At 53.5% G+C, this 115,343-nt stretch carries 98 protein-coding genes, 1 tRNA gene and 4 pseudogenes (2 of these 103 cut by a window edge); 77 read left to right on the top strand and 26 right to left on the bottom strand.

Annotated features, from left to right (window positions below):
* On the top strand, nucleotides 1–273 hold the 3' portion of the coding sequence (locus ACRDCA_RS13500; RefSeq protein WP_438689968.1) for a CoA-binding protein. Its footprint begins 141 nt before the window's first position; the window shows 273 of its 414 coding nt (coding positions 142–414); the start codon falls outside the window, past its left edge; the stop codon is at nucleotides 271–273.
* Nucleotides 274–324: 51 nt separating this feature from the next.
* Here ACRDCA_RS13500 and hspQ read toward each other — a convergent pair whose 3' ends face one another.
* The gene (hspQ, locus tag ACRDCA_RS13495) at nucleotides 325–642 is read right to left on the bottom strand and encodes a heat shock protein HspQ (RefSeq protein ID WP_025119437.1); all 318 of its coding nucleotides are present in this window, start codon (nucleotides 640–642) and stop codon (nucleotides 325–327) included.
* A 61-nt stretch (nucleotides 643–703) separates the two neighbouring features.
* Nucleotides 704–1,894 (bottom strand): 23S rRNA (cytosine(1962)-C(5))-methyltransferase RlmI, encoded by a 1,191-nt coding sequence (rlmI, locus tag ACRDCA_RS13490; protein ID WP_438689967.1) that lies wholly within the window; start codon nucleotides 1,892–1,894, stop codon nucleotides 704–706.
* 93 nt (nucleotides 1,895–1,987) lie between these two features.
* On the opposite strand from rlmI, the gene yccX reads away from it, so the two are divergent.
* Entirely contained in the window at nucleotides 1,988–2,266 is a 279-nt protein-coding gene (gene yccX / locus ACRDCA_RS13485) for an acylphosphatase (protein WP_438689966.1), read from the top strand.
* A 7-nt stretch (nucleotides 2,267–2,273) separates the two neighbouring features.
* Here the strand turns inward: yccX and tusE are convergent, their stop codons facing one another.
* Together tusE and yccA are read right to left on the bottom strand one after the other, a co-directional pair.
* Nucleotides 2,274–2,603: a sulfurtransferase TusE gene (gene tusE / locus ACRDCA_RS13480; protein ID WP_024485653.1), complete on the bottom strand. Its 330-nt coding sequence runs from the start codon at nucleotides 2,601–2,603 to the stop codon at nucleotides 2,274–2,276.
* 110 nt (nucleotides 2,604–2,713) lie between these two features.
* Nucleotides 2,714–3,373 (bottom strand): FtsH protease modulator YccA, encoded by a 660-nt coding sequence (yccA, locus tag ACRDCA_RS13475; protein ID WP_021181987.1) that lies wholly within the window; start codon nucleotides 3,371–3,373, stop codon nucleotides 2,714–2,716.
* A 227-nt stretch (nucleotides 3,374–3,600) separates the two neighbouring features.
* On the opposite strand from yccA, the gene ACRDCA_RS13470 reads away from it, so the two are divergent.
* From ACRDCA_RS13470 to ACRDCA_RS13330, 29 genes and pseudogenes are all read left to right on the top strand, one after another.
* Nucleotides 3,601–3,688, top strand: a tRNA-Ser gene (locus ACRDCA_RS13470).
* A gap of 543 nt (nucleotides 3,689–4,231) precedes the next feature.
* Nucleotides 4,232–4,495, top strand: a complete 264-nt coding sequence (locus ACRDCA_RS13465; RefSeq protein ID WP_438689965.1) for a PAAR domain-containing protein — start codon at nucleotides 4,232–4,234, stop codon at nucleotides 4,493–4,495.
* Between the two features lie 88 nt (nucleotides 4,496–4,583).
* Nucleotides 4,584–6,044: a type VI secretion system contractile sheath large subunit gene (gene tssC, locus ACRDCA_RS13460; protein WP_438689964.1), complete on the top strand. Its 1,461-nt coding sequence runs from the start codon at nucleotides 4,584–4,586 to the stop codon at nucleotides 6,042–6,044.
* Nucleotides 6,045–6,068: 24 nt separating this feature from the next.
* Nucleotides 6,069–7,811, top strand: a complete 1,743-nt coding sequence (tssF, locus tag ACRDCA_RS13455) for a type VI secretion system baseplate subunit TssF (protein ID WP_438689963.1) — start codon at nucleotides 6,069–6,071, stop codon at nucleotides 7,809–7,811.
* Nucleotides 7,808–8,836 (top strand): type VI secretion system baseplate subunit TssG, encoded by a 1,029-nt coding sequence (gene tssG, locus ACRDCA_RS13450; protein WP_438689962.1) that lies wholly within the window; start codon nucleotides 7,808–7,810, stop codon nucleotides 8,834–8,836. The genes tssF (ACRDCA_RS13455) and tssG (ACRDCA_RS13450) overlap by 4 nt, the downstream gene beginning before the upstream one ends.
* A gap of 20 nt (nucleotides 8,837–8,856) precedes the next feature.
* Complete coding sequence (locus ACRDCA_RS13445; protein WP_438689961.1) at nucleotides 8,857–10,602, top strand: type VI secretion system baseplate subunit TssF; 1,746 nt, start codon at nucleotides 8,857–8,859, stop codon at nucleotides 10,600–10,602.
* Nucleotides 10,603–10,622: 20 nt separating this feature from the next.
* Nucleotides 10,623–12,923: a type VI secretion system tip protein TssI/VgrG gene (gene tssI / locus ACRDCA_RS13440; protein ID WP_438689960.1), complete on the top strand. Its 2,301-nt coding sequence runs from the start codon at nucleotides 10,623–10,625 to the stop codon at nucleotides 12,921–12,923.
* Nucleotides 12,920–13,708: a DUF4123 domain-containing protein gene (locus ACRDCA_RS13435; protein ID WP_438689959.1), complete on the top strand. Its 789-nt coding sequence runs from the start codon at nucleotides 12,920–12,922 to the stop codon at nucleotides 13,706–13,708. Before tssI ends, ACRDCA_RS13435 begins: the two co-directional genes overlap by 4 nt.
* Nucleotides 13,709–13,718: 10 nt before the next feature.
* On the top strand, nucleotides 13,719–18,734 hold the full coding sequence (locus ACRDCA_RS13430; protein WP_438689958.1) for an RHS repeat-associated core domain-containing protein: 5,016 nt from the start codon (nucleotides 13,719–13,721) through the stop codon (nucleotides 18,732–18,734).
* A complete protein-coding gene (locus tag ACRDCA_RS13425) occupies nucleotides 18,731–18,997 on the top strand; it encodes a hypothetical protein (RefSeq protein WP_438689957.1) in 267 nt (88 codons plus the stop codon). Before ACRDCA_RS13430 ends, ACRDCA_RS13425 begins: the two co-directional genes overlap by 4 nt.
* Before the next feature lie 251 nt (nucleotides 18,998–19,248).
* Nucleotides 19,249–19,596 (top strand): hypothetical protein, encoded by a 348-nt coding sequence (locus ACRDCA_RS13420; RefSeq protein WP_438689956.1) that lies wholly within the window; start codon nucleotides 19,249–19,251, stop codon nucleotides 19,594–19,596.
* Entirely contained in the window at nucleotides 19,596–20,000 is a 405-nt protein-coding gene (locus ACRDCA_RS13415; protein WP_438689955.1) for a hypothetical protein, read from the top strand. The genes ACRDCA_RS13420 and ACRDCA_RS13415 overlap by 1 nt, the downstream gene beginning before the upstream one ends.
* A 203-nt stretch (nucleotides 20,001–20,203) precedes the next feature.
* Nucleotides 20,204–20,392: pseudogene (locus ACRDCA_RS13410) on the top strand (RHS repeat-associated core domain-containing protein); the annotation flags it as partial.
* Between the two features lie 45 nt (nucleotides 20,393–20,437).
* Nucleotides 20,438–20,860, top strand: a complete 423-nt coding sequence (locus tag ACRDCA_RS13405; RefSeq protein WP_438690161.1) for a hypothetical protein — start codon at nucleotides 20,438–20,440, stop codon at nucleotides 20,858–20,860.
* Nucleotides 20,857–21,192 (top strand): hypothetical protein, encoded by a 336-nt coding sequence (locus tag ACRDCA_RS13400; RefSeq protein WP_438689954.1) that lies wholly within the window; start codon nucleotides 20,857–20,859, stop codon nucleotides 21,190–21,192. The genes ACRDCA_RS13405 and ACRDCA_RS13400 overlap by 4 nt, the downstream gene beginning before the upstream one ends.
* 3 nt (nucleotides 21,193–21,195) lie before the next feature.
* On the top strand, nucleotides 21,196–21,648 hold the full coding sequence (locus tag ACRDCA_RS13395) for an NADAR family protein (RefSeq protein ID WP_438689953.1): 453 nt from the start codon (nucleotides 21,196–21,198) through the stop codon (nucleotides 21,646–21,648).
* A 482-nt stretch (nucleotides 21,649–22,130) separates the two neighbouring features.
* Entirely contained in the window at nucleotides 22,131–22,940 is an 810-nt protein-coding gene (locus ACRDCA_RS13390; RefSeq protein WP_438689952.1) for an RHS repeat-associated core domain-containing protein, read from the top strand.
* Between the two features lie 17 nt (nucleotides 22,941–22,957).
* Nucleotides 22,958–23,338 (top strand): hypothetical protein, encoded by a 381-nt coding sequence (locus ACRDCA_RS13385; RefSeq protein WP_438689951.1) that lies wholly within the window; start codon nucleotides 22,958–22,960, stop codon nucleotides 23,336–23,338.
* A 273-nt stretch (nucleotides 23,339–23,611) separates the two neighbouring features.
* On the top strand, nucleotides 23,612–23,962 hold the full coding sequence (locus ACRDCA_RS13380; protein WP_438689950.1) for a hypothetical protein: 351 nt from the start codon (nucleotides 23,612–23,614) through the stop codon (nucleotides 23,960–23,962).
* Nucleotides 23,963–24,210: 248 nt separating this feature from the next.
* The gene (locus ACRDCA_RS13375; RefSeq protein ID WP_438689949.1) at nucleotides 24,211–24,525 is read left to right on the top strand and encodes a hypothetical protein; all 315 of its coding nucleotides are present in this window, start codon (nucleotides 24,211–24,213) and stop codon (nucleotides 24,523–24,525) included.
* 704 nt (nucleotides 24,526–25,229) lie between these two features.
* Entirely contained in the window at nucleotides 25,230–25,553 is a 324-nt protein-coding gene (locus tag ACRDCA_RS13370) for a hypothetical protein (RefSeq protein ID WP_438689948.1), read from the top strand.
* Between the two features lie 189 nt (nucleotides 25,554–25,742).
* Nucleotides 25,743–26,987, top strand: coding sequence for an RHS repeat domain-containing protein (locus tag ACRDCA_RS13365; RefSeq protein WP_438689947.1), 1,245 nt, complete (start codon nucleotides 25,743–25,745; stop codon nucleotides 26,985–26,987).
* On the top strand, nucleotides 26,984–27,355 hold the full coding sequence (locus ACRDCA_RS13360; RefSeq protein ID WP_438689946.1) for a hypothetical protein: 372 nt from the start codon (nucleotides 26,984–26,986) through the stop codon (nucleotides 27,353–27,355). Before ACRDCA_RS13365 ends, ACRDCA_RS13360 begins: the two co-directional genes overlap by 4 nt.
* Before the next feature lie 233 nt (nucleotides 27,356–27,588).
* A pseudogene (locus ACRDCA_RS13355) lies at nucleotides 27,589–27,822 on the top strand (RHS repeat-associated core domain-containing protein); the annotation flags it as partial.
* A gap of 27 nt (nucleotides 27,823–27,849) precedes the next feature.
* Entirely contained in the window at nucleotides 27,850–28,287 is a 438-nt protein-coding gene (locus ACRDCA_RS13350) for a hypothetical protein (protein WP_438689945.1), read from the top strand.
* A gap of 4 nt (nucleotides 28,288–28,291) precedes the next feature.
* Nucleotides 28,292–28,618, top strand: coding sequence for a hypothetical protein (locus ACRDCA_RS13345; RefSeq protein ID WP_438689944.1), 327 nt, complete (start codon nucleotides 28,292–28,294; stop codon nucleotides 28,616–28,618).
* A 306-nt stretch (nucleotides 28,619–28,924) separates the two neighbouring features.
* A complete protein-coding gene (locus tag ACRDCA_RS13340; protein ID WP_438689943.1) occupies nucleotides 28,925–29,074 on the top strand; it encodes a hypothetical protein in 150 nt (49 codons plus the stop codon).
* A gap of 3 nt (nucleotides 29,075–29,077) precedes the next feature.
* Nucleotides 29,078–29,431, top strand: a complete 354-nt coding sequence (locus ACRDCA_RS13335) for a hypothetical protein (RefSeq protein WP_438689942.1) — start codon at nucleotides 29,078–29,080, stop codon at nucleotides 29,429–29,431.
* Nucleotides 29,432–29,582: 151 nt separating this feature from the next.
* Complete coding sequence (locus ACRDCA_RS13330) at nucleotides 29,583–29,939, top strand: hypothetical protein (RefSeq protein ID WP_438689941.1); 357 nt, start codon at nucleotides 29,583–29,585, stop codon at nucleotides 29,937–29,939.
* A gap of 120 nt (nucleotides 29,940–30,059) precedes the next feature.
* Here the strand turns inward: ACRDCA_RS13330 and ACRDCA_RS13325 are convergent.
* Nucleotides 30,060–30,615: pseudogene (locus ACRDCA_RS13325) on the bottom strand (RNA 2'-phosphotransferase).
* Nucleotides 30,616–30,774: 159 nt separating this feature from the next.
* Between ACRDCA_RS13325 and tnpA the strand changes: the two are divergent.
* The 6 genes and pseudogenes from tnpA to ACRDCA_RS13295 all read left to right on the top strand — a co-directional run.
* A pseudogene (gene tnpA, locus ACRDCA_RS13320) lies at nucleotides 30,775–30,920 on the top strand (IS66 family insertion sequence element accessory protein TnpA); the annotation flags it as partial.
* A 551-nt stretch (nucleotides 30,921–31,471) separates the two neighbouring features.
* A complete protein-coding gene (locus tag ACRDCA_RS13315) occupies nucleotides 31,472–32,050 on the top strand; it encodes an ATP-dependent Clp protease proteolytic subunit (protein ID WP_438689940.1) in 579 nt (192 codons plus the stop codon).
* Nucleotides 32,051–32,360: 310 nt separating this feature from the next.
* Entirely contained in the window at nucleotides 32,361–33,323 is a 963-nt protein-coding gene (locus ACRDCA_RS13310; RefSeq protein WP_438689939.1) for an ABC transporter substrate-binding protein, read from the top strand.
* Nucleotides 33,324–33,403: 80 nt separating this feature from the next.
* The gene (locus ACRDCA_RS13305) at nucleotides 33,404–34,306 is read left to right on the top strand and encodes an ABC transporter permease (protein ID WP_438689938.1); all 903 of its coding nucleotides are present in this window, start codon (nucleotides 33,404–33,406) and stop codon (nucleotides 34,304–34,306) included.
* A complete protein-coding gene (locus ACRDCA_RS13300; RefSeq protein ID WP_438689937.1) occupies nucleotides 34,303–35,097 on the top strand; it encodes an ABC transporter ATP-binding protein in 795 nt (264 codons plus the stop codon). The genes ACRDCA_RS13305 and ACRDCA_RS13300 overlap by 4 nt, the downstream gene beginning before the upstream one ends.
* Before the next feature lie 146 nt (nucleotides 35,098–35,243).
* Nucleotides 35,244–36,842, top strand: coding sequence for an ABC transporter substrate-binding protein (locus ACRDCA_RS13295; RefSeq protein WP_438689936.1), 1,599 nt, complete (start codon nucleotides 35,244–35,246; stop codon nucleotides 36,840–36,842).
* A gap of 70 nt (nucleotides 36,843–36,912) precedes the next feature.
* Here the strand turns inward: ACRDCA_RS13295 and ACRDCA_RS13290 are convergent, their stop codons facing one another.
* From ACRDCA_RS13290 to hydN, 15 genes are all read right to left on the bottom strand, one after another.
* Complete coding sequence (locus tag ACRDCA_RS13290) at nucleotides 36,913–38,112, bottom strand: O-antigen ligase family protein (RefSeq protein ID WP_438689935.1); 1,200 nt, start codon at nucleotides 38,110–38,112, stop codon at nucleotides 36,913–36,915.
* 19 nt (nucleotides 38,113–38,131) lie between these two features.
* On the bottom strand, nucleotides 38,132–39,289 hold the full coding sequence (gene rfaQ, locus ACRDCA_RS13285) for a putative lipopolysaccharide heptosyltransferase III (protein WP_438689934.1): 1,158 nt from the start codon (nucleotides 39,287–39,289) through the stop codon (nucleotides 38,132–38,134).
* Nucleotides 39,290–39,577: 288 nt separating this feature from the next.
* A complete protein-coding gene (gene fdhF, locus ACRDCA_RS13280; protein WP_438689933.1) occupies nucleotides 39,578–41,722 on the bottom strand; it encodes a formate dehydrogenase subunit alpha in 2,145 nt (714 codons plus the stop codon).
* Between the two features lie 279 nt (nucleotides 41,723–42,001).
* Nucleotides 42,002–42,454 (bottom strand): hydrogenase maturation peptidase HycI, encoded by a 453-nt coding sequence (gene hycI / locus ACRDCA_RS13275; protein ID WP_438689932.1) that lies wholly within the window; start codon nucleotides 42,452–42,454, stop codon nucleotides 42,002–42,004.
* Nucleotides 42,451–42,867 (bottom strand): formate hydrogenlyase maturation HycH family protein, encoded by a 417-nt coding sequence (locus ACRDCA_RS13270; RefSeq protein WP_438689931.1) that lies wholly within the window; start codon nucleotides 42,865–42,867, stop codon nucleotides 42,451–42,453. Before ACRDCA_RS13270 ends, hycI begins: the two co-directional genes overlap by 4 nt.
* Nucleotides 42,857–43,642, bottom strand: a complete 786-nt coding sequence (locus ACRDCA_RS13265; RefSeq protein ID WP_438689930.1) for an NADH-quinone oxidoreductase subunit B family protein — start codon at nucleotides 43,640–43,642, stop codon at nucleotides 42,857–42,859. The genes ACRDCA_RS13270 and ACRDCA_RS13265 overlap by 11 nt, the downstream gene beginning before the upstream one ends.
* A gap of 1 nt (nucleotide 43,643) precedes the next feature.
* Complete coding sequence (hyfH, locus tag ACRDCA_RS13260) at nucleotides 43,644–44,189, bottom strand: hydrogenase 4 subunit H (protein ID WP_438689929.1); 546 nt, start codon at nucleotides 44,187–44,189, stop codon at nucleotides 43,644–43,646.
* A 10-nt stretch (nucleotides 44,190–44,199) separates the two neighbouring features.
* Nucleotides 44,200–45,915 (bottom strand): hydrogenase large subunit, encoded by a 1,716-nt coding sequence (locus tag ACRDCA_RS13255; RefSeq protein WP_438690154.1) that lies wholly within the window; start codon nucleotides 45,913–45,915, stop codon nucleotides 44,200–44,202.
* A gap of 17 nt (nucleotides 45,916–45,932) precedes the next feature.
* Nucleotides 45,933–47,519 carry a hydrogenase 4 subunit F gene (locus tag ACRDCA_RS13250; RefSeq protein WP_438689928.1) on the bottom strand — a complete coding sequence of 529 codons (1,587 nt, stop codon included), beginning with the start codon at nucleotides 47,517–47,519 and terminating at the stop codon, nucleotides 45,933–45,935.
* Between the two features lie 4 nt (nucleotides 47,520–47,523).
* Nucleotides 47,524–48,174: a hydrogenase 4 membrane subunit gene (hyfE, locus tag ACRDCA_RS13245; protein WP_179247933.1), complete on the bottom strand. Its 651-nt coding sequence runs from the start codon at nucleotides 48,172–48,174 to the stop codon at nucleotides 47,524–47,526.
* 11 nt (nucleotides 48,175–48,185) lie between these two features.
* Complete coding sequence (locus tag ACRDCA_RS13240) at nucleotides 48,186–49,643, bottom strand: hydrogenase 4 subunit D (RefSeq protein ID WP_438689927.1); 1,458 nt, start codon at nucleotides 49,641–49,643, stop codon at nucleotides 48,186–48,188.
* Between the two features lie 18 nt (nucleotides 49,644–49,661).
* Nucleotides 49,662–50,612 carry a respiratory chain complex I subunit 1 family protein gene (locus ACRDCA_RS13235; RefSeq protein WP_438689926.1) on the bottom strand — a complete coding sequence of 317 codons (951 nt, stop codon included), beginning with the start codon at nucleotides 50,610–50,612 and terminating at the stop codon, nucleotides 49,662–49,664.
* Between the two features lie 11 nt (nucleotides 50,613–50,623).
* Nucleotides 50,624–52,639, bottom strand: coding sequence for a hydrogenase 4 subunit B (gene hyfB, locus ACRDCA_RS13230; protein ID WP_438689925.1), 2,016 nt, complete (start codon nucleotides 52,637–52,639; stop codon nucleotides 50,624–50,626).
* A 2-nt stretch (nucleotides 52,640–52,641) separates the two neighbouring features.
* On the bottom strand, nucleotides 52,642–53,262 hold the full coding sequence (locus tag ACRDCA_RS13225) for a 4Fe-4S dicluster domain-containing protein (RefSeq protein ID WP_438689924.1): 621 nt from the start codon (nucleotides 53,260–53,262) through the stop codon (nucleotides 52,642–52,644).
* Nucleotides 53,263–53,293: 31 nt separating this feature from the next.
* A complete protein-coding gene (hydN, locus tag ACRDCA_RS13220; RefSeq protein ID WP_438689923.1) occupies nucleotides 53,294–53,836 on the bottom strand; it encodes an electron transport protein HydN in 543 nt (180 codons plus the stop codon).
* A 465-nt stretch (nucleotides 53,837–54,301) separates the two neighbouring features.
* Between hydN and hypA the strand changes: the two genes are divergently transcribed.
* From hypA to ACRDCA_RS13175, 9 genes are all read left to right on the top strand, one after another.
* Nucleotides 54,302–54,646, top strand: coding sequence for a hydrogenase maturation nickel metallochaperone HypA (gene hypA, locus ACRDCA_RS13215; RefSeq protein WP_438689922.1), 345 nt, complete (start codon nucleotides 54,302–54,304; stop codon nucleotides 54,644–54,646).
* 15 nt (nucleotides 54,647–54,661) lie between these two features.
* Nucleotides 54,662–54,958 (top strand): HypC/HybG/HupF family hydrogenase formation chaperone, encoded by a 297-nt coding sequence (locus tag ACRDCA_RS13210; RefSeq protein WP_438689921.1) that lies wholly within the window; start codon nucleotides 54,662–54,664, stop codon nucleotides 54,956–54,958.
* 139 nt (nucleotides 54,959–55,097) lie between these two features.
* Complete coding sequence (flhA, locus tag ACRDCA_RS13205) at nucleotides 55,098–57,164, top strand: formate hydrogenlyase transcriptional activator FlhA (RefSeq protein ID WP_438689920.1); 2,067 nt, start codon at nucleotides 55,098–55,100, stop codon at nucleotides 57,162–57,164.
* A gap of 963 nt (nucleotides 57,165–58,127) precedes the next feature.
* Nucleotides 58,128–58,679, top strand: coding sequence for a LuxR C-terminal-related transcriptional regulator (locus ACRDCA_RS13200; protein ID WP_438689919.1), 552 nt, complete (start codon nucleotides 58,128–58,130; stop codon nucleotides 58,677–58,679).
* Between the two features lie 80 nt (nucleotides 58,680–58,759).
* Nucleotides 58,760–59,260, top strand: a complete 501-nt coding sequence (locus ACRDCA_RS13195; RefSeq protein ID WP_438689918.1) for a winged helix-turn-helix domain-containing protein — start codon at nucleotides 58,760–58,762, stop codon at nucleotides 59,258–59,260.
* A gap of 90 nt (nucleotides 59,261–59,350) precedes the next feature.
* Complete coding sequence (locus tag ACRDCA_RS13190; RefSeq protein ID WP_438689917.1) at nucleotides 59,351–62,611, top strand: ATP-binding protein; 3,261 nt, start codon at nucleotides 59,351–59,353, stop codon at nucleotides 62,609–62,611.
* Between the two features lie 17 nt (nucleotides 62,612–62,628).
* On the top strand, nucleotides 62,629–63,279 hold the full coding sequence (locus ACRDCA_RS13185) for a response regulator (RefSeq protein ID WP_438689916.1): 651 nt from the start codon (nucleotides 62,629–62,631) through the stop codon (nucleotides 63,277–63,279).
* Between the two features lie 367 nt (nucleotides 63,280–63,646).
* Nucleotides 63,647–64,396, top strand: a complete 750-nt coding sequence (locus tag ACRDCA_RS13180) for a winged helix-turn-helix domain-containing protein (protein ID WP_438689915.1) — start codon at nucleotides 63,647–63,649, stop codon at nucleotides 64,394–64,396.
* A gap of 5 nt (nucleotides 64,397–64,401) precedes the next feature.
* On the top strand, nucleotides 64,402–64,884 hold the full coding sequence (locus tag ACRDCA_RS13175; RefSeq protein ID WP_438689914.1) for a hypothetical protein: 483 nt from the start codon (nucleotides 64,402–64,404) through the stop codon (nucleotides 64,882–64,884).
* 46 nt (nucleotides 64,885–64,930) lie between these two features.
* Here the strand turns inward: ACRDCA_RS13175 and ACRDCA_RS13170 are convergent, their stop codons facing one another.
* Nucleotides 64,931–65,449, bottom strand: coding sequence for an Hcp family type VI secretion system effector (locus tag ACRDCA_RS13170; RefSeq protein ID WP_025123007.1), 519 nt, complete (start codon nucleotides 65,447–65,449; stop codon nucleotides 64,931–64,933).
* A 735-nt stretch (nucleotides 65,450–66,184) separates the two neighbouring features.
* Between ACRDCA_RS13170 and tssB the strand changes: the two genes are divergently transcribed.
* From tssB to ACRDCA_RS13060, 22 genes are all read left to right on the top strand, one after another.
* On the top strand, nucleotides 66,185–66,682 hold the full coding sequence (gene tssB / locus ACRDCA_RS13165; protein WP_438689913.1) for a type VI secretion system contractile sheath small subunit: 498 nt from the start codon (nucleotides 66,185–66,187) through the stop codon (nucleotides 66,680–66,682).
* A 27-nt stretch (nucleotides 66,683–66,709) separates the two neighbouring features.
* Nucleotides 66,710–68,191, top strand: a complete 1,482-nt coding sequence (gene tssC / locus ACRDCA_RS13160; protein WP_438689912.1) for a type VI secretion system contractile sheath large subunit — start codon at nucleotides 66,710–66,712, stop codon at nucleotides 68,189–68,191.
* A 6-nt stretch (nucleotides 68,192–68,197) separates the two neighbouring features.
* Nucleotides 68,198–68,638: a type VI secretion system baseplate subunit TssE gene (tssE, locus tag ACRDCA_RS13155; RefSeq protein ID WP_438689911.1), complete on the top strand. Its 441-nt coding sequence runs from the start codon at nucleotides 68,198–68,200 to the stop codon at nucleotides 68,636–68,638.
* Nucleotides 68,638–70,458 (top strand): type VI secretion system baseplate subunit TssF, encoded by a 1,821-nt coding sequence (gene tssF, locus ACRDCA_RS13150; RefSeq protein WP_438689910.1) that lies wholly within the window; start codon nucleotides 68,638–68,640, stop codon nucleotides 70,456–70,458. Before tssE ends, tssF (ACRDCA_RS13150) begins: the two co-directional genes overlap by 1 nt.
* A complete protein-coding gene (tssG, locus tag ACRDCA_RS13145; protein WP_438689909.1) occupies nucleotides 70,422–71,474 on the top strand; it encodes a type VI secretion system baseplate subunit TssG in 1,053 nt (350 codons plus the stop codon). Before tssF (ACRDCA_RS13150) ends, tssG (ACRDCA_RS13145) begins: the two co-directional genes overlap by 37 nt.
* A gap of 25 nt (nucleotides 71,475–71,499) precedes the next feature.
* On the top strand, nucleotides 71,500–72,807 hold the full coding sequence (gene tagH, locus ACRDCA_RS13140; RefSeq protein WP_438689908.1) for a type VI secretion system-associated FHA domain protein TagH: 1,308 nt from the start codon (nucleotides 71,500–71,502) through the stop codon (nucleotides 72,805–72,807).
* Nucleotides 72,804–73,310, top strand: coding sequence for a type VI secretion system lipoprotein TssJ (tssJ, locus tag ACRDCA_RS13135; RefSeq protein ID WP_438689907.1), 507 nt, complete (start codon nucleotides 72,804–72,806; stop codon nucleotides 73,308–73,310). The genes tagH and tssJ overlap by 4 nt, the downstream gene beginning before the upstream one ends.
* Before the next feature lie 2 nt (nucleotides 73,311–73,312).
* Nucleotides 73,313–74,659: a type VI secretion system baseplate subunit TssK gene (gene tssK / locus ACRDCA_RS13130; RefSeq protein ID WP_438689906.1), complete on the top strand. Its 1,347-nt coding sequence runs from the start codon at nucleotides 73,313–73,315 to the stop codon at nucleotides 74,657–74,659.
* Nucleotides 74,659–75,426 carry a type IVB secretion system protein IcmH/DotU gene (gene icmH, locus ACRDCA_RS13125; protein ID WP_438689905.1) on the top strand — a complete coding sequence of 256 codons (768 nt, stop codon included), beginning with the start codon at nucleotides 74,659–74,661 and terminating at the stop codon, nucleotides 75,424–75,426. The genes tssK and icmH overlap by 1 nt, the downstream gene beginning before the upstream one ends.
* 9 nt (nucleotides 75,427–75,435) lie before the next feature.
* Complete coding sequence (tssH, locus tag ACRDCA_RS13120; protein ID WP_438689904.1) at nucleotides 75,436–78,039, top strand: type VI secretion system ATPase TssH; 2,604 nt, start codon at nucleotides 75,436–75,438, stop codon at nucleotides 78,037–78,039.
* On the top strand, nucleotides 78,036–78,818 hold the full coding sequence (locus ACRDCA_RS13115) for a helix-turn-helix domain-containing protein (RefSeq protein ID WP_438689903.1): 783 nt from the start codon (nucleotides 78,036–78,038) through the stop codon (nucleotides 78,816–78,818). Before tssH ends, ACRDCA_RS13115 begins: the two co-directional genes overlap by 4 nt.
* Nucleotides 78,819–78,820: 2 nt before the next feature.
* Nucleotides 78,821–79,489, top strand: coding sequence for a type VI secretion system-associated protein VasI (gene vasI, locus ACRDCA_RS13110; RefSeq protein WP_438689902.1), 669 nt, complete (start codon nucleotides 78,821–78,823; stop codon nucleotides 79,487–79,489).
* Nucleotides 79,490–79,494: 5 nt separating this feature from the next.
* The gene (tssA, locus tag ACRDCA_RS13105) at nucleotides 79,495–80,883 is read left to right on the top strand and encodes a type VI secretion system protein TssA (protein WP_438689901.1); all 1,389 of its coding nucleotides are present in this window, start codon (nucleotides 79,495–79,497) and stop codon (nucleotides 80,881–80,883) included.
* A 31-nt stretch (nucleotides 80,884–80,914) separates the two neighbouring features.
* Nucleotides 80,915–84,448, top strand: a complete 3,534-nt coding sequence (tssM, locus tag ACRDCA_RS13100; RefSeq protein WP_438689900.1) for a type VI secretion system membrane subunit TssM — start codon at nucleotides 80,915–80,917, stop codon at nucleotides 84,446–84,448.
* A 60-nt stretch (nucleotides 84,449–84,508) separates the two neighbouring features.
* On the top strand, nucleotides 84,509–85,912 hold the full coding sequence (locus ACRDCA_RS13095; RefSeq protein ID WP_438689899.1) for a VasL domain-containing protein: 1,404 nt from the start codon (nucleotides 84,509–84,511) through the stop codon (nucleotides 85,910–85,912).
* 385 nt (nucleotides 85,913–86,297) lie between these two features.
* Nucleotides 86,298–88,214, top strand: coding sequence for a type VI secretion system Vgr family protein (locus tag ACRDCA_RS13090; protein ID WP_438690153.1), 1,917 nt, complete (start codon nucleotides 86,298–86,300; stop codon nucleotides 88,212–88,214).
* A gap of 9 nt (nucleotides 88,215–88,223) precedes the next feature.
* The gene (locus ACRDCA_RS13085) at nucleotides 88,224–88,661 is read left to right on the top strand and encodes a DcrB-related protein (protein WP_438689898.1); all 438 of its coding nucleotides are present in this window, start codon (nucleotides 88,224–88,226) and stop codon (nucleotides 88,659–88,661) included.
* Between the two features lie 9 nt (nucleotides 88,662–88,670).
* Entirely contained in the window at nucleotides 88,671–93,320 is a 4,650-nt protein-coding gene (locus tag ACRDCA_RS13080; protein WP_438689897.1) for an RHS repeat-associated core domain-containing protein, read from the top strand.
* A gap of 11 nt (nucleotides 93,321–93,331) precedes the next feature.
* Nucleotides 93,332–93,868 (top strand): hypothetical protein, encoded by a 537-nt coding sequence (locus tag ACRDCA_RS13075; protein ID WP_438689896.1) that lies wholly within the window; start codon nucleotides 93,332–93,334, stop codon nucleotides 93,866–93,868.
* 168 nt (nucleotides 93,869–94,036) lie between these two features.
* Nucleotides 94,037–94,471, top strand: coding sequence for an AHH domain-containing protein (locus tag ACRDCA_RS13070; protein ID WP_438689895.1), 435 nt, complete (start codon nucleotides 94,037–94,039; stop codon nucleotides 94,469–94,471).
* Complete coding sequence (locus ACRDCA_RS13065; protein ID WP_438689894.1) at nucleotides 94,437–95,129, top strand: Imm43 family immunity protein; 693 nt, start codon at nucleotides 94,437–94,439, stop codon at nucleotides 95,127–95,129. Before ACRDCA_RS13070 ends, ACRDCA_RS13065 begins: the two co-directional genes overlap by 35 nt.
* A 296-nt stretch (nucleotides 95,130–95,425) precedes the next feature.
* Nucleotides 95,426–95,788 (top strand): SMI1/KNR4 family protein, encoded by a 363-nt coding sequence (locus ACRDCA_RS13060; protein ID WP_438689893.1) that lies wholly within the window; start codon nucleotides 95,426–95,428, stop codon nucleotides 95,786–95,788.
* A 73-nt stretch (nucleotides 95,789–95,861) separates the two neighbouring features.
* On the opposite strand, the gene ACRDCA_RS13055 is transcribed toward ACRDCA_RS13060, so the two are convergent.
* From ACRDCA_RS13055 to ACRDCA_RS13045, 3 genes are all read right to left on the bottom strand, one after another.
* Entirely contained in the window at nucleotides 95,862–96,005 is a 144-nt protein-coding gene (locus ACRDCA_RS13055) for a SymE family type I addiction module toxin (RefSeq protein ID WP_438689892.1), read from the bottom strand.
* Nucleotides 96,006–96,211: 206 nt separating this feature from the next.
* On the bottom strand, nucleotides 96,212–96,436 hold the full coding sequence (locus tag ACRDCA_RS13050) for a SymE family type I addiction module toxin (protein ID WP_438689891.1): 225 nt from the start codon (nucleotides 96,434–96,436) through the stop codon (nucleotides 96,212–96,214).
* 266 nt (nucleotides 96,437–96,702) lie between these two features.
* Nucleotides 96,703–98,451 (bottom strand): sigma-54 interaction domain-containing protein, encoded by a 1,749-nt coding sequence (locus tag ACRDCA_RS13045; RefSeq protein ID WP_438690152.1) that lies wholly within the window; start codon nucleotides 98,449–98,451, stop codon nucleotides 96,703–96,705.
* A gap of 481 nt (nucleotides 98,452–98,932) precedes the next feature.
* On the opposite strand from ACRDCA_RS13045, the gene ygeW reads away from it, so the two are divergent.
* The 5 genes from ygeW to arcC all read left to right on the top strand — a co-directional run bounded on the left by ygeW (nucleotide 98,933) and on the right by arcC (nucleotide 105,488).
* A complete protein-coding gene (gene ygeW, locus ACRDCA_RS13040) occupies nucleotides 98,933–100,120 on the top strand; it encodes a knotted carbamoyltransferase YgeW (RefSeq protein ID WP_024529727.1) in 1,188 nt (395 codons plus the stop codon).
* A gap of 74 nt (nucleotides 100,121–100,194) precedes the next feature.
* Entirely contained in the window at nucleotides 100,195–101,388 is a 1,194-nt protein-coding gene (gene dpaL / locus ACRDCA_RS13035) for a diaminopropionate ammonia-lyase (protein ID WP_438689890.1), read from the top strand.
* Nucleotides 101,389–101,573: 185 nt separating this feature from the next.
* On the top strand, nucleotides 101,574–102,791 hold the full coding sequence (locus ACRDCA_RS13030) for a YgeY family selenium metabolism-linked hydrolase (protein ID WP_438689889.1): 1,218 nt from the start codon (nucleotides 101,574–101,576) through the stop codon (nucleotides 102,789–102,791).
* A gap of 229 nt (nucleotides 102,792–103,020) precedes the next feature.
* Complete coding sequence (gene hydA / locus ACRDCA_RS13025) at nucleotides 103,021–104,421, top strand: dihydropyrimidinase (RefSeq protein WP_438689888.1); 1,401 nt, start codon at nucleotides 103,021–103,023, stop codon at nucleotides 104,419–104,421.
* A gap of 134 nt (nucleotides 104,422–104,555) precedes the next feature.
* On the top strand, nucleotides 104,556–105,488 hold the full coding sequence (gene arcC / locus ACRDCA_RS13020; protein ID WP_438689887.1) for a carbamate kinase: 933 nt from the start codon (nucleotides 104,556–104,558) through the stop codon (nucleotides 105,486–105,488).
* A 295-nt stretch (nucleotides 105,489–105,783) separates the two neighbouring features.
* On the opposite strand, the gene yqeB is transcribed toward arcC, so the two are convergent.
* Both yqeB and yqeC read right to left on the bottom strand, forming a co-directional pair.
* Entirely contained in the window at nucleotides 105,784–107,373 is a 1,590-nt protein-coding gene (yqeB, locus tag ACRDCA_RS13015) for a selenium-dependent molybdenum cofactor biosynthesis protein YqeB (protein ID WP_438689886.1), read from the bottom strand.
* A 28-nt stretch (nucleotides 107,374–107,401) separates the two neighbouring features.
* Entirely contained in the window at nucleotides 107,402–108,169 is a 768-nt protein-coding gene (gene yqeC, locus ACRDCA_RS13010) for a selenium cofactor biosynthesis protein YqeC (protein WP_438689885.1), read from the bottom strand.
* 555 nt (nucleotides 108,170–108,724) lie between these two features.
* Here yqeC and ygfK point away from each other — a divergent pair.
* The 4 genes in view from ygfK to ACRDCA_RS12990 are tightly spaced (at most 54 nt apart) and all read left to right on the top strand, a layout consistent with a single transcriptional unit that may run on beyond the window.
* The gene (ygfK, locus tag ACRDCA_RS13005) at nucleotides 108,725–111,832 is read left to right on the top strand and encodes a putative selenate reductase subunit YgfK (RefSeq protein ID WP_438689884.1); all 3,108 of its coding nucleotides are present in this window, start codon (nucleotides 108,725–108,727) and stop codon (nucleotides 111,830–111,832) included.
* A gap of 2 nt (nucleotides 111,833–111,834) precedes the next feature.
* Entirely contained in the window at nucleotides 111,835–113,163 is a 1,329-nt protein-coding gene (ssnA, locus tag ACRDCA_RS13000; protein WP_438689883.1) for a putative aminohydrolase SsnA, read from the top strand.
* A gap of 54 nt (nucleotides 113,164–113,217) precedes the next feature.
* A complete protein-coding gene (gene ygfM / locus ACRDCA_RS12995; protein ID WP_438689882.1) occupies nucleotides 113,218–113,991 on the top strand; it encodes a molybdopterin-dependent oxidoreductase FAD-binding subunit in 774 nt (257 codons plus the stop codon).
* Nucleotides 113,991–115,343, top strand: partial view of a molybdopterin-dependent oxidoreductase Mo/Fe-S-binding subunit gene (locus ACRDCA_RS12990; protein ID WP_438690151.1) — the start only. Its footprint extends 1,527 nt past the window's final position; the window shows 1,353 of its 2,880 coding nt (coding positions 1–1,353); its start codon is at nucleotides 113,991–113,993; its stop codon lies beyond the right edge, outside the window. The genes ygfM and ACRDCA_RS12990 overlap by 1 nt, the downstream gene beginning before the upstream one ends.

The raw sequence follows: 115,343 nt of genomic DNA, 5'->3' as shown, positions 1-115,343 counted from the left end.
CCGAAGCTGGCAGGGCAGACACTGCTTGGGCAGGTGGTTTATGCCAAACTGGCGGATATTCCTCATGCTGTCGATATGGTGGACGTATTCCGTAACGCCGAGGCGGCTTACGAGGTGGCGCAGGAGGCCATTGCGATAGGTGCTAAAGTGCTATGGCTACAAATCGGGGTGATCAACGAACCGGCGGAGGCATTAGCCAAACAGGCAGGGTTAACGGTAGTGATGGATCGCTGTCCGAAAATTGAGATCCCGCGCCTGGGCTTGGAACGTTGAAAAGAAAACGCCGGGAATTATCCCCGGCGTTGGTTTCTCAGACTTTGGCGTTTAGTTACGCAAGCGGGGAGCCTGTAACTGGCGGCGAATAGACTCCGCCAGCTCATCCAGCGAAGGTTGCTCAGGATGTGCGTCCTGTGCTTCACCTGCTAATTGGGCCTCGGCCAGATAGGTGTGTACCGGCTGGCCCTCGTCGTCTTCCATCACTACGTGATACCAAGGGGCAAGACGCAGCTCGTCGTTGGCTGCAATCTCGTCGGCTTTTGGATGTTCGAGAGAGTATTCAGGATCGATATCAATCACCACTCCCAAATACCCCAGCAGCCGGTGACGAACCTGCTGACCGATACCGAATTTGCTGGCTATCATATGACCTCCTGAGAAACAGTGCATTGAACTCTATATGAGGACAAAAACAGCGCATTTCAAGTTACATCACCCGACACGCAAACCCTTTCAGATACAAGCCTTCAGGATAAGTCGCAATCACCGGGTGATCCGCAGCCTGGCGGAACTGCTCTACAAATTGTACATCACGCCCGGCATCTACAGCGGCATCGGCCAAAATTTTCTGGAACAAATCGGTCGGCATCAGGCCAGAGCAGGAGAAGCTGAGCAGAATGCCGCCTGGATTCAGCAACTGGAAAGCTAACATGTTGATGTCTTTATAGCCGCGGCAGGCGCTGGCCAGCTGATTTTTGTTTTCGACAAACTTCGGTGGATCCATGATGATCAGGTCGAATTTCTCACCCTGCGTGCGGTAACTGCGCAGCAGTTGGAACACATCGTCACGCACAAACTCGGCCTTGCTCAGATCCAACTGGTTGAGTTCGACGTTTTGCTTGGCGATGTCCAGCGCGGCCTGCGACGTATCCACGCTAATCACCTGCTCACAGCCGCCCATCAACGCAGACACCGCGAAAGCGCCAGTGTACGAGAAGCAGTTCAGCACACGACGGCCTGCGGAATAGTTACGCGCCGCCAGGCGGCTGTCACGCTGGTCGAGATAAAAACCGGTCTTGTGGCCTTGTTGAATGTCCACCAGCAGTTTCATCCCATGCTCGGTGATCGGCAGTAGAGCTGGCGGCAGATCGCCCAGCACCGGGCCTTGAGTGAGCGGCAAGCCTTCTTTCTTACGTACGGCAACGTCTGAACGATCGTAGATCGCGCAGTCTGGATAGCAGTGCTGGAGAGCAGACAGCAGTGGGGCGCGCTGATATTCGGCACCGGCGGACAGTAACTGTAAAACCAGGAAGTTCTGGAAACGATCGATGGTGATGCCCGGCATACCGTCGGATTCGCCGGCGATCAGGCGATACCCGTCCAATCCGTCACGCTTGGCAACCCAATCGCGCCAGGTTTGTGCCTGCTGCAAACGGCTGACAAAGAACGCGATGTCGATCTCTTCGTCCTGCTTGAAGGTCCAGACGCGTGCGCGGATCTGCGATTCTGGTGAGTAGGCACCGCGTGCCAGCCATTTCCCCTGGCTGTCATGGATATCGATGGTTTCGCCGGACTGGGCTTTACCTTCAACACGGAGAACTGCGCCAGAGAAAATCCACGGATGGCGACGAAGTAAGGACTTTTCACGTCCCTTTGCTAGGATCAAGCGTGCGGTCATAATTAAGTATGCTGCCAGATAGAGAAAAAAGAGTGACACACTCTGGGCATCAGCGCAGAGAATGCCTGTAATGAAATCGATTAGGAGCCGATTATGACACAAGTTTGTATTACCGCGTATGTCTATGGTGTGGTGCAGGGCGTGGGATTCCGCTATAGCACCCAACATCAGGCCAGCGCCTTGGGGCTAACCGGTTTTGCACGTAATCTGGATGACGGCAGCGTGGAAGTGCTGGCCTGCGGGGAGCAACAGGCGGTTGATCAACTGATGGCGTGGTTGAAAAACGGCGGCCCACGCAGTGCCCGCGTTGATCGCGTGCTGGTGGAGCCGCGTGGCGTTGCCGAATATAAAGGTTTCAGTATCCGCTACTGAACCGGGGTTAAATGCATTTCACCGGCTTTGGCAACCCGGCGATCTTGGTCGCCTGTTTGGCCGGGCCTTTGGGGAACAGGCGATACAGGTAACGGCTGCTGCCTTTCTCTTCGCCATACTTTTGCGCCATTGCCTTTACCAGCATGCGAATGGCCGGCGAGGTATTAAATTCCTGATAGAAGCTACGTACAAAGCGAACGACTTCCCAGTGCGCTTCGCTCAGTTCAATCTCTTCCTGTGCCGCTAACAGGGGGGCAAGCCCTTCGTGCCAGTCGGCGCTGTTTTTCAGGTAGCCCTGGGCGTCAGTTTCAATCGTCTGACCTTCAAACTCCAACATACAGCCTCGGTGATCGGTGATTCATTGCGGGCCACAGTCTAGCAAACTTTTGCGTTGGCAAAAATAAAGCCCCGCATTGCGGGGCTCAGGTCAACACCAAACGCGATGTATCAGTTGCTGCGGGCAAAGCCCAGGATGCTCAGCAGGCTGATAAACATGTTGTACAGCGAGACATACAGGCTGACTGTAGCACGGATGTAGTTGGTCTCACCGCCATGAATGATGTTGCTGGTTTCCCACAGCATGGCACCGGCAGAGAACAGAATAAACAGTGCGCTAATGGCCAGGTGCAGCGCAGGGATCTGCAGGAACAGGTTGGCGATCACCGCCACCAGCAGCACCACGAAGCCCGCCATCATCATTCCAGACAGGAACGACATGTCTTTACGGGTGGTCAGTACATAGGCCGAGCAGCAGAAGAACACCACTGCGGTACCGCCCAACGCCAGCATGATCAGGTCACCTGCGCCTGCATTCAGGAATGAACTCAGGATCGGGCCAAGGGCATAACCCATAAAACCGGTGAAGGCGAAGGCCGCCAGAATACCGGCAGGGCTATTTGCCAGCTTATGAGTCAGGAACATCAAGCCATAAAAGCCGACCAGCATTAACAGCAGCCCAGGCGCCGGTAAGCCCAGCATGGTGCTGGCGGTTGCGGTCAGCGCTGAAAAGGCCAGCGTTAACGACAGCAGGAAATAGGTGTTACGCAAGACTTTATGCGTGCTTAGCAACGAGTCGCGCGAGGAGGATGAGACGACAATGCGGTCCATATGATCTCTCTTATCAGGTCATCACAAAATTGATCACGATCATAATCCAATGCAAGCCATTGATTAAAGATTGTTTACCATTCTTTACCCTACGTGACTATTGGGGTATTGGTCCCCCAGATTGCCGATTTCTTCAGCTGTCAGCTTGCAGATGCCGTTTTTTCGTTCGGTTGAACGGTTTCAGGCTTTACAACCGAATCGGCTGTGTTTATAGTTCGCTGCATTACGGAGGGGTGGCCGAGTGGCTGAAGGCAACGGTCTTGAAAACCGTCGACGGGAAACCGTTCCAGAGTTCGAATCTCTGCTCCTCCGCCATATTAAGAATGACCCCAAGCCCAAAAGGCTTGGGGTTTTTCGTTTTTGTGGGTTTTCAGTATAACATCCGCTATGCCATTAGATATTGGCTCTAGTTGTGCTTTTGCCTTAAGTTGGAGGCGAGCGGCTAATCTGTCTCCTCCATTATAATCTTGATGCCAACAACGCTGAATAGTGTTTTGCTACGGTGTCATCCATCTTCTTCACTAAATCCTTTTCCTGGGATCTCAGATATACCGACCCTCCCATCAAGTATTCACTGGCGATTCCTACTCGCCTGTTGTTAACCCTAAACAGTTCAAAGAGCAGGTATCGATCATACGTCAGAGTATGCAGCCATATTGTTTACGCTGCTGCGTTGACGATACACATCGCAACGTTTAAGGGTGAGAAACTTGAGTGGCAGCCATTATTCTGGATTGATGCTAAAAACTCACCGTATACCATACTGCTCACAAATCCATTAATGACTATTATATTTCTGCTTCTTTCAATTCAAAACATCCTGTAATCTTATAAGAAAATGCCAAGTATGGAGGGCGTATGGCAGGGAAGGCCGTAATTTTACAAGGCGACAAAACCTCTCATGGTGGGGTGGTGCTTCAGGGTTCACCCGTCATGCAGTTTCGCGGTACCAACGTAGCACTGGTGGGGCATTTGGTCTCTTGCCCACAATGCAAAGGCGTCTTCCCCATTGTGATGGGGGCCCCAACTGTACAGGTTGGCGGGTTGCCTCTGGCGCTGGAAGGGATGAAGACCGCCTGTGGAGCCTCTCTTATTGCTTCACAACATGAATGTAACGCCTGACGGAAATGTTGTTTGGCACTAATCACTCTTGCCAAGGTCGCAGGGGAACTGGATAACCTTTACCTAAGGAACAGGGAGCAAGGATGCCGTGGCTACGTTAGATACGCTACAGACCGATTCAGACATTTTCCAGCCGCGCACACCACTTGCCACCGGGCTGCTCGCTACACTGAACGGCAGTGAATATACGGCCAGTTCCACGGACATTGCGCTGCTACTGGGCATCTTGCCGCAGCAAGGTCGTGGCGTCGCCCTCAATATTCTGCTGATTGACCGTCTGCTACGGGAGTTGGACAAGCGCCTGAGTGCTCAGATGGATGCGATCCTGCATGCCCCAGAGTTTCAGCGCCTGGAATCGACCTGGCGTGGGCTGGCCCTGCTGGTGGACAACATCCCGTTCCATGAAAACATCCAACTGACGCTGCTCCATGCCACCCAGGAAGAACTGCGGGCGGATTTCGAGTTCTCCATCGATATCACCTCGTCTGGGTATTATCGCCATGTCTATTCGGCAGGCTATGGCCAGTTTGGTGGGGTGCCGGTGGCAGCGGTGATTGGCTGCTACGATTTCACCCCCGGTACCGCCGATATCAAACTCCTGCACTACCTGAGCGTGGTCAGTTCGATGGCGCATGCGCCGTTTCTGTCGGCGGCGGATGCCAGTTTCTTTGGCGTTGATACCCTGGCCGATTTGCCCACCATTCTTGACCTGGATGCGGTCATGGCCTCACCGACGCACCTGCGCTGGCGGGCTCTAAGGGCCACCGCCGATGCCCGTTACCTGGGGCTGACCGTGTGCCGATTCTTGCAGCGCGAGCCTTATACCCCGGCGTCACAGCAGGTCCGGCAATTTGCCTATCAGGAACAGGTGACGTCTCATCAACATCTGCTGTGGGGCAACAGTGCCTTCTTACTGGCAATTTGCCTGGCGGGCAGCTTTGCCCGCTATCGCTGGTGCCCGAACATTATCGGTGCCGACAGCGGCGGGGCGTTCCACAACCTGCCTGCTCACTACTACCCGGCACTGGGGCGTTGGCAGGAAAAAATCCCGACCGAGACACTGCTCTCAGACCAGTGGCAGTACACCTTGTCGATGGCGGGCTTCATTCCGCTTGGGGTGCGCAAGCAAGGACAGGACGTGGTGTTCTATTCCGCCAACTCGGTCCAGTCACCGCTCGAGACCGACAACACGCCAGAAGGGATGAACGCCCGGGTCAACGCACAGTTGGGGGCACAACTGCCTTACCTGTTTATCATCACCCGTCTGGCACACACCATCAAGGTGCTGCAGCGTGAGCGCCTGGGCGGCTGGAGAAATCGCGGCGACCTGCAGCATCAGCTCAATAACTGGTTAAAACGCTTTGTCTCCGATCAGGAAAATCCGCCTGCCAGCGTGCGTAGCCGCCGCCCACTGCGCGCTGCCCGCATTGAGGTACAGGAAGTGGAGCACGATCCTGGCTGGTATCTGACGCAATTGCATGTGCAGCCACATTTCAAGCACATGGGATCCAACTTCGTCCTCGCCCTGACCGGGCGTCTGGATAAATAACCTTTAAGACAGGACGTCTTCACCATGTACCGGCATAAAAATCGGCAATCCTCTCAGGCGCGTCGACGCAACGCGTTACACCAGGCGGCCAAAGCACTGCAGCAGACGCATGCACCGCTGGTCTCCTTTCTGACCGCCTCCGGCCACGACCCCGATGTAGAGCGGCAACTGGAGGGGATGGCCTGGATGAGCGGGCAGTTGGAGGGACAGTTAGCCGACCAGTTACCGGTCCTGACCCACCATATGCTGACCCTGCTGTGGCCCTATTTTCTGCGCCCGACGCCCAGCATGACCGTGCTGGAATGGCAGCAGGATTTTCAAACCGACCCCGCGCAGGCCTGCACCCACATTGCCAAGGGGGCCTCGGTGGTCAGTGTCCCGCTGCCGGTCACCACCGGTGAGGAGACGCTGCGTTGCCATTTTCGCACCTGCCGCGATACCCGGCTGTGGTCGCTCCAGGTTCAGGCGGTCAGCCGCGAGCAGCGCCACGGCCACGACAGCCTGTGTCTGCACCTGGTCACCACGGCGGATCAGCCGTTGGATCTCAGTACGTTGAATGGGTTGCGGCTGTATCTGGGGGAAGACGGCCATACCGGCAAACAGTTGCATTTATGGCTGAGCGAATACCTGAGCCAGGCCACGCTGGAGGTGGGCGGCAAGACATGGCCGCTGCCGGAGTTGGCGTTCACCCCGGTGGGTTTCAACGACGACGAGGCGCTGCTGCCCTGGCCACAGAATGCCGACCCCGGCTATCGCCTGCTGCAGGAACACGCCTGTTTCCCCAGCGCGTTTTTATTTATGGACGTGACGGGCTTCCCCAGCCTGCCTCCGCTGTTGGCCTCGCACGGTTTTACCCTGCGGTTTACGTTCTCTCGCCCTTTGCCGTCCGCGCTGGTCATCAACCGCCAGACGGTGCGCCTGCATTGCACTCCGGCCATCAACCTGTTTAGCCATTACAGTGACGGCGTCAGCCTGGACGGCACGCAGTCCGAACTGCCGCTCACCCCCAGCGTGCGCCACCCAGAGGATTACGACGTGTTCTCGGTGGACGAGGTGGCCGGCGTGTCAGAACACAGTGATGCCGCCCGTCACTACGTGCCGTTTGAGCGCTTCACGCATCAGCAGGGCGTGGGGTATTACCACGCGCGGGTTACGCCGTCTCCGGCAGGCGGCTTGAACCATCATCTGGTGTTGGTGCGCCACGGTGAAAACCTGGACAACCTGCCGCCGGAATCGGTATCGGTGCGGCTCACCTGCAGCCACCGCCGCTTGCCGCTGCAACTGAAAGTGGGCGACCTGCGCCAACCTGCCACCGGCTGCCCGCCGGGAGTACGGGTACACAATATCACCCGCCCGTCAGTGCCGTTGAGCCCCCGGTTGGATGCGACCTTGCAGGCTGCGCTGCTGCGCAACCTCTCGCTGAACAGCCGTTCACAACTGACGCTGCCGGCATTGCGGCAAGTGTTGAGCGCCTGCGATCTGCCCGCCTGGCACAGTGAACTGGCGGCCGGGGTCTCCCGGCGGCGCAGAGCCGGATTACTCAACCTGACCGTGCGCCCGGCTGAACGTTATGTCGACGGTGTGCCCATTGACGGTCTGGCCTCGGAGTTACGTGTGCAGCTACAGGGGGCATTTGATTCCGAAGGTGAACTGTATCTGTATGGTCGGGTGCTGGCCCGCTTCCTGGCCCAGCGCGTTAGCGTCAACCATTTCCATACCCTCACCGTGATCAATCACGATAATCAGGAGTCTTACCGCTTCCTATGATCCCCAGTGCAGAGCAGGAGCAGCAGCTCCAGGTTATCGCCGAGAACGCCAGTCAGTATGACTTCTACCGTTTGGTGGAGGGGCTGAACCGTTTGGCGGGTCTCGATCCCGCCCGCACGCTCGCCTTGCCGCCGAACCGGGAGGCGTTGCGTTTTACCGCTGCAGCCGGGTTGGGCTTTGCCGCCAGCGATGTGGTTGAGTTGCACCATGAGCCGGGTGGACCGCTGCGGGTGGTGGTGAGTTTTCTGGGCCTGCAGGGTAGCCAGTCTCCCTTGCCTTATTACTATCTGGATGACATTGCCGGGAGTACGGCGCAGGGAGAGACGCGGCTCAATGAGTTTCTGGCGGTGTTCAACCACCGGCCGCTGTCCCTGGCGCACCAGATTTGGCGTAAATATCGCTATGAAATCACCTTTAAACCGGGTGGGCGTGATGCGACCTCCGGACGTATTTTTGCCCTGATAGGCCTGGGCCATCCACAGACGCGCGAGCAGTTGGGGATTAACGCCGAAGCCATGCTGGCCTACGCCGGTCTGTTGGCCTCACCGGGCCGTTCGCCAGAGGTGATCGCCAGGCTGGTGGGCCACTTCTTCTCGCTCTCGGATGTGACGGTACAGTCTTGCATGCCCCACGTCATGACGTTGAGCGACGAACAGCAAAACCGCCTGGGGCAGGTCACCGCCGTGCGTGGTCAACGCCATCAACCCCGTTCGCTGCTGGGGGGCAATTTTGTCATTGGCAGCCGGATGCGCGATCGCAGCGTCAAATTCCAGTTGTCGATCAACGAACTGACGCAGGAACAGTACCTGACGTTCTTGCCTGGGGGGACGCAGCATCGCCTGCTGGTCAATTTTGTCGAATACATCCTGCGCGAACCCTTGGTCTGGGATCTGCGCCTGACGCTAGCCCGGCACCAGGCTGGGGGCCTGAAGCTCGGCGATAGCCAGCGTACCCAGTTGGGCTGGACCACCTTTGTGGGGCAACCTGAAGCGAAGCCTTACACCCTGTTGCCTGTCCGCAGGTAACCAACGTCAAGGATTGACCGATGAACTTTACCGATCACCTTCGAGAAGAACATGCCTACCTGCGGGCGCTGGCAGACAAAGTGGCACAGGAGAGGCCTGCACTGGCCGCACAATTGGGCCGTCATGCGGGCGATCCGGATGTGGAATGCCTGATCCAGGGAGCGGCGCTGCTCAATGCCGGGTTGCGCCAACGGCTGGAAGATGGCTTCCCGGAAGTGACACAGGGGCATCTTTCCCGTACCTGGCCGTTTCCGCTGCGGCCCATTCCGGCCTGTGGGGTGGTGAACGTCAGCGCCAAGGCGGGCACGCTGGATGCACCGTTGACCTTGCCTGCGGGCGAGTCGCTCTCCCTGTCAGCCGACGGACGCACGCAGGTGTTCCAGACCTGTCATGCCCTGACGCTGCAACCCTTAGCCCTGACTGACCGGCAGTTGATCGTCACCAATGCCCACAGCGAGATCCACCTGACGTTTCACTATCAGGGACCGGGGGCCGTGTGGCCAACCCAGCCGCTGTCACTGTTTCTGGGCAACGATCCGCAGGTGGCGGCGACGCTGACGTTGTGGTGCGAACAGCATCAGGACCGACCGGTCTTGCAGGTGGAAGGGAGGCAGACGATGCTGGAAACGGTGCTGTCTTCCCCGCAGCCTGATGCGAATAATCGCATTCTGCCCCACGAGGGGGAAACCACTTGGGCGCTGCAAAGCCTGGCCGAGTATTTGTATCTGCCCCACGTGAACGATTTCCTGACGCTGGATTTTGGCCCGGTTCGCTCCGGGCTGATGCTGGGGAACCGCCGAACCTTTACCGTCATCCTCTCATTCGACGGGGAGATCCCGCTCACGCAGGCGCAGTTGGCGTCGGCCTTTATGTTGCATTGCGTCCCGGTGATCAGCCTGGCGGCACAGAAAAGTGCGCCCCTGCGGTTGCTGCCCGGGCAGAGTGTCTACCCGTTGCCGTATGCCGACGATCGCTGGGTGTATGCCATTACCGGCGTCAGCATGCTGGAGGAACCGGACACGCTGAGGCGAGGCCGCCGGGTGCATTTTCTGCCCGACAGCGAACTGACGCCGGAATCGCGTTATGCACCCGACGCTGCGTTGGCGCTGTTTTACCGCGTGCAGGTCAGCGGGGATGTGCTGGGCCGGATGCAGCATGAGCTGGTGCTGTGTAACAGTGCCGGGGAGCCGTTGACCGAACCGCCGTGTCGGGCGGTGGTCTGCGATCTGCTCACCACGGCGGCCAGTACGCCCACGTTACCTGTTGGCACGCCTTTCCTGCTCGGCATGGCGGTGACCGATACCCTGGATGTCACCACCGTCAGCCGATTTTCAACGCCCTACCCGGCGGTGGTGGACAGCCATCATCATTGGCGGTTGATGGCCTGCCTGTCGTTCAGCCCCGCCTTGCTCAACCACCGGGAAACGGTGCAGCGGGCCATCGACGACTTTTGCCTACATGCCCGGCACAATCTGCCCCAGGTTCGGCATATTCGGCGGGCAGTGGAGGGGATTTTGGCCGTCAAGACTGAACCGGTGAATACCCTGATGGGGGAGCGCCTGCGGCGTGGCCTGCAGATGACCCTGACGCTTGATGATACGGCGTTTGACAGCCCGGGCGAAGGTTACACCTTTGCGGCGGCGTTGAGCGTCTTCTTTACCCATTGTCTGACCACCAACAGCTTCCTGTTGCTGGATGTGATAACCGAACCGTCACAGAGTCGCTGGGCCTTGCCCCTGGCGCGCGGCCAGCGGGCCATGATGTGAGACAACACAAGGAGTGAACGATGGACAACGGATTATTTTTCAGCAGCCAACTGGGTGAACTGCCAGAGGACACCTTTGACGTGGCCGGTTTTACCCTGGAAGAAGGGCTGTCGACCCTGTTTACCCTGACGGTGAGCCTGGTCAGCACCCGATCGGATATCGACCTGGCGGCACAATTGCTGCAACCGGGGTCGCTGACCGTCACCGTCAGTGGCGAGGAACAGCGCACCATACCGGGGTTGATTGCCAGCCTGACCCAGGGGGAAAGCGGTTTTCGCCGCACCTATTATCAGGCGGTGATCCGCCCGGATGTCTGGGTACTGAGCCTGAAGCAGGACAGCCGGATTTTCCATTTCCTGTCGGTGCCGGACATTATCAACCAGGTGTTGGACGAACACCGCATTCCCTACCAGAGCCAACTCCAGCAGACCTATCCGCCACGTGAATACGTGACCCAGAAGCGCGAAAGCGATCTGGACTTCATCTTGCGGCTGATGGCCGAGGTGGGGATCACCTTCTGGTTTGAAGATAACGAACTGGTGTACGGCGATTCGCACCTGGGAATGACCGAGGGTGTCCCGGTGACCTTCAACCCGCATATCCAGTCACCCACCCAGGGCGACATCGCCCACCGGCTGACCCTGGGGGCGTTCATGCAGTCACGGGAAAGCGTACTCAAGGATCGCGAACACCGGCGGCCTGACCATCCTCTGCAATTCAAGCAGAGCGACCCCGCATTGGGCGGTGAATCCACCCAGTACTCGGTGTTTGAGAGCTATGGCCGTTATCAGGATGACCAGACCGGGCCACAGTTCAGCACCCTGCGGCTGGAAGCGATGCAGGCCGGCACCCAACAGGGCGAGGCAGAGACCAACAGTATCCGGCTGATGCCGGGCACGATTTTTACCTTGCAGGGCCACCCGGTGCAGGCACGTAACGATCGCTGGCAGGTGATCACCGTCAGCCACCGTGGGGAACAGCCTGCCGCGCTAGAAGAAGAGAGTAGCGGTGGCGGTACGACATTCACCAACTCACTGACCTTTGCGCCGGGAAATATCGACTGGCGGCCCCGCTACCGTTACAAACCGCTGGCCGACGGGGATGAGGTGGCGACCATCGTCGGGCCGAAAGGCGAAGAGCTGTATGTTAACGAACTGGGCTGGGTGCGGGTGCATTTCCACTGGAACCGTTACGACCCGGCGGATGAAAAAGCGTCCTGCTGGGTGCCGGTCTCCAACCAGTGGGCGGGGGACGGCTTTGGTTCGGTGACGTTGCCGCGCATCGGCCAGGAAGTGTTGATCAGCTACCTGAACGGCGATATCGATCGTCCGGTGGTCAGTGGGCGTTACTACAACGGCCTGAATAAACCGCCGTACCCACTGCCGGACAACAAGACCCGCTCGGTTTGGCGCACCAAATCGCACAAGGCCGAGGGCTTTAACGAGCTGTCGTTTGAAGATGAGGCAGGTAGCGAAGAGATTTTTCTGCATGCGCAGAAAGACCTTAAAGCGCTGGTCAACAACGACGCGCACTGGGATATCCGCGCCAACCAGCAGAGCAAGATTGGCGGCAACAGCCTGAGTGAAATCGAGGGTAACCAGGAAACTCGCATCAAGGGTGAACTCACCCTGCACACCAGCGGCAAAAAGTCTGAACTGGCCGATGGCGAGTCCCATTTGCAGGTTGGTAGCGCCTACGTGGTGAAAGCGGGGCAGGAGGTGTCGGTCGAGGCCGGAGCCAAAATCACCCTGTCGGCGGGCAGCGAACTGACCCTCAAGGCGGGGGGCAGCTTTATCAGACTGGCTCCAGGGGCCATTTTCACTTCGTCATCATTGCAGGTGGGCAGTGGCTCTGCGGGCAGCGGACAGGGCGTCAACCTGAAGATGCCGGGTGTGGTGCCGTTGCTGGCCGCTCCAACGCTGGTTCAGCAGGGCGTGCTCAGCAGTGACGCTCCCTACTGTGAAGAGTGTGAGAAATGCAAAGAGGGCGGCTGCGCGATAGAGGAATCGCCTGCACCTGCTGCGTCGCCTGGCAAAAATATCTCCAGCGGTTTTGTTCAGCAATCCGGTGGGGTGATACCGGCAACGGCCAGTGGCGCTCAAGGGATGCCCGGCAGTGGCTGGGCTTCGACAGGCGGTGTTTCTCAAGCATTGCCTAACGTTGGCTCATTGCCTATCAGTGGGCTGACCGGGATGGTTGATGTCAGCCAACTGTCCGGAGCAACCGCTAAAGATTATTTGAATATGGCCAGCGAGAAGCTCAAAGGCTCGCAACCTGCGGATATGGAAGCGTTATTCAACAAGATGGGCAAAAAGTTATGAGCAAAAGCCGCGTACAGGACTGGGTAAGAGACACGGCCGGAACACAGCTGTATGCCATCCTGGCCAATACCAACGGAGCGGAAGGTATCAAAGCCTATTACCGGGAAGATGGCAGCCGCACGCCTTATGGGCTTTATGCCAACACGCCCTATGCCAACTGGTTCGAAGTGATGCCGGTGCTAGTACCACTCACTGACGGCAGCCCGTTCCTGCGCTGGGTGGCTGAAACGCCTCTGCGAAACTGGGGCTGGCTGGCGCGTTCGCCGCTGCCGCAGGCCGCTTTGGCCGCTCACCTTGCCGGTCTGACTCAAGTGATTATGCCTGGCGGTAAAGCGGTGTTTTTTCGCTATTGGGATGGCCGCTTCTTACCGGCATACCTGCGTTATTTTGGCGATGGCTGGCGCAATATCCTGCCAGTGTTCTCCGATTACTGGATAAACGGTGAGGCATTTACCTGCCCGGTGGATCCTACTGCGCAGGCCCCGGTTAGCCCGTGGTGGCAGGTGCCTCAAGGCATGGTGGACTCCTTACTGGATGAAGATCCGTCACCGCTGATCGTCAACCTGCTGAACTGGTTGCGCGAGAATGAGTTTGAGCTTTATCAAGCCGTGCCGGAACCGGTGCTGCGCCAGATTGCGTTGCGGCTTTACCCACAGGTCTGGCAACAGACGCCCGATCCGCAGAAGCGAACCGCACGGCTATCTCAGGCTCTGGTAGATACGTTGAATCGCCGTACTAATCCGTTCGAGGTGAGCACCTTTAACGTTTCCTCTTTTCGACCGTGAGTAATGGACTATGACGACCGAATATATTGCGAGTATTGATAATGCGTTGCTGAGCTTCAAAAACAAGACTTTGCTGACCAAAGAGTATCGGCAGATCGTCAAGGATTGGGCAACGGCCAGCAGCATTTCCGGAAGCTTGGGTGGGCCGACGCTGGAGATGGAGAAAACCCTACGGCTCAACGACAGTAAAAAAGTCGTCTCTGAAAACGATCGCAGTTTTGAGAGCAGTGTGGTGACCTGCCCGAAGAGCGGTGTGATCACGGTCGCGCTTGCCTATGAGTCCACGCTGGACCTGCCTATTCCCGATGTGACCATCGAGATCTATGAAGATGTCCGTTTTGGTATTGATTCGAAAGTCGCGACGAAACAAACCGATGAGCAAGGTGTGGCGCTCTTTCCCGGTCTGACCGCGGGCAAGAAGTATTACGTTAAAGCCACCGACACCCAGTTGGAACAGCACAATAACCAGATGCTGCAAGCCTACGACGGCCTGATGCTGGAGATGTACGATGCCTTGTCAACGCAATGGCAGGCCTATAAGCCGCAGTGGCAGCTCAGCCCTATTAATGCAGGCCTGTTGACCGCGTTGGGAGATGGGTTGTACGAGGGCATGTTCGGGCTGTGGGACGACGTAAAACTGGCTTACAACGTGATCACCGATCCCGCAAAATATGGGCAGGAAATCTATGCGGAAGCCGGCAAGTATAAGGATCTGATCACCCAACTGGATGAACAGAAACTGAAGGCGCTGCTGGAGGGCAGCAAGCAGATGACCCGTGAGCTGCTGGCGTTGTTCAATGACGAAGCCGGGTTGTATCTGTTTATGCGCTCGGTGGTGATGCAATTGCGCATGTACCCGTGGGGAGCCCTGCTGGAGCCGATGGTGAAGGTCGGGGGTTCCATTATCGGTGATGCGCTGGTCGGTATTGTCTTTGGGGCGCTGCTGACCCTGGTGACCGCCGGGTTAGGGGTGGCGTTCCTGGTCTATAAGGTGGGTCGTCTGCTCAAGAAGCTGGGCAGCGCCATGCAGCATGTCTGGCAGGGGCTGAAGACGGTCCTGTTTGCCACCCTGGAGCTGGTCAAACGCTTCTTTGAAAAGACGCGTTTACCGAACCTCAAACGCCAGCCTAATAGCCGGTTGAAACCGGATAGAGAGAACCTGGTGGGGCCCAATCACCAGACTGGCCTAGTCGATAATTCGGGCACGGTGAAAAATACCCCCGCGACAGACGCGACGGGGAAATCCACGGTGAACTCGCAGTGCACCGGAACAACCGGTTGCCCGGTCTCGCTGATCAACGGCGAGGAACTGCTCACCCTGGACGATGGGCAACTGATTGGCCTGACGCCCTTTATCTTCCAGCGTCAGTACCGTACCACCGCCGTTGAGTGCCCGTCGGTGCTGGGTTTTGGCTGGAGCCACAGCCTGCAGCATACCGTGGAGTTTATCGGTGATGAACTCCACTGGACCGATCATCAGACCCTCACCACCATCCTGCCGTTACCTACCGAAGTTTCCCCACGTGGGCTTAACTATGTGGCTGGGGCTGCCGCCTATCTGGACGAAGAACCCGATAGCTACTGCCTGATGGCCGGTAGCCTGGAAGGCTGGGTGCTGCATGTGCAGCGGGTACCGGGCAAGACGAGCGGGCGCATCACCGGCCTTTCACATCGCCAGCAGCGCTTGACCCTGCATTATCATCAGGGTTTGCCGGTTCGGCTGGAACACCCGGCCGGTGCTGCCTTGCAGTTCAGCTATCAGGAGTTACCGCAGGGTTGGCGTCTGATACAGCTCAGTCTGATCCCTGAGTCTGGACGAGAAGATGCGGCCTACTCGCTGATGACCTATGAGTACGATGAGCGAGGGCAACTGAGTGCCGCTATCAATGCGGCGGGAGAAGCCGAGCGTTACCAATATCGCGACGACTATGTGTTCAGCCTGCGGCAGTTGGCGGGTGGAGCCGAGTTTTACTGGGAATGGCAGGGAGAAGGCAAGCAGGTCCGTACCGTGCGTCACTGGAGCAACCTGCCAAACTTTGACCAGCGTTTTCTGTGGGATGAGCAACCCGGTGCCGTCACAGTAGTCAATCAGGACGGCTCACAGGAGACCTGGCAACACGATACCCGCTTCCGCCGCCTGGTGAAAAAGGTTGACCCGGACGGCGCGACACACCACAACGAATACGGTGAACGCGGTGAGCTACTGAGCGAAACCGACCCATTGGGCAACCGTACCGAGTATGGTTATAACAGTGAGTTGCAGTGCACCTGGGTGCGCACTCCTGACGGACAGGAGACCCAATACCGCTATTCACGGGGGCGTGTGGTGGAGAAAACCACCTGGAGCCTCGATCAGGAGGACAAGATCCGTGAACGGTATCGCTACGATACGCAGGGCAACCTAACGGAAGAAACCGACGCGTTGGGTAATACCTGCCACTATCGGTGGTCTGCGCAAGGGGCACTCAACGAGGTGCAATACCCAGATGGCAGCCGCGAGCGCTTCGTTCGCGATGCCTTTGGTCAAGTACTGGAGCATCATCAACGCAACGGGCTAATTCACTATTATCGCTACAACCTGCTGGGACAGGTGATCCGGCACAGCGACAGCCCGCTGGACGACTCCGGGGTCAACGGTACCCGCTATACCTGGAACGCAGCCAACCGTCTGGAAGCCATCCACTCACCGGACGGCACGGTGCGGCAGTACCGCTATAACGCCTACGGCAAGGTGACCAGCGAACGTGACGAAAAGGGGCTCACCACCCAATACGAATACCATCCAAACTCCCATCTGGTGAGCCGGGTCATTTACCCTGACCTCAGTCAGGTGGAATACCGCTATGACAACCCGAAGAACTTCGTCAGCGATATCATCAACCAGAATGGTGAACACCATCGACTGGCCTATCACCCTAACGGGTTGGTGAGTGAAGAACACACCGTTGACGGACGCCACTTTTTCTACGACTACGACCTGAACGGGCAACTGAGCCAGCGCACCGAGTACGGCACCAGCCAGAGTGAACAGACTGCGCTGATCACCCGCTATGAGCGGGACACGGCCGGGCGATTGGTGCGCAAGGTGTTGCCAGACGGCAAGGAAGTCAACTACGGCTACGACAGCTTTAACCGCCTGCGGCTGGTGGACGATGGGCAGTGGCCGTTGGCCTACGGTTACGATGAGGCCGGGCGGTTAACGGAAGAGTATCAGGGTTTTGCCAGCCTGTTTTATGCGTATGACAGCGCGGGCAACCTGACGCGCCAATGCCTGCCCGACGGCAACATTCTGGCCTACCAGTACCAGCAAGGGCAGGTATCGCGTATTGCGCTCAATGGCCAGGTGCTGAGTGAGCACCAGTATCGCGGCGAGCAGGAAATCCGACGCATCACCGGCGAGGTGGTGAGCGAGTTTGATTATGACGGGCGACAACGCCTGCGCCATCAACGGGCCACCGCCGTCGTGCAGGCAGAAATGGAAGGTGATGCTCCGGGCGTGTCACCGGTAATGCAGCGCCGCTACGAGTACGACCCGGCAGGCAACCTGACGCAGATCCTCGACCCGCATAAAGGCAACCGGGAATACCGCTACGATAAGCAACATCGCCTGACCGAAGCGCTGCACCACCCGATAGCCTACCCCGAAGCCTTGCCGCAGGAATTGCGCTGGCGGGGTATCAGTGAACAGTTTACGCACGATGCGGCGGGTAACGTGTTGGGGAACGACGCCGCCTCCCGTGGGGCGCAAGTCCGTGGCAACCTGCTCAAGCAGAAAGGCGATACGCGGTTCGAGTATGACGAGTTTGGCAACCTGACACGTGAAGTGCGCAGCACCAAACCCTTGTGGGTGCGGGAGTTCCGTTATGACTGCCAGCACCGGCTGGTGGAGTTTATTGAACAGCGGCAGGGGCAGAAAACCCACTTCGCCTATGCTTACGATGCCTTTGGGCGGCGTATCCACAAGCAGGACCTGTTGGCCCAACGGCCCGATGCCTTCACCCGCTTCTTCTGGCAGGGTGAGCGGATGGTGGCAGAATGCGCCGACGATGATAATATCTTTACGGCGGACGACCCCAAACCGGCGCATCTGGCAACCTATAAAAGCTACCTGTACACCCCCGGCAGCTTTGTGCCGCTGGCACAGTTGTTGGGTAAAGGACGCAAGTCGGAGATTTACTATTACCTGACTGACCACCTGGGTACCCCGCAGGAACTGGTCAATGGCAAAGGACAGATTGCCTGGAGTGCGGCGTACCGCGCCTACGGCAATCTGGCGGTAGCGTTCGTTGGCGCAGTGGCACAACCGTTGCGATTCCAGGGGCAGTACTTCGACGCGGAAAGCGGGCTGCACTATAACCGTTATCGATATTACTCGCCGGACACAGCCCGGTTTATCACGCCGGACCCGATTGGGCTGGCGGGTGGTCTGAACCAGACGCAGTATGTGCCTAACCCGACTGGGTGGGTGGATCCGCTGGGGTTGGCTAGCGTTCCTGGGGATTGCCCGGAGCCGCCGGGCACAGGAGCAAGAGCGCATGCGGGTGAAGAATTGGTTGAGGTTTATCGAGTTCAACCTATTAATAATTCATCAGATATTCTTCTAGGTGGCGCATTTTTGGATCAAAGATTAAAAGGTCGCAGTTTATTGCAAGCTAATAGAGAGCGTCATCGTTTAATGAGACGTATAACTTCTGATGATCCTAATGTCGCAGTAAATGCTATGCAGCAAGCTCAGGGAGGAAGGGCTAGCAGCCCAGTAATATCAACAACTCTTGATAAAGCTGGTGCAGAGGCTAATTTAGCTAGACTTCAATCGGTTGGTGTTCCTGCTGAGTTGATTACTATCAGAGGGCCTCGCTCAGGGGGAATTGATTTTAATTTAGAGCTGACTCAACGTGGGGGTAGGACAAAACGATTCGGTGATGAAGATATGAAAGAGTTTGGAATAAAAGATTTATATGTTCCTGCGGAAGGTAAGAGTAAGTCAGGATTCGAAATAATCGATAGAGTGAGGGCAAAAGAATGAGTGAACTAATGGTTTTTTGGAAAAAAGAACCCGTCGGTAAGATACTTGACCCGCAACCAGATAATTTCCATTTATGCGGAAAATGGCACCCCATAGTAAGTAATCATTTAGATGAATTTATTAAAGACATACATGAAACCGAAGACTCTTTAGTCTATGTAGGAAGTGAAGAAAAAGGATTAACTGGAGTGGTTTGTTCGGTGCCAGATGAATATATAGATGTTTTAATTAGAGATTCCTATAGGAATCTCCATGATTTGTAACAATAGCTGAGGAGCGCTCTCCTCTTGAATGCTCTTTATTGTGCTCCCCCTATTAGGTTAGGGGGAAATGTGGGGTTTATTACGATTAGAGGTCCAAAAAGTGCTGTCATAGATTTTAATCTGGTACTTGAAGCTAGAGGCGAAAGAACAAGAATTTCATAGGCTTAGATGTGAGGAAATGAGTTTAAAGATCTGTATGCTCAACCTAAGGGTAATGCGACTAGTTAATGCATTTAAGAAAGTATTGTTAGATGGCTTACCCCCCTAATACTGATATTTATTTCCAAGGTAGCTCAGTAACAGGGTATAAGCACTCGACAGGCGAAAAATTTGATGTTAACCGTAGACGCGATTTTGATATTGCGATAGTTAATGATGATTTATACTTAGGGGCTTTAAATGCACCAAAAGATAAAAAATTCAAACAAAAAACAGGCCCTCTACGTATAGGGCCACTTACTGATAATCAGGCAGAATATTTGAAGTTAAATGATCTTAGGCTTAAGCTTAGTCAAATGTCTGGCAGAGATGTAGAGCTCATGCTTTTTGATAATTCAACTGAGGCATTGAGACGACCTTCATTAAAGGTAAATAAATAATGACAACTGAAGATAAAGTTAAAAAATATGACACTCTAGCGATTAAGAGTGATGACATGGCTCTCTATAGTGAGTTATTTTCATCCATGCTAGATATGGAATATACAGAAAGAGAAGGGAGTTACCTGGGAGAACACAATACTTTCGATTTCGATAACAATGGGAAGATAGATATCATTCAAAATATAGAGGGTGAGGAACAGTATGATGAGGATCTGAAAGATTATGGTCTATATGTTCATGTTAGTAATATAGTTGAACAAGATAAATTCATTAAGAAGGCACTGGAAAATAAAGATGTTACACATGTTAGTAGACATGTGTATTCAAGTGATAAAATTTATACTTATAGATTTGATGAGGAAAGTGATGAGTTTAATTTACTCAGTGAGGAGTTAAGGTGATTAAATAATTAACTACCAGAAAAAATCGCCTTGACTGATGCATTAAGTAAACATTTTGACTTAATGCAACTGGTAACATGTAGTGGAATTGAAGGATTGGTAAGGTCCCGCAGGGGCTGACAAATGCTAAAAGTCAGATTGCCAGGAGTGCGGCGTACCGCGCCTACGGCAATCTGGCGGTAGCGTTCGTTGAGTCCGTGCCACAGCCGCTGCGATTCCAGGGACAGTACCATGATGTAGAGAGCGGGCTACACTATAACCGCTATCGTTATTACTCGCCGGAGACGGCCCGGTTTATTATCACGCCTGACCCGATTGGGCTTGCTGGTGGGCTGAACCAGACGCAGTATGTGCCTAACCCGACCGGGTGGGTGGATCCGCTGGGGTTGGCTGGCGTGCCGGGAGGATGCCCCCCGGACTCGAAAATTCAGGCTGGGGTGAAAACAGGTGAACCTTCAGTACCCGAACCAAATATTGTTTATAGGGCATTGACAGAGCAAGATGCGCAAAGGCTAGCATCTGGAGGTTCTATACAAGGAAAAGCTCCTGATGGGACTTGGACGGCTGCGGAGCATGTTGCTAATAGATCACTCGATCCAAGTTTATCTGGAGGGGCATTTGAAAATAGTCCTTGGATATCTACCACAAAAGATTTAAACATTGCAAGAGCTTATGAAGGAGGACATGGTATTATTGCAATTGATCTTAATAAAGTACCATCCACTCAGGTTGAAGTTTGGAAGCATGCTCCAAGAGTCAATGGTATAGATGGTTTACCTTATCACAGATCAATTTGGGCACAAGAAGTAACCATATTCCTGGAAATTCCACCGTCTGCAACTATGGGGATGATAAAATGAATACACACTTAGAGTTACTAGAAGAATTAAGAAAAAGAACCACGGATTTTATATATCCTCTGACCTTGGAGGGAGTGGTTGTCGAGGTTGCATTTAGCAATTTATTATCCTTTACTGAAAATATGACAAAGATTTTTAAAAGTGAGGATTTTTTACCGAAAAGTATTCTGCGAGAACTTTTATTGACTATTTGCGCCATGAAAACTCATAGCCAAAAAATAAACAGCGATGAGTTTTATAAAATGACTTTTAAAATAGAAAAAAACTTCAACCTAATTATTGCCGGGGAGTCAATAGATGATAGGAAACCTCGTGTTCCAAGGATTATATAAACGATGAGTGAAATTATATTTTTCTATAGACTTAATGAATCTTACGGTGAGTTTTCAAACTTTTCCAAACATGGTTTTTGGATTGACAATGTATATTGGAGAACAGTAGAGCACTACTTTCAAGTACATAAATTTCATGATGATGAGTTACGAAATACAATGATGAACATTCTGTCTCCAATGGAGGTTGCCAAAATTGGTCGGGATAGAAGGTATCCTTTAAGAAAGGATTGGGAAAGCGTCAAGGATGATATCATGCGCTTAGCAGTATTTGAGAAATTCAAGCAGAACGATAGCGCTAGAGATGTGTTGTTATCAACGGGGAGCAGTCAATTAGTTGAACATACAAAAAATGACAACTACTGGGCAGATGGTGGCGATGGAACAGGAAGAAACATGCTTGGCATTATATTGATGGAAACGAGAGGGCTACTTAAGAAGGAGTCTGTATCATAATTAGCTTTTCTTTTAGATTTAACCAGTGATCCTTGTGTTTTTAAATAACTGGTTGGTAAAAGCCAGGTTGTCAGAGTGTAGTATATTACTCAACCGGGAACCTGGCATAGCATTCGATGATGATTATTTGCCTGTTTTTTAGTCTAAATTCTCCGTGTAATATGGTTAAGTTAACAAGTTTAATATTATTATTTATGATGGAATCACCACCTAGGTACCTCGCACGATCTGACTGATTGGAATGGCAATTCTGGGTGGAAGGGCCACTAGTCGCAGCAAAGGGGGCTGAAGTGAGGCATACCGCACTTACGGTGATGCCACAGTAGCGGTAGTATCAGATTTGCCAGCCTGTTTACAGCTACGACAGCGCAGGTAACCTGACGCGCCAATGCCTATGATGTCTTTGGGCGGTGTATCCACAAGCAGGACCTGCTCTCCCAACGACCCGATGCCCTACCTGCTTCTTCTGGCAGGGCGAACGAATGGTGGCAGAATGCGCTGACGATGATAATATTTTCACGGCGGACGCCCCAAAACCGGCGCACCTGGCAACCTATAAAAGCTACCTGTACACCCCCGGCAGCTTTGTGCAGCTGGCACAGTTGTTGGGTAAAGGGCGCAAGTCGGAGATTTACTACTACCTGACTGATCACCTGAGCACCCCACAGGAACTGGTCAACGGCAATCTAGCGGTAGCGTTCGTTAATTCTGTGCCACAGCCGCTGCGATTCCAGGGACAGTACCATGATGTAGAGAGCGGGCTACACTATAACCGCTATCGTTATTACTCGCCGGAGACGGCACGGTTTATCACGCCGGACCCTATTGGACTAGCCGGAGGTCTGAACCAGACGCAGTATGTGCCTAACCCGACCGGGTGGGTGGATCCGCTGGGATTGGCTAGCGTGCCGGGAGGATGCCCTCCAAACTCAGATATACAAGCTGGCGTGAAGACGGGTGAGCCTGAAATTCCTGCAACTGGGAAATTCAAATGGGGAAATCCGAAGAGCACACCAACATATGGTCATACGTTTGCTGACCATGGGCAAAAATTAAAACCAAATCAACTAATAGATCGAGCAAGAGGTAAAGGACATCAAGTAGGACAATATGTTGATGATAATGCAGCAGCTAATTTTATTGCTGATGTTGCAGGGAAAGGCCCAGGAGTTCACAATGTTCCACTACCAAAAAATGTAACAGGCAGAGGGTACTTACCAAATGGAGTAGAATTAAAGCCCGATGGTTCAGTTAGAACATCTTTCCCATATGACACTGCACATCCCAACTAATTATAAAGGAGCTTTAAATGAATCCCATAAAACGAATATGTAGAGATCTTGGTATACCTGAAGGCGATAAATTCACCCAGGATTGGGCATATGAGCTACCTGAAGAGTTTCGTACTGAAAAATGGTTAAGTAAATATACGTTAGCTTACTCTAATGATGATTATTCTGAATCAGAGCAGGATTTGTTAATGCAGTTAATACTCGATGTCACTAATGATTGTTTAAATATGGGCGTAAGTGCTAATGATGAGGTGATTATTAATGCTTTGAATTTGCTTTCAAGTAATCACCAGAGGTATTCTGAGTTAATTGAATACTGGGCGCTAGACGGTGAGCCGTTGGAGGATTGTTTTGCGTTGACTCAAAAAATAAGAGAAATAAGAAATAGCATTAGATGAGCGTTGTCTGTTACTTTATTATTAGTGATTATAAATCACTCACCACAGGATAGATAAAAAAGATCGGAGCTTCTGATTGTTCCGATCTTTTGCCATTCAGCCATTTCATTACTCGGAATTACCCTATCAACAGGCCATCGCAGTAGTAAAAGTGTAACTGGAAAAAATAGATTGGGTTAGGTTCGAGTTGCTCAGTACAGTCGCTCCAGTTATTCATCGTTTCCTTGCAACTTTATACCAAGTTAGTAAATATATCCTAGGAGCCAAGTAGTGATGAAAGAGAACATTGACCTTCAGCCGATCAGGGTTCCTACAGGATGGGCCATTAGCATTAATAATTTTTTCAACATAGACCCTATAGATGAGTATACTGATTACTTTTATTCCTCTGTATTAATTAGTGGTTATAGTAAGTTGATGGGGCTAAGTTTTGACTCCAGGTATGAGCCAGAAGGAGCTCCTAACGGAGACTTTTTTTTAGTAATGCAAAAGAACGAACATGATAAAAAAGGAAAAATTATCAATACCGAGGTTATTGGGATTATAAAAACAAAAGAAAGGCATATGTTTGTAAAGTGCTTGGAATATTTTATGAAAGAAGGGGTGGTTCCACCTTTTAATTAAGGTTGATTTTTAAAAATAAAAAGCCGAGAGGGAGTATAAAATTCCTTTCGGTTTTATTTTTAGGTTGTCATTTAAAAAACGCTCAATCTGATGTCGTAAAATATCGACCTTAGCAATCTTAATGATAAGTTGGGAATTCAATCGAAGCTAGTTGAGGGAAAGTGTTTAATATTAAGTGCTTGTATGTTCCCCGTAAGATAACAGTACGAAAAAATCGGGTTTTGAAATCATAGATAGGAAACGACAAAGTGAAAGATATTGTTTTTTGGAATCACATCCCAATAGGTGTTTTAACCGATGTGAAATGTGATAACTTCTATTACTATGGTAAATGGAAACCACTGGATGAAGAGGGGGTTGGAAGATTTTTGCAAAAATTAGATGAAAATGAGGAAGCTTATGTATGTGTTGGCAGCGCAGCGAGCGGTATGGTGGGAGTCGTACGTGAAGCCCCTGAAACTAGTTTAGATTATACCGTTTTTGGTTCGTATAAAGATATTAGTACTGTTGTGCATAATTTTAAATACTATGAGTCACTTTTTTATGGCAACCAAGAAAATTAATCAACTGGATTATAAGAGACAGATCATTATAGATTTATCGTTCAAGTGGTTAGTGTTTGGGATGGAATGAAAGACGGAAGTTCTAAAACAGGAACTTTCCGGTAGCCTAAATGACTGTGAGTTTGCCTCGTGATAGCTAATAAATAGAAGGGGTAAGCTCAGTTTTTAAAAAATGTTTTATAAAAAACAACTTTAAATATAGATGAAGATACCTGGGGTGAGCAACTTAACTGTTTTTTGGAAAAGAGAGGAAATAGGGAGTTTAGTTAACGTCAAGGCGGATAACTTTTATTTTTATGAGGTTGGCGTCCGAAAGAAAATGAATCACTGAACCTATTTTTTGATGAGATAAACAAGGGCGAAGAAGCATTTGTATGCATTGGAGATGCTGATGGTGGAATGGTTGGTATTGTATATGCAATACCAGAAGAGGATCTTGAGGTTACAGTTTTCGGTTCTTACAAAGAAATTAATACTGTAGTTCATGATCCATCTTATTATGAGTCGCTATTTTTTTAAAATCAAAAAGAATAGTAAGATTTAATAGGTGAAGAAACTATTGTAGTAGAGGAAAGGATGGCAATTGGCAAGTCATCCTATTCCTTTAACGCTTTAATAGGCACTGATACTATAGAGATAACAGGTCGGTGGAAAGGGAAAACCCCAGAGGGCCTACGGTGATAAGGTTTTTGAAGGATATAGGAATGAATAATAACATGATATATTGGAGAGGGGTTTGCATTGGGGAAGTGATCAATCCGATAGTCGATAACTTTGATGTTTTTGGCAAATGGAAGCCAAATGAAAATACTAATGAACAAACGTCACTCATAAAGGAAATAGAAGATAATGAGGAGGCGTACATATGCTTTGGGAATGTTAAAAGTGGTTTTATAGCTACGGTGGTTGAAGTTCCTGATGATTACATAGATATTAGGTGTCGAGGCCATTATGAAGACATGCAAACTTTGATTCATACGCCTGAGCATTATGATGAGATTATTCGGAAAAGACGGCATAATGGTTAGTTATTATATTTTTCAAATTTAAATTAACCACGTCAGGCATCAAAAACATGGTGTTAATTTGGTGTGTAACGACCGGGTTGCTAGGTTGCGGTATACCGCAACCTGCTGGCATTTTATGCCGCTCACCATATAGGCTATAACCGCTTTGGCAACCTAGTGATTGAGTGGTGGGGTAAAGATCATCGGTAGATGACGCACTATAGTGCCGGTGCAGGTAAGCATCATCGCCTGACTGAAGCCTTGCACCACCCGATAGCCTACCCCGAAGCCTTGCCGCAGGCGCTGCGCTGGCGGGGTGTCAGTGAGCAGTTTACGCACGATGCGGCGGGTAACGTGTTGGGGAACGACGCCGCCTCCCGTGGAGCGCAATTCCGTGGCAACCTGCTCAAGCAGAAAGGCGATACGCGGTTCGAGTATGACGAGTTTGGCAACCTGACACGTGAAGTGCGCAGCACCAAACCCTTGTGGGTGTGGGAGTTCCGTTATGACTGCCAGCACCGGCTGGTGGAGTTTATTGAACAGCGGCAGGGGCAGAAAATCCACTTCGCCTATGCCTATGATGCGTTTGGTCGCCGCATCAAGAAGCAGGACCTGCTCTCGCAACGGCCCGATGCCCTTACCCGGTTCTTCTGGCAGGGTGAGCGGATGGTGGCAGAATGCGCCGACGATGATAATATCTTTACGGCGGACGACCCCAAACCGGCGCATCTGGCAACCTATAAAAACTACCTGTACACCCCCGGCAGCTTTGTGCCGCTGGCACAGTTGTTGGGTAAGGGACGCAAGTCGGAGATTTACTACTACCTGACAGACCACCTCGGCACCCCGCAGGAACTGGTCAACGGCAAAGGACAGGTTGCCTGGAGTGCGGCTTACCGCGCCTACGGCAATCTGGCGGTAGCGTTCGTTGAGTCCGTGGCGCAGCCGCTGCGATTCCAGGGACAGTACCATGATGTAGAGAGCGGGCTACACTATAACCGCTATCGTTATTACTCGCCGGAGACGGCCCGGTTTATCACGCCTGACCCGATTGGGCTTGCTGGTGGGCTGAACCAGACGCAGTATGTGCCTAACCCGACCGGGTGGGTGGATCCGCTGGGGTTAGTTAGTGTGCCGGGTACTTGCCCGGAAAAATATGGAGTATATAGACCAGACCGTCCACTACCTCGGGATAGTTATGGTAACCCCGTGCCTGATGTAGAACTTCCTCATACCCAATTAGGAACGAAAAAAGGTCGAAAAGGAGAGTATACTCAAGCTAGAGAATGGGGATATGACGATAACGGGAAATTAATTCCGATACGAGATATTGATTTCACAGATCATGGTCGCCCAAAAGAGCACCCAAATTCTCATCAACATAATTATCTTCCCAACCCCACGGGAGGTACTCCTCAACATGGGCCAGCAGTCGAATTGGTGATACCAAAATGAATATAATTAAAGGGAAAATGCTTTCAGATAGCGGCGTGAAAATTAAACTATCTGATTTGCTAGAAAAAATACCAGATAATGAATGGATATGGTGTGTTTATGAGTTTAATGGTGTTGGAATTGCCCCATTAGGGCTCTCAATGCCTGAGTTTGAAGAGTTGGTTTTATCTAAAGATACTGGCCTTGAATTGACATGGAAAGATATAAAATCATTGGCTGAATCATTAACGGATATAATGTTATGTACGTTAGGTGCGATCACGCATCCAGTTCCATATAGCTGTATAGAAAATAACGAACTAGATAATTTCATAGTATTGGTAAGAATTTTTGATAGTACATCGTGGGAGATAAATATGCATTATTAACCTGTTGGCAGGTTACGTCGATACCGATTACTGGCTTTCAATTTTGATGAGTCTAGGTGGTTATTGGAGGAATCCTTGAGTCCTGTTACCCGTTTTATGGCGACGACAGCATGGGTAATTTGATAAACCAGTACTTACCTTCAAGATAGTGATGTTCTGATTTGCCTCGATCTGAATGGCCAATTGGGGTTGATCCGCGATAAATAAAAGACCATGTTGCCTAGAGTGCGGCGTACCGCGCCTACGGCAATCTGGCGGTAGCGTTCGTTGGCGCAGTGGCACAACCGTTGCGATTCCAAGGGCAGTACTTCGATGCAGAAAGCGGGCTACACTATAACCGCTATCGGTATTACTCGCCGGACACAGCCCGGTTTATCACGCCGGACCCTATTGGGCTGGCCGGTGGGCTGAACCAGACGCAGTATGTGCCTAACCCTACTGGTTGGGTGGATCCGCTGGGCTTGACGAGCGTGCCGGGAGGATGCCCTCCAGGAGTGCGAAATAATGCAGCAACTCAAAATCAGTCGGGACAATGGGTTGATGCCCATGGCAACTTATCTTTAGTACCTAATGAATCTGGATTGCCTCCGCTAAAAGGAAAGTCTGTAGGACATATACAAAATATCCTGATAGATGGTGGCTATACAAGGACTAACCCTGCAAACCCTAAGAACCAAAGATGGGTACATCCTGATGGATCAGAAGTTCAGATCCATGCCTATGGGAATACAAACACAACCCCTTACAAAGCAGGCAACAATGCTCATGTACATAAATCTTTAGGTAGACATGGTAATCCAGGTACAGTTGAATTAGCCGATAATGGTTCGACTAGTGTTAGCACCCATTCATCTGAAGCGCACATTGGAATTAAGAATCCATCAGATTTCCCCGCGGTATCGGGAAGAGCTCATGGTCGACAAGAGGATTAAAATAATGTCAGCTGAGTTTAGAATACATTTCGAAAACAAAAATTGGCTCATTACCAATATTGATGAAGTAAAAATGATGATTACTTCGCTAAGGACATTTGTTGATGCAAAGTCAGACGGTGAGTATTGGTTGCTAGGTTTGGAAAGTAAGGATCAGGCGAAGCATTGGGGTTATGATGTTAGACTTTTTATTGAGCCGGAATCAATATTCTTAGAGATTAGCTCCCATCCAAAAAGCATTGAGGATGACCTAATGGGGTTATTTTCATCTATAAGGGAGAGGGTGAGCATTCTTATACTAGACGAGGATGGTGAGCTATCAAATTGGTAACTAAATCTCATTAAATTGATGGCCCTACATGTAAGTAGATGTCTTTTTAGCTGATGGTTAACGTGGGGCCATTATCAATGAAACTTTGGTCGAGATTATCTTTCGAGAGGACTGGAAAAGTCGGGATATCCAGGTGCGGTGTCTTGTACGCAAGGAAGTTCTGTGTCAAGCGTCAGCTTTTCAACCGGAAAACCGTTTTATCTTTGACGTATTAGTGATTTTGATGTTGCCATTTCACAACCTGATTTGTATAAAAAGGCAGAGTCATTAGGAATTGGTAAAGGAGGTAGAGGTGGACCTATTGATATGGCTAAGGAATTAGGTATTGATGATACACTCCAGAAACTTTCTAGAATGTCAGGTAATAGGCCAGTAAATGTTATGATATTTTCATCCCCTGAAAACATCAAGCTCAAAGGGAAAGGAATTAGAATGCCTGGCAAACATGGTGGATAACGAATGAAAAAGTCATATTATTTGAAATACGGAAGTGATAAAACAAAAGAAGAACTAAAGGAACTACTTGAAAAGAAATGGGATATCACATGTGCAGAGCATGATAGTTCCTATTTTGGAGTTTACTTTAATTACTCTGGTCTCTATGCAGATAAATTAACCATTACCGACAATTACATTGCGAGTTCTCAAGAATGGTTATATGAAGACAATAAGGAATTTATGTCATTGATAAATATATCAATTTTCAATGGGGAAAACACTGAAAAACTGAGTCGATATAAATTCATTAAGAATTTTTTTGTTCAATTAAATGTAAGCTCTGTTATTAGTGATAAATGTGTAGAGGAAGGTTGATAATTAAAATTCCGGAAAGAGTATTTATATAACCTTCCGGGTTTTATTGTTATATCCCAAGAGTGACAGAACTAGGTTTGTGTTTTATAAAAAACCAATGAGGCTGTCAGATATAATACTGGAAAACTAATGCACAGGTTGAATAGAGTAAATGGATAAATTTCTTACAAAAGACGAACTTCCAGAATGGTTTGAATACCCTTTTGAATTCAATAGGATAGTGGAGCAAGGGTTGCTAGATTTTGACCCATGGATAATACTTCAGGGAGAAAGACTGAGATCACGTTATGATGGAATAAAATCTAGATATCCATCAAGGCAACTAGTTCCATTCGCGAGGCGTGAGGATAATGATGACATCGCATACTGGGATAAAGATAAACCAGGACGAGTAATAATCATTCATGATTTCGCTAACGAAGGGTATGAGAATGTTATTGAATTTAGTGGGTTTTGGGATTGGCTTCGCATTGCATTAGAGGCTACCATTGAATATGATGGAGAGTGAATGACCAGTCGCGAAATTTGGATGACGAATTCTGTCGTTATAATATAAAAAAGTTATGATGGTATCCATATGTGTTCAGTTTTTAGCTGGGGGAAAACCGTCCCCGGGCGTATGTTAAAGTTACTCTAGGTTAGGCGAATCCGTCATGCATTCACAGATAAGCTTCGCCGGCACTGTAGCCGTTAACCACACACCATTATCAGCTTGGTAGAATTTAAAGCCATTTTGTTGCATGGCCAATGCATTAATTGTTAATACAACAGGTTTACCATGCCGCTGGCTAACCGCTATTGCTGTAGTTATATCAGAGGATAGATGTACATACTGACGAGAGCCTGCGATCAAGCTATCTTGATGAATTTAGTTGATAAAACGTGTTGCTGTGCTATGGTAAAGATACTGTGGTGCCTGATACTTAATATCCACTTTCGGTGAGGAGTGTCCCTGTACAGCACGGATATTACAGCCATCGCCAGAAATAGAGAAACGCTTCTTTTCGCTGTTCTCTGCAACTAATTTTATTAACTGTAAGTTAAGTATTCTACCTTTTTAGGTCGCACAGGTAATAAGCGAGTCTTACCCACCCCTCACTGTCCAGAATTAAACCGATAGACTCTGGTTGATGACGTAATACATAACTTAAAAACTTACTTACATCTTGACTTTGACTACTCATTTCACATTCCTGATTGTTAATATCAGTTTATACTCACGATACTTCAAGTTGCATGTGATACGTAACACGATGCGCTCACTGAGACAGGCTGACCAGCTCCCAGATGATTAGTACACCCGATGTTAGTAATGTCTTTATAAGCCACATGAGGACATCCCCATGAGCAAGCGTTTTTCCGACCAACAGATCATCAGTATTCTCCGCGCAGCGGAAAGCGGGGTTTCTGCCCGTGAACTCTGCCGTAAGCACGCCATCTCCGACGCACGTTTTACACCTGGCGTAAGAAGTATGGCGGGATGGATGTGCGTGGACTACTTCACGAAAGAGTGGCGACGGTGGCCGTTGTCTTTGAGGTTTCAGGCACTCAGGTCACGCGGATTCTGGACAGCATTGCACTGTTTCTCGGCTATCCGGCTACGATAAGAACTGACCAGGGCTGGAGGCTTGGGGTTTTTCGTTTTGGGCGCCTAAATATTAACATTCGTTATACCCGCCATGAGTTACGATAAAAGTATCAATGCCTACGTCTTTTATCTCATCCTGTTGATACCAAATCCAATCCCCCGACCCGGTAAGAAATCCTTTTTGGCAATACCGCAATGCTTTGTATCAGGCAGGCTGGCACTTTGTCGTTTATCTAGGCGATATCAGAACAAAACAGCCCCCGGACCAGGACTCAAGCATAAATAGCCCAGCCAACGCTTTCCTGGCTCGAGTCTATAATTGTCAGGTTGTCGCTTGAGCGAACGCTGACAATCTGCGTTGCTCTATTAGGGAACGGAATATTTCGCAACCTGAGTTAACCACGGCCCGAGCCTTCTGGCGGGGAAGATAGACATAATAGTCGAGGTTTAAGATGGAAGAAAAAACGGAAAAAACGACTCTTCAGCGTGATGCCTTTTTGGATGAGAGAACCTTCAAGTCGCGCACTATCCTGCTGTTTGGGCAAATCAACGACACGGTGGCCTACAATGTCGTCAAGCAACTGGTAGCGCTGTCCGATGAGTCTTCCGCGCCGATTAATTTCCTGATTTGTTCACCTGGCGGCCATGTAGAGTCGGGTGACGTGATCCACGATGTCATCCGCTTTATTAGTGCTCCGGTCAATATGATTGGCAGCGGTTGGGTAGGGAGCGCTGCGGTTAATGTGTTTTTATCGGTGCCCAAAGAACGTCGCTTCTGCCTGACCAATACGCGCTTTCTGATCCATCAGCCGAGTGGCGGCATCGGCGGCCAGGCTACCGATGTAGCGCTGCAGGCAAAAGAAATTATTCGTATCCGGGAGAGGATTGCTAATTTGATCGCCAAGGAAACCGGACAGAAACTGGAAAAAGTCTTGAACGATATCGATCGCGACTTTTGGATGCCGGTGGCTGAAGCGATCGACTATGGTCTGGTATCAAAAGTCATTGTCAGCGAGAAAGAAATCACTTAATCACCAGGTATTAATCCGCCGCAGCGTCAAATCCCCATACCACCCGCAGGCCATTTTCGGACATAACCCACCAACCCCGTTGCTTGGCAGCGGGGTATGTCACAAGGCTGTGCATCGAACAACGAGAGGCAAAAAGTGACGGTTTGTGACCCGAATCACTGGCAAGTGTAAGCGTAGCGAGCGATTTCTTTCGATTCTGCATGTTAAGCATATGATAACAGAACGTTAATGCATAGATGGCGGTAAAACACTGTGCTAGGATGGCTAAGCAGCACATCGGTCACCGCCTCTAACCTGAAAGGACATAGCTATGCATTTGAATAATAAAAATATTGTTGTAGCCCTTGCCGCCGCCTTGTTTGCCGTAAGCAGTTACGCCGCTGCGCCTAAATCGGTAGCGATCCTCTCTATCGTTGACCACCCGGCACTGGATGCTACCCGTGATGGGGTGATTGATGAACTCAAGGCTGCGGGTTACGACAAGGATAAGATCAAGATCCAGTTTCAAAGCGCGCAGGGAAATACGGCCACGGCTGGGCAGATCGCACGTAAATTTATCGGTGATAAACCCGATGCGATAGTGGCGATTTCAACGCCTGCGGCCCAGTCGGTGGTGGCGGCGACCAAGACCATCCCGGTGGTGTTTACTACGGTAACCGATCCGGTGGCGGCCAAACTGGTTGGCAGTTGGCAGCCGAGCGGGACTAACGTGACCGGCGTTTCGGACAGCGTTGCCATCGGCCCGCAGGTCGATCTGATCTTGAAGGTTAAGCCGGATGCCAAACGCGTGGGCATGGTCTTCAGCCCAGGTGAGATCAACTCGACGGTGGTGGTCAAGGAACTGAAAGACGAATTAACCAAACGCGGCATGACGCTGGTTGAGGTTCCTGCCGCACGCACCATCGACGTTGCTCCGGCGGCGAAGAGCCTGGTGGGTAAAGTCGATGTGATCTACACCAATACCGATAACAACGTGATCTCCACCTACGAATCACTGGTTGGCATTGCCAATCAGGCTAAAATCCCGTTAATCGCCGGTGACAACAGCGTGGCCAAACGCGGTGCGGCAGCGGCGTTGGGGATGAGCTATTACGACTTGGGCCGCCAGACCGGTAAAATTGTCGTTCGCCTGTTGGACGGGGAAAAGCCTGGCACTATCGCACCTGAAGTCGGCAGCAAGCTCAGCCTGAGCGTGAACCCTGCCGCTGCTCAGAAGCAGGGCGTGACTCTGCCAGCAGATCTGGTGCAGTCGGCACAGGAAGTCATTAAGTAACGATCTGCGTTGGATCATGGTTTGTCCCGGGTGTAAATGGCCCACCGAACGCGGTGGGCCAGAATGTTTATGAGGTCCGCATGTCGTTAATTTCCCTGATGGGAGCTTTGGAGATTGGCCTGATCTTTGCGCTGGTCGCGTTGGGCGTGTTGATCTCCTTTCGCTTACTCAATTTTCCCGATCTGACGGCCGACGGCAGCTTCCCTTTAGGGGGCGCGGTTGCCGCGGTGATGATTGTCAGCGGTTATAATCCCTGGCTAGCCTGTTTGCTGGCGGCTATCGCCGGTGCCGGTGCGGGGTGTTTAACGGCCTGGCTGCATGTGCGGCTCGGCATTTTGCAACTGTTAGCCAGCATTCTGGTGATGATTGCCCTGTATTCCATCAATCTACGCATTATGGGCGCACCCAACCTGGCCCTGATCGGCTTACCCAGTGTTTTCACTCCTTTCATCAGTCAGATTGAGGACAACGCCTGGCTGATCCAGCCGCTATTACTGCTGGTGGTGGTGGTCGTCGTCAAACTGGCGCTCGACGCATTTCTGACATCCGAGGTGGGGCTGGCGTTGCGGGCAACCGGCGCGAATCCGCGCATGGCCAGAGCACAGGGAATTGCGACCAGTCGGTTGACGGTGATCGGCATGGCAGTGTCCAACGCGCTGATTGCGCTGGCGGGGGCGCTGTATGTACAGACGCAAGGGGGCGCGGATATCTCAATGGGGATCGGTACTATCGTCGTCGGACTGGCGGCGGTGATTATCGGTGAAACGCTGTTGCCTGCCCGTAGTCTGTATCTGATCACCCTGGCGACCCTGTTAGGGGCATTGCTGTATCGCCTGATGATTGCTTTGGCCCTGAACGCAGACTTCATTGGCCTGCAAGCGCAGGATTTGAATCTGATCACCGCGCTGCTGGTCACGCTGGCGCTGATCCTGCCGAAGTTAAAACAAAAACTGAAAAACAGGCGGAGGAGGCAGCCATCATGATGCGCGCCGAGCAGTTGTTTAAAACCTTCAATCCCGGCACTCCGCTGGAGAATCCGGTATTACGTGGCTTATCGCTCGATATTGAAGCCGGGCAGTTTGTTACGGTTATCGGCAGCAATGGGGCAGGGAAGTCTACGCTGCTCAATGCGGTCAGCGGTGATATTACCCCCGATCGCGGCCGGCTGTTTATTGGTGAGCAGGACGTGACCCTGATGCCCGCCTGGCGGCGTGCCGGTATGGTCGCCCGGGTTTTTCAGGATCCGCTGGCAGGCACCTGTGAGGGGCTAAGCATTGAAGAGAATCTGGCCCTGGCGCTCCAACGCGGTCAAACCCGGGGATTTCAGCGCGCCGTCAAGAGCAAACAGCGGCAGCTGTTCCGCGACAAGTTGGCCACGTTGGAACTGGGGCTGGAAAATCGTTTAGGGGATCATATGGGCCTGCTTTCTGGCGGGCAGCGTCAGGCGGTCAGCCTGCTGATGGCATCGTTACAGCCTTCTCGTCTGTTGTTACTGGATGAACATACCGCCGCGCTCGATCCTAAAACAGCGGCCTTTGTCTTGGCGCTGACCGACCGTATTGTCGCCGAGCAGCAATTGACCGTGCTGATGGTCACGCACTCCATGCGTCAGGCTCTGGATCACGGTCATCGTACCGTGATGCTGCATCAGGGCCGGGTGGTGCTGGATGTGGTTGGTGAACAACGGGCGAATATGCAGGTCACCGACCTGCTGGCGATGTTTGAAAAAACACGCGGCGAAAAGCTGGATGATGATGGACTACTGTTGAGCTGAGACTCACAACGGGGGCCAGCCGAATTGCTGAATAAAACAGCAAAAACAACGGTTTTGGCATAACCTGAGAGCAATTGGTTATTTGCCTGGGTTGTTCGTCCGTGCTGAGATCGATGCCTGATAAAAAATCAAACAAGGCTATGACCATGTCAACAGGGAAAACGCTGCTCGCGCTGGTGCTGAGCACACTCTTACCGGCAGGCGCTGCTATGGCGGCGGCCAACGATACACTGATTTACTGCTCCGAGGCGTCACCAGAGTCGTTCAACCCACAGATTGCCAGCTCTGGCCCAACGTTTGTGGCCAGCTCGCAGGTGCTATACAACCGTTTAATCAACTTCGATCCGGTAAAGAACACGCCAACGCCTTCATTGGCCACCGAATGGAAAATCTCCCCGGATGGTAAAACCTACACCTTTACCCTGCGTCAGGGCGTGAAATTCAACAGCAATAAAAACTTCAAGCCGACCCGTGATTTCAATGCCGATGATGTGGTGTTCTCGGTGTTACGCCAGAAAGATGCCAACCACCCCTATCACAAGGTTTCGCAGGGTAATTACGAATATTTTCACGATGTAGGTCTGGATACGCTGATCAAGGAAGTGAAAAAGCTGGATGATTACCATGTGCAGTTTGTGCTGAACGAACCGAACGCCGCGTTTCTGGCCGACTGGGGGATGGACTTTGCTTCGATTCTTTCTGCCGAATATGCCGATGAGATGCTGAAAAAAGGCACCCCAGAATACGTAGACACCTGGCCAATCGGCACGGGCCCTTACGTATTACAGCAATATAAGGTTGATTCGCTGATCCGCTATGTGGCCAACCCCCATTACTGGGATGGTGAGGTGCCCACCAAGCATCTGATCTTCTCCATTACGCCGAACGTGCAGACGCGTCTGGCGAAGCTCCAGACCAACGAGTGCCAGATTATCCCGGCTCCGGCACCGGTACAGTTTGATGAAATCAACAAAAACAAAGATCTGACCCTGCATAAGGTGGACGCATTAAACGTCGGCTATCTGGCGTTTAACACCGAGAAAAAACCGCTGGATAACGTGCTGGTACGCCAGGCGCTAAACTATGCCACCGACAAAAAGGCCATTGTGAACGCGGTATTTTTAGGTTCTGCCACGATAGCCAAATCGCCGTTGCCACCAAATATGCTGGGTTTTGATAAAGATCTGCAGGATTACGGCTACGATCCACAAAAAGCCAAGGCGCTGCTGAAACAGGCCGGGCTGGAAAAAGGCTTTGAGATCACCCTGTGGTCGATGCCGGTTCAGCGCCCGTATAATCCGAACTCCAAGCGTATTGCGGAAATGCTGCAAAGCGACTGGGAAAAGGTCGGCGTGAAGGCGAAGATCGTCTCTTACGAGTGGGGGGAGTATCTCGCCGGGATGCGTAAGGGCGAGCATGACACCGCGCTGTTTGGCTGGATGTCCGATAATGGCGATCCGGATAACTTTGCCGAAGTGCTGCTGGGGTGTAACAGCATCAAAACCGGCTCCAATGCCGCACGTTGGTGCGATAAAACCTATGATGGGCTGGTGCAACAAGCCAGGCTGACCAGCGTCCCAGCCGAACGTGCAAAACTGTACGGCCAGGCGCAGGAGATCTTCTATCAGCAGGCACCGTGGATTGCGCTGGCGAATGGCAAAACCTTTTATGCCACGCGCAGCAACGTCAGTGGTTATAGCGTCAGTTTGATGGGTAGCGATTTCTCCAAAGCCAAACTGAATTGACCTTAGGCCAACACGCTTGGGCGCAGTTCATTCAAGGCTGCGCCCTTGCAACGCCACGAGACGGTTGAGGTTATTTAGGCCGCCGGGCAACGCGGTAGCCCGCCAGCACTGCGGCCAGCACCAAAAACAGATGCCCCTCGGCGGAGTCCAGCAGGAACGAGTTGAACAGGTGGCAAGCCATGTAGCTGCCGATCACGGCAACCAGCAGGCTTCGGCAGGCTACCGGCTGACGCCATGCCGTTTGGAAACAACACCACATCCATCCCAGAAATAGCGCCAATCCCAGCAGACCGTTCTGTACCGTTGTTAGCAGATACTCATTATGCGGGTTATGCACGCCGTAACCGGTCTGCGCATTACCATACCAGAAGCTTCCGGCCCCGTTCCCCAGCAACGGAGCCTGTTGTATCAGGCGCAACGACTCGCGGGCAAAGGCGGTGCGTTGCCCCATCGAGTTATCGCAAGCCTGATAGGCCAAGTCTGCCGGGGCTAACACGCAGTGGCGCACTTCGGCAAGGCCAAGCGCCAGGCGTTCCGTCGCTCTATTCGGTATAAACATCAGCATAATGGCCAGCAGCAAGCCACCGGCAAGTACGCTAACCCGCTGCCAGCGCGGCAACGTCAACAGCAACCAAAGCCCCACGCCGACCAATAGCGCCACATAACCGGTACGCCCCTGTACCATCAACAGTATGTTCGCCGTTGCCAGCAGAGCCAACGCTACATAGCTCCAACGCCGCACGCCTGATTGCGCATAAGCACGGGCTAGCCATAGCAGTGCGGCAAACGCCATAAACACGTTCTGGGTTATTTGCAGTTTGAAGACCGTTGGATTCAGCGGATTGAGACCACTCAGCGTCACATTCCCGATGCCTGACGTCACGCTGATTGCCAGTATCAGCGCGTTGGCAAGCAGAAAACCGCTGATAAAGCGGGCAATAAGTCGAGAATCAGCGAGAAAGAACAGAGCCAGGGGCAATACATACAGCAGTTTTTGATATTTGCCGACCATCTTCGGGCCGTACTCGTGGTGCTCAGTCAGCAACGAGATAGCTAGCAGTGCAAACATCAACGCAGGCAACCACACCAGCGGCTGCCTGAGCAAAGGCATCACCTGACGAAAATCACGTTGCGACAGTAGGCATATCGCTGCCAACACCAGCGAGGCATTCATCAGCGCATTGGAAGTTGGAAGGGACACGCCTAGCAAAAACGCCGTGAAGCCAAACAGTCGCAAGCGGGTAGGGGTAGACAGGTTGGTTGATGACATGGGATGGCTCATAGCAGGGTTAATTACATACGGTGTCAGCCACCGCGTGAGAGGCCGAGATTTGCAGGCGATTAAGCTGACGGTTGATGGCCCGGATAACATCACCGCTGGGAATGGCGTCCAGATAACGTTCCGGGGTGGCGGTATCCACCGCGTCGGTCTTCGGTAATGGGCGATAGTCGCCCGCCCATAACAGGGTGTGCGGAGCCTGCCAGGGCGACCACTGTTGCAGATTACTGGGTCCGAACAGTACGACGGAAGGCGTTTGCAAGGCGGCAGCCATATGCATCGGCACCGAATCCACGCCGATAAACAACTTTGCCCGATCGATCAGTACGGCCAGTTCCGGCAGATCCAACCGCCCGGCCAAATTGACCACCCGTTGCGGCAGGGAGCAGCGGGCCATTATGTCGGCTATCATGGCGGCTTCGTCGGCAGAGCGCCCGCCGGTTAACACCACGGTTTCTCCGGTGGCGGTAAGGTAGTCGATAACCTGAGTGAACCCCGCCGTCGACCAGGTCTTGAAGGCCCAGCGCGCGGTCGGTTGGATCAGCACGAAGTCTGTCAGGTGATGGCACTGGGTGAGGCGGTCAATCTCATCAATATCGCACTGGCGGTAAGCCTGAGTCACCTTGGTAATCAAGGTCGGTAAGGCCAACGGGGCCAGAATGGCGAGATTATTGAGCACGGTGTGTTGCTGGTCATGCCCATCTACCGGCACCAGCAATGAATGGCAAGCCCGCCACAGCCGATTGTTACGTTTGGGGTAAGCAAACCCCAGGCTGAAGGTCGGCTTGAGAAAGCGGCAATACAGCGCCGCTCGCCACTGGTCGGACAGATTAATCACCAGATCGTAGTGCCCGGTGCGCAGGCTGTTCCATAGGGCTTGTTCACCGCGATACTGTGCCTTGCAGCCTTGTCGTTTCAGGCTGCGATCGACGGTATAGGCCAGATAGACATCCCGATTACCCGCCAGCATCGCCTCTGTGCCTTGATACACCAGCACGTCAATCAGGGCGTTGGGGTAATTGGCGTGCAGTGTACTGAGCAAGGGGGTAGTCAGTAAAACGTCACCAAAGTGACGCAGCTTGATAACCAGGATGCGCTGCACCCTTTCGCGGTGCAGTAGTCCGTTGGGCAAGCGGCGGTCAGGTAACATGGCCTTGCTAGCACTCATCGCGAAAGTCATATTTTGCTGATATATCCCAGAGAACGATAAAAGGCGATCTTATAGGTGCTGGAAAGACAAAGATAATTGGTTGTACAGATCAATAAGATCAGACCGATCGTTGAAAACGATCAATCCTTTACAAAGGAAAGGGGTATCAGGCGGACTTGTTCACCACGGAAAATATGGTTGTTAGGAATTTTAGTATAGCTGTCGTTGCCGGAAGTGGGGATAAAAAGCGGATGGTGAGAGAGGCGTGGAAAGCCGAACCTCATCCTTGAGGTTCGACCTTACTGATTAACCCGCAGCGGCCTCGCGCAGGCGCTGTTTGATCTTGCTGTACTCCTGCTGGACATAGTGCTCTGCCTGCTGTTGATCCTTAATCGGCTCAAGTTGCACGGCACAGTATTTATATTCCGGCGTTTTGGTGATTGGGCTGAGGTTCTCTGCCACCAGCTCGTTACAGGCACCGATCCACCATTGGTAGGTCATGTAGATCGCACCCCGGTTAGGGCGTTCGCTGACGTTGGCACGGGTAATCACCTTGCCCTGACGGGAGCGTACCCAAACCAATGCCTGATCCTCGATCCCCAACCGTGCCGCATCTACCGAGTTAACCTGCACATAGCCCGGCTCATCGGCCAGCGCGACCAGCGCCTTACAGTTGCCGGTCATTGAACGGCAGGAATAATGGCCCACCTCACGCACCGTCGATAGCACGAACGGGTATTCATCGCTGAGCTGATCGATCGGTGGCGCCCATTCACAGGTAAAGAACTCCGCTTTGCCTCCGGGCCGAGAGAACTCACCGCCCTCATACAGATAAGCGGTCCCCGGGTGATCCAACGTTGGGCATGGCCACTGAATGTAGGCCAGATCCGCCATCTTCTCGTAGGTCGCACCGTAGTAGATTGGGCACAGCTCGCGCAGTTCGTCCCAGATTTCCTGCGTATTGTTGTAGTGCATCGGGTAGCCCATGGCCGTCGACATCAGGCTGATAATCTGCCAGTCCGTCTTCACATCGCCCACCGGCTCCACCGCTTTATAGAAACGTTGGAAGCCACGGTCTGCTGCGGTATACACCCCTTCGTGCTCGCCCCATGAGGTTGCCGGGAAAATCACGTCGGCAATCGCGGCGGTTTTGGTCATGAAGATGTCCTGCACGATCAGCAGATCCAGTTTCTCAAAGGTTCTGCGGATGGTCGCCAGGTCTGGCTCTGTCTGTAACGGATCCTCCCCCATGATGTAGTGCGCTTTGAGTTTGCCATGGTCGATATTGTGCGGCACTTCGCTCAAGGCATAGCCGATCTCCGCCGGCATGGCGTCGATCCCCCAGGCGCTGGCAAACCTCTCCCGCGCCCCGGCATCCGTTACCTGGAAATAGCCGGGCAGGGTGTTAGGCAATGCGCCCATGTCACAGGCACCCTGAACGTTATTCTGCCCGCGCACCGGGTTCACCCCGACGTTCGGTTTGCCCAGGTTACCGGTCAACATCGCCAGGCTGGTCAGCGCACGCACGGTTTCCACGCCCTGGTAGAACTGGGTGACACCCATGCCCCACAGGATGGTGGCCGTTGGCGCAGTGGCATACATCCGTGCCGTTTCACGGATTTGCTGGGCGGTGAGGCCCGTGGTTTTCTCAACCGATTCCGGTGGGTAGCCCGCCACTATGGCGCGATACTCCTCGAACTGTTCGGTATGATGTTCAACAAACGGCTGATCGTACAGGTTCTCCTCAATGATCACATGGGCGAGCGCATTGATCAGCGCGATGTTGGAACCGTTTTTCAACGGCAAATGGATATCTGCAATACGCGCCGTTTCGATATAGCGTGGATCGCAAACAATAACCTTGGCTCCTTTCTCCTTCGCCTTGAGAATGCGGCGGGCGACAATAGGATGCGAGTCCGCGGCGTTATAGCCGAAGACAAAAATACACTGGGTATCCTCAATCTCGCAGATTGAGTTGCTCATGGCGCCGTTACCGACCGATCGCTGCAGACCTGCAACCGAGGGGCCGTGTCAGACGCGTGCGCAACAGTCGATATTGTTGGTACCGACGGTGGCGCGAGCAAATTTTTGCATCACATAGTTGGCTTCGTTACCTGGCCCGCGTGAGGAGCCGGTGGTCATAATCGCATTCGGGCCGTATTGCTCTTTAACGGCCAGCAGGCGAGAACTGGCGAATTCGATTGCCTCTTCCCAGGACACCGACTCCAGCTTGCCGCCACGCACCCGGCGGATCATCGGCGTTTTCAGCCGTGGGGTCAGGATCTTGGTATCATGAACGAAATCCCAGCCGTAATACCCCTTCAGGCACAGCTCGCCCTGATTGGTCACGCCATTAGCGCCTTCGGCCTTAACGATCCTGCCGTTGTCGACTATCAGGTTGATTTTGCAACCTGAAGCGCAATAAGGGCAGACCGTGATGACAGTTTTCATCTCCAGCACTCCTTGTTAAACCTGTTCGACATTGCTCACCTCGCCACCGGATCCCAGTGACGAAAAATTGTTCTCACTCATTTGAAGCATAAAATGTGCCACGCTGACTTGATGTGGATTAATGGCACGTGCGTATTTCGATATTTTCCCCCTCACTCCAACCCTCTCCCCAAAAAGGAGAGGGAGCTGCTTTCGTGCCGTGGTCGGGCACGGTTTCCGAGACTAATCACGAACTCGATCGGTCCCCTCTCCCTTTGGGAGAGGGCTAGGGTAAGGGGCTTAAAGCGGCTCAAAACCCTCCCCCGAGTCCCATTTTGATAATCGTTGATAAATGACGTGCACGGCCTGCGTCACTTTCTCCGTCATCGGGAAATAAAACATCACCACGTCCGGCTGAACGCCGAGAAAAATCACTTCATCAATATCCTCACGTAACTGGTCGATCAGGAAATTGAGCGGCATATTGTGGGTACTCATAAAGAACATCTCGGCAATATCGTCAGGATTGACGATGCGGATCTCGCCGGGTGCCAGTTCCATATCGGTAGCATCGACAATCACCAGCCGCTGCGGCGCAAGCGCACGGATCTGATGCGTTACGTTTTCCGGGGCCGAGCCGCCGTTGACCACGCTCCAACCCTCGATCGGCGCCTCGGTCATCAGCTCGGCCAACAGTGGCCCGGCACCGTCGTCCCCCATCATGCTATTGCCTACGGTGAGGACGACATTCATGGGGTGGTCACCTTTTTCACGATCAGATAGATGGCAGGCTCCCGTTCAATTTCGGCGAGCAGGCTGAGCAACTTGGCACTCCACTCGCTAAAGGGAGCCGGTTGGCTGTCGATCAACGGAGCCAGGGCAGTAGCCAGCAGGCTGGTGTGGGTGGAGTCGATGGTGATTTCGCCAAAGGTCAGCAGACCCCGCATTTTGCGCTGGGCCTCTCCCTCTGGGAACTGCTCAATCCAGGTTTGATATTGCGCTAATGGGCAGCTCAACTCGGTGTTCAGGCAATCAATCACCCCCACGTGATGGCCAATCGCCAGCGAGTAATACATCACCTGCTGCGCCTGGGCGGGCATGTCGTCATCGCTATCAAGAAACTTCTGGCGTAGCGACCAGAAGACCGCCTTGGCTTCATTTTGCATGGGTATGCTCCCGCTGTAAGCAGTCCGCCAGACAACCGACAATCTCGCGCAGGCGCGGATCGTTGTCCTGTTTCAGCCATTCTTCCATGCGCAGCAAGACCGAATCCGCGCTGGCTCCGGCTAGCAGAGATAAAAAGCGATCGCTGATGGCTCGCCCTTGGTGATAACCCGCTAAGCGGCGCGCTTCTCGTTCAATCAATACGCGGGTAGACGAAGGAATGGTGGGTAACGTTAAGGCGGCGTGTTCACCGGCCTGCTCAATATGGTTCTCACCCTTGAGCTTTTGTTCCAGCAGGCCCAGCGCCACGGCAAAACCATAAATGGTGGCGGCAGGCGTCGGCGGGCAACCGGGTATCCACACGTCAATCGGCACGATAGATTCACTGCCGCCCCAGACGCAGTACAGATCGTGGAAAATCCCGCCGCCACAGCCACAGGCACCGTAGGAGATACAGATTTTCGGATCGGGAGCCGATTCGTAGGCTCTGAGCGCGGGGACGCGCATGGCACGGGTGACCGCACCGGTAAACAACAAAATATCGGCATGGCGTGGGGAGGGCACCACCTTGATACCAAAACGCTCGGCATCAAAGACCGGCGTGATGGCGGAGAAGATCTCGATCTCACAGCCGTTGCAGCCGCCGCAGTCCACGCGATACACGTAGGCCGAGCGTTTGATATCCTTCAGCAGTTTGCTCTTGAGCTTGGCGGTTTGTTCATCAATGGCGATCGGCGTCGTGCGGTGATGATTGATGTTGCTATCAGGCATCGTCATATTATTTCGCTCCCGCCGGTTGGCTCAGTTTCATTGGCCGATGCTGGCTCAGGGTCTGTTTACGCTTGCAGGCGGGGCAGGTTTCGAACTGCGGCCGCATCGCGGCGATGCTGTCAGCCCCCATACCTGCGTGGGCCAGCAGCGCCATGGCGTAGTCCACCGACTTGGTTGGCGTAAAGGGCTGTTGGCAACAGCGGCAGTTGAGCAGGGTAAAGGTGGCGCGGATATACAGATCGGCCTTTTGCATTACCGCCATTTCAAACTGTTCAGAAAGCCGGATCGCCCGCGTCGGGCAGACTTCTTCGCAGCGTGCGCAAAAGATGCAACGGCCAATAAACAGCTGCCAGACGCGCTCGCCGCTGGCCTCATGGGTTTCCATGGTTAACGCATTGGCCGGGCAGGCCACGGTGCAGGCTCCGCAGGCGATACACTGCTCGGGATCGTACTCTGGCTTGCCACGAAAGCCCGGGCAAACGTCCAGCGGCTTGAACGGGTATTTGACCGTCACCTCACCGGCTTTCAGGATGGTTTTAAACAGTTTCAGCATGCTGCCTCCCTCACTTGCACGGTGAATTGGTGCGTTCGATCCCGTAGCGCTCAATCTCTTTGTACGGCACGGTCTTGGCTTTTCGCTTGTTGATGTCGATCAGCGTGACGCGGTCGGTACAGGAGTAGCAAGGATCGAGGCTGCCGATAATCAGTGGGGCATCGGAAACCGTATTGCCGCGCAGCATATAGCGCAGCACCGGCCAGTTGGCGTAGGTGGCCGCCCGGCAGCGCCAGCGGAACAGCTTCTGGTTATCCCCCAGCATGCTCCAGTGAATGTCTTCGCCGCGCGGGGCTTCGGCATAGCCCAGCGCAAACTTGTGCGGCTGGTAGCGGAAGCCTTCGGTAAGCAGTGGGCCGCCCGGCAGGTTATCCAGGCCGTATTCGATCATTGCCAGCGAATCCAGCACTTCCTGCACGCGGACCATCACACGCGAGTACACGTCACAGCCGTCAAAAGTGAACAGCGTTTTGGGCAGGGAGCCGTAGTTGGCATAAGGATGGTCAAAGCGCATATCGCGTTTGAAGCCGCTGGCGCGGATCATCGGCCCCACAGGGCTATAGTCGCGGGCGATTTGCCGATCCAGCAAGCCAATGCCTTTGGTACGTTGCTCGATATTCGGGGTGCCGAGCAGCATCTCCACCAGTTGCGTCACGTCGGCGCGCATTTCATGGATCAGCTTGATGGTTTTAACCCGTTGATCCTTCAGAATGTCCCGGCGCACGCCGCCAATCAGATTCAAGCCATAGGTTTTACGTGACCCGGTCAACAGTTCTGCCATGGTCATCGATTTTTCACGTACGCGGAAGAACTGCATAAAGCCGGTATCAAAGCCGACAAAGTGGCTGGATAGCCCGATGTTCAGCAGGTGGCTGTGCAGCCGTTCAACCTCCAGCAGGATGCTGCGGATGGCATGGGCGCGGGGTGGCACATAGATCCCCAGCGCATTTTCCACCGAGGTGGTGTAGGCCACGCTGTGGGTAAAGCCGCAGATCCCGCAAACCCGATCGGACAGGAAAGTAACTTCCTGATAGCCCATGCGTGTTTCGGCCAGCTTCTCCATACCGCGATGCACGTAGAACAACCGGTAGTCGGCATCGACAATGCGCTCGCCGTCAACGAACAGACGAAAATGCCCCGGTTCGTCAGAGGTAATGTGCATCGGCCCTATGGGGACTACGCGTGATTCGCCAGTGGCGGCATTTTCAAACGGATAGGTTTCCACGTTGGTGGTCGGTTCCGGGCGCTGGCGGTAATCCATGGTGTCTTTGCGCAGCGGGTAAAGATCGTCTGGCCAGTCGTCCGGCAGCACCAGGCGGCGCTCGTCCGGCAGCCCTACCGGGATCAATCCGTACATATCGCGGATTTCACGTTCGCCCCAAACGGCGGCAGGAACGCGCGGGGTGACCGACGGAAACTCCAGCGTGATGGCGCTAACGTGGGCCTTCACGGTGATAAAACACTTTTCCCCTTCCTCCATCGACAGCACGTAGTAAACGGCGAAATCCCCGGTCAAGGTACGTTCATCGTTGCCAAACAGCACCGGTAACCAGCCGCCCAACTGGTAATAAAGGTATTCAACGATCTCGGGTAACGAGTTCAGTTTTACCGTGATGGTGACCTGATTGGCGGTTTGCCATTCGGCCTCTAACAACGCATTGGGGAACTTCTCTCGCACCTTGGCCAGGTAGCCTTTGCCGAGCTTTTCGTCGTTGTTGAGGGTCAACACATGGGTTTCGTAGCTCACTTTACTTCTCCTGCCTGAGGTTCGGCCGCAGAGGAATGATTCTGAACGGCCCACGGCCAGCTAAAGGGCTGAGCGTGAGTGCCAGGCTTGTGGTTCATCACGATGGTGACCGCGTTTTCCAGCAGTCGGCTGACCGGTTGTGGGATATGGGTGCCCATCACCAGCATCAGCACCAACAGGATCAGCATCGGGAGAGTGGTCAGGATCCCCAGTTCACCTTTGCTAACTTCGTCTGGTTTGGGGCCGAATGAGATGTGGGCCACCATGCGTACCAAACCGGCCAATACCACCGTCAACAGCAATAGCAGGACGATGGTTAAGGTGATATGGCCTGCTGCCAGTCCCGCAGTTACCGTCATAAACTCGCTGAGGAAAATATTGAACGGCGGCATACCGCCCAGCGCCAACGCGCCCCCGGCCAGCATCACGGCGGTGAGCGGCATCGATTTGAGCATCCCTTTCACCACGGTGATATCGCGGGTGCCGTACTTCAGCAGCACGTTACCGGAGCCGCAAAACAGCAGGGTTTTTGCCAGGCTGTGGTTCAGGGTATGCAGCAGCGCCGCTAGGATGCCCAACGGGCCGCCGATGCCGATCGCCACGGCGATCAGCCCCATATTCTCCACGCTGGAGTAGGCCAGCAGCCGTTTGATATCGCGCTGTACCAGAATAAAGAAGGCCGCGACCGCCACCGAGAGCAGGCCAAATACCATCAACAGCCTGCCGGTAAACTCACTGCCCAGCGTGGTGCTGATAATGATGTAGTAACGGATGATGATCAGCAGCGCGCAGTTAAGCAGCACGGCAGAGAGCAGGGCGCTGGTGGGGCTTGGCGCTTCACTGTGGGCGTCCGGCAGCCAGGCGTGCATGGGGAACAGCCCGGTTTTAGTGCCAAAACCAATCAGTATGAACACAAAGGCCAGATGCATCAGCATCGGATCCAGTTGCGTGGCGTGCTTGAGCACTTCCGTCCAGAAGATGGCGTCATTGGGATCGGGCATAAAGCTGGCCGCGTTGGCGTAAACCAGAATGGTGCCGAACAGGCCGAAGGCCACGCCGACGGTGCAGATAATGATGTATTTCCAGGCCGCTTCCAGCGAGGAACTCTGCCCATACAATCCGACCAGAAACGCCGAGCTTAACGTCGTGGCCTCGATGGCGGCCCACATCAGGATCAGGTTATTGCTGGTGATCACCAACAGCATGGTGAACAGGAACAGGTGGAAGAAACCGTAGTAATGGCACAGCGTCGCTACCGAAATCTCGCCCTCATCGACTTCATGGCGCATATAGCCAATGGAGTACAGCCCGGTCAGGCAGCCGATGATGCCGAGGATCGCCAGAAACAGCGCGCTCAGGCTGTCCAGATGCAGCCAGCGTTCAGCGACCAGAATATCGCCCCCTTGCTGGTAGACCTGCATCACCGTCCACAGTGAAATCACCAACAGCAGCATAATGCCGATAAAGTGCAGCAGCGTGACGCAGACCCGTGCCGCATTGCCCAGCAACCGGCAGGCAAAGGTCAGCAGCGAGAAGGCCAGCGGCGTCAACAGTAATAGAAACAGCATGGTGGTATTACTCATCGTCTCACCCCTTCAGCGCCGTCAGTTGTTCAACATTCAGCGTGTTGAGCGTGCGATAGATTTTGCGCGCCAGCACGGCCATCACGATCACCGCAAAAATCGCATCGGTGGCGATACCAATTTCCACCAGCTCCGGCGCACGATTGGCCAGCAGCGCCAGCGTCAGGTGTGAGCCGTTTTCCATCAGGCAGTAACCAAATACCTGTTTGAGGATGTTGCGTTGGGTGACGATACACAGCAGGCCGAGCATGAAATGCCCCAGTGACACCGCCAGCGCCGGTTTTAGCGAGGCCAGCAGCGGCACCTGCACCGGCTCCACCACAAACCAGCACAGCAGCACAATGACTGCCGCAGCCAGTATCAGCATCACCGGGCCGATCAGGCTGCCGTTGGCCGAAGGATCGTCCATTTTGCGAAAGGCATAGGCCATAATCACCGGTACCAGCACCACCTTGGTGATAAAGGCGCTGATCGCCCACAGCGTGAGCTGGTGAGCCCCCAGAGTTTGCCCCAGCGTAAAGAAGATCAGCACCAATAGCAGCGACTGCAAGGCATAGAGCCAGCACGATGCCACGGGCCGTTTGGCGCCAATTACCAGCAGCGAGGTGACCATCATCAGCCCCGCGAGGTTATTGACGATAAGTGAACCGGTCATATTCAACCCCTTTATCCAAGCCAGGCGACGGCAATCACGCTGGAACCCACCGACATTGCGATCAGAATCACTAACACCGCGCTCATCACCCACGGCAGCGGGGAAGCTTGTGCCACCTCGGCGCTAGGTTTGCCGGGAATAACGCGCCCAAACCAATAGATAAACCAGGCAAAGCTGGCCACCGACTCGATCAGCACCAGCACCATCAGCGGCGTCATCAACCAGAACTCACGCGACAGGGCAAAACCGGCGGCAAAAATCGGGAACTTGCTGAAGAAGCCGTTAAACGGCGGCACCCCGGTGATTGCCAACGCGGCCACGCAGAAACCGACGCCCAGCAGCGGCATTTTGCTCATCACGCCCTGCAAGCGCGGCAGCATGCGGGTGCCGCAGCTGTAACTCAGCGCCCCGGCTACCAGGAAGAACAGGCTCTTGGCAAACGCGTGGTTAAAGATGTAGGCCACACCGCCGAGAAAAGCGGTTTTGGAACCGAAGATGGAAATGGACAGCGCCAGGAAGATATAGGAGAGCTGGGTAATGGTGGACCACGCCAGCAAGCGCTTCATATCCTTTTGCGGCAGGTACATCAGGAAGCCGTAAATCAGGGTGATCGTCGCCATCACGATGCCGACCCAGCCGATAATATGGGGCACCTGATCCGCAGAAAGAATGGCGCGGGCATAGATATAGACGCCCACCTTCACCATCGAGGCGGCGTGCAAATAAGCACTCACCGGGGTAGGGGCTTCCATGGCATCGGGTAGCCAGGCCTGCAACGGGAGCTGAGCCGATTTCCCCCAGGCGGCAAACAGAATGCCGCCAAACACCACCAGGCTGGCCGTACCGTTGAGCTGTGCAATGGCGCTCAGGGCGAAGGTGCCGGTATTGAGGAACAGCGTCGCTGCCGCCAGATACAGACCAATCGAGGCCACATGAGTGATCAGCAGTGCCTTCATGGCCGAGCGCTGTGCTTTGGGTGTCTGGTAGTAACTAATCAGGCCCCAGGAACAGCCGCCGGTGATCTCGAAAAACAGCAACTGCCCCAGAATGGTGGAGGACATCACCAACCCTGCCATCGCACCGATGAAGATCAGCAGGAACGCATAATAGCGGTTACTGCCCTCGTGGGGATGTTCACGGTTGGCCGTGGTGAGATAACCGGTGGAATACAGGCTGACCAACAGGCCAAGAAACACCACTGCGAACACAATCAGCGTGCTGATACGGTCGATAATGAAACCGAACAGCGCCACGTTGCCGTAGTGCAGCAAGGTGATGGTGGTATCCACCTTGCCATGTGCCAGGAATTGCCAGCCAATGATCACCGTACCCAGCGTGGCCAGCAGCGCGAACAGGCTACAGATCCACTTGGCCATCCGTTGCGGCACGCAGGCCGTCAGCAGCGCGCCGATAAACGGCAACAGCAGCGTGGCGAGGGCGGTATATTGCAAACAGAGCGTATTTTCCATAATGGGTTTCCTGGCGGCTTACAGACCGGTGAGATAAAAGACCAAGGCCAGCGCCGCTACGCCAAAACCGAGCCAGGTAACGTGATGCGTCAACAAGAACCGCCCACGCGCCAAGGTATTTTCAAAAATGGAGGCGATGACAAACACGGCCAGCAGCTTGGCCAGCATGAACACCGCTGCCAGCGCCAAGGCAGGGACCGTCAGTTCCACCGCCTTGCCGAAAGGAATAAATACCGCTAGAAACAGTTCGGCCACCACGACCTGCTTGAGGCCGATCCCCCATTTGACCAGCGCCAGGCCTGAGCCTGAGTATTCGGTCAACGGCCCTTCCTGGAGTTCTTGCTCGGCTTCCGCTACGTCGAAGGGAATTTTGCCCATCTCGATAAACGCTGCGAAACCGCAGGCCAACATGGCCAACAGCGTGGCCGTCGGTGAACTCCAGCCCTCGGTCAGGGTGGCGCTGATGCTGCCGATATTGGTGGAGCCAGCAATCAAAGCCACTACCAGCAAGGCCAGGATTAGCGTGGGTTCTACCAGCACGCCCAGCGTCAGTTCGCGGCTGGCACCGATACCGGCAAATGGGCTACCGGTATCCAGACCAGACAACGAGAAGAAGAAGCGGAACAGCGCGAACAGATAGAGCAGGGTGATCAAATCCCCTGCACCGGCAAACGGTGAGGTTCGCGTGAAGATGGGCAGAGTCATCGCGACCAGCAACATGCTGCTCAACAGCACATAAGGCATTACGCGGAAGATGGCGCCCGACTGCGCCGGAGCAACCTCCTGACGTTTGAACAACTTGCCCATATCGCGGTAGTCCTGCCAGATGCCTGGGCCACGGCGCGAATGCATCCGGGCGCGGATCTGGCGGGAGATCCCGGTGAACAGCGGCGCGATCGCCAGCATCAGCAATGCCTGGATCAGCGCGAAGAGTCCCATCATTAACGACGGTGTTTCCTGCATCGACATGCTATTTCCCCTTAAACCGCGACAAGCAACAGCAGGATCACCAAAGCGATCACCACATACAGGCAATAGAAGCGGAAGTCGCCGCTCTGCATACCTTGCAACCGTACCCCCAGACGTTGAGATGCCTTGACCAGCGGATTGATGAGCCAATCATCCCAGAACGGTTCGGCGCGGGTGGCCCCTGCGGTGGTCTGCTCCAGCGCTCGTGACAGCATCGGTGAAGGATCGAGCTGCTTGCGAAGGCGGTACAATGTGGCAAACATGGCGCGCAGCGGCTGGGTAAAGCCCCCGGCAGACACCGCCATTGCCTGCTCCCAGTTGTAACCACAGGCCCACGGATCGCCACGGCGACGGAAGCTGGATTGATTGCTTTTCAGCAGCAGATATACCGCCAGCGGGATCAGTGGCAGGGCGAAGAGCAGGATAAAGGTCAGCGCCGGTGACAACATCGCCTGGCTGGCCAGTTGCGGCACCAATATTGAGCCTTGTACGACCGTGACGTCATGAGTACCGACCAGCGTCATGGCAACCTGTGCCAATACTGGGGCAACCAAGCTGGCTCCCACGCCGAGCAGTACACAAAGCAGTGCCAACAGCAGCATGGCGGCCGTCATTGGCCACGGTACTTCGCGGGCCTGTGCTGCTTTTTCGCTGCGCGCGCCGCCGCAGAAGCTGACGCCGTAAACCTTGACGAAACACATCGCCGCCAGCGCCCCGGTGATGGCCAGCATCACCATGGCAATCGGGCCGCTGAGACGCATAATAAAGTTGCCGTCATGGCTCATGGAGAACAGTGATTGGTAGGTATACCATTCGCTGATAAAACCGTTCAGCGGCGGCAGGGCGGAGATCGACATACAGCCGATCAGGAATGCCACTCCGGTCAGCGGCATCAGTTTCGCCAGGCCACCCATCTGTTCCATATCGCGGGTATGGACACGCCAAATCACGGCACCGGCACCCAGGAACAGCAGACCTTTAAATACCGCATGGTTGAGCAGGTGGTACAGCGCACCGAGCAGGCCCAATGCCGCCATCACCGGGTGACCGCTGGACATGCCGACCATAGCCACGCCCACGCCCATTAAAATGATGCCGATGTTCTCGACCGTGTGCCACGCCAGCAGGCGTTTGATGTCGTGTTCGGCCAAGGCATACAGCACCCCTAACACCGCCGACACCGCGCCGAAGGCCAGCACCACAATGCCCCACCACATTTCGCTAGCGCCCAGCAGGTCGATACCCACCTTGATGATGCCGAAAATGCCGATTTTTACCATCACGCCGGACATCAGCGCCGAAGCATGAGAAGGGGCCGCCGGGTGAGCGCGCGGTAACCAACTGTGCAACGGCAGCATCCCCGCCTTGGCACCAAAGCCAAAGAAGGCCAGCAGGAAAACCACCGATGCCATCCACGGCGAGAGCGACAGCGTGCGGAAGGAGTCAAAGTCCAGGCTGCCGCTTTCCCGCCACATCAGGAAGAAAGCGATCATGATCAGCACCGAGCCGGCATGGGCGATAAAGAAGTACAGCAAACCGGCGCTGATGGACTCATCATCCTGATCGGCGATCACCAGGAACCAGGAGGCCAGCGACATCATTTCGAACAGAATAATGAAGTAGAAGGCGTTATCCATCACCACCAGCCCGACCATCGAGGCGATAAACAGGTTCATGAAGAAGCCCATGCTCGCCGCGCCTTTACCGCGATACTCCTGCACATAAGAGAGGGAATACAATGCGCAAACGGTGACCAACAGCGAGATCACCACCAGCATAAAGGCGGCCAGCGAATCCATGCGTACCACCAAGGCGGCAAACGAGAACAGGCCGGGGGTAGAGAAGGTGAGGGTTTGTCCGCTGAGCAACACGGGAACGGCACTGCACAGCCCCAGCAAGCCGCCGATCATCGCGCTAATACCTGCTAGCAAAATGGCAACGCGCTCCCGGCGAAACAGCAGCAGCGACAGCACGCCGCCGGTGACATATATCACCAAAGCCCAAAGCAGTAGAGTGAGAGAGTCCATGTTTATTTCTGCCCCCTGACGAGAGAAGGAGAGGATGGCCAGCCGATCGCAACCTGGCTGGCGCGCGCCAGACGTCGTGCCTGCGCTTCCTGCTCAAGCTGCTGTTCATCGATGAGATGCAAGGCGTTGGTTGGGCAGATGCGCACGCATTCCGGCCCGTCAGCGAGGAACGCACAGAGATCGCACTTCACCGCCACCGTTTTGATCCCGGCATTCCACGACAGATAGGGTGATTGGCTTGCAGGGCTGGTCGGCACGTCGGGCAGCATCTCAGCCGGAACGTACTGCTCAAACATCGGCGGAATATTGACCGGCCCACCGCCCGCAGGGGTGATCGCGCCGAACGGGCAGGCCAGACCACACAGCTTGCAGCCAATACACAGGCTTTCGTTCAGCTCAATGGCATGCTCGCCGTGGGTGATGGCCCTGACCGGGCAAACGCGCGCGCAAGGGGCGTCTTCGCACTGGCGACAAAGCATCGGGGCCGTTTGTTCTCCGACGCGCGTCACCGTCAGCCGTGGATGCGACTGGAGCCCGGTGGCCTTATGCACCTCGGTGCAGGCGGCCATGCAGGTATTGCAGCCGATACAGTGCTGAGGCTCCGCAATAACAAAGCGGTTCATGGCCTGTTCTCCAACAGAAAGCGATTCACAGTCAGATCGCCAACGAGAGTGGGATGAGTGCGGCGCGGCGGCGTTTTTCCGCGTTCATTTTTTGCAGCAACTGGTGGTCGACACACAGCAGCGCATCGGTAGGGCAAAACTCCATGCACGCCGGGCCGCTGGCACGCTCGCTACAGAGATCGCACTTATGCGCTTGCGTTTTACCTGCGGCGGGAAACATCAAGGCATTTGCCTGGTGGGCTACCGGACGGGTAATCACCTCCATCACGCCGTAGGGGCAAGCCATAACGCAGGCTTTACAGCCGATACAGCGTTCCTGCGTGACCTTGACCATCCCGTCGGTCTGGCTGATGGCTCCGTTGGGGCAGACGCTGGCGCAGGGGGCATCGTCGCATTGACGGCACAGCACCACGGTGCTGATATTGCCGTCTTTGAGCAGATGCAGGCGAGGTGTGAAGTTGGCGGCATCCAGCGCCGAGAAATCCTGGTTTTGGCTATGGGCCACTACGCAGGCGATCTCACAAGTACGGCAGCCGATGCATTTTTGCGGATCGGCCATGATAAACCTGTTCATCAATCACTCCTGATTACCTGTCATCGTTAAACTCCAGGCGACGAGCCTTTGAGTCGGTGCTGTCGTTAGCTATACATAAAACATGCCAGATATAATAAATTTAAATAAATCATTGAGTTATGATTTATTCGATTGCGTATCGACGGCAGGTGGGCATAAACGACGACGTTGAGGGGGGCGTTTGTCACTTTCCGTCCGGCTAAGCGTCGACACTTCGTCATTTTTGTCGAAATCGGCAGCAAAAGTGACGCCCTCACCCCAACCCTTCCCACAGGGAGAGGGAGCCGATCGGCGTTGCTGTCAGGTCAAGTTTCTCTCTTGCTGATGTGGCGCGGTGATTAAAGTAGATGCACGGACTGTCCCCTCTCCTTGGGGAGAGGGTTAGGGTGAGGGAAGACATCACCTTGGCATCGTAATTGCACTACCAAGATATTCGGCCACTATTCGCTGAACTACGGAGCTCAGATGCATGAAATAACCTTGTGCCACCATGCGATGGAAATCATGCAGCAGCACGCCCGGCAAAATCATGCCCGGCGCATTACCGCCGTATGGTTTGAGATCGGCGCATTTTCCTGCGTCGAGGCGGAGTCGCTGCGGTTCTGCTTCGACATGGTTTGTCGCGGAACCTTGGCCGAAGGCTGCGAGCTGCATCTGCTCGAACAGCAGGCGCAGTGTTGGTGTCACGGCTGCCGGATGGATGTGCAGCTACTGGTTGCGAAGGTGTTAGTCTGCCCGCAATGCGGCGGGCGCAACCTGCGAGTACTGGCGGATGACGGCTTGCAGCTCAAGCGCCTGGAAATTGAATAACCAAGAGGAACAAGCATGTGCATAGGCATTCCCGGTAAGGTCGTGGCGCTAGTTGACAATCAGCCCCAGCACGCCTGGGTCGACGTCTGCGGTGTACAACGAGAGGTGAACATTGCGCTGGTGTGCCAGGACGAGGGAGCGCCAGAGGTGCTGATCGGTAGCTGGGTGTTGATCCATGTCGGATTTGCCATGAGCCGCCTGGATGAGCAAGAAGCGCAGGAAACCTTGTCCGCTTTGCAAGCGATGGGGGAAGTGGAGCAGGACGTCGCCTTGTTCCTGGCGGGGGAAGGTAACGCACAAGGACAGCGATAAATTGTGCTATCCCAGGTAAATGGCATTCCTGTTGCGGTGTTTTGTTGATCCGGTCGGGGGAAATTATCATTAACAAACCTTACTCTTCGTAAGGATGTTCGCTGGCAATAATATTCGTGACTCAGACAAGTGATAAACCATGTCGAATGTACGCTTGGAACAGCAAGACCTGCTCGAAATTACCCGCATGCTGCTCGGGCAGCACAATTTCACCGATCTGTTACTGCAACTGCGTCAGGTGTTGCAAAGGTTACAGCTGGCCGACAGCGTAGCCTTGGTGCTATTCGATCCCCATAGTGATCGGGTGAGTTTTCACGGGCTGGATCAAGCTCAGCAGCCGGTGAGCTATCAGGATGAAACGCTGCTGGCGAATGGGCCGGTGAGTCGCCTGCGTCACAGTTCGTTGCCCCTGCGTTGGCAGGCTGACGAGTTGTACGAGCGTTATCCATCAATCAGCACTCTGAAGCTGCATCCTGCCTTCAAGCAATACTGTCTGATGCCGCTTCATGCCAGCGGCCGGCCGCTCGGTGGTTGTGAATTACTGCGTAGTGGCCATCAGCCTTTCAGTGATGCCAGCCTGGTACAGTTGCAGACGCTGATGGAGTTGGTGGCGCTGGCAACGCAGCAAATCGCGCTGCTGGAACATGCACAACGGCAGCAGCAGCAGTTGCGCCATGAGCTGAACGACTGTCGCATTTTGGTGGATGTGACCAATGCGGTGCTGTCAAAACTGGATCTTGACGATGTGATGGGGGAGATCTCAGAGAAGATTCACCACTTTTTCAACAGTGACGCCATCAGCATCGTGTTACGCAGTAATCACGCCGAACAGCTCACCATTTACTCAACCCACTATTTGCACAACAACGTCGCCGAACGCCAGCAGTACAACGTCGCACTGGCGGGTACCTTAACGGAGCGGGTGATGCAAAGCGGTGAAATGCTGCTGTTGAACCTGAAAAATGCAGAGCAGCTTTCTGGCTATGAGCGGCGGCTGTTTGATATTTCACAGGGCAGGATCGAGGCATTGTGCGTACTGCCGCTGATCTTCGGCCAAAAGAAGCTCGGGGTACTGAAGCTGGCGCAGTGTCAGGCAGATGGCTTCAACGCGGCCAACCTGCGGGTGCTGCAACAAATCGCCGAGCGCATAGCTATCGCGGTGGACAACGCGTTGGCCTGCCAGGAGATCAACCGGCTAAAAGAGAGTCTGGTGCATGAGAACCTGTATCTGACCGAGCAGATCAACGTCAATCATCCCGATTTGAGCGAGATCGTCGGGCGCAGTGCGGGGATGTCTGCGGTGCTTAAACAGGTTGAAATTGTGGCCCAAAGCGACTGTTCGGTGCTGATCCTCGGGGAAACGGGCACTGGCAAGGAACTGATTGCGCGAGCTATCCATAATCTGAGCGAACGGCGTGAGCAGCGCATGGTGAAAATGAACTGTGCGGTGATGCCCGCGGGCCTGCTGGAAAGCGATCTTTTTGGTCATGAAAAAGGCTCGTTTACCGGCGCCTCTACCCAACGGATGGGGCGTTTTGAGCTGGCGGAGAAGGGCACGCTGTTCCTGGATGAAGTGGGGGAGATCCCCATTGAGCTGCAACCCAAGCTGCTGCGGGTATTACAGGAGCGGGAGTTTGAGCGGGTCGGTGGCAACAAACCGATCTCCGTCGATATTCGCCTGATTGCCGCTACCAACCGGGATTTGCAGCAGATGGTAGCCGATCGCGAATTCCGTAGCGATCTGTTCTATCGCCTGAACGTCTTTCCGATCGTTATTCCACCGCTGCGCGAACGGCCAGAGGATATCCCTCAACTGGTCAAATTCCTGACCCATAAAATCGCCCGGCGAATGAAGCGAACTATCGACAGCATTCCGGCACAAACGCTACGTTTACTCAGCCAGATGCCCTGGCCGGGTAACGTGCGTGAGCTGGAAAACGTGATCGAGCGGGCGGTATTGCTGACGCGCGGTTCGGTGCTTGAGCTACCGTTACCCGAATTGCCGTTCTCGCAACCCGCAGTGGTGCTCTCTGCTCCAGCCACGGAAACGGTGTCACCGGAGGAGGATGAACGCCAGCGGGTGATCCGCGTGCTGAGAGAAACCAACGGCGTGGTCGCCGGGCCACGCGGAGCCGCACAGCGGCTTGGGCTGAAACGCACCACGCTGCTTTCGCGGATGAAGAAGTGGGGGATTTCGGTGAATTAATCGGCGTCGTTGTGTTATTCGGCAAGATTATTTAGCGAACGACTCCAGTAGCCGTCGGTTGGTGATTTTTTGCTAGCCGGCATTTACTTCCCATCTAAGCCCTTACTTTAAATAAGTATTAAGGCTATTTTTTTATAATAAGTTCTCTCTGTGGGGGGTAAATGTCATTATTAAAGCTATTTTTTTATCATTTTCAAGTAAATGCCAGGTGTTGGGCGGTTTTTTTGAAGCTATTAGCTAATTAAATTTGTCATGACAGTTTTTAAATCTACTTAAATTTTCATCATTGGTGTTTGTATCTACTTTTTCTGCGGTTTTGTGATAAATCACCAAAAAAGACATTTATCACTGCGTGGAATAGTCGGTTATTAATGAAAAATTAATTTAAATCAATTGGTTGTGATTTTGTTGTGTGAGTTTTCTACGGTCATTGACAGCTGGGCGACATTAATTAATATTAGCAGGGAAGAATCGATTATCAGAATCTTCTTGGAAGATGGAACTCAAGTTGGCCTCACCTGCATAATGGGTGTCTTGGTGTAATCACCAGAGTTTACTGGCCGTAATCGTATGTAAAGGAATGGCGTGTCAGATAATCAAGACTCATCTTGCCCCTTCTTCTTGTTGCCCATCTCACCATCGCCGTGCGTGCTTTAAGGTTTACCTTATATTACCCGGTTGATAAATTTGGATAATGCTCTCTTATCGAACGTAATACGAACGATTTGGCGCTATTAAGTATAAGCTAATTTAACCTCGCGGCGGACAGCAGTAAGGCACTCAGCAACCAGAATGCACGGTAGCTGTGCAGGAGCAATAGCGATCTTCCAAGAACCCTGCTTGCGCCTCAGTTGAAATGTTGGCGACGTTTAACTGGCACTGTTTTTATTCCATTTGACTGACGAAATTTCGTTGCGGCTGGATTGCTGTGGCGTCGTCGCATAATGCGCTGGGTAGAATATCATGAATATAAAAATATTTATCTCTAACGATGACAAGTTCTTTATACAAGGCCTGACGTATCTCTTACATCACTATTTTAATGAGAAAGGCATCCTTGTTGACATTGAAGAATCGCTTAACGGCAATGTTCATTACTATCTGGCCTTTATTGGCATCGACAATCTGTCACGGTATCTCTACGCCAGGGACATGGTCGGTGCCGACACGGTATTTATTATACAACCTGAGGATACGCTGCTTTTAAATCGTTCAGGGGGAACAATGAGAATGTTGCAACGCAATCAATCTATCAGTGCGTTCCTGCAGCAAATCCATGAGGTCTATCTCGAGCCGCACAGGCTGGCGCAGGTTAAGCAGCCTCACTCGTTGACCCTGCGGGAGAAAGACGTCCTGCATTATTACTCGATTGGTTACAGCAATGTCAAAATTGGTGAGCTGCTTGGTATTCATCAGAAAACGGTCAGCACGCACAAAATAAAAGCGATGAATAAGCTTAATTTCAAGCACAAAGGTGAGTTCAGACGCTGGCTTATCGATACGCATTGTCCGTAAATGTGTGAAGCAGAAAATCTGAGATGAAGCCTATCTCAGGCGATCATTTATCTGCAGTTAAATTACAAAGTTAACATAATATGAAGTATATCATTGATACCGGACTGGTATTCGATAGCGACGAAAGAACGCTATTTTTGCAAGAGTCACCAGATGAATCACTTGAGATCGGGGCGATCACCGCCCGATTATTCGTTGAGATGCTAGAGAATGTGGCGGGGGTTGAGCGTGACTATCTGCTGGATGTGGTGTGGTCCAATCACGGTCTGAAACCTTCTAATAATAATCTCAATAATCATATCAGCCTGCTACGCAAGAACATCGCCAGTATTGCAGAGGTTGATGACCTGATTATTACCTTGCCGAAAAAAGGCTTTGTGGTGAACAAGAAATATTCGGTGAACGTGGTTGGAGATGTGGCTGTTGAACCGCCAGCGGAAGAAACCAGAGTGGTAAAAAAAGCTAGCGCGAGGGACTATCCGGTAACCCTCTGGTTGCTGTCAATCACTGTCCTCATTTTGCTGGTGCTGCTTGGTCTGGTGGTTACCAAGGATTACCACGCGATATTTGGCCGGTGTTAAATCCAGTCTGGTTAGACTGGATGGGCAGTTCTGGTTTGCTAAACTTATAATCAGTTTAAGCGCCATGATTTTATTACAGGTTGTCAGCTTATGTCACAAACACCGTTTAGCCGGATCACGCATACGTTACGTAGACAAAACAGGGCGCTGTCGGGTCTGGTTGTGCTGGTGATGGTATTGGTGGCAGGCCTGTACTGGGGTACTCTGCGCATTATCGATCAGGAGCGTGGTCGTTTCACGTTAGACTTCCTGACGCTGGTGGGGTATGCCCACGAACAGGAAACATTCCTGTATCAATTACGCCACCAGAGCGGCCAACTGACAGCACTGCCCGACACGCGTGCAGGCAGCTTTCATGAGGTTGCCACCTTGCCAGCCTTCGGGGACAGGTTGTTTGAAGGACGCGAATCCATGGTGGGTATGCCGTTCTCTTTGTTGTGTGAAAAAAATTGCCCTATCAAACCTGAAGCGCTCTTACCGCTCGGCAGCTACCTGGCGGATTTTTATACATCGTTTTGGGCTACATCCTACTTTCCTGCTGCTACCGTGTTCTTCATTAATGAAGCTGACGATGCCAGCATAAGCGTCCCCGCAGTTAATGTCAGTGCTGGCTATGAACCCATCGGCCTTGAAACTTATCGAACCGTGGTCAATGCCGTACGTGAACGGTTAACCAGCAGTTTGCCAATCAAGGATTGCCAATGGCAACCAGGGGACAAGCCAATAGCCGATGAGGCTATCTGGTTTCGGGCTGCCGCGCTGCCGAACCAACTGATTGGGTTGATACCCTCAGGTTTCTCGCCCAGGATCTGGAGCCACTTGAGTAGAGGCCCTGCCAGTTGTATCTATGCGGCAATCCTGCTTAGCCGCTCGCGTGTGGGCGTTCTGGAACGTGCCGTCAACCCGGCTCCGCGTCATATATTCTGGCTGCAGCGCTATGACCATATGTGGTTGAGCCATAAAACGCATGGCTTGTTGATGGGAGAAGGGGCGCCACCTGGTGTCGATCAGCCTGGATTGCACTATACCTTGAGCGGTCTGGTGTTCAAGGTGGTCGACCAAAGCGGTAATTGGGCGGGTTATTATGCCGTAAGCTATGCGAGCTTTTTCCAGGAAAACCTGTGGTTACCCGTTAGCGTGTTATTGCTTTTGCTGATCGGCATCTCTAGCGGTTTGGCTTATCTGCGCTGGTATAACCGGCGGGTGATCTTGCCAGCTCAGGAGGCCCAACATGAAATCCTGGAAAGTGATGCCTTTAACCGCACCCTGATCCAGACGGCCCCGATCGCGCTGTGCCTGATCGATCGTGCGGATAGTCATCTGGTGTTTGGTAATGCACTGGCATTGGGCTGGTTGGGAGCCACCGTCGGTGAGCGGTTGCCTGATTCCGCCGCCACGGCCAGCCTGCTGCAACAGGTGTTTTCCACACCCAATGCCGGGGTTATCGAGCATCTGGACATGGCAGGGGAAAGGATACTTTACGTCGCTTATGCGCCAACCCGCTACAGGCAGCGTGACGTCATCCTGTGCGCCTTTGTAGACGTCAGCGCACGGGCGGAAATAGAGAGGCAACTGGCACGTGCCAAAGCGGCGGCGGATGACGCCAGCGCGGCGAAGTCCACCTTCCTGGCCACCATGAGCCATGAGATCCGTACGCCGTTATATGGTGCGTTAGGCACCCTGGAACTGTTGGCCACCACGCGGTTGGATCGTCAGCAACGTCAATATGTCGATCGTATCGACGACGCCTCACAAATGCTGTTGCAATTGATCAGCGATATCCTGGATGTCAGCAAGATTGAGGCCGGGCAGTTGCGGCTGGAAAAATGCGCTTTTGATCCACGTGAACTGGTCCAAAGCTGCACCGGCACTTATGCGGCAATGGCTCACCGCAAGGGGTTGCTATTGTTCTCTGTCGTCGGGCTTGAGGTGCCTCCGGTGGTAATTGGCGATGCGGTGCGCATCAGGCAGATCCTGAGCAACCTCATCAGCAATGCGATCAAGTTTACCGAATTTGGCCATATCATCGTTCGTCTCAGCCAGGTTGGCGGTGGCCCTGAACAAACCCGGCTGCATCTGGAGGTTTGTGACAGCGGGATCGGCATTAGCCAGGCGCAGCAGGCTAAGCTGTTCACTCCCTTCTATTTGATTGCAGAGGGGCACGGCACATTGGGGGGCACGGGGCTAGGCCTTTCCATCTGTGAACGCCTTGCGCAAATGATGGGGACGGAAATCAAACTGCAAAGTGAACCCCAACTGGGCAGCAAATTTTCGGTGACGCTGGATCTTGCTGTTGGCGCCATGCCTGATAAACAGCCGCCGGAGTTGGCTGGTGCCAGCGTGCTGGTACGCTCACCGCATCCGGAACTGACCGAAAATATCTGTGGTTGGCTGCGCGTTTGGGGGGCTAGAGCGGCTCCGGCCATCGATCGCCGATTACCGGGGCAGGATGACGCTATTTTGCTGAACGTGCAGCGGAGCTTGCCAGGTGAACCGATTGAGTGGCAGGGGCCAATGTTAGCCGTTTATTTATCCGGTGAAGTGGCCAATGGCGCTGAGGTGGATGCGTACAGCCTAAGCAGCATAGGTTACGGCATAGGCCAGCGGCTGCAGGGTGAACCATCAGCCGAACAGCACGAAATGGCGCTGCCGCAATTCCGCCTGCGGGTGCTGGTGGCGGAGGATCATCCACTTAACCAGCTCACGCTGCAAGGGCAGCTTGAGCTGCTGGGGTGTGAGGTCCAACTGGCTGGCGATGGTGAAGAAGCGCTGGCGCAGTGGGATATAGCGCCCTATGACCTGGTACTGACCGATGTCAACATGCCTTATCTGAGTGGTTATGATCTGGCCCGCAGGCTGCGCGCGGAAGGGGCAACAGTGCCAATTATCGGAGTGACGGCCAATGCGATGCTGGATGAGGAACGCCGTTGTGTTGAAGCCGGTATGAATGCCTGGCTGGTCAAGCCGATTGAGCTGCGTACCTTGATGGAAATCTTGCGCAAATATACCCGCCACGACCATACTGAAACTGACAGTCATGGCGATAGGCAATACCAACAGCCGGAACCCAACGTGCTCGACAAGCACCGCGCTATTTTTCTCAGCACCATGGAGGAAGATATGCTGCAACTGGAGCAGGGGATGGCACACGGTGATGCCGACAGGGTCGCTACGGCTTTACACCGTATGCGTGCTGCGCTGGCGTTGGCCCATCATCGGGAGCTGGCAGCGCAAATGGCTGCGCTTGAATGGCACATGCAAACGCAGGGATGGGATGAGCAAGGCCAAGTCAGAATGCCTGCACTTGTCGCTGAAATACGGCAGGTTTTGCACCGCATCGCTTCAACCTGATAACAAGAAGATGGCCTATGAAAACATTACGTGTAGTGCTGGTGGACGACCATCAGGTGGTGTTGGCGGGTTTGAAAGACTTTTTAGATCAAACCCTGCATATCGAGGTGGTGGCCACCTTTGCCTCCAGCGAAGAACTGGTTCGCTACCTCAAAACGACTCCGCCAGATGTCGTTATCACCGATTACAACATGCCTAACAATGAGGTGCACAAGGACGGTTTGCGCTACGTTGATTTTCTGGTCAGAAATTTCCCGCAGGTCAAAATATTGGTATTGACGATGATCTCTAACCCGATGATTGTGTCTGCGCTCTATGACACTGGGGTTGCTGGCGTGATCTTCAAACAGGATCCATTGTCCGAGGTGCAATCGGCGCTACGGGCCGTCAGGGCTAATGCCAGATATTACCCGGCTTCATTCCAGAGCGATGGACGCAGTGATGAGCGTGAAGTCTTTGTACAGCAACGTATCAATAGCCTGTCGCCACGCGAGTTTGAGGTTTTACGCTATTTTGTCGCAGGGGAGTCCATTGTGAATATCGCTGCACGGCTTAATCGCAGCGCCAAGACGGTTAGCCTGCAGAAGAACTCTGCCATGCGTAAGTTGAACGTTGAGAGTAATCAGGAACTGATCCGGTTCTGCATGGGCAACCATATATTTGAATGATAGTTTGACGGTGTTGGTGGTGTATGGATAGACTGGCATCTTGGAGTTTTAGCTTGGTCAGATATGATTATATAGATTTAAATTCCGTATATTATATTTTATAAGGAATATTTGACTAAGTAATGTAACGATCCCGCCATGACTGATTTGTCGATTATCTATAATGATTAAAAAGTAATTATTTTATGTTTTTTTGCTGTTTCTTATTTAAGCGTAAATAATCTTATGCCCGCATAATACTTGATAAAAAAAGCTGACTGGTGAATCATATTGCCACGGTACAGCCTGGCAAAATAAATGACTTTCCCTTATAGCGCCCATTGGCTGCAGCTATTTAGTCATGTTATGCAAAGTAGCAGGTGATTAAGTGATCTATATTATCAATGATAACTTACTCTTTGATTCTGAAGAGTATTTACTCTGCAATAAGCTAAGTAACAAGACCTTGACCCTGAGCGCTATTTCATCGCGGCTGTTTTGTGAATTACTGAACAATCCTGCCGGAGTGACCCGGGAACATTTGCTGAATGTCGTCTGGTCAGAACATGGACTCACGGCGTCAAATAATAACCTCAATAACCATATTAGTATATTGCGTAAGCATCTGGAAGAACTGGCTGGCCTGAACGATCTGATTAAAACCGAACCCAAAAAAGGGTTTGCCTTGAACCGTAACCATAAGCTTGCTTTGGTCAAGGAGGAGAGGCGCGCTGCGGAGGTGGTGCAGGAACAACCGGTGACGAAAAAGCGCGCCATCAGGCCTGTCTATATCAGTCTCGCACTCTGCGTGCTGGCATTATTGGCGTTGTTGACCTCGCTGTACGGCCATAAAATTTACTCTGCGCTGGTCAATACTCAACCTGAAGTCGTTTATAAATATAAAGGCTGCGTGTTGAAAACGCTGAGAGAAATCCCTGAAAAAAAACGCCAGGCATCCATCGCTCTGGTCATGGAGATGATAAGCAAGCATGACGTTGATTGTGAATACGACCGTTATGACGTGTTTTTTTATCTTAGTGGAGAGGAGCAGAGCACCAACCGATTCAGAATGCTGTCTTTGTGCCGCAATGGGAATGGCGGAAATTATGACCATTGCTACAGTATAAAAGTGGTTTGATAGCGATGAACAAGAAAAAGATTGCATGGCTGTTGATCATCACACTGTTGTCAGGTGTGTCAGCATTGGCCTATCTGATGACCAAGGAAAGCCAAGGGCAATACTTCAAGTGCGATACGGAAGTCTATTTCGAAAATGTAGCCAGTCAGAGCAAGATCGAAGGCGACGTCTCTCTGATGCTGGTCAGCGACAATATCGGTATGCTGTATGTCAGGGGAGTGCTCAACAAGCAAGGGGTAAATTATAATGTTAACCGCAAGATTTACTTCAGCTACAGCCATGCTCCCTCTGGCCGCTATTATCACCTAAAAAAAATCAATGATGAAAATTACGCCACCATCAATAGCGTACCGGACGCGTGGTTCAATGAAATGATTTTTGAGAATAAACAAGACTTCTATCTGGCCATTAACCCGGTCGGCAACGGTGGGTATGAACTGCGCGAGATGATCTTCCCGGTGGCGGTATGCGCCAGCAAGCGGATGTAACAACAGCCAATCTCCCGATTGGCTGTTGGTGAAACCAAGGCTGACCTTAGGCTTCGATTGGAGCACGCCAGTCGTCAGAACCCGAGGTCCCGGCGGTGTTGTGTTCCCAGGTAATTTTACGGTATGCCAGTGAAACGCGAACCAACTGAGTGAACTCAGCTTTGGTTGGATCCTGGCAGTGTGGCATTTTGCAGTCGATATCAATGATGGTGGCATCTTCCAGTTTGGTGGTAAAGAAGTGCTCTTGCTTACCTTCGATAGAGGTGCGGTACCATTTCAGTTCAACCGTTGGCAGCATTTCGCCTGATGCCAATGCGTTATACAGCAATGGAACGGCTTTGTTATAAGCCACGGTGAAACGGAATGGCTTATGCGCGCGCTGCCCTGACGGCTGGCCAGACTGCGGATCGGTTGGCACGGTAACGATATGTTCGAATTCCTGCACCAGCATCTGGTCTTCGTGGCCTTGAACATAGATATTACCAACAGATTCTGCGGTAAAGGCGCTGGCGGTAATATTACCCTGAGTTTTCCCTGTGATAGAGATATAAGCTGGAGTTGGCATCTTAAAGATCCTTGTTAGTTAGCTTAGTAATAACTTAATGCTAGTCACACCCGTTGCCGCTTAATAAATGGCCCTGAATGTTACTTGCCCCACTTCTCACTTCGGCCATTACTATAATCAGGTCTTTCCCTAGTGCCAAGCCGCCCACAAAGTTACAAAATTTATTGGCATCCCTAATGGTATAAATGATTATAATATTTGTAATATTGGTGTTTTATGCTGGCTTTTATATTGATGCGGGTTATGTATCGCGGTCGTATCATAATTTTAAAAACAACTAAATTTTATAAATAACTGTTTTTTATGAATAAATTTTTTTAATTGAAAATATTTTTTATGATCATAAGCCGCAAATGGACTACATAGGGTGGTTTATTCCCATCAAGCTTAGTGAAGAAAAATTTATAGACTTTTACTGGTAAGATCGGGGACGATACATTCAGTGAAGCTATGCTAATGCAGGGTTTGTCCGGTTTTATCGTGGCCGGAAGCTAACTGGCCGGGTGATTTGTGTGTGGTTTGAGATTATTCCCAAGCCTCGATGTGGCTGGGGATAATTGCCAAACTTCGGCACGGTGCCGCTTGCAAGAGAGTATTTCGGTTGGCGGTGATAGATTTATTATCTGAATAGATAGTGCCGACTCTATTAGCATGGATGATACCTGAATGTCATTTTCGGCTGCACATTCAACAAACATTAGCTGGTATTGCTTATTGTGACTAAAAGGACGAGTGATGAGTAAGAATAATCAAAGCAGTGTTGCCCCCAAGGAAAGGATCAACATCAAGTATGTTCCCAATACGGGCGATCAAACCTCAGAAATTGAACTGCCACTGAACCTGATGGTAGTGGGCGATCTCAAGGGAACCCGCGAAGACACTCCGCTCGAGGAGCGTCAGGTGATTTCCATCAGTAAAACCAACTTCAACTCGGTAATGAACGAAGCCAATATCAGCTTGTCATTCGCCGTGCCTAATCGCCTGGAAGGTGAAGGCCAGGAAGAGATGCCAGTGTCAATGGCGATCCATTCTCTGGACGATTTCTCACCGGATAACGTGGCAAAAAATGTCCCTGAGCTGAAGAAAATCCTGGAACTGCGCGAAGCGCTGGTTGCGTTGAAGGGGCCATTGGGCAACATCCCTGCCTTCCGTTCTCGTCTGCAGGATCTCCTTGGCAATGAAGAAATGCGTGAGCAGTTGCTAAAGGAACTGGACATTCTTAATCAGAAATAATTGAGACGGAAAGAGGGAATTTTACGTATGTCTTTACATGAAGAAAACGCAGTTTTTGTCGCCGAACCTGCCAGCGCGACCTTCCTGCTAGATGAGATTATGTCTCAGACTCGCATGACGCCAGGGAATGACGGCTACGACGTTGCCAAGCAGGGCGTAGCGGCATTTATTGCCACCATCCTGGATACCGGCAGCAATGAAGAACCGATCAACAAACTGTTGGTCGACAGAATGATCATCGAGCTGGATAAAAAACTCAGCGCCCAGATGGATGAAATTCTGCATGCCAAAGAATTTCGTGAAATCGAATCCTCATGGCGTTCGCTGAAGCTGTTGGTGGACCGTACTGACTTCCGTGAAAACATCAAAATCAATATCCTGCACGCGACGAAAGAAGAGTTGCTGGAAGATTTTGAGTTCTCACCGGAAATCGTCCAGTCCGGCTTCTACAAGCATGTCTACTCATCCGGCTACGGCCAGTTTGGCGGTGAACCGACGGCTTCCATCATCGGTAACTATGCGTTTAGCAACACCGCACCGGATATGAAACTGTTGCAATACGTCAGTGCCGTTGGGGCCATGGCGCATTCACCGTTCCTTTCCAGCGTTGCACCTGACTTCTTCGGTATCAACAGCTTTACCGAGCTGCCTGCCATCAAAGACATGAAGTCCGTATTCGAAGGGCCGGCTCACACCAAGTGGCGTGCGCTGCGCGAGTCTGAAGACTCCCGCTACCTGGGTCTGACAACGCCGCGCTTCCTGCTGCGTCTGCCTTATTCCACCACTGAAAACCCGATCAAGAACTTCAACTACTACGAAGACGTCAGCAAGGATCACGAGCATTTCCTGTGGGGCAATACCGCATTCCTGCTGGCGGCCTGCCTGACAGACAGCTTTGCCAAGTACCGCTGGTGCCCGAATATCATTGGGCCGCAAAGCGGTGGTGCGGTGCATAACCTGCCGGTTCACCTGTATGAAGCGATGGGCCAGGTGCAGGCGAAAATTCCTACCGAAGTGTTGATCACCGATCGTCGTGAATTCGAACTGGCGGAAGAGGGCTTTATTACCCTGACCATGCGTAAAGGGACCGATAATGCCGCCTTCTTCTCGGCCAACTCGGTACAAAAACCGAAGGTCTTCCCCAATACCCTGGAAGGCCGGATGGCGGAAACCAACTACAAGTTGGGCACCCAACTGCCTTACATGTTCATCATCAACCGCCTGGCTCACTACATCAAAGTGCTGCAGCGCGAGCAGATTGGTTCGTGGAAGGAGCGCCAGGATCTGGAGCGTGAGCTGAACATCTGGCTCAAGCAATACATTGCCGATCAGGAAAACCCACCGACCGATGTGCGTAGCCGCCGTCCACTGCGCTCTGCGCAGATCCAGGTGCTGGATGTCGAAGGCGATCCGGGCTGGTACCAGGTAGCAATGCAGGTGCGTCCACACTTCAAATACATGGGAGCCAGTTTTGAGCTCTCGCTGGTTGGTCGTTTGGATAAGGAATAACAGACGATGGCTGCGCTTCTTAACTGGGAGCGAGGCAGTTCTGCCAGTTTGTTTGAGCGGATACAGGGGAAGGGCATTGGCCCTTCCTCTCATAGCCGTGTTCAAGAGCTATTAATCTCAATCAAGCGGCATTTGAACGAAGTCCTCAATTCGCGCCCCGGAGCCTGCCAAAGCGCTGCCGGTCTGGGGGTTATCGATCTCAATGATGCCACGGCGACCACCACCGATTTTCGCAAAAGCATTGAGCAGGCCATCAAAGAGTGTATTGAGCGCTATGAGCCAAGAATTTCTGCGGTTGACGTGCAATCCCTGGTGGATCAAGGAGATCCACTGTTACTGAGTTTCCATATCAGTGCTCATGTTGATTTCGACAATATCGGCGATGTGGTTGAGTTCAATATCCAACTGGACAGCAACCGCCGCTACTGCCTTAACCAGGAAGCATAATGTCGTTCGAAAAGTACTTCAGGGATGAGCTGGATTATCTCCGGCAATTAGGGCGGGATGCCGCAATCGAACGGCCGCATCTTGCCGCATTTCTCTCCGAACAGGGTTCCGATCCGGACGTTGAACGTCTGTTGGAAGGCTTTGCCTTTCTGACTGGCAACCTGCGCGAAAAAATTGACGACCAATTCCCGGAACTGACGCATGGCTTGCTGAATATGCTGTGGCCAAACTACTTGCGGCCAGTCCCCAGCATGACGGTAATCGAATATACGCCCAACGGCGGTGCCATCACTGAAGCGACGCTGATCCCACGCGGCAGCCAGCTAGACAGCGCACCTATTGCGCAGCGAGCGGAACGAGGCTCGCTGCACCAAGATGATAAGTCCCAAGGGCCACAGTGTAGTTTCGCGCTGTGCCGGGATGTGTGGCTGTTCCCGATGGGTATCCAGGATATCGCCGTCAACAACAGCAATGAGCAAGGGATTTTGAGCATTCACTTCGAGGCCCAGACGGAGTTGAATATGCAGGAACTGCGGCTCGATAAACTGCGTTTCTATCTGGGAGAAGACGAGTACACCAGCAGCCAGCTTTATTTCTGGATCAGCCATTACTTCGAACGGGCCGATCTGCTGGTTAACGGCATCACCATTCCGATGCCGGACTTCGATTTCAAGCAGGTGGGCTTTGAGCGTGAAGATGCGCTGTTGCCCTACCCGAAAAACGCCTATGTCGGCTATCGTATCCTGCAAGAGTATTTCTGCTTCCCGGAAGGTTTCCTGTTCTTTGACGTGACCGGTGTAGAAGATTTCCCGGCCCATCTGAAAGCCAGCGAATTTACCCTGAAGCTGCATTTCACACAGCCATTACCGCCAGATGCCAAAATACGGCCAACCACCTTGCGCCTGAACTGTTCCCCTGCGGTGAATCTGTTCCAATGTGACAGCGAGGCGATAGCCCTGGATGGCACGCAAACCGAATATCCTCTGTGCGCTAGCTACCAGTATCCCGAGCGCTACGAGATTTTCTCGGTGGATCGGGTGGATAGCTGGTTAAGCAAGGATGGCGAGACCAAGGGCAGTGGCCGTGGGGAGGGCAGAACCTACCCGGCGTTTGAAAGCTTCCATCATCAGGTGGAGCCTGCGCACGAGCGCAACGTGCTCTATTACCGTTTGCGGGTCAAGAATTCCCTGTTCCGTAAAGGCTTTGAGCACTACCTCTCCTTTGTGCGCAGCGATGAGAGCAAGGTGGCACTGGCGAACGAGAATGTCTCCGTCAGCATGACCTGTACCAACCGTGAGTTGCCTCTGGCACTGCGTGTCGGTGACATCAACAATCGGTCAGGCGCCGGCCCATCATTTGCCACTTTCCGCAATATTACCCGGCCTTCGGTGCCGCTGCATCCGGTGTTGGACGGTGGCTTGCAATGGTCGCTGTTGTCGAATATGTCGCTGAACTATATGTCGTTGTTGGACAAGGATTCGTTAAAGCAGATCCTGCGAACCTATGATTTCCCCAGCGTCTACAACCGCCAATCCGCCAGATCATCGCAAAAGAAACTGGATGCTATTACGCGCATAGAAACCCAGCCTATCGACAGATTGTTCCGTGGTTTACCGGTTAGAGGTTTGCAAACCACCCTCTGGCTGGAGCAAAGCGCTTTTAGTTCCGAAGGTGAGCTCTACCTGTTTGGTACGGTGCTGGCACGCTTCTTCTCCCTGTATGCCAGCGTCAACTCGTTTCACCTTTTGAAAGTCATCAATCTTGATAATCAGGAATGCTACCAATGGCCGGTACAGACAGGTCAACATGCGCTGATGTAAGCGATGCTGATGGCGCGCCGGGTGAGCTGGCGCTGGATGTTTCACGTTATAACTTTTACCAATTGGTCGAGCTGCTCAACCAAATGGCGGTAGCGTGGCAAAAATCCCCCGGCTCAATCCGGCCCGCCGATGAAGCGATCCGCTTTAAATCGACCGCCAGCCTGGCCTTTCCGACCCGGGACGTGATCGCGCTGGAGCAGTCTGTTCGCGGCCAGTTTGAGCTGGAGGTCTCGTTTCTTGGGCTGCATGGCAGCCAGTCGCCGTTGCCGGGCTATTACCTGGACTCGTTGGCCTGGGAAGATGCCCAGAATGAAAACCGCCTGACGGACTTTCTCAACGTGTTCAACCACCGGTTGCTTACGCTGCTGCATCAGATCTGGCGCAAGTACCGCTATTACATCTGCTTTGACGAGGGCGGTAACGACGAAGTCTCCCAGCGCATGTTTGCGTTGGTGGGATTAAGTAACGACGTGATCCGCAAAAAACTGCGCATCCACCACGGCAAAATGCTGGCGTATGCCGGCCTGCTGGCTAACCCCGGGCGCGCCCCGGAAGTAATTAGCAACCTGGTTGCACACTGCTTCAACCTGACGGATGTGAAGCTGGAAAATTGGCAGATGCGTAAGGTCAGCATTGCTCCGGACCAGCAAAATCGTCTGGGTAGCCGGGTGCGGGTGAACGGCCAGAAATATCAGAAGAAATCGGTGCTTGGCGTCAATTTCTCTTTGGGATCGCAGGTGGCCGATCGCAGCGGTAAGTATTTGTTGTGTATTAACCAACTGACGCGCGAGCAGTTTTTGTCATTTTTGCCTAACGGCGCGAACTACGAGTCGTTAGTGATGTTTGTTGCCTTCGTCATGCGCGACCAGTTCTCGTGGGATTTACGCCTGGGGCTGGCTGAAGAGCAGGTTAGCGGCATGATCCTCGGGACTAAACAGAACAACCTGCTGGGTTGGACCAGCTTCCTCGGGCTGCCCGAGCAACAGCCCCACGTAACCATCAGCGTAATGGAATGACAATCAGGATTCAGGAATAGAGATCATGGATAAACAGCAACCGACGCTATCATTGCGGGTAGTTAACAGCGATAAATTGGAAAGTGGCAAACCGGCCAGCAGCCTGTTTAACGCACAGGGCGGGATCGTAGGGAGTGACGCCAGCCATCATTGGTCTATTCAGGATCAGGGCGGCAACATCAGCCCTTCGCAGTTTGCCATTGAGTGGCGCGATGGTTCCTTTTGCCTGCGGGTGCTCAACGGTTCGGTGAGCATCAACCAGTCACTGCAGACGGTCAACTCCGGTTTTGTGCGTCTCCAGCAGGGCGATGAAATCACCGTGGGCAATCTGGCGATCAAGGGGCATATCGGCCATTCGAGCGCCGACATGATCGATCCGCTGATGGTATCACCGGAATCTCTGGTCTCAAGCTACAGCAACCCGCTGGAAGCGATGATGGAAGGGGGCAGCGCACAGGCTTCCCACTATGAGCGGGACAACCGCCTGGCCGCCACGGTCGCCGACGGTTTCAGCCACGATCCGCTACGGGTGCTGGAAACCGAGAGTCTGACAATGAATGGGCCTTTGGTCACCTCGCACCACGGTGCTGACCACTCGCTGCAACAGGATCGCTACCGCGACCCGCTTTTCTCTTCTCCACTTTCTGATATCGCCAAGGACAGTGCAATGGATCAGGAGTTTATCGATCTGCCGCAAATCAGCAGTTTTCTTTCCGGCCAACAGGCATCGTCAGACAACAAAATGGATCAACAGCACGTAGCGATCACGCCGCTGATGCGGGGTTTTGGTGCGCAACTGCCAATCCGCAACAGTCAGGAAGCCAACGACTTCCTGGAAGAAGCCGGTAAAACGCTCAAGGCCGCCATTGAAGGACTATTGGCCTTGCAGCGTAGCCAGCATGGCCTGCGGGATAAGCATTTAAGGCCGATCGAAGATAACCCGTTGCGCCTGAATATGGACTATGACACCACGCTCAGCCTGCTGTTTGCCGATCAAAAAAGCCCGGTACACCTTTCCGCCCCTGCGGCGGTGGCCGAGAGCCTGCATAACCTGCGTCTGCACCATCAGGCCAACCAGCAGGCGATAGCCCAGGCGCTCAACACCATGCTGGAAGCCTTCTCCCCAGAGCGCTTGCTGACGCGCTTTAGCCATTACATGCGCAGCAACGAGCGCCAGGAGCAAGACGCAGCCTGGGCCTGGGAGATGTACAAAAATTACTACCAGGAATTGGCCTCCAGCCGCCAGCAGGGCTTCGAAAAGCTGTTTGGCGAAGTGTATGAGCAGGCTTACGACCAGGCGCTGCGCCAAGGCATGAAGGACTGCGAACGATGAACCATGGCAGAGGTTACTTGCTGACAACTGCGCTTTGCCTGGTGTTGATGCTGTCAGGATGCACGATATGGAAAAACAACAAGCCGGAACGCGTTACCGAACAGCCTTCTACGCTGCGGTTAACGCTGCTGGCGGATGCCAATATCAACCCGAATGAGAAGGGCGAGGCCACGCCAACCGAAATCGCGGTGGTGTACCTGAGTGATGATTCCAAACTGCTGGCGGCCGACTACGACCAGCTCGGCAGTGACTTGCTGAAGAAAACGCTCAGCAAGAATTACATCGACCATCAGGAATACGCTCTGCTGCCGAATCAATATAAACCGTTACCGGCGATTGAACTGGAAGAGAAGACCCACTATCTGGGCGTGATTGTCTACTATGCCGACGTTGATCGCGCCGAGTGGAAAAAAATCATCAAGATCAAAGATGTTGGTCATAACTATGGCGTGCTGATCCACGTTAAAACGGATGAAATCGACTTAAGGAAAGAGGAAGAATAACCATGCCGACCAAGAATCGAGTGATTTGGCGCGAAGGCCTGTTCATTAAGCCACAACACTTTCAACAGCAACAAAGACATAACGACTATCAGTTACAGCGCCGGGTCACCGCGCTGACCAACTACACCTATGGCTTCCATTCGTTGCTGATCAATCAGGAACTGCTGAAGCTGGGGCGTATCGGCCTGACCAACGCCAGCGGTTGTACGGCCGACGGTACGGTGTTTGATATCCCTTATCAGGATCGAGCGCCCAAGCCGTTGGACGTTCTGAACTGTAACGATGCCGCCAGCCGCGATATCTATCTGGCGTTGCCGATGCTTAACGACACTATCAATGAGGTGGCCAGCGAGCACAGCCAGATGCCTGGAGCGATCCGCTACGCCGAACATACCGATGACGTGCGTGATTTGCATACCGACGGTGGCGATGTCAGCCAGTTGCTGTTGGCCCAGTTGGCGCCGCGTTTGATGCAGGGGTCCGAAGATCTCAGCGCCTATTCCGTGCTGCCGGTCTGCCGTATCAAAGAGAAGCATCCTGACGGTTCGCTGATCCTGGATGAAGAGTTTATTCCTACCTGTACCACCCTGCATGCCTCCGTCCAGTTGAAAGGCTTTATGGATGAGATTGAGGGAACGTTGGTCGAGCGTGCCCGTTTGCTGGCCAAGCGTATTGGTTCACCGGGGCAGCAGGGGATTGCCGACGTAGCCGAATTTATGATGCTGCAGGTGTTTAACCGGGTGCAACCTCTGTTCACCCATCTGTCCCATCAGGCGGTGCTTCACCCGCAAGATTTTTATAGCCACCTGGTGCAAGCCTGCGGCGAACTGCGCACGTTCACCGATGAGTCACGGCTGGCAGGCAGCTTTATTGTCTATAACCACGATAACCTGACCGATTGCTTCCAGCCGCTGTTCCTGGCGATGCGCCAAACGCTCAGCACGGTACTGACACCGCGAGCCATCTCGGTACAGTTGCATCCACAGCCCAACGGCATTCGTGTGGGGACGATCAACGACAGCGATCTGTTGCGCAGCGCCGACTTTGTGCTGGCCGTCCGGGCGCAGATCCCGCAGGAAGAGCTGCGGCGGAAATTCGTGCAGCAAACCAAGATCACCTCACTGGAGAAAATTCGCGAATTGGTCAGCCTGCAATTGCCTGGTGTGCCGCTGGTGGCGCTCTCTGCCGCACCGCGTCAACTGCCTTACCATTCCGGTTACACCTACTTCATGTTGGATCGACAAAGCCCGACCTGGAAAGAGGTCCTGCAAAGCAACGCGATTGCCTTCCACGTTTCGGGCGACTTCCCAGAGCTGGATATGCAGTTCTGGGCGATTAGGAGCAGCTAATGAAAATGCATGCCGTTACGGATAACCCAGCGCTGCCTGAAACGGAAACCGTCACCGCGTATCGGCAATATCAGCTCCCGCTGCGCGGCGAGAGCCTGAATGCGATGGTGGATGCCGCCACGCCGTTGCTCGGTATGGTACTGCGCTTAAAGGACATGGAAAACCAACCGCTGCCGGACCAGCTTTACCAGCAGGTGGTCACGGATATCCGCGCCATTGAGCAGTTCCTGCAAACCAAAGGTTATGAGCCGGGGGCGATCGTTTCATTCCGCTATATGCTTTGCACCTTTATTGATGAAACGGCATTGGGGCACGGCTGGAATACGCAGAATGGCTGGTTACAGCAGTCGTTGCTGGTGCATTTCCATAATGAAACCTGGGGCGGAGAGAAGGTTTACGTACTGCTGGAGCGCCTGCTGGGTGAACCCAAGCGCTATCAGGATCTGCTGGAGTTCATCTACCTGTGTTTCTGCCTGGGCTATCGCGGCCGCTACAAGGTGACGCTGCAAAACACCGAAGATTTTGAACGGCTGTTTCGCCGTTTGCATCACCAACTGATCCAGTTGCGCGGTGAAGTGCCACCGACCGTGCTGCACCAGAAGCAGAGCCGTCTCGGCAGCCGCTATTACCTGAGTAAGCGCTTGACCATCAAGCATGTGTTGTGGGGGGGCTTAGGCCTGTTGGCGGTGATTTACCTGTTTTATGCCATCCACCTGCATAACCAGACTCAGGATATTTTGCAGCAGCTAAACAATTTATTGAGCTAGGAAGCACAGATGATTCAAATTGACTTGCCCACGCTGGTAAACCGCCTTAATCCTATCGCCCGCCATGCCCTGGAAGCGGCGGCGGCACACTGTGTCAGTCAGCAGGAAGCTGAGATTACGGTTGCCCAGGTATTGATGCAGCTGATCGCCACCCCGTTAAGCGACGTCAGGTTAATCCTCAACCACGCAGGTGTGGCAACGGATGAGCTGCGGGAGTTGCTTGACCAGCGCATTTCCGGCTATCAGTCGGTCACGCAGGCTTACCCCAGTTTCTCCCCGCTGCTGGTGGAGTGGTTGCAGGATAGCTGGCTGTTGGCCTCCACGGAGATGGAGCACGGCCAACTGCGCGGCGGGGTGATGCTGTTGACCCTGCTGCTGAGTCCATTACGCTACCTGACTCCGGCGGCCAGCCGCCTGTTATCCCCGGTTAACCGCGAACTGCTGCGCCAGAACTTTGCTGACTGGACGGCGGATTCGGCGGAAGCGCCACAGGTGGCCAAGGCGGGCGATAACACCACCGCTGCCGCCGCCAATGGCGAAAGCCTGCTGGCGCGCTATGCCAGCAACATGACCGAACAGGCCCGCAAAGGCACCTTGGATCCGGTGCTGTGCCGCGATGAGGAAATCGACCTGATGATCGATATCCTGTGCCGCCGCCGCAAGAACAACCCGATCGTGGTGGGCGAGGCCGGCGTGGGTAAAAGCGCCTTAATCGAAGGCCTGGCGCTGCGCATCGTGGACGGCCAGGTGCCGGAAAAACTGTGCAACAGCGAACTGATGACGCTCGATCTCGGCGCGTTGCAGGCCGGTGCTGCGGTCAAAGGCGAGTTCGAAAAGCGCTTCAAAGGGATCATGGCGGAAGTTGCCCAGTCGGCCACGCCGATCATCCTGTTTATTGATGAAGCCCATACGCTGATCGGCGCGGGTAATCAGCAGGGTGGCCTGGATATTTCCAACCTGCTGAAACCGGCGTTGGCGCGCGGTGAACTGAAAACCATCGCTGCTACCACCTGGAGTGAATACAAAAAGTATTTTGAGAAAGACGCCGCGCTGTCGCGCCGTTTCCAATTGGTGAAAGTCTCGGAGCCGAGTGCCGAAGAAGCGACGGTGATCATGCGTGGCTTGCGCACCATCTATGAACAGGCGCATGGCGTACTGATCGACGACGAGGCGCTACAGGCCTCTGCGGTGCTCAGCGATCGCTATCTCTCAGGTCGTCAACTGCCGGACAAGGCGATCGACGTACTGGATACCGCCGCCGCGCGGGTGGCGATCAACCTGACTTCAGCACCGCGCCAGGTTTCGGCACTGAAAACCCAGTTGCACCAGCAGGCGATGGAAATCCAGATGCTGGAACGTGAGCAGCGCCTCAACCTCAGCCAGCCGGATGAGCGTTTATCCGTGTTGCAGCTACAGCGCGCAGAGATCGAACAGCAGCTCGACGCCCTCAACGCCAGTTGGCAAACCCAACAGCAGCTGGTGCAGCAGATTATCGCCCTGCGGGCAGAGTTACTGACGCAGGAAGAGAATGCGACGGAGCAACAGGCTACCCATCTGGCGGCGCTGGGTGCCGAGCTGGAGCAGTTGCAGCAGCATCAGACGCTGGTTTCCCCGCACGTGGATAAACACCAGATCGCGGCGGTGATCGCCGAGTGGACCGGCGTACCGTTAAACCGCCTGTCGCAGAGTGAACTGGCGGTAGTCACCGAGCTGCCGACGTATCTTGGCGAACAGATCAAAGGCCAGGAAACCGCCATCCACTGCCTGCATCAGCATCTGCTGACCGCCAGGGCCGACCTGCGTCGTCCTGGCCGCCCAATGGGTGCCTTCCTGCTGGTGGGGCCAAGCGGCGTCGGTAAAACCGAGACGGTATTGCAGATCTCCGAGCTGTTGTACGGTGGCCGCCATTATCTCACCACCATCAACATGTCTGAGTTCCAGGAAAAACACACCGTTTCGCGCCTGATCGGTTCACCGCCGGGCTACGTAGGCTATGGCGAAGGCGGCGTGTTGACCGAGGCTATCCGTCAAAAACCGTATTCGGTGGTGCTGCTCGATGAGGTGGAAAAAGCCCATCCCGACGTGCTTAACCTGTTCTATCAGGCGTTCGACAAGGGTGAACTGGCCGATGGCGAAGGCCGCATCATCGACTGTAAAAACGTGGTGTTCTTCCTGACGTCCAACCTTGGTTATCAGACCATTGTCGATCACGCCGCACAGCCGGAACTGCTGGGTGAATTGCTCTACCCCGAACTCGCGGCTTTCTTCAAACCCGCCCTGTTGGCGCGTATGGAAGTGGTGCCGTACCTGCCGCTCGGCAAGGACACGCTGCAAACCATCATCCACGGCAAACTCAAACGCCTGGATAACCTGCTGCGCCAGCGCTTTAACGCCGAAGTGGTGATTGAACCTGAGGTGATCGAGGAGATCCTGCTGCGCGCCACCCGTGCAGAGAACGGCGCACGCATGCTGGAGTCGATTATCGACGGCGCGCTGTTGCCACCGGTTTCCTTACTGCTGTTGCAAAAAATGGCGGCAGGCGCGGCGATTAGCCATATCCGTATCGCCACGGAGGGAAATGCGTTCATCGCACAGGTCGAGGAGGCGCTATGAGGCAACGGCTGAAATGCTTACTGGCTCTGCTGGAAAACGATTCGGTCGAACAATTGGTGCATGGCTTTCTGACGCTGGATCACCACCGTCACGGTTTCGACGGTTTGATGGTGGCGATGTTCAACGCCAGCGAAGGGCAGTTGGAGTGTCTCCGCCTGTCCGATGCCAACCGGCGCGCCACGGTGAAACTGGAAGCCGATATCGAAGACACCAACCATCCATTGGTGCGGGTGCTGCGTAACGGTGCGCCCGAGGTCTGGTACGCGCTCGATCGCGGAGTGCGCATCGAAGATGACGGCTTTCGCGGCTTTATAGAGGCGTTGCCGAACGGTTGCAGCATGTATGGCGTGCCGCTGTTTGATTTTCAGGAGCGGGCCTGTGGGGTGATTGCGGTGTTTGCCGCAGATATCGAACGCTTCGTCGACAGCCGCGGCATGTTTGCCATCTATTGCCAGGTTTTTCAGCATCGTCTCAACAAGTTGCAAGAGATGGATCATCTGCGTTCGCAGCTGGTCCAGCTGCGGTCGATGTTCAAGGTGCGTGAAAAACAGCTGGATGAGCTGATGGTTTCGCTGAGTACCGCCGACGTCTCTACCTCGCCGGAGCTTTCACGCGATTACAGCAAGATAGATAACCTGTCTACCGCGGTGGAGGCTTTTGAAGCCGCGGTACTGACGCAGCGCCAGCGTCTGTACGGCAATGACAAAAACCGCATCGCTGACAGCCTGGGGATCACGACGCGCACCCTGGGTTACAAGTTGGCGAAATACAGGTGTTAGCTATGAATACGTGGTTATTGATCGGTTCGTTACTGGTTTCTGGCAGCCATTCTGCCACCGAGTGGCTAAGTAGCCTGGCGCTGTCACAGCCCGAAGGGGATGCGCATACGTTGGCGCGGGTATTGAGCTGCCGTAGTGAAAACTCGCCGCTGCTGCGTCTGGACTGCTATGACAACGCGTTGTCAGCGGGCAGTGGCAGTGCCAACAGCGGCCAGTACCAGGCCGGGCCAGCCTGGCAAAGAGCCATGGCGCAGGAAAAGGGCCGCCGCGATCATTCGACGGCGTTTCTCGTCAGCGTTGGGCAGGGCAATAACCCGCAGGTGGTGTTGACCACGCCAGCGCTGGGAATGCAGCCACCGCGGCCGGTGCTGATGCTGAGCTGCATCGACAACATCACCCGCTTGCAGATCGCCCTGGTCGGCCCGCAAAAAGACGGAGCGGTAACGCTAACGGCGGATAACGACCGGTTTAACGTGCAGTGGTTCCTGCGTGAAAACGGCTATCTGCTGGAGTCCAGCCGGGGCCTGGCTGGGATTGATGAAATCAAACGGTTGATGTCGGCACAGACGCTGACGATCGACGGGACAAACGGCGGGTTTCCCCGCCTGACATTTAATATTTCGCAGTTAACGCCGGCGCTAAAACCGCTGCGTAACGCCTGTCATTGGTGAGGACTATGGATAGCACGTCACAACATCCCTGGCATGCATTATTGCTGGCCCCGCTGACGCCCGAGCAGACCGCAAAGGCGTTGGCCGACGACGATCCGCAATGGGAGCATATCGACAGCCAGATGGTCAAGGTGGGTTCACTGACCCACAGCTCACTGAATATCGAGGATCTGCAACAACAGGCGATGTCTCTGCTGTCGCAAAAAAGCAAAGACTTCCGTTTGGTGGCGCACCTGCTGCGTACTTTGCAGCACGGCGGCCAACCGGGCGAGCTGATCCTGGCGGTCTCCTTGCTGACCGATTACGTGAAGCATTTCTGGACCAGCGCCTGGCCGCTGAACCCGCTGCATAAACGTCGCTTTGCCCAGCAGATCCTCAAGCGCTTTGATAGCGCCAGCGACAGCTTTAGCCAACGTGCGACGGATGACCAACGCCAGGAAGTGCAAGGTTTGCTGGCGCGTCTGGCCCAGGTTTGGCATAGCGATGAACCGGCACTGGCCAAAGATGTGGATAGCCTGCGCGTCAGCTATGCGCGGTTGCCGACCCGCACCGTTGAGCCGGTGATCCAGGAGGAAGAACATCCGCAGTCCAATGCGGGTTCTGCACCATCAGCCAGAACGATCAGCCCTAGCCTGAGCATTGATAGTTCCAGTGATAAAGCCTGGCGGCAGACGCTGCTGAAAATGGCGGATTTGCTGTGCGAACTGCACCCCGACGTGGCTATTGGTTTCCGTCTGCGTCGCCATGCCCTGTGGGGTAGTTTGAGTGCACCGCCGATCGCGCAGGCCGATGGGCGCACGCCGCTGGCGGCCTTTTCTGTCGATCGCATGGCCGATTACCTGGGGCGAGTCGCTACGGCGGATCTGGCCTTGTGGCAGCAGGTGGAGCAGAGCCTGGCGCTGGCGCCGTACTGGTTGGATGGTCATGCGCTTTCGGCGCAGATCGCCATTCGGCTCGGGTACACCGAGGTTGCACAGGCCATCCGCGATGAGCTGATCGCCTTTATCGCGCGGATGCCGGCATTAACCACGCTCTGCTTTACCGATATGACGCCATTCCTCTCCCCAGAGTCTGCCAACTGGTTACAGCAGGATACGGGTGCGAAAGGGGGAGGTAACACAATTGAACAGGATGAAATTTGGCAATGCTATCAACAGCAAGGACTGGAAGCCGCGTTACAGATGATCGATCGACAATCACAGCAGGCCGCACCCAGGGATCGTTTTTATCTGCAATTGCTCAGTGCCCAACTGCTCGAAAAAGCGGGCATGACGACGCTGGCGCAGCAGCATTATCACGGCCTGCTGCAAGTGGGCCAGCAGATACAGCTGAGCGAATGGGAACCCACGTTGATCGCCTTGCTGGCCGACAAACAGCGGCAGCTCAAGCCGTGATGGCCAGGGAAGGAAACAGGAGCGTTAAACTATGAGATTGCCCTCTTTTATTCAGTTTGCACGGCCAGCCATGCCGCGTATCAAAGCCTCGGTGCCGGTGGTATTGGCGCTGCTGGCCTGCATGGGCCTGATTTGGGTATGGGTTTACGGGCCGGAATGGAAGCTGAAGGACTACCAGCCGTTTGAGCCTTTGCTGAGCCGTTGGCTGGTGACCGCGTTGGTGGTGCTGCTGGCCGTTTGCTGGCTTACCCTCAAGATGGTGCGGCGTCTGCAACAGCTGGAAAAATTGCAGTTGCAGGCCAAAACGCAGGTCGACGATCCGATCCTGGCCGATATCGCGCAGCAGAACCAGTATCTGAGCGTCTGGAAGCAACAGCTGCAACGCCGTTTGAACACCCCGGCTTATCTCTATCGCCTGCCTTGGTACATGGTGATCGGCACCCGTAACAGCGGTAAGAGTACCCTGATCAAAGAAGGCTATAAGATCACCGAAATCGCCAATCCGGAGCTGACCAGCGTGGAAGACGCCGGTCAGCTGCATGTGCGCTGCTGGCTGGGTGAGCAGGCGGTATTGATCGATCCGGCGGGAGAACTGATCGAACAGCCGACGCTGTCGATCGTAGGCAAAGCGGCACTCAATAGCCGCCTGTGGCAAAGCTTGCTGGCCTGGCTGGTTGAACAGCGCAAACGCCAGCCGCTGAACGGCCTGATCCTGACCGTCGATCTGCATCAACTGCTGACGGCGAACAAGGCCCAGCGCGAAAACATCATAGCCAGCCTCCATCAGCGTTTGCAGGATGTGCATCTGGCGCTGCATAGCCAGATACCGCTGTACGTGGTGTTTACCAAAATGGACCTGCTGTACGGATTCGAAGCGATGTACCAGACGCTGGACAAGGCGCAGCGCGAAGCGGTGCTTGGCGTGACGTTCAGCCTGAATACTGCCGATCCGGAGGTGTGGCGTAAGGAGCTGCAGGAGTTCTGGCAGCATTGGATCGCGCAACTTAACGCGGCGATGCCGGACATGATGCTCAACAGCGTCGATGCCGGGCAACGCAGCCAACTGTTCAGCTTTACCCGCCAGATGCAGGGGCTGCAAGAGTATGTGGTGCAACTGCTCGATGGCGTGCTCTACAGCGGCGACCATGCGCAAACCCTGCTACGCGGTGTCTACCTGACCTCTGCCCAGCAGCGTGGCCAGATGGATGACGTATTCACCCAGTCCGCAGCCGTACAGTATCATCTTGCGCCGCAGGCCTTCCCCACCTGGCCGGTGGCCGATACCGCGCCGTACTTCACCAAAGAGCTGTTTAACCAGGTGCTGTTGGCAGAGCCGAATCTGGCAGGTGAAAACGGCCTCTGGTTGCGGGATTCCAAAAAACGCCTGATGGTCTTCTCCTGTGTCGCCGCCGTAGTGGCGGCGACGCTGTGGGGCTGCTGGCATTACTACTATCAGAGCAACTACCGTGCTGGGCAAGAAGTGCTGGCCCAGGCCAAGACCTTCCTGTCGATCCCGACGCCGAAGGGTGACGATCGCTTTGGCAACCTGCAATTGCCGCTGCTCAATCCGATCCGTGACGCCACGCTGGCTTATGGTAACTACCATGAACGTAACAGCCTGCTGGCGGATATGGGGCTGTATCAAGGCAGCAACATTGGGCCTTACGTGGAAAGTACCTACCTGCAATTGCTGCAACAGCGCTATGTCCCCGCGTTGATGAGCGGCCTGCTGGAACAGCTGAATGCCGCACCGCCGGGCAGCGAGGAGAAACTCGAAATCCTGCGCGTGATGCGCATGCTGGAAGACGGCAGCGGCCGCAATATTGCGCTGGTGGAACAGTATATGGGCGATCGCTGGAGCCAGCAGTTTAACGGCCAGCGCGAGCTGCAACAGCAGCTGATGGGCCATCTTGACTATGCGTTGAAGCATACCGACTGGCATGCCGCGCGGGAAAGTGGCGATCAGGTGGCCATCAAGAGCTTTGTCCCTTATCTCCAGCCGATCAAAGCGGCCCAGCGTGAGCTGAGCAAGCTGTCGATCTATCAGCGGGTTTACCAGAACCTGCGGATCAAGGCGCAGGATGCGCTGCCACCGGCGCTGAACCTGCGTGACCAGATCGGAGCCAGCTTTGACGATGTGTTTGTCTCCAGCAACGATCGCCTGTTGGTGGTTCCGCAGTTCCTGACGCGTAACGGTTTGCAAAGCTACTTCGTCAAGCAGGATGACCAGTTGGTCGATCTGACGGTGATGGACAGCTGGGTGCTGAATCTCACCAAAAATGTCGAGTATAGCGAGGCGGATCGTAAAGAGATCCAGCGGCAGGTGACCGAGCAGTATATCGGTGACTATACCGCCACCTGGCGTGCGGCGATGAACAACCTGTCGGTTGGCGAGTTTGAAGATCTGCCGCAGGCCATCAGTGCTATTGAACAGGTGATCAGCGGCGAGCAGCCTTTCCGCCGTGCTTTACAAACGCTGAGCGATAACACGCGTCTGCCAGAACTGCCTGCCGCGTTGCAGGGCAAAGAACGCCAGGAGCTGTTGCAGAAATCCGATTATCAACTGCTGGGCCGCATCAACCGCGAGTTCGCGCCGGAAACCGGTGCGCTGGTGGAAAATGGTGACAAGGGCAGCGTGCTGCAAAGCGTCTACCAGAAACTGACCGAACTGCACCGTTACCTGCTGGCGATCCAGAACTCACCGGCACCGGGTAAAGCGGCCATGAAGGCGGTGCAGCTGCGTCTGGATCAAAACAGCAGCGACCCGATCTTTGAAGTGCAGCAACTGGCGAAAAACCTGCCGGAGCCGCTGAACCGCTGGGTGGGCGACTTGGCCGATCAGGCCTGGCGCGTGGTGATGATGGAAGCGATCCAATCGCTGGAAGTCGAGTGGAACGATACGGTAGTGAAACAGTATCAGACCTATCTGGCGGGCCGTTATCCGTTCGATCCTAAATCGCAGCAGGACGTCCCGCTGAGCGAGTTTGAGCGCTTCTTCGGGCCGAAGGGCACCCTCGACAGCTTCTATCAGCAGAACCTGAAACCGTTTGTGGACAACAACCTGAGCAGCGGCAACGACGGTCAACTGTTGATCCGCCCGGATGTGCTGCAACAGCTGGCACAGGCCCAGAAGATCCGCGACACCTTCTTCTCGGCGCAAAACGGTCTGGGCAGTCAGTTCGCCATCGAACCGGTGTTGCTGAGCGGCAACAAGCGCCGCAGCGTACTGAACCTGGACGGACAACTACTGGACTACGCCCATGGCCGCAGCAACATGGTGCATCTGGTTTGGCCTAACTCCATGCGCGCCGGGGTAGAAAGCAAGGTCACGCTGGTGCCGGATGAAAACGGCAAGTCACCGCGCTCCCTCAGCTTCAGCGGCCCTTGGGCCCAACTGCGGCTGATCAATGCCGGTGAGTTGACCAACGTCGGGACCAACTCGTTCGACGTCCGTTTCAAGGTGGACGGCGGCGAGATGACTTACCGCATCCATGTGGACGAGTCCGATAACCCGTTCGCTGGCGGTCTGTTCAGCAAGTTCTCCCTGCCAGACACGCTGTATTAATCGTTGTTATCTCGTCTCTCTGCCTCGTTTGGCAGAGAGACGCCTTAAGGATGAGTCCGCATGAGCGACGCCTCAGAAAATATCATTATTCAAACCGGTGGCGACCCGCGCCAGTGGCCGGAATTCAGCGCTATTCGTGAAGAGATCAACAAGATCAACCATCCGGCACGGCCAGAGGTTAACTGGCGCCTGATTGAGTCCCTGGCGCTGACGTTGTTCCGCACCAACGGGGTCGATCTGCAAACCACGGCTTATTACGCCCTGGCGCGTACGCAAAAGCACGGGCTGGCCGGGTTCACCGAAAGCTGTGAGCTGCTGGCCGGCATGGTGGTTAGCCAGTGGGATCGGCTGTGGCCAGAACAGCAGCAGGCCCGCTCGGAAATATTGGAATGGTTCAACGCCCGCGTCGGTAACCAACTGCGCCAGCATGAGTTCGTCATTGACGATCTGCGGCTGATATACCGCGCCGAGCGGGCGCTGCAACTGCTGTGCGACAAACTGCAACAGGTCGAACTCAAGCGCGTGCCGCGTATTGAAAACCTGCTGTACCTGATGCAGAACACCGCCAAACGGCTTGAGGCCGCCCATGAAGCGGCCAAACAGCCGCCAGCGCAACCGTTGAAGATGCCGCCGATGGTGTATCTCTCGGTACCGGAAACGGAGCCGATCCGCACGGTGTTCACCGAGCCCAAACCGGCAGCGGGGGAAGCGCCGCCGCGTTACGAAGAACCCGTAGTGAGACCGCAGCCACCAGAAGAGGCGCCGTTGCCGAATGTGGAAGTGCGTTTTAACGCCGCGCCGCCGGCTGCTCCCGTGGCCACCAAACGTGCCTCGGCAGGATGGGGTTGGGGATTTGGCAGTGGCGTACTGTGCAGCCTGCTGGTTGCCGGAGCGGCTTACCTGATACAGGTCAAACCCCTGCAAGAGCGCCTGGCCGGGTTGGCCGCAACCCCGGAAGCTGCGGTGCAGCTGTGGCTGACTCAGCCTACGCTGGACGGCTATGGCCAGCAACTGAGCACCCTGGAAAACCTCTCGCCGTTGGCCGGTTTGCGTACCGCCGACGCGTCGATCGCGCTGGCCAATCAACTGTGGCCGACGGATCCGGAGCAGATCGCCCAAAGCCAGCGTTGGCAGCGGTTGTTGCAGGCGCGGCTTGGCAGTGAACGGGCCGATAGCAGCTATTACCAGGTGCAACAGCGCTTGCAGGCGCTGTCGGACAAGTTGCTCGAACAGGAACAGACGCGCGGTAGCCTGACGCTCTCATATCTGAAAACGCAGGTTTATCAGATGCAAAACGAATTGAACCGTGAAACGCCGTTGGAAGAGCTGCTACGGCAACTCGCCGTTTCGGTGGATCGGCAGCAGCCCGCGTCACCGTTGCTGCTCAAACAGATAGACGAACGTTGGAATGCATTGCTCAGTCGTTATCACCAATTAACACAGCAGGTAGCGCCTGCCCGTTAACCTCCAGGAAGGAATAGATATGTTTGCTGATGATAAGAAAAACGGCCTTAAGGGCGGTGTGCAGCCGAAGAACATTGTGGCCTCACAGACGCCGTCGGTAAGTGGCGATCAGGTGGCGGATATGGTGGGCAGCGCAGCTGGCGCTATTGGCGGCAAGGCGGGCAAGGTGGCGGCGAAGGCTGCCAATGTTGCCAAACAGGCGGAGTCGATGGCCGGTATCGCGAAGAAGGCGGTGAACGTATTCACCGACAGTAGCGCAGCGGGCATGGTGCCCCCCGCAGGCGTGAAGCCGATGAATATTGTCAGCGGCGGTGGCGCTGCGGGCATCGCTTCAGCCGCAGGTGTGAAGCCAATGAACATTGTCAGCAGCGGTAGTGCGGCAGGCATGGCGTCCTCCGCAGGCGTGAAACCGATGAACTTTGCCGGTGGGGGTAGCGCCGGTTCCCTGGCCTCATCCGCTGCCGGTGCCCTGATGGGCGGCGCGCAGCCGAGTGGTTTACAGTTCACGCTCACGGCGGTGGGTTTGCCACCGCAGACCTTTGTGGTAGCGGACTTCAGTCTGACCGAGATGCTCTCTTCCCCCTTTGTGCTGAACGTGGGCCTGGCCAGTGCCGATCCGGCGATCGATTTTTCCGCGGTGCTGGATGAGGATGCCACGCTGTTCGTCTGGCGTGAGGGCGTGCTGCAACGCAGCATCACCGGCATGGTGGCCAGCTTTGAACAGGGCGATACCGGTTTACACCAGACCCGTTACAGCATGGTGATCCGCCCGGCGCTGTGGCGTACCACCCTGCGGCGCAACTCGCGTATCTTCCAGCAAAAGACCATTGAAGACATCATCACCACCTTGCTGAAAGAAAACGGCATCACCGACGTGGCCTTTGGCTTGCGCTATCCGCACCCGGCGCGCGAGTTTTGCGTGCAGTATCAGGAGTCGGATTTTGACTTTATCCAGCGCCTGGCCGCCGAAGAGGGGATTTTCTACTACTTCGAATTCACCGAAGGCAAAAACACCGTAGTGTATGCCGATGATGTGGGCACGATGCCGCAGGGCGTGACGCTGCCGTACAATCCGGGTGTAGCCTCTCAAGCGTTGGAACTGTGCGTCACCACCTTCACCCGCAGTGCGCAGGTGCGAACCGCCATGGTGCAACTGAAGGATTACACCTTCAAGGATCCGCAGTGGCGGGGGACGTTCGACAAACAGGCCAATGAACTGCAAAACCAGCGCCCGGACTACGAACACTTCGATTTCCCTGGGCGTTTCAAAGACGAAAAGCACGGCAAGGATTTCACCCGCTATCGTCTGGAAGCGCTGCGTAACGATGCCAACCTGGGGCAAGGGCAGAGTAATGATTTTGCCCTGCATCCGGGCAAGTTGTTTACCTTGACCAGTCACCCGCGTGGGGATTTGAACCACCAGTGGCAAGTGCTGAGTGTTGCCCATAGCGGCAGCCAACCGCAGGCGCTGGAGCAAGAGTCCGCTGGGCAAGGCACGACGCTGAGCAACCAGTTTACCTTTATCCCGCATACCCAGACCTGGCGGCCTTCGCCGATGAGCAAACCGGCCATGGACGGCCCGCAGATCGCGATGGTGGTGGGGCCCGCCGGGGAAGAAATCTACTGTGATGAGTTCGGTCGTATCCGCCTGCAATTCCTGTGGGACCGCTACGGGGAAAGTAACGACAACAGCTCGTGCTGGATCCGCGTGACGCAGCCGTGGGCGGGGCAGGGCTGGGGGATGTTGGCCATTCCGCGTATTGGCCAGGAAGTGGTAGTGGATTTCCTGCATGGAGATCCGGACCAACCGATCGTCACCGGGCGTACCTATCACGCCAACAACATCCCGCCGGGATCGCTGCCGGCCAGTAAAACCCAGATGGCGTTCCGCTCCAAGACCCATAAGGGCGAGGGGTTTAACGAACTGCGGTTCGAGGATGCGAAGGGGGGGGAGGGGCTGCATCTGCATGCTCAGCGGGATATGAGTACGACAGTGCTTAATGACAAAACGACTACGGTTAAAGGGATACATGTTGAGACTGTCACTAAAGATCAGCGACTTACTGTGAGCGGCAGCAAAATTGAGACAGTTGTCAAATCTCGTACCACCCGCGTCCATGAAGCAGAGACGCTTATCGTCAAGAATAACATCGCTATCATCTCGCAGGGTGGCAGCATCGTTATTGGAGTTGGCTCAGGGGAGTCGTTATTAGGTTCAATCACTATAGATAAAGCCGGAAATATCGTTATTGACGGTAAGTCGATCGTGATCACTGGCAGCGCAGGGATCAATCTTAATTAAGGAAAAAGTATGTACGTTATAAACGAAGGAACGCTCGAAATGCCAGAAAACTGGCAGGATGAAACCATGAACGCGCTGATTGCGCAGGATAACAGTGGCCTGAACATTGTTATTACACGCCTGACCCTGCCATTTGCTACGGATAGAGAAGCGTTTTACCAGCAAACTATCAGTCAGTTCCGAGATAACTTGAAGAAATATCAAGAGAATGACTATCGCATCATTACATTAGCGGATGAACCGGCTCATTTGTTGGATTACCGTTGGCAGAGTCCTGAAGGCAAAATAGATCAGGTTGCTGTGATGCAAATTAGAGGTAATCAATTGATTACTTTTACGTTGTCATCATCAAAAGGAATGAGCGCGGGACAAAAGGAGCGGATGTTGGCCTATATATTGACGTTCAAGCCACATGCGCAAGACCTGATTACGGAAAATCAACGCTAAGGAACAGGTATGGCATCTTCAAGCGGATCATTACCGGCAGGTGCGGTTGCTGGAGCAGCGGCTGGTGCAAGGAAATCTGGGCCTCCAGCAGCCAGGCTGGGTGACGTTATCAAGCATAAAAGCTTTTGGGGAGCACTGGCCGGTGCCGTACTCGGAGCTTTAGTCAATATTGCCAGTGGTTTTGCCATTTTGGGCGCTATTGCCCTTGCACCTGCAACCGGGGGAGCAAGCCTGTTGGCTATTCCATTGGTCATTGGTGCCAACATAGCAACAAGTGATTATGTTGAGGAGAAACAGCAGCAATTGACTGACTGCGTCGACGATCTCTTTGACAATGATGGAGCGATCAATACTGGTTCATCCAATGTACTTATCAATGGAAAACCAGCGGCAAGAGCAGGGGCAAAACAGCCCCCACCGAGTGTAGACATCAGTATTGCTGGTGACATAGGGCCAGAAACTGAAGAGCCTGAGGAACACTCCTGGACGGACATGGCTGTGGCTGTCTTTGACAAGAGCGTTGATGCGGGGACGCGGATACTCAATGCGCCGTCCAAAGCCATAGATACCGTTATGAATGGGAACGCTTCGGTAGCTGATAGGTTAACCGCCGGGGCAGGGCTGCTGATGTTTCCCGTTGGTTCGATGATTGGTGAAGTGGCCGAGATGGTCGGTGGTCATGGCGAAACCAAGAAGAACAGCGACTGGCCTGAGGCTGAAGGTGATACCGCTATCTGTAGCAAAGAAAGTAAGCCCCCGCGCATTGCTCAGGGCAGTGATTCCGTCATGATCAACGGACAGCCTGCCGCCCGTAAGGGAGATAAGATGGAATGCAGTGCTGTGATCAAAAGCGGTTCTGAAAACGTCTTTATTGGAGGTCAACAGGTCACCTACCTGGATATTGCTGCTGATTTCCCGCCATGGATGCGACAAATTTTAGGGGCAGTGACTATCGCGGGTTATATCCTGCCGCCGGCCAGCGCTGTGGGTAAATTAGGTAATTTATTTAAGGGATTAAGCGTTCTTAAAGGTTCACGTCTGGGAGCTATGCTGGCCAAGGGCGGGGGAATGATCTCCAAGGGGCTATCCAAGGCGAAAAACGGGGTAAAGGGCGTTGGGCGCTTTATCCAAAGAATCCTGGACCCTGTTGATGCGGCGACTGGGCAGTTTATTGAACAACGAGACGACATCGTTTTGGGTCAAACCCTTTCTTTGAATCTCTATCGTACGCATCTAACAGGAGAAAATGGCCACGGGATCTTAGGAAAAGGCTGGTACGATAGTTTTAATGAAAGTGCGCAAATCAGTGAAGAGGGTGAACGTGTTGATATCACCACCGGAGAAGGACAGTTATTGTCTTTCCAGTTCGCACCCGGCGAGATGATGACATTCAATCCTTACTGTGCTGGCTTTGTCTTATGCCGCCATTCAGGGGGATTCGAACTCTTCGATATTACAACACGTGAAAGTCGGCATTTTCATCTGAATGAGAGCGTTGAAACGCTGGTTAGCCATAATTGTGTCCTGATGTTGGGGGCTATCACAGATCCCTACAATAATCGTATTGTTTTTACCCGTGATGATTCTGGCCGTGCGACTCAGGTAAAACATAGCGATGGTATTACCCTGATACTCTATTATCACCCAAATGGGTATCTAAGTGAGGTGGTGAGAGAAGGTGAAGCAGACCCCCTGGTGCGTTACACTCAGGACAATCATGGCCAGCTGATTGCAGTTGATGCGCGCCAGTTTTACCATCTTTATTATGATTATGATGCCGCTGGACGCATTGTGCGCTGGTCTGATAATGATAAGACGTGGGCCGCCTTTACCTACGATGAACATAATCGGTGTATCGCTATTCAAGGCGCTGAAGATTATTACAACAGCGCACTGAGTTATTCGGAAGACGCGACACGCGTGACCACCGACAGAGGTGTGACAGTTTACTGGCGTGATGCCGCCTATAATATCACTGGGATAGAAACGCCAAATGGTCAGCTAACGCGCTTTGTGTTTGATGAGTATTACAACTTGCTTGAGCGTATTTCTCCACAAGGGCGAGTCCAACAGTTTACCTACCTGCCAGGCACCAACTTCCTTACCTCCTACATTGACGAAGCAGGACAGGTGTGGAGCTATACTTACACGGGGGCGGGACTGGTAGATACCATCACCAATCCGCTTGGGCAAGTGTCAAAAATGACCTACACCGCGCAGGGGCGACTGGAAAAACAAGAAAGCCCCCATGGGGAGGAAGTCCGGTTGGAATACAATCCGGCGGGGTTGATAAAAGCCATCCATTATGCGGACAAAAGCCAGCAACGTTTGGACTATGACGAACATTATCGCCTGGATACGGTAGTGGACGAAATGTCGCGTACAACTCGCATTACTTACAATCAACACGACTTGCCGGAGAGCGTCCAACTCCCCAACCACAGCCACTACCTGTTCTCATGGCAACGCTATGGCCAGTTGGCCGAAACCACAAAGCCGAATTTCAGCCGTGAAGGCTATGGCTATGATCGTCATGGCAACCTTACGCATTATATCGATGCCTCCGGAGTTGAGTGGCGGATGGAATACGGTGCTTTTGACCTGATGAGCGCCCGTGTTGATGGAGAAGGCAACCGCTGGCAGTACCTTTACGACAAAGACACTCAACAACTGATTGAGGTAATCAACCCTCAGCGGGAAAGCTATCGCTATACGTTGGATGCCTGCGCCCGGGTAGTAAAAGAAGAGGATTATGCCGGAGCAGCATGGCACTACCGTTATGACGAAGATGGTAACTGCATAGAAAAGCGGGATATGCTTAACCATGTCACCCATTATGAATGGGATGTTTGTTCGCGCTTGACGCGGATAATCACGGAGGAAGGAGAGACACGCTACCGTTATGACCTGCTCGGGCAAGTTGTCAGTATTCAGGGGCCAGATAACGGCGAACTGACATTCAGTTACGATGAGCGTGGCCGGTTAACACAAAAGACGCAAAATGGTCGAATAATCCAGCATGAATATCAGGAAAATAACACCCTGATAAGGCACATCCAGCCTCCTGAGGGGGAGGCTGGCGAAGTATTGAGTACACGCTTTGTGGTGAATGCTGCCGGTGAGTTGATCAAGATAGACTTACCCGCTGGCCAGGGTTTGGTGATAAGTCAGGATGAGCTAGGCAACGAAACCCTGCGTCGTAGTGAGGCCGGTTTTTTACTGAGCCAAAGCTACGATGATATGGGGATGTTGGTACGGCAGCGTGCGGGTTACAACGCGCGGATATTCAGTGCCGAAGAAATGAGTGATTTACCGGAACCTTCATTGGCCGGGCTTGACCGCGACTATGTTTACGATGCAGCCCTGAATCTGATAGCCGCGAATGATGATGTAGAGCGATTGAGATATGTGGTGAATGGTAATCATCAGGTGGTCTCGGTAAGTCAGGGTCGGGAACTGCGTGAACACTATCATTATGATGCCAGCGGATATACCACGCAGCGCAAGGTCGACATGCGGCAGCAAATTGCCCATGAGGATATTTACGGGCGGGGGCACCGCCTGGTAAATCTGGGCAATCGCTGGTTTGAGTATGATGCAGCAGGCAGGATGACGGCACGTAGGGAACAGCGGGAAGGTTATCGACCCGAGTATACCCGCTTCCAGTGGAACAGCCAGAACCAGTTGGTTGGCCTGATGAATGCTGCCGGTGAGCGTTGGGAGTATGTGTACGACGTACTGGGTCGCCGAGTCAGTAAAGCGTGTGGGCTGCGGGGACTGCGGACAACCTACCTGTGGGACGGGGACGCCATTGCGGAGATCCGGGAATATCGCCACGGGGAGTTGCAAAGAGTACGGCATTGGGTATTTAATGGCTGGCAGTTGCTGGCGCAGCAGGAATGGCGAGCACAAGCAACCGGTGAATCCCCCGAGTGGCAGACGCATTTTGCTGTGTGCTCTCCAACTGGGCAGCCACTGGCGCTCTTTAACCCGGCTGGAAAACAGGAATGGCGGCAAGGCCCGAAATCTTTGTGGGGAATGCCGCTGGGTAATCGTGGTGGGCGCAATCTTCATCTGGAACCGGGGCTGGGGTTTGCAGGGCAGTTGCTGGATGAAGAGAGTGGTCTAAGCTATAACCGGTTCAGGTATTATGATCCCGAAGCAGGATGTTATCTGACGCCGGACCCGATAGGGCTGGCGGGGGGAATGAATACATATGGATACGTATACAATCCTAACGAAAGCATTGATCCTTTTGGGCTGGCTGGGTGTGCTCGAGCGTTAGGCCGCGCGATGATAAAGGCTAATAAAAATTTGGCGCAAGCAGAAGGTTACATGGCCAGAGCGTGGAATAAAGTAAAAGGCTCGGCTGCTCATCACATAGTTGCGTGGGATGATCCTCGTGCTGAAGTTGCAAGAAAAATTCTTGGGAAACATGATATACATATAGATTCTGCTGCGAATGGGATATTTTTAAAACATATGGATCCAAAATCTATACAACCTGGAGCCTATCATCGAATTATTCATACAGATAAGTATTATAGGGACGTAGTTACAAGATTAACATCTGCCGATAAATTAGGTGGAAAACAAGGGGTTCTTGACGAACTTCGAGCAATAAGTGATGATTTGCTTTTCAACAAAAAAATTTGGTAAGGATCTTGTTCATGAAGATTTTTTTAATAGAACCTGACACTGAAAGTTATAAGTTTTATGTCTTGGATGCACAGGATCCTTTAGCTGACAAGATACTTTCATTTGAAGGTCAATCATTAATAAACTCGTGGAAACCATTTCGCGTTAACATTTTTGATGGGAAGACAAAATCAGAAAGGAATCGTAGAGAAGATTTTAATGCATCATGTTTCGATGTTGGGTTATTGTATGTTACCCCTGACCTGTCTGAGGAAATAGTTGAAATAACGAAATATGCTGAAAGTCTAAAAATAATAACAGATAACCATCGTAATTTTAATTACATAAATATCACAAGGAAAATACCATCTCTTTTATATAATGATAGGAATGAAATAAAAGACATGTATCGCAGTGAAAAATATAAGTTCATTAAAGATAATGTTCTTAATGAGATGATATTTAGAGATGAGATTCTATCGTCAAACTACTTTGTGACGGAAAGGTTTGTAGATAATCTGAAATGTGATATTAGAGGGATCCTCTTTAAAGAGGTTGGTGAGGTTTAAAATATATTGGCGTCCATTGGACACTGACTTAAACCGTAAAGATCCTTTTTGGATCTTTACGGCTTTTATCTACTTGTTGTTACGCCAACACATTATCCCGTTGTACTTGAATCACTACTTTGCCAGGTATCACCCTGATCGCCAGCAGTTGTCCGGTAAGGCCGCGCGGTGTCAGCTAGTCCCCTGCAAGAGGGATTATCGCCTAGTAGTGTTTTAGATACTGCTTTAGGTGGGCAGGTCGGTGATCGATTACAGGCGCATCATGTTATTCCTGTAGATACTTGGAAAACACACGAAAGTTTCCTTAACTCTATTGGAATGGGTGGTTCTAGGGATTCTGTTGGGAATGGTATCCATATTCCTGGAAGTCAGGCCGCTTATAAAGAGGGCCTTGGAAAAGGTATGGCAGTGTTCCACCGTTCGAAGCATGATAATTACTCCGGAATTGTTTCAGATGAAATATCTTTAATAAAAGACAGATTTAATGCAAAAGAGTTGACAGCAAAAGAGGCGAGAATTGAAGTGAAAAAACTTCAGATGGATTTGAAACGCCGTCTCTGGAGTGGTGATGTGCCAAAAACAAAATGTGGAAGAGTTTATTAATCGGAGTCTGGCGATGAGTAAATTATATTTATTAATGAATAATTACAATGAAACAGAGCGCTACTTAAAAGGTGTTTTTGATATAAGAAAAACATACCCAGTTAAGGCTTCAAAATATGATTTTCCTTATTATATTGAGGATGAAAGCTGCCCGGATGATGTTTTTTTAAATCTAGAAGAAGATAAGGAAATATCTTTCGATTATAGAAAGGAGCAGGGGCATATTTTTTCGAGTGCTTTTTGGGGAGTTATCTCCAAGTTTAGGATGCCCAACAGATATATAAAAGATTTATCCATTTGTTGCGGTGGTGAGAGTGTGTCTGCGGATAAGAAGTATAAATATGTATTTTTCCCGCCTCACGACTTCATTAATTACAAAGAGTCTATTTTATTGGATGTTACTCGTGGTTCATTAGTACCTAATAAAATAATTTTCAATGAGAATTCATTAAGTGATTATGATGTATTTCAACTTAGCTCTAAAGTTGTTATCGGTCTAAGATTGGTTATTAATGAAGATGTTAAATTATCTATAGAAAAAAATGGCTTTACGGGATTTAAAATCGTCCCTCTAGAACAGGCACTTTCTGAGTATTGCAAAGATTATTATTTTGAACCCAATAGGGTTTTAAAGAAAGTGAAGGCTAAATTGCCTTGATTCAACAATGATCTAATTTTAAATCTAACCTGAAAAGATTCCTTAAGGATCTTTTCAGGCTTTTTATCTGTCATTATATTAACATGCGCCTAATAACCATCTTGTAGGGTATCACCGTGTTTCTACCAAGTACTCGCCTAATAAAGACTGTTCTGTGCCAGCTAAGTTACAGTCTGCTGTTATTCTGTATCCAATCTTTTCTTAATTAGGTAATGCTCCATGCTTCAATCAGTCTGTGCCTACTTTACTATTTTATATTTTATGAATTGCCATTTTAATAATAAAGGCGGTTGTATATGGATAAAGATAAAGTTTTAGAAGAGTTAAAACGCATAGAGTTGAGTAGATGTATTAAATTACCAGATGCGTATAGGAAATTTTTATCTGAGGAAATACAAGATAAGGAAATTTATGAGATAGAAAATAAGCAAGGTGGCTCTGTTTATATATTTAATTATCTGGATGTTGTTGAGAGAAATGAAACGCATACAATACAAGATGTTGAACCGGACTATTTTTTAATAGGACTAGATGGTGATCTTGGATATTTTATTTGCTCAAAAGATAATAGTGATAAAATTTATAGTTTAGATCTTGGTGCTCTTGGTAGTCTAGATATGGATGAGGAAGCAAAAGATCTATATGATTTACGAGCATGATTTTTATTAAGATATATCTATAGTTTGGTCGGGAGGATCTCCCCTAGATCTTCCCGGCTATTTTTATCTGTTACTACGCCAATATATTACCCTGCTGTCCCTGAATCACCACCTTACCAGGCATCACGCTGAGCGCTAGCGGTTGCCCGGTCAGACCGCACTGTGTCAACCAGTCTTCTGCCAGATACAACTCGCCGTTATGCCGTATCCAGTCCATACTAATATTAGGATCTGCGTCCACTTCAAATAATAGCCGTTGGATCTCTACGTCATCAGATATCAGGCTTATTATCAATCCATCTTAGTATGGCTCTATTTTAAATACAGCCCCCGCCAAAAATCCCGCCTTAGTAATATCCTCGCCATCGATAATCATCTCAGGAATAAACCTGCCCGTGGTTGCCTGTATACTATGCGTTCCGTTCATACGCTTCCCTCTGCCTGAATAATCAATCTTCCCTGTTCAATATTTACCGTGACTGGCTGGCCGGTTAAAAACCCCAGTTCTTCCAGCCAATAACCCTTGATAAGCAGCTGTGGCGCAGGCTTCTTGATACCTCGGTTGGGCGAATAGCCCAGGGTGTAATGGCTTGTTGTCTTGGGTGCTTTATTTACGGTGGTGCCTGACTTAGAATCGCTCTTAGCCATGATAACTACCTCAGATAGTTGTTGTGGTGAGCGGCGTTGGTGTGTTGGTAGCGCATCAGCGCCGCGCTTGCGGGTGACCAATTACCGTAAACGGACGGCGATTGCCTTTATGGTGGAAGCTGAAACGGTAAATGTGTTAGGTATCTACTACGGTGGGCAAGATTATGAAAACTCCTTGCTGTCGGAAGAAGAATGGCGGGCTGTGAGATATCATGCCTTTCTGTATAGCCATTGGGGTCTTGATCCGCTCACTGCCCATTTCCCCCTCAATGAGAAGACAGCTCATACTTCTTTATCTTGCGATACAGCGTCGCGATACCTATCCCCAGCTTTTCCGCCGCCACCTTCTTGTTGGCGTGTTGACTCAGTGCCTCCTCAATCATCAGCTTCTCCATACTTTCCAAACCCGCCATATCATGACTTTCACAGTTTTCCGTTACTCGCTGTATTGCAGCGGGTGTACGTACTTCCAGCGGTTGCCCACGGGTCAAATTGGGCGGCAGCAAATAGGTATCGATAATCTCGCCGCTTGGCACTACGTTGACCAGGTATTCCATCAGATTGCTCAGTTCGCGCACGTTACCGGGCCAGCGGTGCCGCCGTAGCAGCTCAAGCACCTCTGCCGAGATGCCGGGATAGATAATGCCGATCCTCTTGGTGTGCAAACTGAGGAAGTAGTGCACCAGCAGTTCGATATCGCCTTCGCGCTCGCGCAGCGGTGGCAGGGTGATAGGGATAACGTTCAGGCGGTAATAGAGGTCTTCACGGAACTTGCCTTCGGCGATGTATTGTTCCAGGTTCTGATTGGTGGCGGAGATAATGCGGATATCGACCGGGATCGGCTTGCTGGAGCCGATCGGCAACACCTCACGGGATTCCACCGTACGCAGCAGTTTGGCCTGCAACATTAACGGCATATCGCCGATCTCATCCAGGAATAGCGTCCCCTGATTAGCCGCCTGGATCAACCCCACCTTGCCATTGGCTGAAGCGCCGGTAAATGCGCCTTTCAGATAACCAAACAGTTCACTCTCCAGCAGTTGATCGGGAATGGCGGCACAGTTAATGGCGATAAAGGGTTTATCGCTGCGCTTGCTTAGCCGGTGGATCGCCCGCGCCACCACCTCTTTGCCGGTGCCACTTTCGCCCACCACCAACACGCTGGATGGGCTGGGGGCAATACGGGTAATCAAACTCTTCAGCAGACGCATCGGTTTGCTTTCCCCCGCTAAATGTTCAATACGTGGGTCTTGCTGGCTCAGCGTGTCGTTAAATGACGAATGAGACTGATGGAAAGCCATCAGGAATAATTGGTGATCCTGGATCTGGTGCAGCTGGCCAATCATAATCTCCTGATTATCATCAAAGGAGAGAATATGTTGCAGATGCCCGCTGGTATAATTTTGCCGGAAGGTGAGGGCGCGGATAGTAAAGGTTTTGCCGATGATATTTTCCTGCGGCATATTGAGCTGTTTTAAGGCCATCATATTGGCAAACTTGACCTGGCTCTTTTCATTAAGGATTAATACCCCCTGATCCATATTTTCAATCAGGCTGAAAAGCACTTTATTTAAGCCACTGCTGCCACCTTGCGTCTCCAATAAGTTGGAAACAAAGACGTTGGAGATATTGCGTACGTAATCCGAGAACTCTTGCAGGTTATCCCGTAGCCTTTGTTGTTGTTCCAGGGTGAAGGCCACCAGGCTGATCACGCCGATGCAGGCGTCCTGGAACAGGATTGGAATACCGAGGAAAGCCTTCTCCTGGCACTCATCTTTGCTGGTGCATCCTTCGCACACCGGATCGAAACGCGAATGGGTGACTATTTTTTCATTTTTAGTATCAAGTACATACTTCAGCAGCCACGAGTTGCTACCCAGCTTGACCCCAAAATGTTTGCCATAGGGGCCAGTGCCTGCCACGCGTACCAGGTTGGCATCGACAATCTCCACCTCCAGCAGTAGCACGCTGGAGAGCATTTTGGTAAAGCGCAAAATGGTCGGTTGGATCTGCATAAGAGCCGACTGGGCAGTGGCCGATGCTATCATCACGCGTCTCCGGTTATCGTTATTGAAAAAGAAACGATAATACACTACCGCCAGATATAATTTGATAGCCATCAAGCTAATCCCACAGAGAATAGAGATTATGCAGTTAGCATCACAGTTTATTATCAAAATGATACTGCGGGCTAATTGCTATCATTTTGGGTCGAGAGAAAGGCTGATAATTATAATCGCTGGCTTATCGCCGGTGGCCATTATCGTTTGTCAGTCACGTCTTTACCGTAAATTGCCGTTTAACCGCACTCAAAACTGCAAAATATGTGATCGCCATCATGTTGTTGGGCTGTTTTATGTCACAAAACTTAACTTCCCCGTTGTTGGCACGCTTATTGATTGTCCTGTGGTCAGGCGCTGAAAAGCGTATTTGTCATGCTGAGGTCAGATACCTGTTTTATCGGGTCACCACCACACTCTCTATTTAGGGGCAAAGATGAGAACAGTTAACCAGTTAATTAAGGAAATAAGCGCGTTAAAGTCCAATTTACATCAAAAGGACTTTTTACTGACGTGGGAACAGAGCCGTGATGAGCTGGAACTGGTGCTCAAGCTGGCGGAATCGCTGAAAACCATGCGCTCAGAAAATATTGCCACCAAGATTTTCAACAGTGGCTTAGGCATCTCCATCTTCCGCGACAACTCTACGCGCACCCGCTTTTCTTATGCCTCTGCGCTTAACCTGCTGGGTTTGGCGCAACAGGATCTGGATGAAGGAAAATCGCAAATCGCCCACGGGGAAACGGTGCGCGAAACGGCCAATATGATCTCCTTCTGCGCGGATGCCATCGGTATCCGTGACGACATGTATCTGGGAGCGGGCAACGCCTATATGCGCGAGGTCGGTGCCGCGCTGGATGAAGGGTTCGAGAAGGGCGTATTGCCACAGCGTCCGGCCTTGGTCAACCTGCAGTGCGATATTGACCACCCGACGCAGGCCATGGCAGATCTGGCCTGGCTACAGGAACACTTTGGCAGCCTGGAAAACCTGAAAGGCAAGAAAATCGCCATGACCTGGGCCTATTCCCCCAGCTATGGCAAACCGCTGTCGGTGCCACAGGGCATTATTGGCCTGATGACCCGCTTTGGCATGAAAGTGACGCTGGCCCACCCGGAAGGTTACGACCTGATCCCGGACGTGATCGAAGTGGCGAAAAACAACGCCGCCGCTTCCGGTGGCAGCTTCCAGCAGGTGACCTCGATGGCAGAAGCCTTCCAGGGCGCGGACATTGTCTATCCGAAATCCTGGGCACCGTACAAGGTGATGGAACAACGTACCGACCTGCTGCGTGCCGACGATCACGCGGGCCTCAAGGCGCTGGAGCAACAGTGCCTGGCGCAAAACGCCTATTACAAAAACTGGCACTGCACCGAAGAGATGATGAAGCTGACCAAAGGCGGCGAGGCGCTGTATATGCACTGCCTGCCAGCGGATATCACCGACGTCTCGTGCAGCGAAGGGGAAGTCTGCGCCAGCGTGTTCGAGAAATACCGCATCGCCACCTATAAGGAAGCCAGCTGGAAGCCTTACATCATCGCGGCAATGATCATGGCGCGCAAATTCTCCAACCCGGGCCTGGTGTTGGATCAATTACTGAAAGAAGCAGAAAAACGCATTAAATAAATTTACCTGGTCAGGGATACCGGGCGGTGTCCCTGCAAGGTGAAAGCTTAATGCGACCAGAAGAGGTAGCGGTTATGTCGGTTTTTTCATTGAAAGTGGCGATTGAGGATAACCGTTATTTTAACGGCGAAACCTCCCCTCTGTTCTCCAAGGCACAAGCGCAGCAAGCGCGTGAGTTTCATAAAAAGATTACGGGCTATCAGCCAACGCCGTTATGCGCGTTGGACGATCTCGCTCAGCTGTTTGGCGTGCGCAAAATCCTGGTAAAAGACGAGTCCAAACGCTTTGGCTTGAACGCCTTCAAAATGCTCGGTGGCGCTTATGCCATCGCCCAGTTGCTGTGTGAAAAGTACAAGCTTGATATTAATGCGTTTTCCTTCGAAAAATTCAAAGCCATGGCGACCGGGAAGATGACCTTCGCCACCACCACCGACGGCAACCATGGCCGGGGTGTTGCCTGGGCGGCACAACAGTTGGGGCAGCATGCCGTGGTGTACATGCCCAAAGGTTCGGCGCAGGAGCGGGTGGATCACATTCTCAACCTCGGTGCCGAGTGCATCGTTACCGACATGAACTACGACGATACCGTACGCCTGACCATGAGAACGGCCCAGGAGCGCGGCTGGGAGGTTGTGCAAGACACCGCCTGGGAAGGTTATACCAAGATCCCGACCTGGATCATGCAGGGCTACGCCACGCTGGCAGATGAAGCGGCCGAACAGATGCGGCAGATGAATATCGAGCGGCCAACTCACGTGCTGTTGCAGGCCGGCGTCGGGGCGATGGCGGCAGGTGTGCTGGGCTATCTGGTGGACGTGTTTGGCGCAGACAAGCTGCATTCGGTGATTGTTGAACCCGAGTTGGCCGACTGCGTTTATCGCTCAGGGGTAAAAGGGGAAATCGTCAACGTGGGCGGCGATATGGCCACCATCATGGCCGGTCTGGCCTGTGGTGAGCCTAACCCCTTGGGCTGGCCGCTGTTACGTAACTGTGCCACCCAGTTTATTTCCTGCCAGGACAGCGTGGCGGCGTTAGGGATGCGCGTGCTGGGCAATCCGCTGGGTAACGACCCGCGCATTATCTCCGGCGAGTCCGGTGCGGTTGGGTTGGGAGTGCTGGCCGCGGTACATCACAGCCCGCAACGTGCGCAGCTGATGCAGAAACTTGGTCTGGATAGTCAGTCGGTGGTGCTGTTGATCAGCTCCGAAGGGGACACCGACGTCAAACATTATCGCGAAGTGGTATGGGAAGGAAAACATCCCGTCTAAAAATACCCGTCGTCTTTCAAGCTGCAGCGTTGTTACCTGCGCTATCTCACCCCAGTCACTTACTAAAAGTAAGCTCCTGGGGATGAGATAGCTTGTCGCCTAGCTGCAACTCGAAATCCATAGGGTATTACAGAGTTTTAACATTTCGCGCGGTTTATAAGCTGTAAAACTGGAGAAACAACAGAATGGCAAAGCAAATTCCTTTTGAGTTGGTGTTAGAGAAAGCCTACCAATACAAAGATGAGATGACGCGCTTCCTGCGGGACATGATCGCCATCCCGAGTGAAAGCTGTGATGAAAAGCTGGTGGTGCTGTGTATCAAGAAAGAGATGGAGAAGGTGGGGTTCGACAAGGTTGAGATTGACCCGATGGGCAACATCCTGGGCTATATCGGCCATGGCCCGCACCTGATCGCGATGGATGCGCATATCGATACCGTCGGCATTGGCAACATCAAGAACTGGACCTTCGACCCTTATCAGGGCATGGAAAACGACGAAATTATCGGTGGCCGCGGCGCGTCCGATCAGGAAGGCGGCATGGCCTCCATGGTCTACGCGGGCAAAATCATCAAGGATCTGGGGCTGGAAGATCAATATACGCTGCTGGTGACGGGTACGGTGCAGGAAGAAGACTGCGACGGCCTGTGCTGGCAGTACATCATCGAGCAATCCAACATCCGGCCAGAGTTTGTCATCAGCACCGAACCGACCGACTGCCAAATCTATCGTGGTCAGCGTGGGCGTATGGAAATCCGCATCGATGTGCAAGGTATCAGTTGCCACGGTTCGGCACCGGAGCGCGGAGATAACGCTATCTTCAAAATGGGCCCGATCCTTAACGAACTGCAAGAACTGTCCGGCAAGCTTGGCCACGATGACTTCCTGGGCAAAGGTACGCTCACCGTTTCAGAGATTTTCTTCACCTCACCCAGCCGTTGCGCGGTAGCAGACAGCTGTGCGGTGTCGATCGACCGCCGCCTGACCTGGGGCGAAACCTGGGAAGGGGCGCTGGACGAGATCCGTGCGTTGCCAGCGGTGCAGGCAGCCAAAGCGGTCGTATCAATGTATGACTATGACCGTCCGTCCTACACCGGGCTGGTATACCCGACCGAATGCTACTTCCCAACCTGGAAAGTCGAAGAAGATCACATCACGGTGAAAACCTTGAGCAAGGCCTATCAGGGGTTGTTCAACAAGCAACCGGTGGTGGACAAGTGGACCTTCTCAACCAACGGGGTCTCCATCATGGGGCGTCACGGCATTCCGGTCATCGGTTTTGGCCCGGGCAAAGAGCCTGAAGCCCACGCGCCGAACGAGAAGACCTGGAAAGATCATCTGGTGACCTGTGCAGCGATGTATGCCGCCGTACCTTTGGCCTATCTGGACGAGTTGGCGCAATAAGTTTTGGTTGCCCCTCACCCCAACCCTCTCCCACAGGGAGAGGGAGCTAGTTCGGTGTCGTGGGTAGATCGTTAGTTTGCAAGATTTGATATGTGGCACGTTCGGTCCTCTATCCCTGTGGGAGAGGGAGCTAGTGCGGTGTCGTGGGTAGATTGTTCGTTCGCAAGATTTGATATGTGGCACGTTCGGTACCCTCTCCCTGTGGGAGAGGGTTAGGGTGAGGGGAACAATGAAGCAGCTGATTAAGAACGGCATTCTGGTTGATAGCGAGGGGCAGTATTCTCAGGATTTGCTGATTGATAATGGGGTGATCTGCCAGCGCGACACGGCGATCGAAGCCGATAGTCACTGTGAGGTTATCGATGCGTCCGGCTGTTATGTCATGCCCGGCGGCATTGATGTTCATACCCATTTCAATATTGATGTCGGCATCGCCCGCAGCTGCGACGATTTCTTCACTGGCACCCGCGCGGCGGCCTGCGGTGGCACCACCACCATTATCGACCATATGGGGTTTGGCCCAGCGGGTTGCACTCTCCATCACCAGTTAAACGTCTATCACCAGTATGCGGCCGGCAATGCGGTTATCGACTACGGCTTTCACGGCGTAATTCAGCATATCGACGACGGCATTCTCGAAGAGATGGCCAGCATGGTGCATGACGAAGGGATCAGCAGTTTCAAGCTGTATCTGACCTATCTCTACAAGATCAATGATACCGATGTGCTGCGCGCCTTGGGGCAGTTGCGGCAGGTTGGGGCACTGGCCACTGTCCACCCGGAAAACGATGCGGCGATCGCCTTGCGCCGCGCTGCGCTGGTGGCCGCCGGTAAAACGGCACCGATCCACCATGCATTAAGTCGCCCGCTGGAGTGTGAGGCGGAAGCGATTGGCCGGATGATCAATCTGGCCCAGTTGGCAGACAACGCGCCGTTGTACATCGTCCATTTATCCAATGGGCTGGGGCTGGACTATTTGCGTCTGGCACGTCAACGGCGTCAACCGGTGTGGGTGGAGACCTGCCCGCAGTATCTGCTGCTCAACGAACAATGTTATCTGCGCGACGATGGGGCGAAATACATCCTCAGCCCACCGCTGCGTGACCAGCGTGAATTGGATCGTCTGTGGATAGGTATTGCAGAGGGGTCGATTGATACCGTCGCCACCGATCACTGCACTTTTCCGTATCACCAGCGGCAAGCGATGGCGGCCGGGGACTTTACCCGCTGCCCGAACGGCCTGCCTGGGGTCGAGAATCGCATGATGCTGTTGTTTTCCCATGGGGTAATGAGCGGGCGGATTTCCCCTTCACGCTTTGTGGCGCTCACCAGCAGCAATCCGGCTCGGCTGTTTGGCCTGTGGCCGCGCAAGGGCAATCTAAGCCCCGGTGCGGACGCTGACGTAGTGATTTTTGATCCACGCCAATCCTCGGTTATTCGCCACGCCGGGCTACATGACAATGCGGACTATTCCCCTTATGAAGGATTTCATTGCCAGGGGATGCCGGTGCTGACGATGTGCCGGGGCGAAATCGTTGCCCGCAAGGGGGAATTCACCGGGCGACAGGGATACGGGCAGTTCTTACGTCGTCGGCCGTTTAATGCCCAGATTGCGGCAAAAATGGCATAACAGAATGCCGTGTTGTCCTTCGGGGTTGTAGTCAGAGGCAGGAGCTAAAGGGTGGCACGTTCAGTCCCCTCTCTCCTTGGGGAGAGGGTTAGGGTGAGGGGAGTTAAACTCCGCACTAAACAATAAGGATCAGCATGAACAAGAAAATAGTTCTGGCATTGGGTGGAAATGCTTTAGGTGAAGGGCTGGCGGAACAGATGCAGGCGGTGAAAACCACCGCGCGGGCGATTGTCGATTTAATCGAGCACGGCCACCAGGTGGTGGTTACTCACGGTAATGGCCCACAGGTTGGCATGATCAACCTGGCATTTGAGGCGGCGGCGAAAAGTGAAGCCCATACGCCGCTGCTGCCGATGTCGGTGTGTGTCGCGTTGAGCCAGGGGTACATAGGTTACGATCTGCAAAACGCGTTGCGCGAAGAGTTGCTCGATCGCCAGATCGATAAACCGGTGGCGACTTTGATCACTCAGGTGATCGTCAACGGCAGCGATCCGGCTTTCCTCAACCCCAGCAAACCGATTGGTTCGTTCTTCACCAAGGCCGAAGCCAGTCAACTGAGCAAGAATGGTTACACCATGATAGAGGATGCGGGCCGTGGCTATCGCCGGGTAGTGGCCTCACCCAAGCCGATAGATATTGTGGAGAAGGAAACGGTACGCGCCATGATGGCAGCCGGGCAGGTGGTGATCACCGTTGGCGGTGGCGGTATTCCGGTGATCCGTGAAGGCAATCATCTGCGAGGGGCCAGCGCGGTGATCGACAAAGACTGGGCCAGCGCCAAACTGGCGGAGATGATCGATGCCGATATGCTGATCATCCTCACCGCGGTGGAAAAGGTGGCGATCAACTTTGGCCAACCGAATGAGCAATGGCTGGAGCAACTGAGCATTGCGGATGCCCAGCGCTTTATTGAAGAAGGGCACTTTGCCAAAGGCTCCATGCTGCCGAAGGTCGAGGCGGCGGTAGCGTTTGCCGAATCCAAGCCGGGGCGTCAGGCGTTAATCACGGTGTTAAGCAAAGCCCAGCAAGGCATTGAAGGCAAGACCGGTACGGTTATCAGCCATTAACCAACGTCGACATTCCCCCTCACCCTAACCCTCTCCCGCAGGGAGAGGGGACCGAATGTGCCACGATTGACCCCTGTATCTGATGGCAGCTCAGGACTAGCTCCCTCTCCCCAAATCCATGTTCAAGGGATCCTCTGACCGTACTTGGGAGAGGGGGACGAATATGCCACGATTGACCCCTGTACCTGATGGCAGCTCAGGACTAGCTCCCTCTCCCCAAATCCATGTTCATGGGATCCTCAGACCGTACTTGGGAGAGGGCTGGGGTGAGGGGAAGACGAGAACCGCAGCAATCTTATCTGCGGCCTAACTTCATGATGGCCTCCAGCACCGCTCCGCCGATGGCCCGCGCCTTATCCGACACCGTGGTGTAGTCCGCCAGCGTGCCACGCGGATCGATATCACCGATTTTGGTGCCGGTTTTGACCTCCAGCCCATCATGCAATAAACCACGCACCATACCGGAGAGCGGAGCAATCACTGGCACTTCACCGCAGTGCGCCACGACATCGCCTTCCTGCACCAAATCCCCCAAAGCTACGCGACATTGCATTACTCCATCCGCTGGAGCACGGATCACCCGGCGCGTGGTATGGCCCGCGATATTGCCGGGAATACCGGTATTGGGATGGGTATAGCCTTGATAAATTACCCGGCCCAACGCGTGGCCGCGATTGGTTTCAATCACCGCATCACAATCAAGACCTGCGTTGAAGCCAGGGCCGAGGGCCACGGTGATCGGGGCCATATTGCGGTGGGTCCCCAGGTTTTGTTTGGCCAGAATGGCGTCCACCAGAAAACGGGGTTTGAGCTGCTCCAGACTGCGCGTATCCTCATCGACCAACAGCGGGATCTCGCCACGGTTGATGATGTCGAAGGCTTCATTAACGTCGTTTGCCAGGCAGGCGGTGACGCCCTCCACGCAAGTCTTGCCGTCAAACATGGCCTGAGCAAATGCTACTGTACGGCGGATGGCGGTCGGCTGGGCAATATCCAGCATGATGACCTGAAAACCGGCATGATGCAGCCGCAGGGCCACGCCGGTGGCGATATCGCCTGCGCCACGGATCACTACCAGTTTGTCGCGCGTTAGCCGGATATCATTTTTCATCATCCCGCCAGCGGATTGGCTGCGTACCTGCAACAGCTCTGCCAGCACGCTAATAGCGATTTCCTCTGGGGTCTCAGCACCGATATTGTAGCCGACCGGAGCATGCAGTTTGGCTAGCTTCTCATCATTCACGCCGCGCTGGCGTAGTTGTTGGCTAAAGGTCTGTACCTTGCGGCGGCTGGCCAATAATCCCAGATAGCGCAATGGCCGTTCGATCAGCACGTTTAATGCCTCACAGTCCTGATTGTTGGTGGCGATGATCACAAAGTTGGCCGGGTCAATATTCATCTTGTCGATGGCCACCGGGAAGGTCTCGCCATGAACCAGTGTGGTACCCGCCGGAAATAGCGCCGGATCAAGGCTTGCCGGATAGATATCGGCAACGTGAATATCGAAGCCCAGCGGCTTGGCGGCGCTGGCGATGGCGCGGTTAACGTGCCCGGCGCCGATCAATACCAGCCGCGGGCGCAGGCCATGCACGTCGATATACACCGACATGGCACCGCCGCAGTCAGAACCTACGGCATCCTGCCCGGTACGCGCCATACGGCCATGAAACACCCTGGCCTTGCGCTCCGTGATGGCGGCAATCGCCTGTTCAATCACCAGGCGCTCGATCATGCCGCCACCGATGGTGCCAATACAGTCCCCGTCGGCCATCACCAGCATCTGGCCGGAATGGCGCGGCGTGGAGCCCCGGCTTGCGATAATCTGGGCCAGCGCAAAGGGCCGGTTCTCTTCTTCTAATCGTGCCGCTTCGGCGAAGATATTCATTGTTACCTCGTCAATAACCTCAGAAATATTATCGTGTTAAGCGCCGTATCGCGTGGTGGATTGCCGGAGTCTCTTGCACTGTGCCAAACCAGATGGCGCTAAGCGCCAGCTCTGGCCGCAGCAGGGTATGCCAGCGGGCATTATCACAATGAGAAACCTGATTGATCAGCCAGACCCGCCGGGCTCGAGGTGGCGTACCTTTGAACATCCCCTCAGGGTGGGCGAGCAGGGTCTTGAATACCCGGCGATCCAGTATTTCGCCGGCACCGATCCCCGTCAGCGCCGAGAAAATCGCCCAACGGTGAATTTGCTGTGGGTCTGCGGGACGATCGATCACCTGGCCTCCGGTTAGCGCGATAACACAATCACTGCTGGAAGGGATGCAAGGTTCATGCCTTGCCGGGGCTTTCAGCGGTAATCCTCGGGAGCCGTCTGCCTCTACCAGGATCACGTCGAAAGTTCCACGCTGCTTGAGTTCGTCGATTTGCTCGGCAGGTAAACCGATGACCTTGTTATCCTGCGGCTGATAATGGCTGAAGCAGGCGGTAATGGATGGGGTGCGGCTGGCGGTGGGGGGCTGGCCTAACAACAGGCGGTGGTAGTTTGCGGGAGCGGGCAGGAACATTTTGGTGGTGGTAGTGAACAGTACACGCTTATCCTGGCGATAAAAGGCCTGCGCCAGCCAGTGCAGGGCGCTGGTTTTACCCCCGGCCCCAATCAGGGCGATCAGTAGCGGCTGGCTGCTATCGAGGCGGCAAAATTCCTCACTGAATAACTCCCTGAAGGTTGGTGTCATATTCCCCTCACCCAGACCCTCTCCCAAAGGGCGAGGGGATCGTTCGTGCCACGTTTTTATTGCGGTGTAATGCTGCTATTCACTCCAATCTCATCGCAACACCGAATCAGCGCCCTCTCCTTGGAGGGTTGGGGTGAGGGAGAAATAGCTGCGGTTTAGTGACAACTAATATGCCGTTTTTTTAAACCTGATAGGCAGTTTAATAGCTCCCAACCTTGATGTAATCGATATTTGGCGAATATTCATAGTTTAACGATTGCGGTCTCGCTTTTCGCCAAAATGTCAGTGGGACGTATCAAAGTGATAGTGAACGATGATTTTTTGATAATTGATTCTATTAGCGTAGGGGTGATGATTAAATGACTCTTGGCACTGAGTTTTATTCTCACTTGCGTTTGTGAGCCTGTTCACAAATAAAATTAACAATTAGAACTGCCTCACGAATTTAACCGCTGCCCAACCCGGTTGGGAGATTTGGCCTGATTGTTGCTGCGTTATGGCATAACCGATGTGGAAACTCATCATTCAGGCATTTCGTCGCAAGGAGATAAAGCTATGGGAGATATAATGCGTCCCGTTCCGTTCAAGGCGCTGTTAACCCGGATTTTTGATGAATATCAGACGAGCCGATCTATCTTTGGTATTCCAGAACAGCAGTTTTATCGCAAACATGACGATCGGCAGATTAACGTCTTCAGCGAAAGCTGTGAAACGCCGCTTGGCCCGGCCGCAGGCCCGCATACCCAGTTGGCACAAAATATCATTGTCTCCTGGTTGGCCGGCGGGCGGTTTATCGAATTGAAAACCGTGCAGATCCTCGATCGACTGGAGCTGGAAAAACCCTGTATCGATGCCGAAGACGAATGCTTCAACACCGAATGGTCGACCGAGTTCACCCTGCTCAAAGCCTATGATGAATATTTAAAAGCCTGGTTTGCCTTGCACCTGCTGGAGGCAATGTTTGATCCACGGACGAAGGGGGAAAGTAAATCCTTCATCTTCAATATGAGCGTGGGTTATAACCTCGATGGAATAAAGCAGCCCCCGATGCAGGCCTTTATTCACAATATGATGGACTCGACACACAATCCGCAATACGCCGAGTATCAAGCTATTCTGAATGCATGGGTGCAGGATGAGCGTTTTATTAATCAGTTCGCCTTATCTTCTCAGCGTGGGGCGCTGGCTCAGTTGTCTGAGCATATTCCAGCGCAGTTGGTCAGCGGTATTACTCTTTCTACCATGCACGGCTGTCCGCCAGATGAAATTGAAGCCATCTGCCGCTATATGCTGGCAGAAAAACGGCTCAATACCTTTGTGAAATTAAACCCGACGCTGCTGGGCTACGCGCGCGTGCGTGCCATTCTGGATACCTGCGGTTTCGATTATGTGGGGTTGAAAGAAGAGTCTTTCGAGCACGACCTGAAACTGGAGCAGGCGATCGCGATGTTGCACCGCCTGACCGCCCTGAGTAAACAGCAACAGTTGGGCTTTGGGGTCAAGCTGACCAACACCTTGGGGACGATCAACCATAAAGGCGCATTGCCGGGCGAAGAGATGTATATGTCCGGGCGCGCGTTGTTCCCACTGTCCATCAACGTGGCGGCAGTGCTTTCCCGAGAGTTCAACGGTGAGTTGCCGATCTCCTATTCCGGCGGGGCGAGCAAGTTTAACGTCCGCGAGATTTTTGACACCGGTATCCGGCCAATCACTATGGCGACCGATCTGCTCAAGCCCGGTGGCTATTTACGCTTGACGGAGTGTATGCAGGAGTTGGACGCTTCCGATAGCTGGCAGATGACGCGCATTGATGTCGATAAGTTACAGGCACTGGCCGACAAGGCCGTCAGCATGGAGTACACCCAGAAGCACTGGAAATCCACGGATCGCATCGATGCCGGTGGTCCATTGCCAATGATTGACTGCTACGTGGCACCTTGCGTAACCGCCTGTGCCATCAAACAGGATATCCCGGAATATATCCGGCTGCTGGGCGAACAGCGCTACGCAGATGCACTGGAGCTGATTTATCAGCGTAATGCGCTGCCAGCCATCACCGGCCATATCTGCGATCACCAGTGTCAGTACAACTGCACCCGCCTTGATTACGACAGCGCGCTGAATATCCGCGAACTGAAAAAGGTGGCGCTGGAGAAGGGCTGGGATGAATATCAACGCCGCTGGCATAAACCGGCAGGCTCTGGCAGCAAACGCCCGGTCGCCATTTTGGGGGCTGGCCCGGCAGGCCTGTCCGCAGGGTACTTCCTGGCGCGGGCGGGGTATCAGGTTACGCTGTTTGAGCGTGAGGCCAATGCGGGCGGGGTGGTGAAAAATATCATTCCACAGTTCCGTATCCCGGCAGAGCTTATTCAGCATGATATCGACTTCGTGGCCGCGCATGGCGTGAAGCTGGTGTATGGCTGCGATCCCGAACTGACCGTCGACAAGCTGCAACAGCAAGGCTTCGATTACGTGTTTATCGGTATCGGCACCGATAAAAACAGCGGCGTGAAGCTGGCAGGCAATAACCGCAACGTGCACAAATCCTTGCCGTTCCTGCGCGATTTCAACCTTGGCAAACCCATGAACCTGGGCAAGCACGTAGCCGTGGTCGGCGCGGGTAACACGGCAATGGACTGTGCCAGGGCCGCGTTGAAAGTGCCAGGCGTACAGGACGTTACCGTGCTGTATCGCCGTACGCTCAACGAAATGCCAGCCTACCGCGAAGAGTATCTGGAAGCGGTAGAGGATAACGTGCAGTTTATGTTCCTCACCAACCCGGAACACTTTGATGCCAACGGTACTCTGACGGCCAGAGTCATGACGCTGGGAGAGCCGGATGAGCAGGGCCGCCGTCGGCCGGTCGCCACCGATCAGACCCTGACGCTACAGATCGATACCTTGATCACTGCCATTGGCGAACAGGCCGACCAAGAGGTGCTGCATAAGCTGGGCGTGCCGCTGGATGAGGCGGGCTATCCGCAGGTCAACACCGCCACGGGGGAAACCACCCGGCCAAACGTCTTCCTGATCGGCGACGTGCAGCGTGGCCCGTCATCGATTGTCGCCGCCATCGGTAACGCCCGCAACGCGGCAGAAACGGTATTGGCACGGGAAAACGTCAAAACCCATCATGCTGAAAAATACTGGTCAAACGTCGATCCGGCGGAAATCTATCGCCGCAAAGGCAGTATTTCCGTGGCGCTGGTGGATAAAACCGAGCGTGAAGCCTTCGTGGCTCAAGAGGCCCAACGCTGCCTGGAATGTAACTATGTGTGCAGCAAGTGCGTCGACGTTTGCCCGAACCGCGCCAACGTGTCGATTGCCATACCGGGCTTCAAGGATCGCTTCCAGACCCTGCATCTGGACGCCTACTGCAACGAATGCGGCAACTGCGCTCAGTTCTGCCCGTGGCAGGGTAAACCTTATAAAGACAAAGTGACGATCTACAGCCTGCCGCAGGATTTTGCCAACAGCACCAATCCAGGATTCCTGGTGGATGGCGCACAGGTCAGCGTACGGCAGGACGGCAAGCTGTATCAACTGCGGATCGCCAGCGACGGGCAGCTTGAGCAAGCGCCGTCGGAACTGGAGGAGATGTGCCGCATTATCAGCCACGTGCACACTCATCATCATTATCTGCTTGGCCAGGTGGAGGTGTAATCATGCTGATCTTAACCAATGCAACCGCTGTGCAGCTCGACCCCGCCAGCGTACAGCACGGTATCGATATCGCTATCGAAGGGGCGCTGATCAAAGAGGTGGGCCAAGGCCTGGCGGCCAAATATCCCCATGCAGAAGTGCGCAATATGCACGGCAAATGGGTGATGCCAGGTATTGTGTGCGCCCATAACCATTTCTACTCCGGGTTATCACGCGGGATTATGGCCAACATCGCGCCAAGCCCGGATTTTATCTCCACGTTGAAAAACTTATGGTGGCGTCTGGATCGGGCGCTGGATGAGGAATCGCTGTATTACAGTGGCCTGATCTGCTCGCTGGAAGCCATCAAAAGCGGTTGTACGGCAGTGATCGATCACCATGCCTCACCCAACTTTATCGCCGGCTCGTTGAAAACCCTGCGCGCAGGCTTTATCGAAACCGGGCTGCGCGGCATGACCTGTTTTGAAACCACCGACCGCAACGGCGGTGAGCGTGAACTGCTGGCCGGGGTAGAGGAGAATATTGCCTTTGCCCGCTTGATCGATGTCGCTAAAAAGGCCGGCAAGGAGCCTTACCTGGTGGAGGCGCATATTGGCGCTCACGCTCCGTTCACGGTTTCTGATGCCGGGTTGGAGATGTTGCAAGCGGCGGTCAAGAGCACCGGCCGTGGTCTGCATATCCACGTCGCCGAGGATAGCTACGACGTGTCCCACAGCCACGATAAATATGGCAAGGATCCGATCGTACGCCTGGCGCAATACGATCTGATTGGGCCAAAAACGCTGGTGGCGCACGGTCTGTATCTGTCTGCGGCGGATATCGAGCTGATCAATCAGCACGATGCCTTCCTGGTGCACAACGCCCGCTCCAATATGAACAACCACGTTGGCTATAACCATCAACTGGCGCAATACCGCAATCTGGCGTTAGGCACCGATGGCATCGGCTCCGACATGTTTGAAGAGCTGAAATTTGCCTTCTTCAAACACCGTGATGCGGGTGGGCCACTGTGGCCAGACAGTTTTGTCCGTTTCCTGGCCAACGGTAACCAACTGCTGGCGCGCAACTTTGGTGCCAGCTTCGGTTGCCTGGCCGCCGGTTACAAAGCGGATCTGACCATTTGTGACTATCCGTCACCCACACCGCTGGCGGCGCAAAATATTGGCGGGCATCTGGCCTTCGGCATGGGGGCTGGCAGCGTAAACAGCGTGATGGTAGAAGGCCGCATGGTCTATCAGGATCGCGAGTTCCCGTTCGATGTGGAACCGATCTATGCCGAGGCGCGCAAGGTTGCGGCCAAGCTATGGCAGCGTATGGACGCCTTGAACTAAACCGGTCGCCGTCCTGCGAATGCCGGGGGCGGCTGACATTGATGAGGGTGAAACATGATTGAGCAATTCTATCGACCAGAAACGGTGCCGCAGGCGTTAGAGCTAAAACGCCAGTTTCACGATGATGCCGTCTACTTCGCTGGCGGCAGTAAATTAAACGCTACGCCCACTCAAACACGGCAAAAGATCGCTATCGCGCTATCGCAACTAGGCCTGGATCAGGTGAGTTGGCAGCAAGGGGCATTGCATATCGGAGCCACCATTACCTTACAGCGTTTAATGGATACCCAGTTGATCCCTCAGGCCCTGCGTGAGGCGCTGGGTTTTGTCTACTCCCGCCATATTCGCAATCAGGCCACGTTGGGCGGTGAGGTCGTCTCGGCGGCGAAGGATTCGGTACTGCTGCCGGTGTTGTTGGCACTAAGCGCCAAGGTAGTCGTGGGCAGCGGCAAGATGATGGCGCTGGAAAATTATCCGTTGTGTGGCGGTAATGAATTACTGCTGGCGGTGGTGTTGCCGGATCCTTACCGTACCTGCGCTACCCGTAAAATCGCCCGTTCAGCGGCGGGATTGCCGGTAGTGACTGCGGCGGTATCCCGCGATGCGCAGGCAAAAATTCGTATCGCCTTAAGCGGTGTAGTGGAACCCTCCCGGCTACGCGATGCGGAAAATAGCGGCCTGAGCGGCGCGGCGTTGGAGCAAGCGGTAGCGCAGATGATTTCACCGCCAGAGGACATTTGTGGCAGCAGCGCTTACAAGCGCTATATCACCGGCGTGGTGGTGGCAGACCTGTTGGCGGACTGCCTGGCCGCAGGAGAAAAATCATGATCAAGATTCACTTTACGCTCAACGCCATTGCGCAGGAAATGCAGTGTCAGCCCGGTGAGAACGTACAGCGGCTGTTGTTTAATATGGGGATGCATTCGGTCCGCAACAGCGACGACGGCTTTGGTTTTTCCGGTTCGGACGCGATCCTGTTTAACGGCGTGGTGGTCAACGCCTCGTTGCTGATTGCCGCCCAGTTAGATAAGGCTACGCTGACAACGGCTGAAGCCCTGGGGAGCTGGAACCAGCTCAGCCTGGTGCAACAGGCGATGGTGGACGTAGGGATCGTCCAGTCCGGCTATAACGATGCGGCGGCGGCGTTGATCCTGACGGATTTGTTGGCACGCATCGAGGAACCAACGCGTGTGCAGATCGATGATGCCTTGTCGGGCTTGTTCAGCCGTGATGCCGGTTATCAGCAGTTCTATCAGGTGGTGGCGCTGGCGGTGGCGCGGCGTAACGATCCCGCATTCCAGTCGCTCGCCGCTCCTGAGTTTCGTAGCGATCTGAACGTGGTCGGCAAGCTGTGTCCCAAGGTGGACGCCGCGAAAATGGTGCAGGCCAAGCCTTGCTATGTAGAAGACCGCGTGGCCCGCAATGCCTGCATCATCAAGATGCTGCGCAGCCCACATCCCCACGCCCTGATCACACATCTGGACGTCAGCAAAGCCGAGGCGTTGCCTGGGGTGGTACATATCATCACCCATTGCAACTGCCCGGATATTTATTACACCCCCGGTGGGCAGAGCGCGCCGGAACCCTCACCGTTAGATCGCCGGATGTTTGGCCAGAAGCTGCGCCATGTGGGTGACCGGGTGGCGGCGGTAGTGGCCGAGAGTGAAGAGATTGCGCTGGCCGCGCTGGCGTTGATCGAGGTCGAATATCAGGTGCTCAAGCCGGTGATGTCAATTGATGAGGCGATGGCGGAAGGGGCACCATTGGTGCATGACGAGCCGATTGTCTACGTTCACGGCGCACCGGACGATTTGGCCGAGCAAAATCAGGGCAGCGCACAGCGTGGCACTGAGCAGGTGACGATTAACTTCCCGATTGGTGCCAAACCGCACAGTAATATTGCCGCTGCGGTGCATGGACGCATTGGCAACGTGGAACAGGGCTTTGCCGAGGCGGACGTGGTGCTGGAGCGCACCTACGAATCCAAACAGGTGCAGCAGTGCCCGGCGGAAATGCACGTTTGCTACACCTATATGGACGGCGATCGGCTGGTGATCCACGCGTCAACCCAGGTGCCTTGGCACCTGCGCCGCCAGGTGGCACGCATCGTCGGGCTCAAACAGCATAAAGTGCACGTGATCAAAGAGCGGGTCGGCGGCGGCTTTGGTTCCAAGCAGGAT

It is taken from the genome of Serratia sp. (in: enterobacteria) (genome assembly GCF_051654945.1).
GTDB lineage: Bacteria > Pseudomonadota > Gammaproteobacteria > Enterobacterales > Enterobacteriaceae > Chania.
This window is presented reverse-complemented; position numbering and strand designations above follow the sequence as displayed.

Excerpts from the sequence above, each read along its gene's own strand:
- ACRDCA_RS13080 (WP_438689897.1), top strand. The coding sequence starts at position 88,671 with ATGGCATCTTCAAGCGGATCATTACCGGCAGGTGCGGTTGCTGGAGCA.
- yccA (WP_021181987.1), bottom strand. The coding sequence starts at position 3,373 with ATGGACCGCATTGTCGTCTCATCCTCCTCGCGCGACTCGTTGCTAAGC.
- tssE (WP_438689911.1), top strand. The coding sequence starts at position 68,198 with ATGGCTGCGCTTCTTAACTGGGAGCGAGGCAGTTCTGCCAGTTTGTTT.
- ACRDCA_RS13085 (WP_438689898.1), top strand. The coding sequence starts at position 88,224 with ATGTACGTTATAAACGAAGGAACGCTCGAAATGCCAGAAAACTGGCAG.
- ACRDCA_RS13430 (WP_438689958.1), top strand. The coding sequence starts at position 13,719 with ATGACGACCGAATATATTGCGAGTATTGATAATGCGTTGCTGAGCTTC.
- ACRDCA_RS13340 (WP_438689943.1), top strand. The coding sequence starts at position 28,925 with ATGGCTAAGGAATTAGGTATTGATGATACACTCCAGAAACTTTCTAGA.
- hyfE (WP_179247933.1), bottom strand. The coding sequence starts at position 48,174 with ATGACCGGTTCACTTATCGTCAATAACCTCGCGGGGCTGATGATGGTC.
- tagH (WP_438689908.1), top strand. The coding sequence starts at position 71,500 with ATGGATAAACAGCAACCGACGCTATCATTGCGGGTAGTTAACAGCGAT.
- ACRDCA_RS13190 (WP_438689917.1), top strand. The coding sequence starts at position 59,351 with ATGTCACAAACACCGTTTAGCCGGATCACGCATACGTTACGTAGACAA.
- yqeC (WP_438689885.1), bottom strand. The coding sequence starts at position 108,169 with ATGACACCAACCTTCAGGGAGTTATTCAGTGAGGAATTTTGCCGCCTC.
- ACRDCA_RS13335 (WP_438689942.1), top strand. The coding sequence starts at position 29,078 with ATGAAAAAGTCATATTATTTGAAATACGGAAGTGATAAAACAAAAGAA.
- ACRDCA_RS13420 (WP_438689956.1), top strand. The coding sequence starts at position 19,249 with ATGGCTTACCCCCCTAATACTGATATTTATTTCCAAGGTAGCTCAGTA.
- ACRDCA_RS13050 (WP_438689891.1), bottom strand. The coding sequence starts at position 96,436 with ATGGCTAAGAGCGATTCTAAGTCAGGCACCACCGTAAATAAAGCACCC.
- ACRDCA_RS13365 (WP_438689947.1), top strand. The coding sequence starts at position 25,743 with ATGACGCACTATAGTGCCGGTGCAGGTAAGCATCATCGCCTGACTGAA.
- hydN (WP_438689923.1), bottom strand. The coding sequence starts at position 53,836 with ATGAACAGGTTTATCATGGCCGATCCGCAAAAATGCATCGGCTGCCGT.
- rfaQ (WP_438689934.1), bottom strand. The coding sequence starts at position 39,289 with ATGAGTGCTAGCAAGGCCATGTTACCTGACCGCCGCTTGCCCAACGGA.
- ygeW (WP_024529727.1), top strand. The coding sequence starts at position 98,933 with ATGAGAACAGTTAACCAGTTAATTAAGGAAATAAGCGCGTTAAAGTCC.
- ACRDCA_RS13370 (WP_438689948.1), top strand. The coding sequence starts at position 25,230 with ATGAATAATAACATGATATATTGGAGAGGGGTTTGCATTGGGGAAGTG.
- ACRDCA_RS13380 (WP_438689950.1), top strand. The coding sequence starts at position 23,612 with ATGAAAGAGAACATTGACCTTCAGCCGATCAGGGTTCCTACAGGATGG.
- hypA (WP_438689922.1), top strand. The coding sequence starts at position 54,302 with ATGCATGAAATAACCTTGTGCCACCATGCGATGGAAATCATGCAGCAG.
- tusE (WP_024485653.1), bottom strand. The coding sequence starts at position 2,603 with ATGTTGGAGTTTGAAGGTCAGACGATTGAAACTGACGCCCAGGGCTAC.
- ACRDCA_RS13250 (WP_438689928.1), bottom strand. The coding sequence starts at position 47,519 with ATGAGTAATACCACCATGCTGTTTCTATTACTGTTGACGCCGCTGGCC.
- ACRDCA_RS13305 (WP_438689938.1), top strand. The coding sequence starts at position 33,404 with ATGTCGTTAATTTCCCTGATGGGAGCTTTGGAGATTGGCCTGATCTTT.
- hyfB (WP_438689925.1), bottom strand. The coding sequence starts at position 52,639 with ATGGACTCTCTCACTCTACTGCTTTGGGCTTTGGTGATATATGTCACC.
- tssA (WP_438689901.1), top strand. The coding sequence starts at position 79,495 with ATGGATAGCACGTCACAACATCCCTGGCATGCATTATTGCTGGCCCCG.
- ACRDCA_RS13225 (WP_438689924.1), bottom strand. The coding sequence starts at position 53,262 with ATGAACCGCTTTGTTATTGCGGAGCCTCAGCACTGTATCGGCTGCAAT.
- ACRDCA_RS13360 (WP_438689946.1), top strand. The coding sequence starts at position 26,984 with ATGAATATAATTAAAGGGAAAATGCTTTCAGATAGCGGCGTGAAAATT.
- vasI (WP_438689902.1), top strand. The coding sequence starts at position 78,821 with ATGAATACGTGGTTATTGATCGGTTCGTTACTGGTTTCTGGCAGCCAT.
- ACRDCA_RS13265 (WP_438689930.1), bottom strand. The coding sequence starts at position 43,642 with ATGACGATGCCTGATAGCAACATCAATCATCACCGCACGACGCCGATC.
- tssG (WP_438689962.1), top strand. The coding sequence starts at position 7,808 with ATGATCCCCAGTGCAGAGCAGGAGCAGCAGCTCCAGGTTATCGCCGAG.
- hspQ (WP_025119437.1), bottom strand. The coding sequence starts at position 642 with ATGATAGCCAGCAAATTCGGTATCGGTCAGCAGGTTCGTCACCGGCTG.
- ACRDCA_RS13345 (WP_438689944.1), top strand. The coding sequence starts at position 28,292 with ATGTCAGCTGAGTTTAGAATACATTTCGAAAACAAAAATTGGCTCATT.
- tssH (WP_438689904.1), top strand. The coding sequence starts at position 75,436 with ATGATTCAAATTGACTTGCCCACGCTGGTAAACCGCCTTAATCCTATC.
- yccX (WP_438689966.1), top strand. The coding sequence starts at position 1,988 with ATGACACAAGTTTGTATTACCGCGTATGTCTATGGTGTGGTGCAGGGC.
- ACRDCA_RS13095 (WP_438689899.1), top strand. The coding sequence starts at position 84,509 with ATGAGCGACGCCTCAGAAAATATCATTATTCAAACCGGTGGCGACCCG.
- tssK (WP_438689906.1), top strand. The coding sequence starts at position 73,313 with ATGCCGACCAAGAATCGAGTGATTTGGCGCGAAGGCCTGTTCATTAAG.
- tssM (WP_438689900.1), top strand. The coding sequence starts at position 80,915 with ATGAGATTGCCCTCTTTTATTCAGTTTGCACGGCCAGCCATGCCGCGT.
- rlmI (WP_438689967.1), bottom strand. The coding sequence starts at position 1,894 with ATGACCGCACGCTTGATCCTAGCAAAGGGACGTGAAAAGTCCTTACTT.
- ACRDCA_RS13270 (WP_438689931.1), bottom strand. The coding sequence starts at position 42,867 with ATGCAAAATGAAGCCAAGGCGGTCTTCTGGTCGCTACGCCAGAAGTTT.
- ACRDCA_RS13385 (WP_438689951.1), top strand. The coding sequence starts at position 22,958 with ATGAATCCCATAAAACGAATATGTAGAGATCTTGGTATACCTGAAGGC.
- yqeB (WP_438689886.1), bottom strand. The coding sequence starts at position 107,373 with ATGAATATCTTCGCCGAAGCGGCACGATTAGAAGAAGAGAACCGGCCC.
- ACRDCA_RS13330 (WP_438689941.1), top strand. The coding sequence starts at position 29,583 with ATGGATAAATTTCTTACAAAAGACGAACTTCCAGAATGGTTTGAATAC.
- ACRDCA_RS13240 (WP_438689927.1), bottom strand. The coding sequence starts at position 49,643 with ATGGAAAATACGCTCTGTTTGCAATATACCGCCCTCGCCACGCTGCTG.
- ACRDCA_RS13465 (WP_438689965.1), top strand. The coding sequence starts at position 4,232 with ATGGCAGGGAAGGCCGTAATTTTACAAGGCGACAAAACCTCTCATGGT.
- dpaL (WP_438689890.1), top strand. The coding sequence starts at position 100,195 with ATGTCGGTTTTTTCATTGAAAGTGGCGATTGAGGATAACCGTTATTTT.
- tssB (WP_438689913.1), top strand. The coding sequence starts at position 66,185 with ATGAGTAAGAATAATCAAAGCAGTGTTGCCCCCAAGGAAAGGATCAAC.
- ACRDCA_RS13030 (WP_438689889.1), top strand. The coding sequence starts at position 101,574 with ATGGCAAAGCAAATTCCTTTTGAGTTGGTGTTAGAGAAAGCCTACCAA.
- ACRDCA_RS13090 (WP_438690153.1), top strand. The coding sequence starts at position 86,298 with ATGGCGTCCTCCGCAGGCGTGAAACCGATGAACTTTGCCGGTGGGGGT.
- hydA (WP_438689888.1), top strand. The coding sequence starts at position 103,021 with ATGAAGCAGCTGATTAAGAACGGCATTCTGGTTGATAGCGAGGGGCAG.
- tssF (WP_438689910.1), top strand. The coding sequence starts at position 68,638 with ATGTCGTTCGAAAAGTACTTCAGGGATGAGCTGGATTATCTCCGGCAA.
- ACRDCA_RS13445 (WP_438689961.1), top strand. The coding sequence starts at position 8,857 with ATGAACTTTACCGATCACCTTCGAGAAGAACATGCCTACCTGCGGGCG.
- ACRDCA_RS13290 (WP_438689935.1), bottom strand. The coding sequence starts at position 38,112 with ATGTCATCAACCAACCTGTCTACCCCTACCCGCTTGCGACTGTTTGGC.
- ACRDCA_RS13195 (WP_438689918.1), top strand. The coding sequence starts at position 58,760 with ATGAAGTATATCATTGATACCGGACTGGTATTCGATAGCGACGAAAGA.
- flhA (WP_438689920.1), top strand. The coding sequence starts at position 55,098 with ATGTCGAATGTACGCTTGGAACAGCAAGACCTGCTCGAAATTACCCGC.
- ACRDCA_RS13185 (WP_438689916.1), top strand. The coding sequence starts at position 62,629 with ATGAAAACATTACGTGTAGTGCTGGTGGACGACCATCAGGTGGTGTTG.
- ACRDCA_RS13400 (WP_438689954.1), top strand. The coding sequence starts at position 20,857 with ATGAATACACACTTAGAGTTACTAGAAGAATTAAGAAAAAGAACCACG.
- ACRDCA_RS13300 (WP_438689937.1), top strand. The coding sequence starts at position 34,303 with ATGATGCGCGCCGAGCAGTTGTTTAAAACCTTCAATCCCGGCACTCCG.
- ygfK (WP_438689884.1), top strand. The coding sequence starts at position 108,725 with ATGGGAGATATAATGCGTCCCGTTCCGTTCAAGGCGCTGTTAACCCGG.
- tssI (WP_438689960.1), top strand. The coding sequence starts at position 10,623 with ATGGACAACGGATTATTTTTCAGCAGCCAACTGGGTGAACTGCCAGAG.
- tssJ (WP_438689907.1), top strand. The coding sequence starts at position 72,804 with ATGAACCATGGCAGAGGTTACTTGCTGACAACTGCGCTTTGCCTGGTG.
- ACRDCA_RS13295 (WP_438689936.1), top strand. The coding sequence starts at position 35,244 with ATGTCAACAGGGAAAACGCTGCTCGCGCTGGTGCTGAGCACACTCTTA.
- ACRDCA_RS13315 (WP_438689940.1), top strand. The coding sequence starts at position 31,472 with ATGGAAGAAAAAACGGAAAAAACGACTCTTCAGCGTGATGCCTTTTTG.
- ACRDCA_RS13115 (WP_438689903.1), top strand. The coding sequence starts at position 78,036 with ATGAGGCAACGGCTGAAATGCTTACTGGCTCTGCTGGAAAACGATTCG.
- ACRDCA_RS13065 (WP_438689894.1), top strand. The coding sequence starts at position 94,437 with ATGTGCCAAAAACAAAATGTGGAAGAGTTTATTAATCGGAGTCTGGCG.
- ACRDCA_RS13045 (WP_438690152.1), bottom strand. The coding sequence starts at position 98,451 with ATGCAGATCCAACCGACCATTTTGCGCTTTACCAAAATGCTCTCCAGC.
- ACRDCA_RS13170 (WP_025123007.1), bottom strand. The coding sequence starts at position 65,449 with ATGCCAACTCCAGCTTATATCTCTATCACAGGGAAAACTCAGGGTAAT.
- hyfH (WP_438689929.1), bottom strand. The coding sequence starts at position 44,189 with ATGCTGAAACTGTTTAAAACCATCCTGAAAGCCGGTGAGGTGACGGTC.
- hycI (WP_438689932.1), bottom strand. The coding sequence starts at position 42,454 with ATGAATGTCGTCCTCACCGTAGGCAATAGCATGATGGGGGACGACGGT.
- ACRDCA_RS13435 (WP_438689959.1), top strand. The coding sequence starts at position 12,920 with ATGAGCAAAAGCCGCGTACAGGACTGGGTAAGAGACACGGCCGGAACA.
- ACRDCA_RS13200 (WP_438689919.1), top strand. The coding sequence starts at position 58,128 with ATGAATATAAAAATATTTATCTCTAACGATGACAAGTTCTTTATACAA.
- ACRDCA_RS13055 (WP_438689892.1), bottom strand. The coding sequence starts at position 96,005 with ATGGACTGGATACGGCATAACGGCGAGTTGTATCTGGCAGAAGACTGG.
- ACRDCA_RS13415 (WP_438689955.1), top strand. The coding sequence starts at position 19,596 with ATGACAACTGAAGATAAAGTTAAAAAATATGACACTCTAGCGATTAAG.
- tssC (WP_438689912.1), top strand. The coding sequence starts at position 66,710 with ATGTCTTTACATGAAGAAAACGCAGTTTTTGTCGCCGAACCTGCCAGC.
- ACRDCA_RS13210 (WP_438689921.1), top strand. The coding sequence starts at position 54,662 with ATGTGCATAGGCATTCCCGGTAAGGTCGTGGCGCTAGTTGACAATCAG.
- ACRDCA_RS13175 (WP_438689914.1), top strand. The coding sequence starts at position 64,402 with ATGAACAAGAAAAAGATTGCATGGCTGTTGATCATCACACTGTTGTCA.
- ACRDCA_RS13395 (WP_438689953.1), top strand. The coding sequence starts at position 21,196 with ATGAGTGAAATTATATTTTTCTATAGACTTAATGAATCTTACGGTGAG.
- icmH (WP_438689905.1), top strand. The coding sequence starts at position 74,659 with ATGAAAATGCATGCCGTTACGGATAACCCAGCGCTGCCTGAAACGGAA.
- ACRDCA_RS13310 (WP_438689939.1), top strand. The coding sequence starts at position 32,361 with ATGCATTTGAATAATAAAAATATTGTTGTAGCCCTTGCCGCCGCCTTG.
- ygfM (WP_438689882.1), top strand. The coding sequence starts at position 113,218 with ATGATTGAGCAATTCTATCGACCAGAAACGGTGCCGCAGGCGTTAGAG.
- ACRDCA_RS13235 (WP_438689926.1), bottom strand. The coding sequence starts at position 50,612 with ATGTCGATGCAGGAAACACCGTCGTTAATGATGGGACTCTTCGCGCTG.
- tssF (WP_438689963.1), top strand. The coding sequence starts at position 6,069 with ATGTACCGGCATAAAAATCGGCAATCCTCTCAGGCGCGTCGACGCAAC.
- ACRDCA_RS13060 (WP_438689893.1), top strand. The coding sequence starts at position 95,426 with ATGGATAAAGATAAAGTTTTAGAAGAGTTAAAACGCATAGAGTTGAGT.
- arcC (WP_438689887.1), top strand. The coding sequence starts at position 104,556 with ATGAACAAGAAAATAGTTCTGGCATTGGGTGGAAATGCTTTAGGTGAA.
- ACRDCA_RS13425 (WP_438689957.1), top strand. The coding sequence starts at position 18,731 with ATGAGTGAACTAATGGTTTTTTGGAAAAAAGAACCCGTCGGTAAGATA.
- ACRDCA_RS13390 (WP_438689952.1), top strand. The coding sequence starts at position 22,131 with ATGGTGGCAGAATGCGCTGACGATGATAATATTTTCACGGCGGACGCC.
- ACRDCA_RS13075 (WP_438689896.1), top strand. The coding sequence starts at position 93,332 with ATGAAGATTTTTTTAATAGAACCTGACACTGAAAGTTATAAGTTTTAT.
- ssnA (WP_438689883.1), top strand. The coding sequence starts at position 111,835 with ATGCTGATCTTAACCAATGCAACCGCTGTGCAGCTCGACCCCGCCAGC.
- tssG (WP_438689909.1), top strand. The coding sequence starts at position 70,422 with ATGGCCGGTACAGACAGGTCAACATGCGCTGATGTAAGCGATGCTGAT.